This window comes from Nocardia sp. NPDC050793, from assembly GCF_040654065.1.
Taxonomy (GTDB): Bacteria; Actinomycetota; Actinomycetes; order Mycobacteriales; family Mycobacteriaceae; genus Nocardia.
Map to the genome: position 1 here is coordinate 114,718 of NZ_JBFAHG010000005.1, position 115,343 is coordinate 230,060.

Sequence of the window (115,343 nt, forward strand, 5' to 3'; positions counted from 1 at the left end):
GCGTGCCACGCTCACCCATGAGGCCGAGCAGGAGTGGCTGCTCTACCAGCGCCATCCGTGGGTGTTGCCGGTGCTGGCACGTACCAAGCCGCCGATCGGTCCCGCCCTGTTCGACGTCCTCGAGCGCGCGTTCACCGCGCTGGACGCCAGCGGCCTCACCCGCGACGAGGTGATCACGGTCTATCTCGCCTACTCCGGCCTTGTTCAAGGCTTGGCGCTGCTGCGTTCCGACCGCGGGGAGCAGTTCGAGACACTGCCGGAGTCGCTGCACGCCGAATTCGCCGAACTGGTCGACACCCGGCCGACCATGCGCAAACTGTTCGCCGCCGGACCGCCCGGCCCCGAGCTGGACCTCGACGAGCTGGTCGCCGCCGGCGTCGAGCTGCTACTGGACGGCGTCGCCATGCGGCTGTCGAAGCAGAGCGAATAGCCTGTGCCAATGACCGCTGTTGCAGATCGCTCACTCGGACCGGAATTGGCGCGCACCGAAACCATCGGACCGGACACCGACGTGCTGGTGATCGGATTGACGTCTTCGGAGAACGGTCCGTCGATCGCGCCCGACGACCTGTTCGGCGATGTGCTCACCGCCGAGGTCCGTGCGGAGCTGCTCGACCAGCTGGGCGCGGTCGGCGCCAAGGGCAAGGCCGAGGAACTGACCCGGGTGCCCGCGCCCGCCGGACTGGACAACGTCACCAGCGTGCTCGCCGTCGGGCTCGGCGCCGCCGACAAGGTGGACGCGGAGCAGATCCGCCGCTCCGCCGGCGTCGCGGGCCGCTCGCTCAACGGCACCGAGCTGGTGGCGACCACGCTGTCCGGCCTCGATCTGGGCGCGGCGGCCGAAGGCTTCTACCTCGGCGCCTACTCGTTCACTCCGTTCCGGTCGGAGAAGTCCGCCCCCAAGCCGGACGAGCTGCCGGTCGCCCGGATCGAATTCCTCGTCCCCGAAGCGGAATTCGGTGAAGAGGCGCTGTTCCGCGCGCAGCTGGTCGCCGAGGCTGTCGCCACCGCACGCGATTTCGTCAACACCCCGCCCAGCCACCTGTTCCCCGCCGAATTCGCCGCGCGCGCCGAGGTTTTGGCCGAAGCCGCAGGCCTCGAGGTCGAGGTGCTCGACGAAAAGGCTTTGGAGGCGGGCGGTTACGGCGGCGTGCTCGGCGTCGGCAAGGGCTCCTCGCGCCCGCCGCGGCTGGTGCGGCTCACCTACTCCGGCGGCCCCAAGAAGATCGCGCTGGTCGGCAAGGGCATCACCTTCGACACCGGCGGCATCTCCATCAAGCCCGCGCAGAACATGGAGAACATGACCTCGGACATGGCGGGCGCCGCCGCGGTCATCGCCACCACCCTGCTCGCGGCCCGGCTGAGCCTGCCGGTCACGGTGAGCGCCACCGTCCCGATGGCCGAGAACATGCCCTCGGCCACCGCGCAGCGCCCCGGCGACGTGCTCACCCAATACGGCGGCACCACCGTCGAGGTGCTCAACACCGACGCCGAAGGTCGCCTGATCCTCGCCGACGCCATCGTCCGCGCCAGTGAGGACTCCCCCGACTACCTGATCGACGTCGCCACCCTCACCGGCGCCCAGATGGTCGCCCTCGGCACCCGCACCCCCGGTGTGATGGGCACCGACGACTTCCGCGACCGCGTCGCCCGCCTCTCCCGCGAAGTCGGCGAAAACGGCTGGGCCATGCCCCTTCCCGCCGAACTCCGCGCCGACCTCAATTCCAAGATCGCCGACCTCGCCAACGTCGCCCAGCACCGCTGGGGCGGAATGCTCTCGGCCGCACTGTTCCTGAAGGAGTTCGTGCCGGAAGGCGTGCAGTGGGCTCATCTCGACGTCGCGGGCCCCGCGTACAACACGGGTGGGCCGTTCGGGTACATCGGGAAGGGCGGCACCGGTGTTCCGGTGCGGACGTTGATCGCGGTGATCGAGGACATCGCGGCGGAGTGAGGTGGGGTGCGCCGTTCGGGTTCGATCGGGCGGCGCACTTCCAGTGGTTGGTTGCTTCCGCATGTGCAGCGCCCGGATGGTCGGCGGCGGCGATGGGATCGGCTGTCAGCACACTCGGCCGAGCCGGACTGTGTCATGATTGCCCGATGAGTTTGGGGGATGCCCTCGGGTTGTCGAAATCGCCTAATTTTCTGCCGAAATACCATGGGGAAGAAGGGGATACGCGGTATCCGTCGCCACGCAAGTTGCGGTCGCTGGGGGCCACGTTGATCGACTTCGTCCTGCAGTTCGGCTCGATCGTTGCGATGGGATTGCCACTGGTGATGGTGGAAATCCCGAGGCCGTACAGCTATTCGGTGTTGCTGATACCAGTGGTCGTCCTCGGCGGGAACAGGATTCTCTTGCCGAAGTGGGTGCACGCGAGTGTCGGGGAGTTGATCTTCGGGCTGGTGGAGATTCGTGGTAGCGACGGTGCGTGGCCCGGTTGGCGCGACCTGCGGCGGGGACATGGGAATGGGCGCGATGGATTGCCCAACCTCGTGAATGTCCGCCGCTGCGATGTCTGAGTGCTGACCAAGCCGATGCCTTGCTCACCCCGACCCAGCCCGCACCACCCTCGACCTGCTCGCATGCACTCGACTGCCGGATTGCGGTCTCTGGGCGCAACCACCGGCCGAACACGCTGAAAGGCGAACGTCCTTGCCCTGCGCCCTGCTCAGCCGACTCTGATATGCACTCGGCAATCAAAGCAGCCTGAAACAACGAATTCTCGACTGCAGCACATATCGACACAGAACGGTCTCATCAGAATTGACAGGTTCCAACACTCGACGTAGGGTGCCGAAAGCGATTTGTGCTCAATGCCTTTCGTGGGCAGATCGGTCGAGCTGGAACGTTTGACTATAGGGGGAAGGTATCGATGGCCGCCGACATGGATTTGGGCCGCGCAATAGAGGGGTTCGCGCAGATGGCCGCAGATATGGAACGAAAGGCTCAGCGGTTTGCCGAGTTACAGGGGCGAATGACAGCCCTGACGGCTACCGAAACGGGAGCCGGTGGACGAGTCAGCGTCACCGTGGATAGCAGCGGGGTCCCGACAGCGATCGATCTGACACCGACTGTGCGGGACATGGATTCGCGTGCACTTGCCGCGGAGATCTTGTCGTGTATGCGGCGGGCGCAGGGAAAGCTCCGGCCAGGCATTGCCGAGCTGGTGCAGGATGTCGTCGGCGATGATCCTGCAGGTGCCGCACTCGTCGACGGGTTCAACCGGCGCTTCCCAGAACCGGAGACGAGTGCGCCGACAGCGCAAAATTTCACTCCGTCGCAGGCTGACCATTTTCCGCCGTCGGCAGCCAATCCACCTTCTGCTCAGCAGTATTCGACGCCACCCGCGTATGTGTCCGCGGCGCCCCCGGAGCCGCGGACACGCAAACCCGACCGCAATCAGATCGTCATCCCGGATGAACCGGACGAGGATGATGAGTACTTCCGGCGGAAATCTTGGCTGGTGTAATCGATGACGACCAATCCGGACGCCGTCTCGGTCGATCCCCAAGAAGTACGAACGCACGCGGACAAACTCGAGGTGCTCATGGGCAGCGTGGACGAATGCCTTGAAGCCGCAACCTATCTCGCGTCGGCAGACGATGGGTACGGCAACATGCTTCGATCACTGATGACATGGATCTTCGAGGACAACCATCGAACGACGATCGAGGTGATCCGCAAGGCCGGCGAGAGTACCGCCCAACTACCTGAGAACCTGAAGACGGTGGCAACAACCTTCGAAGACGCGGACGGATCGTTCGCCAGGAAACTGCAAGAACTGCAGGCGACGATCGGGGAATCCAAATGAGCTTCGACGACGCCGCGCCGCCCGCGAACGATCTCATCGACAAGGGTTCCGATTACCGCAATGCCTACTACCAGGAGGACGTCTCCTGGTTGTCCAATGTCGGGCTCGAGGGAGACGAAAAGACCGGCGGCCTAGGCGTACTCAAAGGCACCGTCGCAGGCGACACGTGGGATATCTACGGACACCTGAGAAACGAAAGCTACGGTGAGGCCCTCTTTGGTGTAGCCGCTGTCGGGGCGGCCGCTGTCGAGGCGATCAAAGATCCCTTCGGTTTCGCGGGAACTCAGGTCGCCAAATGGATGCTGGAGCACATCGAGCCGCTCAAACAGAGTTACGAGGAGCTGTCCGGCAACCCGACGATCGTGGAGGCGTATTCGAAATCATGGAAGTCGATTTCGGACGAACTCTCCAAGATGAGCAATAGCTGGCTGGAAAGTATCGACAAGGACATCAACACTTGGACCGGCAGTGCGGGCGACGCGTACCGCAGCCGTGCCAAAGACATCATCACCGCGATCGAAACCGCCGCAGCCGCAGCCGCTTCACTCAGCAAGCAAATGGAGCTGGCCTCGAAAATCATTGCCATCGTTCGAGATCTGGTGCGCGACATCATCGCGAGCCTGCTTGGTGCGGCCATCGGATACACGGTCGAACTGGCGGTTACCGCAGGCGCCGCAGCCGGGCACGTCATCTCCGCGTTTCTGGCGAAGTTCTCGAAAAGCTGCCTGGATACGATGAATTACCTAAAAAAGCTCTATGACGTGCTGACCACGTTCGGAACGTATCGCGAACCCATTTTCAAGGCGCTCCAAACCGCCATGAGCATGCTCAATTCCGATAACAAAGAGGGCGACAAGCAGCCCGCGGCGGCAACATAGGCGGGTCAGCCTGCTCATGGTGACCGGTGTCGCGCACCTGGATCCGGTCACCTTGGTCCCCCTGCGGGAACCGTTGCCGGAACCACTCGGACGGCCGATGACGAGATTTGCACCACGCAACGACGCCGGTCGCACCTCGAGGTCGGTCGTGTGAATGACCCGACTCAGGGGCGTTGCAGGCGACTGCTCTCGCGCGCGGCAATCTGTTGCAGCCTGGTTTGCCAGCCTGGGAATCATGGAACACGGCCGACTGCCGGGTGTTCACCGAGTGCAGTGTGGCCACGGTGGCGACAGGCGCAGCCAGGCCGGGCCTGGCCCACGGTGCGATATGCAGACAGTGATGGCCGTGGCGCATGGTTTGCCGTAGGTATTGCCCTACAAATCCCGCAACTCGTCCTCGAACGCCCGCTGACGCTCGATCCTCTTCCTGGCGTCGTAATCCCGCATCCGCTGCGGATACCCCGTCTTGCGGACCTCGTACACCGGAATGCTCAGATCGTCGGCCAGCCGCCGAGCCCCGCGCTCGCCGACGATCCGCCGCGTCCACTCACCGTCCGCGGCGACCAACACCACGGTGACATCCGTCATAGTGGTCTTCGGCTCCAGGTAGCCTTCGACGCCGATGTGGGTGCGCACCCAGTCGGCGAGGTAGCGGGCATCCTCGTTGCGCGAGGTCGCCGCACGTGCGGCGGGCCCTCCCCGGTTCAGGGCGCCACGGAAACGATCGAGCAAACCCATTGACGCCGACCTCCTTCGTACACCGGATAAATGCTCACACCCGGTCCTCCCATACTGCCAGCTTCCCGGTAGAGACCTGCCCTGTGCTACACGCCACGCGGACGAGTGCAAGGATGGACCGCGGTACAAGAACCGCACAGATCTCCGGTGCCACTCAGAATGATGGTGGCTTCCGGGTTTTCACCGCGACCAGCGGTGGGCGACCCGCCAGAGATCAACTGTTGTAGAACCCGTCGAGCAGTCAGAGGAGTCAACGGACATGGCCTTCTCCGTCCAGATGCCGGCTCTTGGTGAGAGCGTCACCGAGGGAACGGTGACCAGGTGGCTGAAGCAGGAAGGAGACACGGTCGAGGTCGACGAGCCGCTGCTCGAGGTCTCCACCGACAAGGTCGACACCGAGATCCCGTCCCCGGCGGCGGGTGTGCTGTCGAAGATCGTCGCCCAGGAAGACGATGTGGTCGAGGTCGGCGGCGAGCTCGGCGTGATCAGCGATGCCGGTGAGGCGCCCGCCGCCGCACCCGCGCCCGCACCGGAGGCAGCGGCTCCCGCGCCCGCCGCGGAAGAGCCCGCCCCGGCTCCCGAACCGGAACCCGCTCCCGCCGCGCAGGCACCGGCCGCGCAGCCCGCCGCCGCGCAGGCAGGCGCCGCCGAAGGCACCTCGGTGAAGATGCCCGAGCTGGGCGAGTCGGTCACCGAGGGCACCGTCACCCGCTGGCTGAAGTCGGTCGGCGACCAGGTCGAGGTCGACGAGCCGCTGCTCGAGGTCTCCACCGACAAGGTCGACACCGAGATCCCCTCGCCCGTCGCGGGCACCCTGCTGGAGATCACCGCGCAGGAAGACGACGTGGTCTCCGTAGGCGGTCAGCTCGGCGTGATCGGCAGCGGCGCCCCCGCGGCCGCGGCCCCCGCGCCCGCCCCGGCTCCGGCTCCCGCCCCCGCACCGGCCCCTGCTCCGGCGCCCGCGCCCAAGCCCGCTCCGGCCCCCGCGGCCGCCGCTCCGGCCCCCGCGCCCGCCCCGGCCCCTAAGCCGGCTCCGGCCAAGGCTCCCGCCCCGGCCGCCGACGGCAACGGCGCGACCCCGTACGTCACCCCGCTGGTGCGCAAGCTCGCCGAGGAGAACAACGTCGACCTGGCCACCGTGCAGGGTTCCGGCGTCGGCGGCCGCATCCGCAAGCAGGACGTGCTCGCCGCGGTCGAGGCCAAGAAGGCGCCCGCCCCCGCGGCCGCTCCGGCTCCTGCTGCCGCCGCGCCCGCCAAGGCTCCGGCCGCCGCTTCGCAGCTGGCGCACCTGCGCGGAACCACGCAGAAGGCCAACCGGATCCGGCAGATCACCGCCACCAAGACCCGCGAATCGCTGCAGACCACCGCGCAGCTGACCCAGGTCCACGAGGCCGACGTCACCAAGATCGCGGCGCTGCGTGCGCAGGCCAAGCGCGCGTTCAAGGACCGCGAGGGCGTCAACCTGACGTTCCTGCCGTTCTTCGCGAAGGCGGTCGTCGAGGCGCTCGGCGTGCACCCGAACGTCAACGCCTCCTACGACGAGAGCACCAAGGAGATCACCTACCACGCCTCGGTGCACCTCGGCATCGCCGTCGACACCGAGCAGGGCTTGCTCTCCCCGGTCATCCACAACGCCAGCGACCTGTCGCTCGCCGGTCTGGCCCGCGCCATCGCCGACATCGCCAACCGGGCCCGCAACGGCGGCCTGAAGCCGGACGAGCTGGCGGGCGGCACCTTCACCATCACCAACATCGGCAGCCAGGGCGCGCTGTTCGACACCCCGATCCTGGTCCCGCCGCAGGCGGGCATGCTCGGCACCGGCGCGATCGTCAAGCGCCCGGTGGTGGTGACCGACGAGACCGGCAACGAGTCGATCGGCGTGCGCTCCATGTGCTACCTGCCGCTCACCTACGATCACCGCCTCATCGACGGCGCGGACGCCGGTCGCTTCCTGACCACGATCCGCCACCGCCTCGAAGAGGCCGCGTTCGAGGCCGATCTGGGTCTGTAGCCCGGGAAGGTTCGTCCCGCAATGAAGGTCGTGATCGCCGGTTCGTCCGGGCTGATCGGGACGGCGCTCGTCGCGGCCCTGCGCCGCGACGGGCACGAGGTGGCCCGGCTGGTGCGCCGTCCCGCGGCCGCACCGGACGAGTTCGTCTGGAATCCCGCCCGCGCCGAGCTCGACGAGCGGGCGTTGCGCGGGGCCGACGCGGTGGTCAACCTGTGCGGGGCGAGCCTCGGCAGGCGTCGCTGGAACGGCAGCTTCAAACAGGAGCTGCGCGACAGCCGCATCACCCCGACCGACGTCCTAGCCAACAAGGTGGCCGCCGCGGGCGTGCCGGTGCTGGTCAACGCCAGCGGCGTGCACTACTACGGCGGCGCGACCGGCGACCGCGTCGTGGACGAATCCTCCCCCGCCGGTTCGGGTTTCCTCGCCACGCTGTGCCGTGACTGGGAAGCCGCGACCGGTCCCGCCTGCGCCGCGGGCGTGCGCACCGTGCTGTTGCGCAGTGCTGTCGTCCTGTCCAAGCACGGCGGGATGCTCGGCATGCTGCACCCGCTGTACTCCCTCGGGCTCGGCGGTCGGCTCGGCACGGGCCGCCAGTACACGCCGTGGATCTCGCTGGACGACGAGATCGGCGCGATCGTCTTCGCGCTCACCAACGACACCGTGTCCGGGCCGATCAACGCGGTCGGCCCGGCACCGGTCACCAACGCCGAATTCAACCGCGCGCTGGGTCGCGCACTGAATCGCCCCACTCCGCTGGTGATGCCCGCGTTCGCCCTGCGCGCGCTCGTCGGCGAGTTCGCCGACGAGGCCATCCTGCGCGGGCCGAGGGCCATCCCGACGGCGCTCGAAGAGGCGGGTTATCCGTTCCGTCATCCCACGATCGGCTCCGCCCTGGCCGCGACCATCGGTCGCGACGCCGACGACAGGTGAGCCATTCCGCAGCTCCACGTGACGTTCCAGATCTCTACATCACGTCCCCGGCGCCGTGAGCAAAGCCCATCCGTTGACGCCGACCGTGGGCAGGGCGCCCAACCATTGCAGCGCCCCGACCATCAGCAGCCCACGAACAACAACCACCGCTAACCGGCCCGAATAGATGGCACCCCTGAAAGCGCTGCACCGCCGCAGCCACCATCGGCCCCGTCGCGCGGCCCACAGGTGACCGATCCCGCATTGCCGCGTCTCCCGCGACGCGCGATGATCGAATTTCGAACACCGACCGAAGGCCGCGTCGGCAAACACCCCGCATAACGCGCAGAGCCCTGCCGACCTCCCTCGCCGACCCACGGAGAACATCGTTGACCGCCATGGACACCCGCCACGCCACCGTCATCCGCGACGCGCGCGAAGGTGACCTGACCGCGATCCTCGACATCCACAACGCCAACATCGCCACCTCCACCGCCATCTGGGACATCGACGAGGTCGGCATCGATGAGCGCCAGACCTGGTTCCGCACCCGCACCGCCGCGGGCATGCCCGTCCTCGTCGCCGAGGTGGACGGCGAGGTCGCCGGGTACGCCAGCTACGGCCAGTGGCGGCCGAAGGTGGGATACCGCTTCTCCGTCGAGAACTCCGTCTACATCGCCGACCGCTTCCAGCGCCGCGGCCTGGCCAGCGCCCTGCTCACCGAATTGATCGACCGCGCCGCGCAATCCGGCAGCGTGCACGCCATGATCGCCGCCATCGAATCGAGCAACACCGGTTCGATCGCGCTGCACGAGCGGTTCGGATTCGTGGTGGTCGGCCAATTGCCGGAGGTGGGCCACAAATTCGGCCGCTGGATGGATCTGACGTTGATGCAGCTGACGCTGCCGGTCGAGGTGGACTGACGCCGCCGTTCCGGCGGCTCGGGGCAAGCCCGATCGCAGAAGTGCGCAAGTCATCTGCTCGGCGTAACTCGCGACATGCTTACCGGTTGGAGCGCAGCCGCTCCGACAAGCCACCTCCTGTGGCCGGAGGTTCTGGGAGCACGGCCGAGCCACCTCCTGTAACCGGAAGTTCTGGGAGCACGGCCGAGCCACCCGTTCCTCGAATCGCCCGGCAGCCCCGCAGCGCTAAGAGCGTCCCGCGACGCCCTGGAGATCCCGTCCCCCACCATTTCTCTACCGACCGTAGTACCACCCGCAACGACCGCACCGGACCCTGCTGAACCACGCAACACCTCGGCTCCCGTCAGTTGTTGCATCGATCCCTTGAACCCGCCCCGCGTTGGAACCACCCATTTCTCTCCGACGGATGAGCCCGAACCTCGGCGGCCGACGGACGCACGGGGGCCCCGCAAGCATGTGGCATACCGCACACCGAGTCCTTGACCCTGCCGAAACCGCGGGGCGTACCGTCAACGGCGTGAACGACACGCGCACCACCTGGTCGGCCCGCTTCGATCGCACCCCGATCGTCGTCGAGGACCTGGGTCTCATCGACTACCACTCCGCCTGGGACCTGCAACGCACCATCGCCGCCGAACGCGCCGAAGGCCTCGGCTCCGACCACCTGCTGCTGCTCGAACACCCCTCCGTCTACACGGCGGGCCGCCGCACCGAGGACGCGGACCTGCCCATCGACGGAAGCCCCGTGGTGCAGGTCGACCGCGGCGGAAAGATCACCTGGCACGGCCCCGGACAGCTCGTCGGCTACCCGATCGTCCGGCTCGCCGAACCCGTCGACGTCGTCCAGTACGTACGCCGCCTCGAAGAGGCGCTGATCTCGGTGTGCACCGAACTGGGCCTCATCTGCGGCCGCGTCGAGGGCCGATCCGGTGTCTGGCTGCCCGCCAATGACTGGTCTCCCGAACGCAAGATCGCCGCCATCGGCGTGCGCGTGCAGCGCGGCGTTGCCCTGCACGGCCTCTCGTTGAACTGCAACTCCATGGACGGCTTCGGGGCCATCATCCCGTGCGGTATCCGCGACGCGGGCGTCACCACGTTGACCCGCGAACTCGGCAGGGAAGTCACGGTCGCCGAGATCAAGCCGATGGTCGCCGCCGCGATCGTGCGCGCGCTGGACGGTGAGCTGCCGGTGAGCGAGCGCAACATCTCCCGCACCGCAGGCCCGCTGAGCGACACAACGGCTGCGTCGAGCACCGCCGACGCCAAGGCCACCGACGGAACTACCGCCTCCGCCGAGGCCAAGGCGGCCGAAGGCACCTCGGCGGCGCCCGACACCCGAGGCGTAAGGTCGATCAAGTGACCTCAGTCGACACCCCGACACCGCACAGCGCGTCCGCACCCAACGGCCGCAAACTCCTGCGCATCGAAGCCCGCAACGCGGAAACCCCCATCGAGCGCAAACCCAAGTGGATCCGCACCCGCGCCACCATAGGCCCCGAGTACACCGAACTCAAGGGCCTGGTGAAGCGCGAGGGTCTGCACACCGTGTGCGAAGAAGCGGGCTGCCCCAACATCTTCGAATGCTGGGAAGACCGCGAGGCCACCTTCCTCATCGGCGGCGAACAGTGCACCCGCCGCTGCGACTTCTGCCAGATCGACACCGGCAAACCCGCCGCCCTAGACCGCGACGAACCCCGCCGAGTCGCCGAAAGCGTCCAGGCCATGGGCCTGCGCTACTCCACCATCACCGGCGTCGCCCGCGACGACCTGGAAGACGGCGGCGCCTGGCTCTACGCCGAAACCGTCCGCGCCATCAAGGCTTCGAACCCCAACACCGGCGTCGAACTCCTCATCCCCGACTTCAACGCCGACCCCGACCAACTAGCCGAGGTCTTCTCCTCCCGCCCGGAAGTCCTGGCCCACAACCTCGAGACAGTCCCGCGCATCTTCAAGCGCATTCGGCCGGCGTTCCGCTACGAGCGTTCCCTCGCGGTCCTCACCGCAGCCCGCGAAGCCGGTCTGGTCACCAAGTCCAACCTCATCCTCGGCATGGGTGAAGCGCCGGAGGAAGTCACCCAAGCCATGCGCGACCTCCACGAGGCAGGCTGCGACATCCTCACCATCACCCAATACCTCCGCCCCTCCCCCCGCCACCATCCTGTGGACCGGTGGGTCAAGCCGGAGGAATTCGTCGAACACTCCAAGGTCGCCGAAGAAATCGGCTTCGCGGGTGTCATGGCAGGTCCGCTGGTCCGCTCCTCCTACCGAGCGGGCCGCCTCTACGCCCAAGCGATGACCCACCACGGCCGCGAAATCCCTTCGGCCATGGCCCATCTCGCCGAGGAAGGTACGGCCTCGCAGGAAGCCTCCTCCGTCCTCGCCCGCTTCGGGAGTTGATCTGGTCGTCCGCAGCGCGTACGCGGATATTCCCGACCGTCACGCTGACGCATAGCACGGATGCGCAGACCACGCGGCGGCCAGAACATCACACAGTTCCTGGGTAATCGCGGAAAGCGTCATCGCCGGGTGGGAGCTGTCGCTTGCCCACGGTCAGAATGGCCGAACTTGGTTGTCGACAACACCGACCCAGATGTAGTCGCGCGCTCTGGTCAGCGCGACCATCGTCTGTCGGGCGGCCAGTTCGGCTCTGTCGCGTTCCGCCCCCGTCAGTTCTGCGACCGGTGCGGCGGAGCGAGTGGTGATGTGGAAGACCGCGGCGAAATCCATTCCTTTCGCCCGGTGCACGGTGCCCGTCTTCACCGCTCCATGCTGTGTGCCGTCGTAACGGGTGAGCGGCAGGGTCGGTATGCCGGCCTTGGTGAGCCGGTCGGCCAGCCGTGCCGCTTCACTCTTCGTGTTCGTCAACACGGCGATGTCGGTGATCGTCGCGGCCGCGTTCTTGACCGCCTCGATCAATCGCGTCTCGACATCCGAGCGTCGCCCCGTGTATCCATCGGCGCGGCCGCCGGGTAGGACCACCTCGGTGTCGCGCAGGACGAATCCCGGCCCACCATCGAGATCGTCGACGACGTTGGTGGCGTCGACGGACTTCGCATAGTCGTGTACGGCAACACGGTTGCGGTAGTTGACCCGCAGAACAGCACCGCGGCCGACGATCGGGATGCTGGCGTCCGACAATGTCCAGCCACCGGGATACACCTGCTGCTGACCATCCCCCACCAGCAAAAGCTGAGAATCGTCGCGCCCACCCGCGATCTGGTGCACGAGCTGGAGCTCCAGGAGGGTGAAGTCCTGGACCTCATCGACAACGACCAGCCCGTACGGCTCCTCGAGCGGACGACGCCGCAGTTCCGCCACAGCGGCGCTGACCACGTCGTTCAAATCGCAGACTCCGCGCTGCTCCAAAATGGCCTGGTAGGGCTCGTAGATGGCCTTCCACACCATTTCGCGCCGACTGTCGGTGAGAATGACACGATTACGGCCGGTGCGCTGGATCCCCTGATACTCCTTCAGCGAGGTGATACCGCGTCCCTTGATGACGCGTTCGAGTTCGTCCTTCCAGTACTCGACGCCGGTGCCTTTGATATCGGTTAGGAGATCGCGCGCCTTCAACCAGGTATGGGAGTAGGCGTTGTCGCATACCTCGGTGTTCAGCTGGGGCATGGCTTCGCGTTCACGGAGAACGCGAACCGCCCACGCGTGCAGATTGGTGAACTCCGCACGATCGCCGACGTGCGGCGCGATCCTTTCGAATCCCGACCGGTGGTAGGTAGGCAGCGTCTTGACGAAGCTGGTGAACAGCAGGCGCCCGGAATTGTGTTTGGCGAACCGGGCCATTCGATGCAGCGCGACTACGGTCTTTCCGGTACCGGCGGGCCCGCTGAACCTTGCCGGGCCGTTGAATTTGCGGTTGACGAGGGAGAGTTGTTCGGGATCCAGGAAGGTCATCCACTCGGCGAACGGGCGTCCAAGCATGCGGTCACGCTCATGCTCGCGCACCTCGACATCGGTGAAAAGACCCTCTGCTTCGACGGTTTCAGCGATCGGCGCCTCGTCGGTGGTAATCAGTTCGTACCCACTCAGCCGAGCGGCGACCGTCTTGACAAGGTGGCGAGCAGAATTCGAGTTCAGCGCCGCGTCGTTTCCGAGCAGGATCGAGCGCAGAGTCGGCGCGGTCGCCACCCGAAATCGGCCGTCGCCCGACATCGGTGTGCCGGCCGAAGACATCACAACCACCTGTATCATGTGCGGAACATACTGGCTGCGGCCGGAATAGAGATTCGCGAACGTCTCCTCCGCATGCCGTCGCACCGAACGCAGTTCCGATTCACTCGGCACCTCGTCGGCGAAGACCAAGGCGAACACCCCGGTCCGTCCCACCGCGAATGCCGCCGCACGATCGGCAGGCGGATACTCCGCTTCCCGCGCCACAAGCACATGCCACCCGGATTCCATCAGCGCAACCGACAGAATCCGACGATGCCATGGCCCCAACCCGGTGAGCGCGGCGAGCTTTCCCTCGACCCAATGCCTGCGACGTTCCCGTGCGATCGAGACCATCACACCCCTCCCGTTCGAATCAACCCCTACCGAGCCAGGGTAAACCGCGAACTTGCACGCTGTCCGAGTTATGCCTAGCTTCAACACATTTCGTACCGTCGAGGGGTTCACTTGGCGACGCTTCAGCGGCTGAACCCGCTCAGCTCCGACAGCGTCCGCCGCCGAGTTCAGGACAACATGCTTCGCAGCGCCGCGCGGGCAAGCAGAACACCACCCGATTCGAGGCGCGGCGGTGTCCGCCACGAGCGATGCAGCAGGCCCAGTTGTTCGAGCACCACCGTGATGTGCTGGGTGATCCATCCGATATCGGTGGCGGTGATCGGACGGTAGTCGGCGTCACGCCAGCCCAGCGCCGTGAGCGTCCCCGCTGCGATGTCGCCCGCGCGATCCGCCGCGCCGCCTGCCAGCGCCAGCAGATACAGAACCCCCGCTTCGCGGTCCGGACTGCGGGTGACCGAGCGGGGCAGGCGTTCGGCGATGTGCCACCACAGCGCGACCGGATCGTCGTGCAAACTCCTGGCTTTCGTTGTCGGCACGATCCGCCCCTTGTACTTGCGCAGTAATCCCAACCGTTGGGCGGACTCTCGCAACGCCAGCACTGGAACCGTCAAATCCTCACGATTCCCCTTGCCGATCCACTCCGCGGACATGTCGAGTTCATCGAAGATCCGCTTGACCACTACCGGCGGCAAATATCCGGCCGCGGTGAGCGTGATTCCTCGCCGACAATGTCGATCAAACGGACGAACTCATGGACCGCGGCCGCAGCCGCGTCCATGTCGATAGCTGGAATTTCGGTCAGCGCCGCGCGTGCGGCGACGGCGTGCATCTTCCGCCGCTGGGGGCCTGCGGGTAACCGATCCACAATGTCACGCAAGGGCGCGGGAAGTTCGACTGGCGCGGTCGCGGCCAGTCCCGAACCGAAATCGGCGAGCGCAGCGTTGACGGCCTCCCGATCGAACGGCGTCGGGGCGTAGTCCCGTGGGTCGGCGAAATCACCCACCAGCTTCCGGTACTCAGCCGCCGCCGGCGCCAGGGCAACGCTACCCAGACGGCGTACCTGCGCTTTCCACGCCTTGGCGGTTGATGCTCAGCCAGCGAACCAATGGGCAACAGGAACTTGACAGTCGCTCCGTGTCGGGAGTCGGACGACCGAGCCTGCGGCCCGGCCCGCTTACTGGGCCGCGCGCCACGCCGCGACGATCTCCGCCCGGGTCGGTCCCCGATCGGATACCGAAACCCCTGCGCCCGCGCCCATTCCCGCAGTTCCGTGTTCGCGGGCAGCGGCGCGCCGGTGTTCTCGGCGAACGCATCGCCGACCCGGTCGGCCACCGACGATTCCGCCCGCACCCACTCCGAACTCGCGGCCAGAAACCGATAAGTCCACTCCTCGGCGAGCTGACGCGACTCGGCGAAGACGATTGGCACCGTCGGCCACCGCACCTGAGCTTCGGCCAAACCGTCGGCCACCACCGCGGGACGCACCCGGTCCAACTTGAACACTTCCGAATACCGGTCCTCCACTACCAGTGCGGCACGGGGCAGCGCCGAGAGGTCGGCCAGCAAGAAGCCCAGCTTCCCTCTGGTCAGCGTCGCCACCAGGTCCGGCAGCGACTTGCGTTCCACCGAGGCGATCAGCCGGCCGTCGACCGCCACACCGTAGTCACCGGCCTGCAACGCACGGCGCACCGTTCGCACCTGCTGCCGGCCGAACTTGTACGCGTACCGCTCATGCGAATCGACGATGATCTCCAACTCCGCGATACCCGCCGCCCGCGCCGTCGGTGTGCGCACCCCGGGACGGGCCTTCTTCCGCACCCGAGCGGTCTGCCAGAACACCGCGTCACGACCGCGTGCGGTGGTGAACACGATCTGCGAGCGATTCTCCCGCGCCCGATCCAGTACCAGATCGATGGCGGCGCCGCGCCGCACACACGACCGGATCGCGGCCCGTTCGACAATTTCTGGCTCGTCTGGCCACTCGTCGGCCGAGACCGGGTGGCAGTACAGGGCATTCGTCCGTGGCCAGGTTCCCGAGGTTCGAAGTACTGTCCCGCCCGCCAACGGCAGGCGCAGCAGGTATCGCAGCCTCGACTCCGGATCGGGGTTCCGCGCGATCAGCATCTCCACAGGATCAGATTCTGCGCTGTCCACGCGACGGGCATCGCACGGAGTACCGGAGGGAGCACCAGCCCGACATTTATCGGGATTCGTTCAGCTCGCCAGACGTCGGTCCGAGCCCGCAGGGCCGGGATGTGCCCAGCGATCTGCTCGAGTGTTCGTACGCCGAGGGCTTCCGGTGGACTGATCCCGCGTGCATCGACGATCCTCGCAAATGCTCGAAAGCGAGGGCGTACGATTCTCTGCGCCAGGCCGAGCCGTCTCGGCCCAAAGATTGACCCCCGCGGAACTGGCGCAGCTACGGACCGGACAATTCCCCTGAAGGATCATCGTCGATGAACCGCTCTAGCGCTTCCGCCACTTCCTGGGTCAGCGGGTCCTCGATCCCGCGCACGAGCAGTAGATCGTCATACAACTCGCTCAGCGTGGTGCGCGCCTCCACGCGATGACCGATGAGCGCGAGCAACCGCCCGAGAGCCAGCCTCAACTCGAGCGCCATTTCGCTGCCGTCGCTCTGCGTGGCGCGCACGTCGTCCAGCACCGCGCGCATCCCGGACAGGGCTTCAGTGAGTTCGCCGAGCTCGATGCGACAGTCCGCGGCGAACTTGCGGCATTGGATCGTCAGGTCGTCGGCGAAACCCTTCACCCGGGTGGATACGGCGGCAAGAGCGTCGAACTCCGTTCTCGCCTTTCTGTATTCGCCACCGAGGAAGCGAGCGAGCGCGATGTCGAACCGTAGGTCCAGTACCCGCGGGCTATCGAAGCCGAACGCACGGCCCGCCGGTTCGAGGATGCTGCTGAGGACATCAGCTGCCTGCAGCGAGCGTCCCGCAGCGACCAAGTCGCGGTACTCGGCCAGCTGATGTCGCAGCCGATCCTCGACCACCTCATCGCTGATCGGAGCGGTGGCGGGCAGCGCGCCCTCGAACCGGGTAGCGGGCACTACCTGCTCCGGACGTAGGGGGGCGTTAGGGCGTCGAAAAATTACAGTCGGGTCAGGCACATTCGACAGGCACCCATCGCTTGGTCCGACAGTCGACCCTGGTGGGGGCAGCAACGGAAGGAGTCGCTCGTACACATCCGCGGCGTCACCTGGACGCTGTTCAGGCTCCTTGGCGAGAAGGTCCAAGACCAGCCGGTCCAATTCGGCCGGTACGTCGGCACGCAGTTCGCGGGGCGGAACGGGCGCCGTGATGGCGTGGTGGTGCAGCACGATCGGCGCCGAGCCGTCGAACACCGGGTAGCCGCACAACATTTCGTAGAGGATGCAGCCGAGCGCATACAGGTCGGTGCGTGGTGTCGCCTTGGCGCCGATGGCCTGCTCCGGCGACATGTAGGCCACCGAACCGAGAACCGCACCCGTGATGGTCAGCTTCGGGGCACCGGCCGTGAGCAGCGCGGCGATGCCGAAGTCGATGATCTTCACGGTGCCACTCGGCGTGACAAGGATATTGTCGGGCTTGAGATCGCGGTGGACCACCGGCAGCGCGTGCGCGTACGAGAGCGCGGTGGCGATCTGCGCGGTTACCGCGACTGCCCATTCGACCGGCAGCGGGGCGTCGGGGTCGAGATAGTGCCGCAATGTGTGAGCGCCCTCGACGAGTTCCATTACGAGGTAGACCTCGCTCAGGTCCGCGTCGAGGACCGCGTCGTACACCTGTGGCACGCCATGGTGCCGGATCTGCGCGGTGATCCGGGCTTCACGACGAAACCGTTCGGCGAACTCGGCGGCATCGGTCTGTGAGTGGATCTGGGTGAACCGGATCATTTTCACCGCGATCTCGCGGTCGAGCACGGTGTCGTACCCGCGCCAGACCGATCCCATCCCACCGAACCCGATCTCTTCGATCAGGTCGTACCGCATACCGATACGCCGAGCCGGCACCGTCTACCCCCTGCTGTTCCGCGACAGCCGCACCACCGTCGCGCTACATCTCGGGCAGTCCATGTCGCCGCCCGAGCAGCCGGAACGCCGCGGTGCGCGCCTGCCGATCCAGGTCCTTCTTGAACTCGTTGTCCCGGGCGAAGTACCGCTCGCCCAGGTCATTGAGAGTATCGAAGTGTTCGACCATCTTCTCGGCGAACACCTTGTCGAAAACGACGCCGAAGTCGTCGACATTCTTGTTCGCCAAGCGCGCCTGCTCCACCTGCGGTTCATTCATGGCGGCGTTGAACGGCACCGCGAGGTGTTCCTCGGAGAACTCGGTGCCGAACCGCTCGTTGAACCGCTCGATCAGCGCGGACAACAGCGACTTCTCGGGCTCCTTGGCCGGCCCGGTGCCATCACCGAACCCCCGCAATTCCTGTGCGCCTTCCGGAGCGAGTCCGAGGTCGTATTCCCCGGTCTGCTCGAGCCGGAGGTGGCTCAAGTCGACCTCGCCGATGTCGATGCCGCCATCGGCGCGTCGCGGCAACCGGTTCAGCAGGTGGCGTCCGTACAGGTGCAGCAGTTCGAGATCAGGGTCCTGGTAGGGCACGATCTGCGCGAGGAACCCGTATTTGCGGACGTAGTCGTTGAGGTCGGCGCGGAACGACTCAGCGAGTGCGACATCATCTTCCTCCTCGCTGTTGAGAAACACCGTGAACCGGTCGACAGCCGGTGCCAGGTGCCGATACAGCTCGGCATGCAGCTTGGCCCACTTCGCGGCCGATCCGGCTGCTTTCTGCTCGGCGACGAGATAAGCCGCGGCGAAATCCTTCATCTCCTGCGTGATCAGGATCGGCGCGGCCAGCGCCCGGTCGCGGGCGACATAGAGCAGGTTCGGATCGGTCGGCAGGGTGAACGCGTCTTCGTAATAGGGCGCGAACGATTCCTGGATCTTCTCGGCGTCGTTGACGAAGTCGAGGACCACCAGATCCTGCTGCGATTTTCCTTCGCGGGTGCGGTTGAGTCGCGACAGCGTCTGCACCGCGGCGATACCCGTGAGCGTCTTGTTCACGTACATCGTGGTCAACAGCGGCTCGTCGAACCCGGTCTGATACTTCTCGGCGACCACCAGGATCCGGTACTCCTTCTGCCCCTTGCCGCCCGCTTGGGTCGCCGGGTCGTCGGCCCGCGTGTACCGGAATGCCTTGGGCAGTGCGGACTCGGCGAGCCCACCGTTCTCCGACGGCTCGGTGACTTCCTCGCCGTCGACCTCCAGGGTGCCGGAGAACGCCACCAGCACACCGACATCCGGGTACTTGATGTCGTACTCCCGAACCTTCAGGTACTCCTTGATCGCCCGCGCCATCGCGACCGCGCTCTGCCGAGACGCGGTCACCACCATCGACTTCGCCCGGCCACCGAGCCGCCCACGGGTGTGCGCGATGAAGTGTTCGACGATCACCTGCGCGTGCTGTTCCACGGCATAGGGATGCATGAACGCGAACCGTGCGAGCAAACTAGAGGCTTTGGCCTCGGGCACTTCGACATCGTCGGGGTTCTGGTTCACCAAGCGGTAGTAGGCCTTGTAGGTGACATAGTTGCGCAGGGGGTCGAGGATGAACCCTTCCTCGATCGCCTGCCGCATCGAATAGGTATGGAACGGGCGGTATTCGGCGCCGTCGGCGGTACCGAAGTTCTCGAGCGTCTTCGCCTTCGGCGTTGCGGTGAACGCGAAGTAGGAGATGTTGGAGGCCTTCGCCCGCGCCTCTGCTTTACGCCGCAGGCGTTCGTCGACGGTCACCTCGACCGCGCCCTGTTCCTCGTCGTCCGCGTCGAGCCCCATGTCGCGCAGCGCGGTCCGAACTGCCGCTGCGGCGTCACCGGACTGCGACGAGTGCGCCTCATCGATGACGACGGCGTAGCGCCCACCAGCAAGCTTGGTCTGTTCGCGCCGCAGATAGTCCAACAGCGCCGGGAAGGTGTGCAACGTGACGGTGATGATCTTGCCGCTCTGCGAGCTCAACGCCCGCGCCAGTTGCTCGGACTTCGAACCGACCTTGTCGTCGATCTTCACCACCAGCCCGGACACCTGCTCGAACCCACCGACGGTGTCGCGAAGCTGCGAGTCCAGGTTGCGCCGGTCGGTGATGATGATGACCTTGTCGAAAACCGGTACACCCGGCTGCAATCCGGCCGCCCGCGCCTCCGCGTCGAGGTTCTCCAGCCGCTCGGTGTGCAGGTCACTGAGCCGGTGCGCGAGCCAGCCGATGGTGTTCGACTTGCCGGAGCCTGCCGAGGCCATCACGAGGTAGTCGTGCCCGGAACCGTGCGTCGCGGCGTGCGCGGCGAGCTTCTTGACCACATCCCACTGGTGGAACCGCGGGAAGATCGTCGAGCGAGTCGTTTTTCCGCCCGGCCCCTTCTTCTCGGTGGTGTGCACGAACCGTTCCAGCAGGTCCAGCCAGTTGTCCGGCTGCCACACCTGCTCCCACAGGTACGAGGTCGCGTACTTGCCTTCCGTGGTGGCCGATGGATTCCCCTTGCCGCCAGCATTACCCGGCCCCTCCGAACCGGTGTTGAACGGGAGGAACACCGTCTTCGCCGCCCTCAGCTGGGTGGTGACGAACACCAGATCGGGGTCGACAGCGAAGTTGGCGATCACCCGATGCTTGAAAATCAGCTCAGTGGGATCACGGTCCTCGCGATACTGCCTCTTCGCTTTCTCGACACCCTGCCCGGTCAGCGGATTCTTCAACTCGGCCGTCGCCACCGGAATTCCGTTGAGCAGCAACGCTAGATCCAGACGCGGCCGCGTGGCACCAGGCTTCGTGGCATATGGCAGTTCGCGAACCACCGTGAGCCGATTGGCCTTATAAGCATTCAGCACGTCCTCGGAGCCGACGAGGTTCGGCTTGAAGTAGGCAACCCGGATCAGAACACCCCGATCCTTCACCCCCTCCCGAAGAACCTTCACTAGCCCCTTGGCAGCCAGCTCCTGCCCCAGCCGCTTCGCGAACCCTTGCTGTGCCTCGTCCTGATCGTCCCCATAGGTAGCGACCAGCTCGTTCCACTCCGTCTGCTGAGTCTGCGAGATGAAGATCAGCAACTCCCCCATATCCAGCCCGAGCTCCGCGCGGTACTCGTGCGGATTCCCCTCCCGCCAGCCGTTCTCCACCATCGCCGTGACGATGGCCTCCCCGAACACCTGCTCGCTGTGCACGGACATAGTTCGCTATACCCCCTGGGTGAGATTGCGCCCGGAGGCGGTGGTGACATCGAATTGGCCGGTCAGCGCGGCGGTGATGAGAGATTGGCGACGTTCGGCGAGGAGGTCCGACATGCGCTGCCGACTACGAACGAGGTTGCGAATCCGAGTGACTTGCACATCAATTTTCCTGACAGTCAGCGCTTGTGAAGCCACGTCGCACATTCTCACGGGGATTGATCCGATGTCACTCATATTAAGATGAGGATGAAGCGACCCCTGCGTAACCAATCCAAAGAATTCTCGCGTTCTGGCGGACATCAGGGACCATAAGAGATACTCACCGTGCACCTGACTGTGAATTGGCGAGATGACGACCATACGTTGTCCAATCGCGATGGCTGGGTCCGTCTCACGGTATAGGGCCACTTCCCCGACAGGCGCCTCACGACTAAGCAGAATGTCTCCCGGGATGGGCCGCCTCCGCCGAGTCCACTCACCATAGACTGCCTCGTTGGTCTCGTACAGCGCCTCAACCACGATGCTCCCGCCGCGAACCGCCGAGGTACCCGCGATCCAGTATCCACCTCCAGGCACGGCGGGCGCCGTCTTGTGCTCGGTGTCGACAACCGAAGCGAGGAACTTCATCCGAACAACCGCCTGACCAGCCGTCGACAGCTCAGAGTCGATTACCGATTCCTCCGCTAAGCGAAGCGCCCCGATCGATCGACGGCATGTATCGATCAATTTGTCGATGCGAGAGGTTTCGGCGTCGAGAAAGTCGGCGATGCGGCGCTGCTCCTCCAGAGGCGGAACGGGAAGAACGACATCTGCAAGCGTTGCCGCATCAAAGGCCGTTGAGCGTTCCCTGATGCCCTTCGCCAACGTGGATATGTAACCACTACTCGCAAGAATTCGAAGACAATATGCAACGTATCGAACATCAACTACACCACGCGCACGGTAGGCATGCACTACGGGCGAGGATTTTCCGTCGGAATCCGACACTCCTATTGCACCAGCGAAGCCGTCCATGCCGTGTACGACTAGGTCGCCGCGACGGATACCCTGGTAGCCGATCTCCCGAATTGCATTAGTAAATCCCTCGGTTCGACGATTCTCACGTAACGTCACTTGCCCATCGCGAAATGCAGTGACAATACCGTCTCCAGAACGAGGATCCCTCCGCTGCCGATCAAGTAGCCACTTCGCACGGTCATTACTCCACCCCAACGGGAGGTCGCCGAATACTGTCGATGACATTAGTTCGTCACTTCTCCCAGCAGCTTCTGAATCTCCAATTCTAGCGCTTCCAATTCGGCGTCTATCTCTGCGAGCGGACGAGGCGGTGTATAGACGTAAAAGTGGCGGGTGAGCGGGATCTCATAACCGACTTTGGTTTTGGTATCGTCGATCCATGCATCAGGAACGTGCGGCAGGACCTCGCGGATCAGGTATTCATTGACGTCCTCGGTCAACGGAACGTTCTCGAAGTCGCGCAGGTCGGGGTCCGGTTCGGGGGCACCCTTCACCAGCTGAACCTCCCCCTCTACATCGCGCACGCCGACCGCTTCACGGAAGGCTTTAGCGAAAGGTGCTCCACTGGGCCATGTTTCACCCGCCCCGGCAACGGCGTCACGCATGGCGGACACAGCCTCAGCCTTCGTCGTCCAGGAAGTCCCGACCAACGGGGCGAGGAGGGCTCGGAACGCGTCGGAGTCGCCGTACGGCTTTCGGACCGGCGCAGAGGAGGCCAGCTTGTCCAAACCTTCGCTTGTGAGCTCGAATCGCAGCTTCAGCGGTCGCTCCACGGTGACGCGGCGGTATCCGAAGTCCTCGTTGCTGAAGACCTTCACCTTGCCGTGCAGCGGGTGGGTCGGGTCCTTCGCGACCGTCAACGCATCCCCGTACAGTTGGGTGATTTCCCGAATCTGTTCTTCGCTGATCTGTTTACGCTTGTCACCCAACGACTTCCGCATCTTCACCCAGTAGTCCCGCGCATCCAGCAGCACCACCTTGCCCAAATGATCAGGCTTCTTGCGATTGGTGAGAATCCAGAAGTAGGTGGAGATGCCGGTGTTGTAGAACAGCTGATCTGGAAGCGCGACAACAGCTTCCAGCCAGTCATTCTCGATGATCCACCGGCGAATCTCGGACTCGCCGGACCCGGCAGCACCGGTGAACAACGGGGAACCATTGAAGACGATGGCGATCCGGCTGCCGCCATCGCCGGAGGCGTTCACCGGCTTCATCTTCGAGAGCATGTGCTGCAAGAACAGCAGGGAGCCGTCGTTGATGCGAGGCAGTCCGGCACCGTAGCGACCCGCTTCACCGAGGTTGGCCGCCTCCCACTCGACGTCGTCCTTGATCTTCTTCCACTCCACGCCGAACGGCGGGTTGGCGAGCATGTAGTCGAACTTGGTCTTCGGGTGACCGTCGTTGTCGTCGAGGGAGTTACCGAGCACGATGTTCTCGGAGTCCTCCCCCTTGATCATGAGGTCGGACCGGCAGATCGCCCACGACTCCGGGTTCAGTTCCTGCCCGTACAGGTCCACCGTCGCCTGCGGGTTCAACGCGGTGATGTGGGCTTCCGCGGAGCTGAGCATGCCGCCGGTGCCGCAGGCCGGGTCGAGTACGCGGCGGACGACGCCGGGCACACCGAGCAGTTCGGCGTCCGGCGCGATCAGCAGGTTCACCATCAGTTCGATGACTTCGCGCGGGGTGAAGTGTTCACCGGCGGTCTCGTTGGACTGTTCAGCGAAACGCCGGATCAGTTCCTCGAACACGTAACCCATCTGGTGGTTGGACACCACCTCGGGCCGCAGGTCCAGGTCCGCGAACTTGCCGACCACCTGGTACAGCAGACCTGCCGCGTCGAGTTTGCGGATCTGCTGGGCGAATTCGTACTTCTCCAGCACCTCCCGCGCGTTCTGGGAGAAGGCACCGATATAGGTGATCAGGTTCTTCGAGGCGTAGGTCGGATCGGCGGCGATCTTCTTCAAGGTGAGATCGCTGGTGTTGTAGAACACCGCGCCTGCCGCCATGGTCAAGAACTTGTGCTTGTCGAGGTCTTTCCCCGCCAGCGCCTTGTCCTTGGCGATGACCGCGTCCCGCGTCGGCTCCAGCACGCACTCCAAGCGTCGCAGCACCGTGAACGGCAGGATCACCTTGCCGTAGTCGGATTGCTTGTAGTCGCCGCGCAGCAGGTCCGCGACCGACCACGCGTGGTTGGCCAGCTCGCTGTGCTTGCCGGTGTTCACTCACTGCCTCCTCGAGGATTTCTGATGTCTTTGTTTGTCGCGCTGCTCGCGGTCGGTTCCAGCGCACCGGCGACGAGACCGGTGGTCACCACCTCGGCGATCCGATCTACTGCTTCACCGGCCTGAGCCAATGCCGCCCGCAACTGGTGCACGGCGCGAAACGCTTCGCCGTAGCGCTGTTGCTGGGTTAACGGCAGCAACGGTATTCGCATTCTGTGCAGGGCGGAGTGAATCGCGGTCGTGCCAAGAGAAGCAGCTTCGTCGATGCCGCCAATGAATCCGGCGACGAACCACGGGTCCAGGCGTTGCGGGTCTGTGCGCACGAGTTGAACGTTCGGGCCGAGCGCGATCCCCACCTCTTCGGGGCCCGCGATCCGGAAGGCTTGGCCACGGGGTGCGCGCACGGTCGGCACCAGGACGTCGCCGACCTCGACTTCGACCGTGGGGCTGCCGGGTTCCACCTTCACCTGGCCGGACGCTGGACTGCCGGTGGCGATGTCGCGACCGGTAATAGCCGGCCGGAGATCTTCGCCGTTGGATGCGGTCGATCTCGATGGTTGAGCACGCAGGATACGGACCGCTCCTCCCGAAGCCAGGTCGGAAATGGTCGCAGTCCGCCATGTCGGACCCGAGAGCGGCGCGACCTGACCGACAGCCTTCGACGCGTGATCCAGCTCCGCGACGCGAGCGCGGAGTAGAGCGAGCACCGTATCGGCCTCGCCGGCAACGATTCCGGGGTCGATCGCCAACTTCACCCGCGGTCCAGGCGTGAGATCGACCTCCTCGTCGAGCAGGTCGACAACCCGGACGACGGTCGAGACGTTGGCTTCTTCGGCCTCTGCGAATCGACCCTCGACGAAGGCAGACCACACCCGCCGGACCGTGTCGGCGACCGGTGGCCAATCGACAGCATCGCCGGCACCGCTCTGCGCGGCCTCGCCTGCAGCCGACGCGGTATCGACCAGCAGAACGCTGTCAGGCACCGCGGCTTTGGGGTCAGGCTTCTCCAGGACCCAGATCTGCAGATTCAGTCGCGTCCAAAGAAGCTGAGGGAGTCTTGGTGGCAGGTTGACAACGGCGCGAAGCGCTCCCGCCCGTAGCAGCGAACTACGGATTCGCCTGCCGGACGCCTTCGACGCGACAGGTGCGGGAAGCAGTAGAACAGCGAGTCCACCAGGACGAAGGTGCGCGAGAGCGTGTTGGACCCATGCAAGGTCTGAGTCCATTCGCCCCGGCGTGCCATACCCCCACCGCGGGTCGTCGATATGAACCCGATCCGCGGACCAGTCCCGAAGGCTGGGTGGACTGCTCAGTACCGCGTCCACTTCCAGGCCGGAGAACGCATCGTCGTGCAAACTGTCGCCCGTGGCGATGTCCGCGTCGATCTCGGTTTCGGCCTGCACCACCAGACGAGCCAGGGCCGCTTGGGTTTCCGAAATGTCCTGTCCGTAAAGCTCCGTAGCACCGCGCTCCGCCGCCGCGACGAGCAGCGAACCACCACCACAAGCAGGGTCCAGCACCCGCACCAGCCCAGCCCCGAGCGGCTGCAGCAGTTCCGCCATGAGTCTGGCGACCAGCTCTGGAGTCCGGTAGAGGCCGACGTTCTGCTCACCACCGTGCGCATGGTCGGCCAACGCCTGGAGTGCCAGACGCGGCCCCTCGACTTCGGCAGTCTGCGCCAATGTTTTCAGGACGCGAGACACGGCATCTGTTGTCTCAAAGCCCGACGACACCCAACCGGATCCGGACGGCTTCAGCCCGGCAAGCAGAACCTGCGCATCGGCGCTCGATAACGACGAACGCAACAGTGTCTGCAACGACAGGATCGGCGCCTCGGTCGCATCTTGGCCGCGATCGGCCAACCATGCCTGCACCGCGTTCCAGTCGAACACCGGCCGGAACTCGGTGCCGCCCACGGGCTTCGGGAAGTCCTCATGACGCTTACGCCAGTTGCTCACGGTCGCGCGGGTCACGCCGACCAGCTTGGAGATTTCCGTGGCGGTCACGGGTGGAACCAGGTTCGACATGTCACCCCTCTCGTGTACATCACGATCGTGGCGCATGCTCGTGTGAAAATCAAGTCCGACTGAACTTCTTGACAACATTTACATCAAGGCTGATGATGTGTACATCGTTGAACGGCGCTCGTCGCGCCGGCTCCATCTGGCTCCACCCGAATCACCTACACGAAAAGGGTTCTCCGCCATGACCGATCCGCTTCTGGACAACGCACGCCTCGCACCATGGATTGCCGAACAGATCGACAGATCGGACCTCCCCGACGAGGTGGGACTCCTGATCCTGGCGGCATTCGAAGGCGACCAGGCGCTGGATGACTACCTCGGAGGGGGCACACCGGCCCAGTACGCCGAGGAACCATCTGTTACCGGAACACCATCAGATGCTCGCGGCACTTTCCTCACTTCGGTTCAAGTCGAGGGTTTTCGGGGGATCGGACCGGCCACCACCTTGGATCTGCGACCAGAACCGGGGCTGACGATTGTGGCGGGACGCAACGGATCTGGTAAATCCAGCATCTCCGAGGCGCTGGAACTCACGCTCACCGACAGCACATTTCGCTGGACCGGCAAGAAGTCCACACAGTGGCGTGACCAGTGGCGCAATCTGCACCATCCCACCGCGCGCATTGCGGTGAGCTTGGTGGAGGAGGACAACAAGCCGGTCGTGGTAACCCTCGACTGGCCCGACGACGAGACCGACGTCAACCGGCACACCACCCGCGCGCAACGACGCGGTGGCAGGCAGCAGATCGGTCGCGGCGACCTGGGATGGGACGGACCGCTGCAGCGATTCCGCCCGATCCTGTCCTATGACGAGCTCGGCGCGATGCTCAACGGCACCCCCAGCGATCTGCACGATGCGATCTCGCGAGTCCTGGGAGTCGAACAGCTGGCACAGGTGATCAATCGAATCTCGGTGCGGCACAAAGACCGCAAGGCACCCGGTGACGAACTCACGAGACGGCGCAAAGCACTTGCCGACGCGGTCACGGAGCTCGACGACGAGAGAGCCGCCGCAGTCGCGCCGCTCCTGAAGAAGACGGCGCCCGACCTGCTTCGGCTGCGCACGCTACTGCACGAGACCGAAGCCGGTGCGGGCGGACCGGTTCCGCAGCTGCGTGAGCTCGCGAACCTGACGGCGCCGGTCACACCAGACGGCGCCGTGGCGATCGCGAAGCGGTTGCGCGACAGCGAAGCCGAATTGGCCGCGCTCAGTGAGGTGGTCAGTGACCGCAAGCTGTCCACCTTGCGATTGCTCGAACAGGCTCTGCAGGTACACGAAGAGCACGGCGACATGGCGTGCCCTGTATGTCACGACGGCACACTCGACGCGACCTGGGCTCGTGAAAGCCGTGCGGCGGTGAGCGCGGACCGTCAACACCTGGCTGCGCTCAACGACGCCCGGAAACTGATGGAACTGGCACACTTCGAGGCTCTTCGTGCGCTGCAGTGTGCGCCCGCCATCCTCGACCACTCCCCTGTTCATGAGCTCGACGAGACGGTGGCCGACGCCCGCATCGCGTGGCAACAGTGGACCGTGATCGCGCGCGACCGTGTCGCACCGACGATGACACAGCTCGCCGACCATCTGGAGACCAATGCCGCTGCACTCAGCGACGCGGTCGACGCGGTTACCAAGGCCGCGGCGGCGTGTCTCGCGGAGCGCGAGGACCGGTGGCAGCCGGTGAACGCCGAGATCCATGCCTGGTGCGCGGCTTGGCAGGCATGGCTCGCGGACAAACCCGTGGTCGATCAGCTCAACGAGGCAAAGAAGTGGCTTCAGGACAACGATCGCCGGCTGCGCAACGAACGCCTCGCACCGATACGTGTCGGCGTCCAGCACGCGTGGTCGATGCTGCGGCAGGAAAGCAACGTCGAAATCGGTGACCTCTGTCTGGAAGGGACCGCGACCCGGCGCAAGCTGCGCATCGACTCACTGGTCGATGGTGTGGCCGCGGATGGGCTCACCGTCCTGAGCCAGGGCGAACTCCACGCACTGGCACTCGCCCTGTTCCTGCCTCGCGCCACGATGGCCGAGTCACCGTTCCGATTCCTGGTTCTCGACGACCCTGTGCAAGCCATGGATCCCGCCAAGGTGGACGGGCTCGTGACGTTGCTGAGCGAACTCGCCCAAACCCGGCAAGTCGTGGTCTTCTCCCACGACGACCGCCTGCCCGCCGCGGTGCGGCGGGGGAACTTCGCGGCCACGATCGTGGAGGTCAGCCGCGGCAAGGACTCTCAGGTGTCGATCGCTACGCTCACCGACCCCGCTCGACGGTATATCAAAGACGCGTTCGGGCTGGTGCTCGAATATGAGAATGGCAGACTCCCCGAGGAGGCGATGCGCCGGACGCTGCCCGGCATGCTCCGGTTCGCAGTGGAAACAGCCGCCCGCCATTCGTACTTCACGCGCAACATCCGGGCCGGACAGTCACTCGAAACACTCGAAAGCGAATGGGGTGCGACAGCCACTACACGATCCAAGGTGATCCTCGGAGTGTTCGGCGAAAAACGGGAACACCATGTGCTCGAACAGTGGGCACGAGCGTCGTATCAGAAGTCCGCGCTGAACATCACGGGACCCAAGATGCACGACGGACTCGCTCCGAGCGCCGATCCACGCCAGGCGGCCAAGGTTGTCCAGCTTCTGGTCGATGACATCGAGAAGGCTGGAAAGTGACCAACCTGCTAACCATGGCGGCGGCACAGGTCGCCCGGCAATCTCCGCATAGCAATAGGATTGCGGCCTGGCTGACTCGCACTGCGCTGGAACAAATCGTCGACGAACTCCTGCGCGCAAAAGGGATCGAAGCGGGCAGAGCCAGCGGCCGCGCCCGCCTGGCCTGCCTCGAGGTCGCCTACCGCGATGAGCGTGACGTCCCGTCCCGATCCCAGTACGCGTGGACGCGATTGTCCGAGGCGTGCCACCAGCACGCGTACCAGCTGTCGCCGACATACCAGGAAGTGCAGCACCTGCTCGAGATCGTGCGCAGTCTGCAGGCGAGTCCGCCGCCTGTCGAGCCCTCAGGTAGAAAGGCAACCACCGATGAGCACTGACCGAGATTCGATGTACCGCCGCCACGATCCGGCCCTCGGTGGGGCGCCAGACCGAACGATCACCGACCACGACCGCGGTGTCACAGTCTCTCTTCGAAAGCGGGCACCGCGGCAGTGGCGTTTCGTGGTTCGGCTCACAGAGTTCGAGCGGCACGGCGGCGTACGCATCGGCGAAATTGTCTGCGAGGGAGAGCGATCGACGACTCGGCGAGCCGAATCGCTGGCATTGGAGCTCGCTAGAGAAGCCGAACAACAGGCACGCGCGATGGTTACGGCCAAGGTGGCCGAGCGCGACGAACGAGATGCGGAATGGCGTCGCCGGGAAGACGAGCAGTTCGAGCGAGACAAACGCAATGCCCCTGTAGTAGCCGCCACGCTGCAGCGACTGCTCAACCTCGGGAACCCACTACGCAAAGGCGGAGAGTGGCGGCGCCGCGACGTCATCGAAACCGCCCCGTTCCGCCCGGGCGCAGGGAAGCCAGTGTCCGCGGGAGACCTCGCCGCATTCACCGTCATCGCCGCTGACCGCACCGACCCGGATGTCTTCGCGGTGTGCACCACTCACAGGGCAATTTATGGAACATACAGCCAGGGCCACGCACGCGAACTGCTCTCGAAGCGCGACCGATGGTGCCCGGGTTGCAACACCATGGACGGCATCTTCCGATATCCGGAATGAAGGGATGCGTTCAGGTCAGGCGGCACTCGAGATCGCCGACGTCTGCGATGATCTTCAACTTGCCGCCGCGGAGATACGCTCGGAGCGTCGACAGTCACGCCATCGAGCTCACCGCGCTCCGACGCACAGGCTCGCGGCTGGCTCACTCCCGTCGCGACAGCCAGATCCGTCTGTGATAGATCCTGATCCGTTCGACTGAGTTTCGTTACAATGCACCATGATTCGAGTCGTTGCACAACCGATCGGAGTTCGTGCGATCTGCTCCGGCTCCACAGCATCCGAGGGGGAAGAATGCTCAACTTTACGACGATCGATTTCGAAACTGCCAACTCGTACCGCGGATCACCGTGCTCGGTCGGCCTGGTACGGGTCCGCGACGGCAAACCCGTCGAAGATCGCCATTGGCTCATCCGCCCGCCGGAACGAGCGGGCCATTTCGATCATTTCAACGTCGATCTGCACAGGATCACGGCCGACCAAGTTTCCAACGCGCCTGCGTGGAAGGAGATTCTGCCGGAAATCGTCGACTTCATCAGTGGTGATGTCGTGGTCGCCCACAATGCGGGTTTCGACTTGGGTGTCATCCGCGACGCGTGTGTTGCCGATCAGCTCCCCTGGCCGGAGCTGCGTTTCCTGTGCTCACTGGTCATTTCTCGACGCGCGCTCTCGCTGCCGTCTTACCGGCTTCCATACGTCGTCGAATCGCTCGGCGGAATCCACCCCGATCAACACGATGCGCTCGCCGATGCTCGGGCCGTCGCAGATGTGGTTCTGCGGCTGGCCACCGACCGCAAAGCCAGCGACCTCGCAGAGCTTGCCGGTTCGGTGGATGTTCGATTCGGACGAATGGTAGGCGGTGAATACCGCGGCAGCGTCGCCATTTCGAGCGGAGGTGGCGGTGCCCGCCGCCTCGTGCAAGGGGAGCTCAACCCCGACGCCGATCCAAACGGTTACCTCTACGGCCGGGTGGTGGTCTTCACCGGAACCCTGTTCTCGATGGGCCGTAACGCTGCCTGGCAAGAATGCGCACAACTCGGCGCGACAGCCGAGAAGGACGTCACGCGCAGGACCAATGTCTTGGTCGTCGGCGACATCAACCCCGCGGTCCTTCGCCCAGGTGCAGAGCTAACTGGAAAAGCCCGACGAGCAGTCGATTTGCAGCGGGCCGGTCAAAAGATCGAGCTGATGACCGAGGACGATTTTCTGCGCTGCCTCGCCGACAAGCCGCTGGACGAGCTGCGCCCGACTATGTCCGGTCGCTGATCGCCCCGACTCGATACGACGCCTACATCCCTGTGCGATCCGCCCGAACGGCGGATTGCCCGTATCCGTACCCCGATCACCTGATGAAGAAAGCTGAACTCGTCGTGAATTCGCCATCCCTGCCCCTCCCGCCTCGACGTAGAAACATTCAGGCGCTGAAGGCATCGCTTACTGCGCTCGGTCCTGGCGCGCCTGCGACTGCGATCTTCCGATCTGAGCTCTACGGCACCTTTGCCGTCCGCGGAACGGTAGTTCGTTCCGTTGCGACCGGTGGCCTGCTCATCGGCGGCCATGCACTCGACACTGCGTCATCGACTGTCAACCCCGTACCGGACCTATTGGATCTGACCGTCGGCACCGTCGAAATTGCCGATCCTCCAACCGGACTGGCTACTGCACTCGCCGAGTTGAGTCACGGCAATGCCGTGGTCGGATACTTCGAGCAGAAGCCATACGGACTATTTACGGTGACCGGCTTCGCTGTCGAAGCCTCGGTGGGCCTGATGTACCTGGTAGGTGGTCTGCTCCTGACATCGAAGGGCAGCCGGATGCCTGGCGCTCTGCTCATCGCCCTCCACCGGTTCACCGACACGAACGCCGGTCCCAATCCAGCCCGAATCACGCGCTGGCCTGACGCAGACATCGACTGATCCCAATTCACCCACTTCACTTGGAGCAAGGAGAATCATGCTGGGGTTCGCAACCGTCGATCGGCAACCGCTTGCCGAATCCACCGCCGTGTGGCTGACCAGCCGCACCGGCAACAACTTCGTCCGCAATACGAACGCTGTCGTCATCCGGCACGACGATCCCGATTACATCAAGAAGGTCCGATCACTCACTGCCGAACGCTCGGTGGTCCTCACCGACGGGACCGAGCCTCCAGTTACATTCGCCCACGCGGTCCGGATCGGCGCTTTCGACGCTCTGATCGAGCAGACATCTCAGTACCAGGAACGTATCTGTACCGCGATCTCGGATTACGCCAGCCGCAAGCGCACCGAACTCGTCGTTCCCCGGTTCCTGCCGGTTCCGAGCCTCACCACTCCTGAGCAAGACGAACCCCAGTTCCGCGCCCTGTCCGTCGCCAATTACATCGGGTCGGTATGGGCGGCCTGGCTGTTCACCGAGGAGCAGCGCCTACGGCGCACCGTCAGCCCCAGGACCCAGGAGACGCCGTGGATCATGCCAGCCGATCTGAACAGCCCAACCATCGCCGTCCTTCCAGCAGAGTTCGCGGACCGAGTGAAACCCGAGCCATTGTCATGACAAATCGACCGCCCTCGACCACGGATCGCTCCCCCACTCTCACTCTCACACCGGAATTCGCCGAGGGGCTCGAGCGCTTGGAACGTGGTGAAAACCTGTTCCTCACAGGACGTGCGGGTACTGGCAAGTCGACCTTGATCCGCCAGTTCCTTGCCACGACGAACCGCAACGTTGTCGTGGCCGCACCTACCGGGATCGCCGCTCTCCATGTCGAGGGCTACACGATCCACCGACTGTTCTCCTTCTGGGCGGGCATCACGGTCGAGGACGTCCGATCGGAGCGCTACTTTCCTTCCAGGTTCGGGAGGACCCTCGCTCGACTCGATACCCTGATCCTCGATGAGGCGTCGATGGTTCGCGCCGACCTGTTCGACTGCTTGGTCATCGCGCTGGAAAGGTTCGGCCCCAGGCGCGGAGCTCCTCTCGGCGGAGTGCAGCTGGTGCTGGTCGGAGATCTGTTCCAGCTTCCACCTGTCGTCACCGAAGGCGAGAAGGAGTACTTCACTCAGCGATACGCTTCGCCATACTTCTTCTCATCGGATCACTACGACCGCGAGAAGTTCCCACTCGTCGAGCTGACCACCGTCTTCCGGCAGATCGGAGACGCTCGTCTGGTCGAGATCTTGAACGACGTCCGCGACGGCACGCTACGGGAAACCGCTCGAGCCGAGCTGAATACGCGAATCAAACCCAACTTCCAGCCACCGATCGACGAGTTCTGGCTCACGCTGGCCACTACCAACCGGATTGCCGACTCGCGGAACAAAGAGATGCTCGGTCGCGTTCCCGGTCCGGAACTTACTCATCTCGCAGTCACGACCGGCGATGTGGACGGCTTCGACCGCCCAGCCGCGCACATCCTTACCTACAAAGTCGGCGCCCAAGTCATGCTGCTGACCAACGACCCGTCAGACCGCTGGGTGAACGGGACCATCGGTCGTATCACCGGCTGCAGGGTCGACCAGGAAAAACCGATCGTAACCGTCGTTGTTCCCGACGGCCGGCAGGTCGACGTCGGCCCTCACACCTGGGAAATCACGCGTCCGGTAATCGAGAACGGCACACTGCGACACGAAGTCGTCGGCACCTACAGTCAGCTGCCCTTCCAGCTCGCCTGGTCTATCACCATTCACAAAAGTCAGGGCCAGACCTTGGACCGGCTTGTCGTCGACCTCAGTGGCGGCACATTCGCCGACGGGCAGCTCTATGTGGCGCTCAGCCGGTGCACGTCGATGGATGGGCTCGTCCTGAAGCGCAACGTCGAACCCAAGGACCTGAAAACCGATATTCGCGTCCGGCGTTTCCTCTCCACCAGTCGGCCGCACGCCCCACAACTTGGAAAGGTCTACCTCGGCGTCTGCACAGTCGGCGACGAGGGCCGTATGTGGAGACCGCGCCCGGTAGAGATTGCACTGGTCACCGACGACGGAATCGAACTCAGTACCCTCGTAAACCCTCTCCGTGACCTCGGCGACGCCCGCCTCACCTACGGCATCGCGGCCGACGATGTCCTGTTGGCCCCTACCTTGGACCAAGCCTGGGCGGCGTTCGCACCGTACCTCGCCGGGCGAACCCCTGTCGGCATAGACATCGACAACCAGCTGCGCAATATCGACTTCGAGCTCAAACGCCAAGGCTATGTCGTGCAGATGCCATTAGGCGTTTCCGTCGATACCGACGTGCTGCAAAACGGCGACCTCACTCGGATCGAGGCGTCGAATGCTCTCGACCGTGCGCGGGCAGTTCGCGACCTCGCAGCGCGAACGCACTCGGCCACCCTCACCGCCGTCGACACATTTCCTGCGCAGGACAACCACTTCGGATACACACTTGTACGCGGTGGGACACCGGACTGTTTCCGGGCAGGAGGAAAGGTGCCGACCTCGTCCACACCGGAAGCGGAACTCGCAGAAGTTCTCCGTCGTAACCTTCAACGTATCCAAAGGGACGAGCGCATCCACGCGTTGCTGCACAAGCTTGGGCTGGCCCTGGGACACACCATCGTGGATGACATAGACGTTTGTCTGCGAACTGACATCGCCACCACCCTCGCACCCGGTGCACGGGTTTGCTTCACTGGCTCCGTTGTCGACGACTCCGGGACGGAGTGGACCCGCAGCGACATGGAAGGACTGGCAGCGAAATGCGGCCTCACCCCAGTTGACAGCGTCACGAAGAAGCGATGCGACGCCCTGATTGCCGCCGAATCCGGGACAATGTCGGGCAAAGGCCGCAAGGCCGCCGAGTACGGCAAGCCGATCTTCACGGCACAGGAGTTCATCACCTGGGCGAGCGCTACCGCACCCAGTCCTTGACCAACCCACTACGAGTTGCTGTCAAATTCGGCGGTTCAGTCATGAGACCTATTGACTTGCCGGTTGTTTCGCCGTGGCAGCGCTATAGACCACGGACAATCGTCCTGGTCAGCAACTGCGACGTGATCACCGTCGATGGAGAACATTTGCGCAAGATCGTACGATCTGACCGAGACACGCCGTTAGCCGGAAAGGCTTAGGAGCTAAAAGCTCAGTGATGCTGGAGTAATCGTCGAGGCAGGCCGCTGGAACAAGTGGCCGGACGCCACACCCGCAGTGGGCGTCCGGCCGTCATGTCACATCCGTTACGGTGCGGCAATCCCCAACTGCCCCAAACCGAGTTCGAGAGTTCGAGCAGTCAACTGGCACAGGGCGATTCGATTCGAACGAATCGGCTCGTCGGCCGCGATGACTGGGCACGAGTCGTAGAAGCTGGTGTAGGCGCGGGCAAGATCGTAGAGATAGCCGGCCAGCCGGTGCGGCTCCAAGGCTTCGGCGACCTCGTCGAGGACGGCTCCGTAGCCGTCGAGGGCCAACGCAAGCTCCCGCTCTGCCGGTTCGAGCGGACCGGAAGTGTCGACCGTAGCCAGGGTCGTGGCGTCGGCCTTACGCAGGATCGAGCACACCCGGGCGTGGGCATACTGCAGGTAGACGCCGGTATTGCCGTTGAGCGAGGTCATCCGGCCGGGGTCGAAGGTGTAGTCCTTGACCCTGGAAGTCGACAGATCCGCGTACTTGACCGCACCGATGCCCGCTTGCTCAGCGATGGTGTCGAGTTCGTCCGAAGTCAGGTCAGGGTTCTTCTCGGCGACAACCGCACGAACACGCGCGACGGCTTCGTCCAGCAGGTCCATCAACCGAACCGTTCCTCCAGTGCGGGTTTTGAACGGTTTGCCGTCCGGCCCCAGGATGGTTCCGTAGGCGACGTGGTCGACACCGATCGCGTCGGTGAGCCACCCCACTTGCCGTGCCGCTTCGAAGACCAGCTGAAAGTGCAGTGCCTGACGTGAGTCGGTGACATACAGCAGCCGGTCGGCGTGCAGGGAGGCGATGCGGTATCGGATGGTGGCCAGGTCAGTGCTGTCGTAGCCGTAGCCGCCGTCGCGTTTGCGGGCCATCAGCACGGCAGGCTGGTCGTCGGGGCCTTTGACCTGTTCGGACAGCACGACGATCGCGCCGTCGCTGTTGACCGCCACGCCCTTGTCCACGAGTTCGGTGACTGTGTCGGCCAACTGGTCGTTGTAGAACGACTCGCCGATGTAGTCATCGGGTGTCAGCAAGACACCGAGCCGGTCATAGATCGCACCGAACGCTTTCTCGGACTCGGCAACGATCTCCCGCCATCGTGCGACAGTTTCGGGGTCACCGGTTTGCAGGGCAACCACGCGGTTCCGCGCCCGGTCGGCGAAGGAGGGATCGGAGTCGAACTGCGCGCGGGCAGCCTTGTACAGGCTGTCCAGTGCCGACACCGAGCTGATGCCGGTGTCGAGTTCCTCTGTGTGCCAGGGCGATTCGGGATGTTCGCCAATGTATTGGATGAGCATGCCGAACTGGGTGCCCCAGTCGCCCAGGTGGTTCGCGCGGACGACATCAGCGCCGAGGAAGCCGAGCACCCGGGCCAGGCTGTCACCGATGATGGTGGTTCGCAGGTGGCCGACATGCATCTCTTTCGCCACGTTCGGGGCCGAGTAGTCGATGACCACCCGACGCCCGTCCTCCGTGGCCGGGACGCCGAGCCGAACGTCGGCCAGTCGCGCCGCAACGCTCTCCCACACAGCCGAGTCCGTCAGGGTGATGTTCAAGAACCCTGGGCCAGACACCTGCACATCAGCGATCACCCCATCGGTGACATCAACGTGGGTGGCGAGTTCGCCGCCGAGCTGGGCCAGCGGCATACCGACCCGCTTCGCCAACGGCAACGCGGCATTGGACTGAAGTCGGCACGATCGGATCGTCGCACTACCGGGTCCGCATCCGCCGTTTCCGGACGGACTCGGGCGATCGCCTCCGACACAGCGGCAGCAACACGTCCGAGCAGCGGCACAACACCGGCAGAGCTCACCTTGAATTCCTTTCGATGGGGATGGTGAACCGATTGTCGCAGTTGAGTTATGCGGCATGGCCGGGGCCGGGGCTGTACATGGGCCCGCCGCCACAGCGAGGCAGCTGTCACACTCCATCAGCCCGCCGCGATAACCACACGCCGTAGAAAACTTTCGGCCAACGCAACCGCCTCCGTCGCCGATGAGCCATCGATACGAAAGCAAGCACAGCGATTTCCTCGGCATTCAGGAGTGAATTACCGTCCGGTACTGCGTGATTCATGGGCAGATACGTGGAAAACTCTCGACCGCAACACCACTGAATGGAGCACAATGAAGTACATCGTCACCCTCGCCTCCGCCACGATCGCCGCCTTCGGCTTCGCTCTCGCAACCCCGCAGGGCGCTAACGCCGAACCCTCCAACTGCCACGCCTCCTACGTCCCCTGCCTGCCCAACGTCAGCGACGTGGACTGCGAGGGCGGCAGTGGCAACGGCCCCGTTTACACCGGTCGCGTCCAGGTCATCGGACCCGACGAGTACGGACTCGACCGCGACGGCAACGGCATCGGCTGCGAGTGAACAAAAGGGGTGCCCGCCCCGGCGCAGGCACCCCGCACACCCGTGACGGCGATCTTCGCGCACACCAGAGGAACCAATTTGTCGGCCCCGGTGGATACGGTGCGGGCAGCACTACCGCCTTCGCCGACCGCCACCCCTGGGCAATACTGGAAGATGCTGGACTTCACTGGAATGTATGGATACGCTCGCGCCGTGACCGACACCGCCGAGCAACTCGAAGCGCGCATCGCCGAGCTGCGTGCCGAGGTGCGGCGTGCGGTGACCGCCGGGGATCGGGTGAGTGCCCGGCAACTTCGGGCCGAGTTGCGGCGCACCGAGGACGCTTGGGATTCGGCCGTACTCGGGGGCGAGGCGCCGCAGGCCGAGGTGCCCGCGGAGCGAACGGAAGCGGACGCGATGCCGATCCGCGAGCACGTCCATCGCGCACTCACACTGATCGGTGTGCCCGCGTCACCGAAACTGGTTCTGGCGGTCCATGAATCGTTCTTTTCCGGCGCGATCGCTCCCGCTCGCCTGACCAGCCTGCGCCGCGACGAGGAGCGGTCGTTTCGCGCTTCGCCCTTCACGCGCCCGTACTATCTCTGCGCTGCCCTCACCGCCGATCACCTCGCCCCGGCACGTGGGCTGATGGCGGTGAGCACCTGGCCGTTGGCGGAGCGGATGATCGGGCCGCTCAGTCCGCGCGTGGATCTGCTCACGGCGACCATCCGACTCGCGGAAAACATTGCCGCTCAGCCCGGCTGCGGACCCGGTGCGCGGCGGGTGTTGTGGAAGCTCTCGGTTTCCGTTCCCGGCGTGCAAGGTTCGCCGGACGCGATCGATGCTGTCGCGGTGATCGACGCTGCCACAAGGGAGCTCGCGGTCCACCGCGATGAGGACGTCCGACGCCGCGCCGAGGCCGCGCGGCGCGCAGATCAGCAGCTCGACGAGGCCTCCCGGTTATTCGGTGTCCGGCTCGGTGTGGCCGGAAGACGACGAAACGAGGTGGGATGAACACACTTTCGGCACGGCTGGATGAGCTGCGTGGTGCAGCGCCGGCGTGCCGCCACAATGCCCGCACCATCGCGGCGTTGACGGCGAACCCCGGCTGCGCGCGGCGCGCACTGCTGGACGCAGCGGCGGCCGATAAGGCCGCCATTGCCAGGGAGCTGGGTTTTCCACCCCGGTTCGGTCAGTCGCAGTTCGCGATCACGCGCGGTAATGCGTTCGAGGCGATGGTGAAGGAGAACGGCTGCGCCGAGCTGCTCGCGTTGTTGCGCGACAAGCTGGACCTCTCCCTTCCCGAGGCCGGCTATCACGACCTGAATTCGGTCGGTGACAACGCGGGTAATGCCGTGCGCTACAAACGGACCCGTCAGCTGCTCGCGCACGCGATCAGCTCCGGCGAGGGCACCCTGTTCGACCATCCGATGCTGCGGCTCGACATCGCAGGCGCCACCGCCTATCTGGAGCCGGACGTGGTCGCGTTGCAGATCGGCGGTCGCTTCCATGTGGTGGAGATCAAGTCGTTCCCCGTGATCGACGGACAGGCCGACCCCGAGCAGGTCGCCGCCGCGGCGCGGCAGTCCGCCGTTTACGTCATCGCGCTGCGCGAACTCATTGCCGAGATAGGCGAATCACCGGACCTGGTGTCGCACAATGTGATCCTGGTCTGCACGAGGGATTTCACCAACCGGCCCACCGCCGAGCTGGTCGACCTTCGCAAGCAGATCGCGGTCGTGTCGCGTCAGTTGTCGCGGCTGACGGCCATCAGCGAGCTGATCGAAACCCTGCCGGAGGGTGCGTCGTTCGCGCCCGGCGAGCACTTGGCGAAGACGATCGCCGATATCCCCGCCCGCTACGCCCCCGAATGCATGTCGTCGTGCGAGCTGGCTTTCGCCTGCCGCGACGCCGCGCGCACGAACGGCTCCGTGGACGCGCTCGGCCGCGGTGTCTGCGACGACCTCGGCGGCCTCGATGACATCGACACCGTGCTCGCCGTCGCCGCCGGTTCCCGCGACCTCGGGCCCGAGTTCGCCGACATCACCCGGATGCTGCGGGAAGCCGATCGGCTTCGGCTGGAGGTCGCGGGATGAGCGAACGGAGTGAGCGAATCATGTGCCAGCGCGCTTCGCGCATGCCGGAGCCGAGCGTCGGCGAGGCTCGAGCATGAGCGAACCGATCAACAAGCGGAGCAAGTGCATCGCTCGCTGGTGTGCGACACGCGTACCGACGCTCAGCGACGGCGAGCCTCGGACATGAGTGCCCTGAACGCCCTCGCCCGCCTGCACGCCGCGCGCGCGGGCCACGCCCAGCCGATCGCCGACGTCCGCCACACCCACCTCTCGGACAATCCGCTAGTCCTGGTACCGCTGAAACTGGCAGGTGAGGCCGCCGCACCACTGGCAATCATGGTCGGAACCGATCCCGCGGCACCGACACTGCTGACCGTGCCGCAGCCGCGAGACCGGGTGCTGCGCCTGCGTTTCCTCGTCGAACTCGCCGAGATCGTGCTCCCCTACCTCGTGGCCTACGCCGAGAACACCGAGGAGATCACCACCAAGTCGGGCGAAACCTACGAGCGGTGTCTCGACGCACCTCAACTGTGGGTGCCGAACGCGGGCGGTGCAGGGTTCCTGAAATTACTCGGTCGCTCAGTGCGTTTTCATCGAGCCGAAGGCGAAAACGCTGTCCCCGAGTCGATTCCGCTGCTCGGCCGATGGCTCACCTGGTTCTGCGAGCGCGCCGAGTATCCCGGCTCCAGCGCGCTGGTACCCCTCACGAAGGCGCTGTCGGCGCACTGGGCTACCGGCCAATCCTCGCTCGAGGACGCCAATCTCGCGGCCTTGCTCGGGTGGATCGCTCCTCCGCCCGGCAGCACCGGTCCCGAGGCCGCCAAGCGCGCCGAAGACCCGCTGTCGGTGCCGCCCGCCGGCCCCGCCACCGACCCCGGCTTCGACAACGAGGAGCTCGCCCCGCTCATCGCCGCCTACGACACGGCCGAGGACGATGCGGCGAAATCCCTTGCCGCACGACGCATCGAGCGCGCACTGCACGCGCAGATCGAGCCGACCTGGCAGCTCATGTGGCAGGGACTCGCCCTGCTGCGCGAACTCGCCGCAGGCGCTCGCGTCGCCCGGCGGTGGAACGAGGACGTCGGGTCGTTCTCCTACTTCGCCGGATCGATTTCCGAAGGGGTGCCGCAGGCGCGGCGAGATTCGGCGGTGTCGGCCGTTCGCAAGCTGCTCGATCGCGAACGGGCGCTCGAGAAGTACGAGGCGGAAAGAGCTTTCGATGATCCGCGAGTCATGCTCGAACATCGGCTGGCTGGAACGGCGTTCGTGGGCACCGTGGTCGGCGTCGATCCGACCCGCGTGGTGATGAGCGAGAAGAACCGTCCCATACTGCGACCGATTCTGCGGGTGCGCACGGCCGATCTGCTCATCGCGACCGAGGGCGACGAGTTCTGCAACGTCGGCAATCCCACTCAGACGGGAAAGGTCTTACCGGTGGAGGGCGATGACGACTACATCGAGCTGGAGTTGTCCGGCGGGATGGGCACCGGGAAGGTCGCCCGTGCCGGCTCGATCCCCGACCTCGGCGCCACCGTCTGCTTCGCCGGTTTCAAGATCGGTAGTGGCGGGCCGCCCGCGAAACTTCCTGCCCGCGAGGACACTCCGTGGACGCACGGGGGTCCGCCGCCGGAGTGGACGCCGGAGTCCGAACCCGTCGAGGAACTGTGATGCGAACAGCGGACGCCGCCGTCGACGGCATCCTCACCGACCTCGCCGACACCTCGCACCGCGCCGTTGTGGTCGATTCTCCGCCCGGCGCGGGCAAATCCACGCTCGTGGTGCGGGCTGCGCGGCAGCTCGCCGCGTCCGGTGGACAGCACATCGTCGTCGCCCAGACCAACGAACAGGTCGACGACCTCATCCAGCGGCTCGCCACCGCCGATACCGCGCTGCGCATCGGAAGGCTCTCCCGCGCCGGGTATGCCAAGCCAGAACGCATCGACAAACCCTCCGTAACCATCGGCCAGAAAGTCGCGGACCTCGCCGAGAGCACCATACTCATCGGCACCGCCGCCAAATGGGCGACGATCGACGACGGACGCTGGCCGCACGCCATCGTCGACGAGGCGTATCAGATGCGGTCGGACATGTTGCTGCGCATCGCGAATCGATTCGTCCACGGACTGTTCGTCGGTGACCCCGGTCAGCTCGATCCGTTCGCGACCGTCGAGGTCGATCGGTGGGCGGGTCTGGACTGGGATCCCACGATGAGCGCGGTAAGCGTGATGCTCGCGAACAACGACGACATCCCCGTGCACAGTCTTCCCGTGTCTTGGCGGCTTTCCGCAACGGCGGCACCGGTGGTCTCGAAAGCGTTCTACCCCTTCAACGAATTTCGTGCAGGCACCGGAATCCACGACCGTCGAATGGAATTCGCGGCACGCGGGCTGCGCAGCCCGGTCGACGACGTGCTCGACGAAGCGGCCGAACACGGTTGGGGCTGGTACGAACTGCCGGCCCGCCACACCCTGCGCACCGACAGCGAAGCCGTCCGCGCGATCGCCGAAATCACCTGCCGCGTGCTCGAACGCGGCGCGACTGCCCATTCCGAACAAGGCTCCCGTCCGGTGACGGCCGAACGTGTCGCCGTCGGCACCGCCCACCGCGACCAAGCGGATGCCGTGCGCGCCGCTCTGCGCGGCACCCCGGCCGAGACGGTCACCGTCGACACCGCCAACCGCCTCCAAGGCCGCGAGTACGACGTCACGGTCGTCCTGCACCCCCTCTCTGGCCGCCGCGACGCCAGCGCCTTCCACCTCGAAGCGGGACGCCTCTGCGTCCTCGCCTCCCGCCACCGCCACGCCTGCATCCTCGTCGGCCGCGCCGGCATCCCCGAGCTCCTCGACGCCCACCCCTCCGCCGAACCCGTGCACTTGGGCGTTCCCGTGAAGTTTCCCGACGGGTGGGAGGCCAACCAGGCCATCCTCACCCATCTGGCCCACCACCGTGTCGCGGCAAAGGTCTGACGCCTCTATTTCCAGCAAGGACACAATGACCACCGATCTCCGGACCGCCATCGGCGAGTTCGACCGTTCCACTGTCGCCGCCCAGGTCGCCGCCGCTGCCGACCAACGCAAGCTTGTCGCCGAGATGTTCCCCCTGGCCGATTGGCCCACGCTGCCCGTGGAGCGGTACGCGCTCGGACTCGGATCGGACGATTCGGCAGGCGTGCCCTATTGCCGCCTCATAGAGTTCGGTACGCGTGAGCTCGGCAGTATCAGCGGCGGTAGCGCCGGAAAGCACATGCTCTACCGGCACAACTCGGGCGAATGGAAGCTCGCGCCCGCACTGTTGGGTCTCCCGGTCGAGCAAGCGTGGGATCGCCTGCGCGGCCAGTTCGTCGCGGCACTCGACGCCGCCGAGCGGGCGGCGTTCGCCGAACTCGACGAACTCGAGGTGCTTCTGTCAGGACAGGCGCTGGTCACGAAGACGCTCGCCACCTATTTCCCCCAGCATTTCCTGCCGATCTACTCCTCATCGCATCTGCGGGCGTTCATCTCCGAGCTCGGCGGCACGCCCGAGAAGAACGTCCCGGCCTGGAGAGCCAACCGTCAGCTGCGTGATCTCGTCATGCGAGATCCTGAGCTGTCTACCTGGAACCCGCAGGAAGTCATGCGGTTTCTCTACGACTACTACAACCCGCGCGGACGCAGTCGCGCCATCTGGAAGATCGCGCCGGGCGAGGGCGCGAAGTTCTGGGAGGACTGTCTCGCAGGCGGATTCATCTGCGTCGGATGGGACGAGGTCGGAGATCTCACCCAGTACACAAGCGATGCGGAGCTCAAGGAAGTTTTCGACGCTACTTATACCGAGCACCCTGGCCGCAATGGCGACAAGGCCGGCAAGTTGATTGCCTACCGCGACCTTCAGGCGGGCGATCGCATCGTCGCCAATCACGGATTGCGGCGGGTGCTGGCGATCGGCACGGTGACCGATGGGTACCGATTCGACGACAGCCGTGAGGAATCGAAACACCTCGTGTCGGTCGCGTGGAACACCGACTTCGCGCAGGAACTGCCCAAACCGAAAGGCGCGTGGCGCAACACCTTCGCAAAGGTTTCCGAGAACCTCCTCGCTCAGCTCACCGCCGGCCACAACAGCAATGGCGAACCTCATACTGAAAACACTCTGCCGGAGGAGATCTCGCAAGCCATCTCGGTCCTGGACCACAAGCGCCAGCTGATTCTGCACGGACCTCCCGGAACCGGAAAGACGCGTCTGGCCCTGAATATCGCACTCGCGTCGCAGGGCAACCACGAGGTGATCGACGGCCCGCGCCGCAACGAGTCGATTGTTGAACTGCTCGAGACCGGCCATGTCCAGCTCGTCACCTTTCACCCATCCTACGGCTACGAGGATTTCGTCGAGGGCTTCAAGCCTGACCATGACGCCACCGGCCAGGGGCTGCGTCTCGTCCTGGCAGACGGGGTGTTCCACACGCTCTGCACCGCCGCAGCAGCCGAGCCGAACACAACGTTTCTGCTGATCATCGATGAGATCAATCGTGGTGACCTGCCGCGCATCTTCGGAGAGCTGGTGACTCTGCTCGAGTCCGACAAGCGGGGCGTCCCGCTCACGCTGCCGATCAGCAAGCGCAGATTCGCGGTCCCGCCCAACATCCGGATCATCGGCACCATGAACACCGCCGATCGCAGCGTCAGCCACCTGGACGCCGCGATCCGGCGCCGATTCGCGTTCCTGTCCGTCGATCCCGACCCCGAGGCCGTGTCGGGACAGGTCGGCCCGCTGGACCTGTCGTCATTCCTGGTGTCCTTGAACGAACGGATCGATCGCATCCTCGACGCCGATCATCGCATCGGACACGCATACCTCCTCCGCAACGACGAACCGGTCGCGACCGAGGACGAGCTCTGGTCCGCCTTCTACCACGACATCGTCCCGCTGCTCGTGGACTACTGCGTCGGCCGCGCCGATCTGCTCCAGCGGATTCTGGGCGTGCTGGTCGACCCGGGCACCGGCCGGCCCGCCCAGATCGCCGTGGCCGATCTGCCCGCGGCGCTCGCTGCCGAGTTCACTGCGGGCGCCCACGACGGCGATGAGTAGCAGATCGCAGCTGGAAGTCGCGGAGTACGAATCGGTTTCGCTGCTTCATGACCAACTGACAGACGATGATCTGCGTCGGCTCGCGCTGCTGAGGGACCGTCGCCGATGCACTCTCGTGGAAACGCGCACCGGATGGCGGTTCCGTCCGGAAGCGACGGCCGGAGTACTGAATCTAGACCGGGTCCGCCTGATCATCACCCCGAAAACAGCGTTCACGGGCAAATCCCTGATCCAGTGGCTCTGCTACGCCCTGCGAACACCCGTGCCGCATGAGACCACCACCCGCGCCTGGACGGTGGCGTCGGACGGTTTCGCGGATGTGGTCGCCGCCGCACTGCTTGCCGAATGCCGCACCCTGCTCCGCGACGGCCTGCGCCGCGACTACGTGCGGAGCGAGCCCATCGGGCCGGTGCTGCGCGGCAGGCTCGACGTCGCGGCGCAAGCGACCAGACGATTCGGGATGCTCGACCGACTTCATATGCGCACGTTCGACCGTGACATCGACATCTGGGAGAACCAGCTGTGTGGCCACGCACTGCGCAGGGCGGTCGGGACAGCAACCGACTCTCGTCTCGCACGTGAGATCAGCTCGGTGGCCAGAGAATTCCCGGTCACCGGTTCGCTGTCCGGTGCTCTGCGCGCGCTGGACCGGAGCCGGTACACCCACCTGAACCGTCGCTACCAACCTGCTCATGTGTGGTCGGAATTGCTGTTGCGCGGCGGTGGTGTGGCCGATCTGCTCACCGACGTCGGGTACGACGCCGACAGCCTGCTGCTGGACCTGCCCGGCTTGTGGGAGGCGGTGGTCCGTCGCCTGTCCGGCGAATCCTCCCCCGCCCGGGCGATTCTCGTTCCGTCATCGGGGCGCAACGGCATCACCGTCCACGGCGATCTGTCAACCCGGCCTCCGTTCCGGCCCGACGTTCTCGTCCAGCTGGGCACCACCGAGGGAAGCCTGGTACCCATCGATGCGAAATACAAGGCTTACCACGCGGATTCGGTGTCCGCTTCCGATGTGCATCAACTGCTGACCTACATCGCCGGTCACTCCCCGGTCACCGCGCCGGTGGCCGCCATCGTCTATCCCGACCCACACCACCACTCCCACCGTGTCCTAAGAGTCAGCGGGACCGGCCGCCGCCTCGGGGCGATCCACGTTCTCGGTGTGCACGCGTCCGCCAGTCCCGCCGCGGCGACAGCGTGGATGCGATCCGCGCTGTGGCGCCGCGTGACCGAGTGACCCGCTCGTCCACCCACAACCGAGCGGTCCGGGCGGCCCGCGCGCCTGTCGTTGAGTGCGGCGACCACAGCCAGGGCGAGCGAGTAGCGGTTGACCAATCCAGAACTGAAAGGAACCGAATCGCCGGTCGGCACGTCCAACCTTGCTATGGGGAACGACAACGGAAAGAAGAGGAAAGAACTCCATACCAGCGACCCACAGCGGCGGGTCAGACGACAGAATCACCGGTGTGACGGTTGCCGCGTGCGAGTCGACCGTAGGAAGGAGCCGATGTGATGGGACGCCACCTTTCGCGGCGTCCACTACCGACAAGCTCGATCCCTGCCGCGGTTCAGCATTCCGGCGGGAACGGTAAGCACACGGGCGGCATGGACATCGGCCCCGCTTCGGACTGCTCGGCGACCTGCGCCGGCGGCGGGACGACTTCCGACTGCGTGACGGGCCGGGGTGATTCGTTCGCACGGTCAGGCCGCGCCGAGCAGGTGGAGGCCATGAGCCAGATCGCGCAGAGGGTGATGGCGACGACGGCGCAGGCAGCCAGTTGCTGGACGCGATGGTTGTCGCGCAATGCCGAAACGCCGGTGCCCTCCAACTTCTGCGGAAGAGAAACCGTCCGTCCGAGAATTTCGACGCTGGGCCGAGGAGCCGCGGTGGGTACCGGCCGGAGGCGACGCAGCGGTCGCGGCTCGATGTCCGGTGTGAGCCAGACTGGTTCGCGAACGGCCGTCGAAGTGGCACGCGGGCGGGGACTTTCGGCTTCCCGCAGTATCCAGGACGACCAACGGTCGGTGAACTGCGACTCCGAGGTGCTGTCCGAGGGCGTGGACGACGGATACTCGGAGCGTGCGGGGCGGGGGTCTTCCTTGATCAGCACCACGCGTCCCGACGGCTGCGTCTCGGCCTGCTCGGAGCGCGATGGGTTGGTGTCTTCCTCGACCAGAACCGAGCCCTCCGGCGATGGCTGTGAGTCGGCCTCGTCCGAGTGCGAGGAGCGCTGGGTTTCCAGGGCCACCGCGGAGTGTCCGGCTTCCCCACCGGCCTCCGGAGCGGGCGCTTCTGCCGATCGCGGGAATGCGGCTTCCGCCTTCTCCGCATCCTCCGGTTCGATCAAAGGTGCGTGTCCGCCACCCTCGGACCTGCGTGGTGTCCGGATCGGTTCGACGTCGGGGTCGGGCTCGATCCAGGGCGGTTGCTGTTCACGGGGCCGTCGGTCGGGCACCTTGTCGAGAAGTGGCTTGCGATCCCGCGGAAAACCCTCGGCCACGAGCTCTTCGACCGATACCTTGTCGCCCAAGTTCAGCTCCTCCAGCAGCGCGTGGACGTCCTCGGCGGTCCACACGAACCGTCGGCCCGCGGTGCGGTGGAACCAGGCACGCAGCTCGCCCGGTGTGGAGCCGAGCACGACGCCGCATCCGTGTCGCCGCGATTCGACGTTCAACGTCACGGTCGATTCCCACGGCGGCACGACGACGACCAAGCCGTCGACGAACGCGTCGGGATGACGCGGGCTCACCAGCGCCTTCAGGTTGAAGACGTTGTTCGTGACCTGGTCGAACGGGCTCGTGTCCTGTTCTCGGACATGGATCGGATCGCCCTCGAACCCCGACAGCCGCCAGCGGCCGTTGGCCTGGACGGTGAGGGTTCCCGCGCTCGCGTCGGGTGCCATGCCCTTGACCTCCAGGACCACCACCGCTCGGGGCGTGATCACCACCAGGTCCGCTTCCTGCGCTCGACCCTTGCGATCGCGCTCGGGGATGTAGCAGCCCGAAATGGCCAAGCCCACAATGACGTACTGGCCCGTCCAGGTCCGCATCCACTCGAGCACTCGCTGCTCGGATCTCGGTATCGCCGTTCGTTCGTTGATGACCAGCATCGGCGGCCACCTCCATCGCGTCCACGCCAATCGACGCTCCAACGTTATTCGCCGCCACCCCAACCCGCGAATCGAAAGGCACTGTAAGAGCAGGGGATTGGCGACACTAGGGCTGGCGTGTCTGGCGTGGCGGCAGGGCCTTGGCCGCTATGTCCGAAGCTCCCAGCTGAAACGAATACCTTCCCGAGTTCGACAGACCGAGTGACCTGTTCGGCCCATCGAGTCCGAGGAGTACCTATGGAACACATCGTGAGGAAGATCGCCGGGCTTGCGGCGGCGGTCGCGGTGGCGCCGGTGATGTTGGCGGCGACCGCGCAGGCGGAATCGGGGCCGGTGTTCTTCAGCGCGGGCAGCACCAACTGCGCGATCTACGACAACGGCACCGTCGGTTGTGATCTCGGATCACCGACGCGCTTGCAGTACAGCTCCCTGCCCTTCCTGCTGACGGTGAACGAGATCGTCATCGACCAGCCGTGGCTGCCCGCCCACCCGACCTTCGACCCGGGAACGCCGTACACGCTGCCCGGCGGCAACCCGCCGCTCAGCGAGGTGAAGACCGGGGACGGGCAGTGGGGCTCCTATATCGAGTACGCGGGGGCGCGGTGTTCGGTCGGATTCCACGGGAGCTTCGGCTGCCAGTCGAAGGGACGGTCTTTCACGTCTTGGAGCGGGACGATCTCGGCGTGATGGACATGTTCACGGTTTCGTTGGGCACGAACGCCATCCCGTGGCGACCGCGCCCCGACTGAGGAGGGTGCGGGCGATCTAGCGACGCGCCCCGAAGCGGTGCAGCGCCGGATAGCTCGGCACCCCGAGCAGCAGGTAGCCGAGGAATGCCGGAGGCGAACCCCGAACCCGGTCTCGGTGGGGCCGAGATCGGCCTTCATACCGCTCGGGCCCGCGAACCCGTTATTGACGCGGTCCAGGTAGTCGACGAAGTACAGCAGGCCCAGGAAGGGCGCCAGCCGAAGGGTGATCTCGCGCAACGTCGTTCGGGACACATCGGTCGTGACAGCCACTCGCGCACTCTCGCCGTGAAGACCTGGCGCGTCAAGCTTCGGCTCCACGCCGGCACTCGACTCACGCCGCCGGGCTGCCGCCAAGCGGCTGGGGCCTGTCCAATGGGTCCGCAGGACATGCTGTGTGACTCCTACGCTGTGGTGCCATGGAGAACACACTTACGCACGAAGCCAGCGCCTTCATCAACTTCCGGGACTACAAGTTCCAGGATTCGAGGGCGCACGCCTCCAGGTGGGTCGACATCAAGCACCTGCGACTGTCCCCGGAGTCCTTCGGCGATAGGGAACTGCTCGCGGCACTCATCGGGCATGAACAGTTCCGGGATGACTATGCGGGCGGTGGAGTACAGCCGGAGGGACCCAGGCACGGCCCGTATTGGCTGAGGCTGGTCACTCCCGACGTGTACGAAGACATCAGCAGGGAGAAGAGCGCGGAGATCCTCCGGGACTGGATAGACCCGCTCCGGGAGGTGCCTGCCGAGCTGGAGGCAGATCTGCAGCGGGAGGTGTTCAACCGCTTGACCGCAGCCGACCACATCTACTATCTGAGCGGGCTGGGGGACGAGGCCATCCACGACTGGGGACGTGTGCACGAGTACTTCCACGAGCTCGTGCTCATCGACCGCTCTGCTGGGCGGATCACACTCCTCGTCGCGGCCGACGACTGAGTCGATCGGCAGACGGCAGAATCGCCAGTGGGCGGCGGCTGCCATCACTGGCCAGGTGAAACTTCGTAGTGAGACCACCCCGCGAACGGCCGACGGCCTCGTCAGAGCGATGCTCGGCGGGGCGACGACGCCACCCCGGCGCTCGAGCCGGCCTGCGACGAGCGCCAGCGGCACGGAAAGCGGAGTCCTTGTCATCGAATGTCTCCGCGACGATCTTCAGTTTGTCTGGCAGCTGTGCGACGTCCTCGCCGAGCTTGCGGATCACCCCGATGGTGTTGCGATGATTGTCGTCCAACACCATCTGGACGAATGGCCTTGGGATGGAGCCGAATCCGTCGTCCGCCGCGCCGAGATAGGAGGCGGCTTCCAGACACATGGTCAGGCTCTCCATGAGCTGCTTCACTTTTCCCGCGTGGTTGCGGACTTCGTCCGGATCTACCGAGATCCCATCCGGGGTTTCCCATGGTCACACCAGCCAGGACTTGCGGTTGTGTACTCGTCGTTCTCGTCCGGCCGCACTACCTGATCGCGGTCCGGTTTCCGGCTACGCGGCTGCTTCCCATGGGGCGGGCGCGGCGCTCGCGGGTGGCTGTGGGGATGCCGAAGTCGGCGACATGTAAGTCGGTGGCTCGGGCGGCGCGAAGTGCGTGACGTCGTCGGAGGGTACGTCGGGAAATCTCTTCGTGTACTGATCGGCGATGGCCGCACCCGCCGGATCTTCGCCCACGGAGTCCTGCACGATCTCCGCGACCTGTGCGCGCAGTGTCGCCTGGGCCCTCCGCAGGCACGCCATGATCTCGGCCGATACCGCCGCGGGATCCATGCCCCTGGTACCCGCCGCGAGCGCGATGTCGGTGGGGACGCCGTTGCTGTCCACCGAGACAGCGATGCGCCCGTCGCCGCTGGACTCCGTGGCGGTGAGCGCCGCCATGCGCTCGCGTAACTGCTCGAATCGCTCGGCCTGACGCTCGAAATCCGCTGCCATGTGCGCGATGTCCTCCGCGGCGCGGCTCGGATCCAATACGGCCATCAACCCCTCCTTGTCGAACTCCTACATCCCTGCGGGCGACGTGCAGCTCACGATGTTGTGGGTATCGCCTTCTTCCTCTGACGCGAGCGCCGTCGAATCGGTTCCATCGAGACCTGCCGAGACGATCTTGTTCGACCATTGCGCGCCCGCGGCCCGTCGGCCCAGCTCCTCCCCCTTCTCCCCCGATTCGTGGACGCACAGCTACCGATGGTGGGAAGCTCGATATGACCGCGGTGTCGAGGCGAGGAAGCGTGACACATGGTGGACAAAGCGAGTGGACCTGCCGGGGGCAACGGCAGAGCAGTGACGGTGGATCGGCCGGAACGCATTCGGAACGTGGTCCTGGTCGGTCACAGCGGGGCGGGGAAAACGACGCTGGTCGAGGCAATGGCGCTGACGACGGGCGCGGTGAATCGCGCGGGGCGGGTGGAGGACGGCACGTCGCTGTCGGACTACGACGAGATCGAACATCGGCAGCACCGATCGGTGCAGGTGTCGGTGGTGCCGCTGGCCTGGCAGGAGATGAAGGTCAATCTGGTCGATACGCCGGGATACGCGGATTTCGTCGGCGAGCTGCGGGCGGGGTTGCGCGCGGCGGACGCGGCGCTGTTCGTCATCTCGGCGGCCGAGGGCGCGGAGGGGGTGAGCGGGGCGACGCGTGCGCTGTGGGAGGAGTGCGCTGCTGTCGGCATGCCGCGCGCGATCGTCGTCACGCACCTGGACACCGCGCGGGCGGACTTCGAGGAGATGGTGCAGACGTGCCGGGAAGTGCTCGGCGGCGGGGCGTCGGAGAACATCCTGCCGCTGCATCTGCCGGTGTACGGGCCGCGCGGCGTGGACGGTCATCGGCCGGTCACGGGGCTGATCGAGCTGCTGCCCCACTGCGTGGTCGACTACGCCTCAGGTGAAGGAGTGCGCGGCGAGCCGTCGGCGGAGCAGGCCGCGGAGCTGGACGAGGCGCGCAATCGGCTCATCGAGGGCATCATCGCCGAGAGCGAGGACGAGTCGCTCATGGAGCGCTATCTCGGCGGCGAGAACATCGAGCTCGACACGTTGGTCTCCGATCTGGAGCGCGCGGTGGCGCGTGGCAGTTTCCATCCGGTGCTGTTCGGCGCACCCGCGCCGGAGGGCGCGCGGCAGGGTCTGGGCACGATGGAGTTGCTCGACCTGATCACGGGCGGTTTTCCCGCCCCGACCGAACATGTCGTCTCGGCGGCGCCCGCGACGAACGGCGCCGCACCGACCCCGCTCGCGTGTGACCCGAACGGCGCACTGGCCGCGGAGGTCATTCGCACCGCCTCGGACCCGTACGTGGGCCGGGTGTCGCTGGTTCGCGTCTTCTCCGGCACCCTGCACGCCGACGACACTGTGCACGTCTGCGGACACGGCCTGGCCGATCGCGGGCACCCCGACCACGACGTGGACGAGCGCGTCGGTTCGGTGACGGCGCCGTTCGGCAAGCAGCAGCGCCCGCTGGGCGAGGCCATCGCGGGCGACATCGCCTACGTCACCAAGCTCGGCCACGCCGAGACCGGCGACACCCTGTCGGGTACCGGCAAGCCGTTGGTCATCGAGCCGTGGCCGATGCCGGATCCCTTGCTGCCCATCGCGATTCGCGCGCACAGCAAGACCGACGAGGACAAGCTCTCGCAAGGCCTGTCGCGACTGGCGGCGGAGGATCCCGCTTTGCGCGTGGAAAACAACAGCCAGACACACCAATTGGTGCTGTGGTGCCTCGGCGAAGCGCATCGCGATGTCGCGCTGGAGCGGCTGCGCACCCGGTTCGGGGTGCAGGTGGACACTGTCGACCACAAGGTCGCGCTGCAAGAGACGTTCGCGGGCACTGCGAAAGCGCGCGGCAGGCACGTGAAGCAGTCGGGTGGGCACGGGCAGTACGCGGTGTGCGAGATCGAGGTGGAACCGCTGCCGGGCGGTTCGGGAATCGAGTTCGTGGACAAGGTCGTCGGCGGTGTGGTGCCGCGCCAGTTCATCCCCTCGGTGGAGAAGGGCGTGCGTGCGCAGGCAGCGCGCGGGGTCGCCGCGGGGTATCCGCTGGTGGACGTGCGGGTCACGCTGTTCGACGGGAAGGCGCATTCGGTCGACTCGTCCGATGCGGCGTTCCAGACCGCGGGCGCGCTGGCGCTACGCGAGGCGGCGGCCACGGCGGGCATCGATCTGCTGGAGCCGTTCGCCGAGGTCTGGGTCGTGGTCTCCGATGACTACCTCGGTCCGGTGCTGAGCGACCTGTCGAGCCGTCGCGGACGTGTGCTCGGCACGGAACCGCACGGGACCGGGCGCACGCGGATCCGCGCCGAAGTGCCCGAATTGGAACTCAGCCGCTACGCGATCGACTTGCGCTCGCTCTCGCACGGGACCGGGGATTTCAGCAGGACCTACGCGCGCCACGAGCCGATGCCGTCGCAGCTCGCCGGTGCGCTGCGGGAAAACGGCAAGAGCTGATCAACCCTTCGAAACCGTCGCCCGTCCCGGCGCAAATGCTGAGCTCGGCGGCCACTATTCTGAAACACATGGCAGCAGGCAAGGGCGGGAACCCGTCGAAGGAAGCGAAGGCCGCGGCGAAGGCGGCGCGCAAGCAGGCGTCGAAGGAGCGGCGCCAGCAGCTCTGGCAGGCGTTCCAGATGCAGCGCAAGGAAGACAAGCTCCTGCTGCCCCTGATGATCGGCGCGGTGTTCGGCATCACCCTGCTGTTCCTGGTGATCGGGCTGATCTTCGATCTGCAGTGGTTCCTGCTTCCGATCGGCATCCTGCTGGGCGTGCTGGTGGCGTTCATCGTCTTCGGACGCCGCGTGCAGAAGAACGTCTACGCCAAGGCCGAGGGTCAGGCGGGCGCGGCCGCGTGGGTGCTGGACAACCTGCAGGGCAAGTGGCGGGTCAGCAACGGCGTCGCGGCGACCACCCAGCTGGACGCGGTGCACCGGGTGATCGGCCTGCCCGGCGTGATCTTCGTCGGCGAGGGTTCGCCGCAGCGGCTCAAGGGGCTGCTCGCCCAGGAGAAGAAGCGGACCGCGCGGCTCATCGGTGACACCCCGATCTACGACGTCATCATCGGCAACGAGGAGGGCCAGGTCCCGCTGAAGGAACTTCAGCGCTACCTGACCAAGCTGCCGCGCAACATCGACACCAAGCGCATAGACAACATCGAGGGCAGGCTCGCCGCCCTCAGCTCGCGCAGTGGGCCCGCGCTGCCCAAGGGTCCGATGCCCGCGGGCGCCAAGATGCGCGGCGTGCAGCGCACGATTCGCAGGCGCTGAGAACGGCTTTTCGAGAGGCCCGCGTCCCACATTCCGGGACGCGGGCCTTCGTCTTTTCAGGGATGCACCTGGTCAGGCGGGCGGTCGCCGAGCACGTCGAAATTCCTCTCCGAGACGGGAACAGTCGACACCTACCTAACTGTTCAAACTGATTTGAATGGTTAAAGCATCGGCCCTTAGGAGAGAGTCATGACCGTCGTGCACCACCGGACCGCCCAGATCCAGGACCTCACCGTCTTCTACCGCGAGGCGGGCGACCCCGCGAACCCCACCCTGGTCCTGCTGCACGGATTCCCCACCAGCTCCGCCATGTTCCGCAATCTCCTGCGCGACCTCGGCGACGCCTACCACCTGATCGCGCCCGACCACATCGGCTTCGGCCGGTCGTCCATGCCGCGCGTCGACGAATTCGACTACAGCTTCGACAAACTCACCGAGGTCACCGCCGAACTCCTCGACACCCTCGGCGTCGACCGCTTCGCCCTCTACATCCAGGACTACGGCGCCCCGATCGGACTGCGCATCGCGAGCCGCCAGCCGGAGCGGGTCACCGCGATCATCACGCAGAGCGGCAACGCCTACCTCGACGGATTCACGCCGTTCTGGGAGATCCTCTTCGCGCACGCGAAGGACCGTGCCGCCAACGAAGCCGAGGTGCGCAAGCTGCTCGAACTCGAGGCCACCGAATGGCAGTACCTGCACGGCGTCCCCGAGGACCGTCGCGACCGCGTCAGCCCCGACACCTGGATCCTGGACCAGACCTACCTCGACCGTCCCGGCAACAAGGAGATCCAGCTCCAGCTCTTCGCCGACTACCAGTTCAACCTGGACTCCTACCCGGCCTTCCAGAAGTACTTCGCCGACCACCGGCCGCCGGTGCTGATCGCGTGGGGCGAGCACGACGAGATCTTCGGAGCCGACGGCGCCCGCGCCTACCTCCGCGACCTGCCGGACGCGGAACTGCACCTCCTCGACGCCGGGCACTTCGCCCTGGAAACCCACGGAGACGAGATCGCGGCGCTGATTCGCGACTTCCTCAGGCGCACGGTCCGGTAGCCCTCACCCGACCCTCACGCCGCTACAGCACATCGAGCGGAGAGAAATGGTGGTCGACACGCCGCGTCGAACCACCATTTCTCTCCGCTCGATCGCGACCGGGGCGGCGCATTCCCCGAGGGACAGCCCAGAGTTGCTCCCAGCCCTACCGCGACTTGACCAGCGCGGTCCCCGTCGCCCGGTCGTGCATGCCGCGGCCGTCACCGTCGGTGAACAGCGCGGGCACCACGAAAATCAGCAGTACCTGACGGGCCAGCGCCCGCACGAAACCGACCGGCGCGGCGGCATCGACCCGGATGACCCGCAACCGGAGGAAATACTGCCCCGGTGTGAAGCCGAACAGCGAGACCGCGGCGACGCCGATGACGAACCAGATGAGCAACGGAAGGTTCGCGTTCACGCCGCGCACGATCAGCGCGGAGATGCCGACCGCGATCATCCAGTCCACGAACAGCGCCGCAATGCGGCGGCCCATCCCGGCCAGCGAGCCCGCTCCCTCGCGGGGCAGGCCGAGGAGTTCGCCCGGAAACTCGGACGTAGCCGAGTCACCGGGGTCCGCAGAAGGTCCGGAAAGCCAGGATCCGGTGATACGCGCCATGGCCTCCAGAATAGGCGGCCGCCTCGCCTCCGCTCGGCCCGGCGCAGGTTTGACGACAGAGCGCGTCCGACAGCGCCTGATCAGCGGCTACCGTCTCACACCCGGCACCGCGTAAGGGGAGTTCGATGTCACGCGGCACGCGGCGGATGACAGGATTACCATGCTTGGCGAGACAGGGTGGCCATCGCCACCCGGCCAGCCGCACGTGTAACACTGGCGAAACACAGCCTTGACTGTAGGGAAACACCGCATCCATAGCGTCTGGTCGCGACGAACCCATGCAATCGACACTGGCTGGGAACCGATCCGTAAGGAGAACAAGTGACGTTCAGCACGGCCGATGAGGTCATCCAGTACATCAAGGAAGAGGACATCGAGTACGTCGATATCCGCTTCAGCGATCTTCCCGGTGTGCAGCAGCACTTCTCGATCCCGGCCAAGGCCTTCACGGCTGACCTCGCCGAAGAGGGTCTAGCGTTCGACGGTTCGTCCGTCCGCGGCTTCCAGTCGATCGACGAGTCGGACATGCTCCTGCTCCCCGACTACACCACCGCGCGTATCGACCCGTTCCGCGCCGCCAAGACGCTGAACCTGAACTTCTTCGTCCACGACCCGTTCACCCGCGAGGCCTACTCGCGTGACCCGCGCAACATCGCGCGCAAGGCGGAGGAGTACCTGCGGTCGACCGGCATCGCCGACACCGCGTACTTCGGCCCCGAGGCCGAGTTCTACATCTTCGACTCGATCCGTTACGAGTCGAACATGAACGGCGCCTTCTACGAGATCGACTCGATCTCCGGCTCCTGGAACACCGGCGCCGAGTTCAACCTCGACGGCACCCCGAACCGCGGCTACAAGGTTCGCAACAAGGGTGGTTACTTCCCGGTCGCGCCGTACGACCACTACGTCGACCTGCGCGACAAGATCTCGACCAACCTGCAGGACGCGGGCTTCGAGCTCGAGCGCGGCCACCACGAGGTCGGCACCGCGGGCCAGGCGGAGATCAACTACCGCTTCAACACCCTGCTGCACGCTGCCGACGACCTGCAGCTGTTCAAGTACATCGTGAAGAACACGGCGTGGAAGGAAGGCAAGACCGTCACCTTCATGCCGAAGCCGCTCTTCGGTGACAACGGCTCGGGCATGCACGTGCACCAGTCGCTGTGGAAGGACGGCAAGCCGCTGTTCCACGACGAGGCCGGCTACGGCGGTCTGTCGGACATGGCGCGTCACTACATCGGCGGCATCCTGCACCACGCGCCGTCGCTGCTGGCGTTCACCAACCCGACCGTGAACTCCTACCATCGTCTGGTTCCGGGCTACGAGGCCCCGATCAACCTGGTGTACTCGCAGCGCAACCGCTCCGCCGCGGTCCGCATCCCGGTCACCGGCAACAACCCGAAGGCCAAGCGCATCGAGTTCCGCGCGCCGGACTCCTCGGGCAACCCGTACCTGGCCTTCGCCGCCATGCTGATGGCCGGCCTGGACGGCATCAAGAAGAAGATCGAGCCGCTGGCCCCGGTCGACAAGGACCTCTACGAGCTCCCGCCGGAGGAGGCCAAGAACATCCCGCAGGCCCCCACCAGCCTGGCGTCGGTCATCGACCGCCTCGAGCAGGACCACGACTACCTCACCGAGGGCAACGTCTTCACCCCGGACCTGATCGAGACCTGGATCGACATCAAGCGCACCCAGGAGATCGCGCCGGTGAACCTGCGTCCGCACCCGTACGAGTTCGAGCTCTACTTCGACGTGTAAGTCGTCGTACGGCAAGGCGTTTCGAGCCCTTCCGCACTTCGGTGCGGGAGGGCTCGTCCCGTTTCGGACAGTCCAACTCCGACTCGCCGTTCTTCCGCGCGGCCCGGCCTCCGGTGTCGCGTTGTATCGAATGAACACGTGTCGATGAGCACCCCCCGGCTCGGCGCAGCTAAAACGGTGGGCATGACCGATGTAGCCAACTGGGCGCCGCAGACCTCCGAACCGCTTCAGTTCGTCACCGACCTGCTCGGTGACACGATCAGGCAGCCGAACCCGGCGGCGCGAGTCGTCACCGATCCAGAGGAAGCCGCGAATATTGTTGCCGCTGAGACTCGCTCACGCATCGCGGCGGTTTTGGACAGGTTCACCGGCGACCCGGATGTTCTGCTGAGCGGTGGCGTCGATTCGATATATGTTGCGGCTGTCGCGGTTTCGCTCGGAGTGCGGCCGAATGCGATCACCGTGGTGACCGAAGAGCAGTCCGACGAGGGTAATGCGGCCGTCGCGGCGAAGGCGCTGGGTCTTCGCCACGATGTCATCCGGCTTTCGGCGGCCGAGGTCGTCGATCTCGCGCGGGATGTGATGGCCCTACTCGGTACCTCAGAACTGTGGGAAGTCACCGCTGGGATACCGATTCTCGCTGCCCGTCGCCGCCTCGACATCATCGGCAATCCGGGGGCGATCCTCACCGGCAGTGGCGCGGACGCGATCTTCGGTGGCGGGCGGAAGCTGCCGTACGCGGTGCACTCCGCAGAGGCGCGTGTCGAGCTCGATCGGCTCATCCGCGCTGAAACAGCGGCGAATTTCCGGGAGGCGCGTTTGGTTCCACACTTCTATCCGGCGCTCCTCGATGGCCATGCCGCCCGGCTCGTTCACATCTTCCAGACGGTTCGCTGGTGGCAGGTGGCCGAACGATTCGCACCGCCAGTGCTTTTCGGCGCACACGATGGCCGCCCGGTGGACAAACTCGCACTCCGGATCACTGCCGAGCGTGAGTTACCCGCCGAGGTCGAATCTCTTGCCTGGGCCGCGAAGTCACCCATTCAGCGGTCCTCCGGTCTCATGTCCGTCCTCGCCGACGCTGCCCGCACCTACGCCGCGAATCTGCCGGGGGCCCAGACCTACAGCGACCCGCGCACCGAGGACGCCGAGGCCGTCGCGACCCGCCTGTACCTCTCCATCCTCGAGAAACGCCAGGGCTGCGAATCGGCGCGAGTGGCCGTGCTGAGCACCCGGTGAACGGGAGAGCGCCGTGTCGGCAGTGCGACCTCGCTCGGACGCGGGGCTCGTTCCGTTGTTCGACCGATGCGGCGCGCAATTCGATGGATGACACGAAAACACCGGATCCCGTTGGGCGGATTGGAAATCCCGCTGACCGGGTGGACTGAGACGAACCTGAGAACTCCCTTAGAACACGTTCTAGTGTCGCCCGGCATGAAGATTTCATTCATTGCTCTCATCGGTGCGGCGCTCAGTGCGCTGGCCTTGGTTTCGACCCCTGCTCCGCCGAGTGCGGTGGCCGAGCCGACGGTGGAGGCGTCGGCGGCTCGGATCGAATTGCAGGGGGCCGTCAATGTCAGGGATATCGGTGGGTATTGGACGTATGACGGGGCTCGGGTCAAGTCCGGCAAGGCATTTCGGGCCGATTCGCTGGAGAAGCTGACCGATGCGGACGTGCAGAAGCTCGGGACGCTGAATCTGCGGGCGGCGGTGGATCTCCGGACGCCCGCCGAGGTGCAGTTCGCCGGACAGGACAAGCTGCCCGCGGGTGTTTCGGCGGTCGCGCGGCCCATCGACGACACCGGTCTGTTCCAGCAGATGTTGCAGGCGATCCAGTCGCGGGATCCGCAGAAGCAGGAGGAGCTGCTCGGCAACGGGCGGGCCGAGCAGATCATGGCCGGGGTGTATCGCAGCTTCCTGAGCGAGGCCTCGCGCAACGCGTTCGGGCAGACGATCCGCGACCTGGCGAACTCCGACCGCGCCACGCTCTACCACTGCACGGCGGGCAAGGACCGCACCGGTTGGCTCACCTACATAGCGCTGCGCGCCGTGGGCGTGCCGGAACACACCGCGCGGCAGGACTATCTGCTGTCCAATCAGTACCGCGCCGCCGCGGACGCCAAGCTCCGCGAGGACGTGAAACGCGCAGGGCTGATGCAGAATCCGGACCTGCTGATCCCGCTGCAGGAGGTGCGCGACGCCTACCTGGACACCGCCATCCAGCAGATGGAACAGAGCTACGGCGATTTCGGCAAGTTCCTCACCCAGGGCCTCGGCCTGGATCCGGGCACGATCCTGAAATTGCGCAAGAACCTCGTCAGCTGACACCTCCGACCCCGAGCCCTCGCCACACGGGTGGCGGGGGCTCGGTGCGTGGACGAAGCCGCGCCCATCGCGACTTCGCCGCCGTTAAAGCTGCGATGACAACGATTAGCCTCTCAATACCTCGGCATCGTGCGGGTATACCTGCTATCGTTGACATCGCACCGTTAAGGTCTACCGAGACGGAAGATGTCGGTATTCTTGCTGCAACTCGCGGCACTAGCATTGCGATAGCAACGATAGGAGGCAAGTGACCAGGCCACGGCCCCGACGACGAGAACGCAATGTCTCCGGCCCCCTCGCCGACTTCGGAGCCTTCGTTGCGTCGCGCCGACGCACACTCGAGCTGACGCAACTCGATGTCGCCGACCTCGCGGATGTCGGCGTGTCATCGGTCCGCAACCTGGAAGCCGGACGGACATCGCCGACGCTCGCGGTTGCCTTGCGAATCCTGGACGCTCTCGGACTGACCCTCGTAGGCATGCCGCATATGGATGCCAGGACTCTGACCGGCAGCACCGTCGAACTCCGCTCCTCGGAAACCGGTCGACGATGACCGAAGCCCTAGATCCCGAACGTCTTCGAACCATCGATGCGGCGGATGTCTACAAGGCCGGCCACCTTGCCGGCCAATTGCGCCGCGAGCACGACGACGTCGAGTTCACCTACGCCGAGTCCTACCTCACCGATCCGACGGCACCGGCGATCGCATTCACGCTGCCGAAGCAGAAGGGCTCTTTTCGGTCTACCGGAGGATCGGTTCCCGCATTCTTCGCGGGTTTGTTACCCGAAGGCCTGCGGCTCACCGCGATTACCACGGCAACGCGGACCAGTGAGGACGACCACTTCAGCGTCCTGCTTGCGGTGGGCGCCGACACGATCGGCGACGTTCAAGTGATGCCCGCCGGAACAGTTCCCACCGACCCGCCTCCACTGTTCAGCGAGACGGACACTGCGTATTCCGATTTCACGATGCTCTTCACCCGCGCGACGTCGCCCGATGTCGATGATCTCGACAGAACCGCCCTTCCCGGTGTCCAGATCAAGGTATCAGCACAGATGATCTCGACTCCGGTCTCCACCGCTAACGGCCCAGCCATTCTCAAACTCAACCCGCCCGAGTATCCATTCCTGGTCGAGAACGAGAACTTCTTTCTCGACATGGCACGCACATGCGGGATACGAGTTCCGAACCACCAACTCGCTGCTGACAAGAACGGTCGAACGGCACTCTTCATAGACAGATTCGACCGAGTCGCCGAAGACAGGCGAATCCGGCGTTTGGCACAGGAGGACGCCTGCCAGATCCTCGGAAGATATCCGGCCGCGAAATACCGGATCACCTTGCAGGAGGCGATCAGGGGCCTTTCCGAGGCGGTCACCGAAGGAGGGGGCTCGCGACCCTTGGCGATCTTGCAGCTGCTCGAAATCGCCGCGTTCAGCTACCTCATCGGAAACGGCGATCTACACGGAAAGAATCTTTCGATTCGACAAACCCCTGACGGCATCTGGGAAGTGACTCCGGCGTACGACCTACTCAGCACCCAACCGTACCTGAGCTGGAACGATCCAATGGCACTGCCGCTGTATGGGCGAGCTGGAAAGCTCGGCCACCGCTGGTGGATGGACGCTGCCACCCGCCTCGGCGTCCCGCAACGGGCAATCACCCGAAGCCTGGCGCGCATCACCGACACGGCAGAGCCCTGGATCGATCGTCTATCGGAAATCGGGTTCGAGGACAAAACAACCCGCCGTCTGGCAACGCTGATCTCGGAACGACGTAAGGAACTTCGGAAGCCCACACCGTAATCCACGGGTGACGCGGGCTCGGTGGCGTTCAGTTGTTGGTGCTGGGTTTCGAAACGAGGCCGAGAATGGTGAGGTCGAGATCGCCGGAGGCCTCCGTCCATCCCATGGCTCGCAGCTCGCTGGGCGCGCCAACGCCGAGCGCGTGTCGCAGCCCGAGGGCGACGGACCGAGCGAACTCGACCAGGACCTGCTCGGTCAGCGGCCAGAACAGGCTGCGCTGCCAGTTGTCGATCTCGAGCCGGGAAACCGGTGCCCGCCAACCGAGTTCGCGCAACATCCGCTCGGCATCGGCGGACATCGGCTGGGCCAGACAGCGATTGCTCGCGAGCTCGGCGGACAGCTTGATGTCGAACTGCACGAACTGGACGTAGCGGTTCCCTGGTGCGGCGATGATCAGCGTTGCGCGCGAGGGCAGTCGAGCCAAGCAGCGGGCCAGCGCCTGCACGAATCGGTCCCACTCCGTGGTCACCGAATCGGTCATCTTTCCCCCGGGTCGATCGCGCTTGCCCGATCATACGCCGACCTGCCTGAGACACCGGGTGCATCCTCGTGGCGACTCGAGGGGCTCGCGAAAGTGACGCCTTTCGCAAGAACAGCCTGCGGAGTCGTCCGCAGACGCCCGAGTCCTGGCCCTTCGGTGAGGGTCGCGGCACGAATTTCCGCCCCCTGCGATTCGAGATCCGTATGCCCGAGGGTGTCCCGAGGCGACCGGCATCACACCCCAGATTCCGGGGCTGGACGGCAGCCCAGGTGACACACCATAGTCCTCTGGTGCGAGTGGGTTCTGTGGTGGCGCGGGTGGCGGCCGGAGTGGCATTGATGCTGGGGATGGCGACGCCGGCGGCGGCCGAACCGCCGAGCGTGCCGTTCACCTGGTGGCAGACCTACCTGACCGCACCGGACGGCACCCGCCTGCACGCTGACGTGCTGCGCCCGCCGGGTCTCGCCGACGACGCCAGGACGCCGGTGCTGCTCACCGTGAGCCCGTATCGCTCGCACCTGGCCTACCTGACCCACCCGCTGCCGGAGGGCGGCCCGTCCGTCGAGAACCTGCCGGTCGATGACGCGTTGCGGGCGGGCTACACCTACGTGCTGGTGGATCTGCGCGGGTTCGGCGGCTCGAACGGCTGCCCCGACTACGGCGGGCCGGGCGAACGGTCGGATGTGGTCACCGCGGTGGAATGGGCCGCTTCCCAGCCCTGGTCGACCGGACGGGTCGGTATGACAGGCACCTCCTACGAGGCGTGGACGGGCATGCTCGCGCTCGCGGCGAAACCCAAGGGCCTGGCGGCGGTGGCCGCGTTCGCGCCGGTGGTCGACCCGTACTCGTACCTGTACATGCGCGGCGTCTCGTGGAAGTTCTCCGGAAAACCGGTGACGGACAACGGCATCCGGCCCGCCGACCAGGTCGGGCTGGAACATCTCGCCATCGCCTCCACCCCGGCGCACTGGGACGACTCCCCGGAGTATCGGGCGAACGCGGTGAGCATGCCGCCCGGCTGCGCGGAGCGCTACGTCGACCTGACCACCGATCACGACGCCGCCAACCCCGGGTGGCGCGAGCGCGATCTCGTGGACGACCTGCGCGGCAACACCATTCCGCTGTTCGTCGGCCAGGGCTTTCTCGACGCCAACACCCGGCCGGACCGCGTCTTCGAGATGTGGCAGGGCCTCGGCCCCGGCGAACACCGCGCCTGGTTCGGCCAGTGGGGGCACACCGATTGCCACACCAAATGCGGCACATCGTTTTTCGACGCCGAACTGATGACGTTCTTCGATCGGCACGTGGCGGGCAAGGACGTCGAGGTGCCGGGCCCCCGGGTCAGGGTCGGCCAGTTCGACGGCGGCTGGCGCTCCGAGACCGCTTGGCCGCCCACGGATTCGACGCGTATCGCGGTGCAACTGCGGACCGGCTCCTACACCGATCGCGGCCTGCTTCCCGGCCGGGATCGCGAGATCTGGTCGGTGTCACAGCCATTGGCGGAGCCGACGCATCTGTCAGGCATGGCGACGGCCTCGCTGCGCCTCACTGGTCCCGAATCGGCCACGGTGACCGTCGAGCTCTACGACATCGCGCCGGACGGACGCGCCACCATCGTCACCCGCGGTATCGCCCCGGTGCGTCCCGAGGTCGATCTTCGGCTGCTGGCCCAGGACTGGCCGCTGGCCGCTGGCCATCGGCTCGGTGCGAAGATCACCGATGTGATCGACGACGTCTGGTCGCACGCGCCGAGCAATGCCGCCGTCACGGTGCACGCCGCCCGCCTGGAGCTGCCCGTGCTCACCGCCCCGCGCAGCCCCGACCTCACCGGCGGCACACCCAACATGCACGCCAGGTGGCGCGTCGAGAAAAGCTGCCAGCTGGGTCCCGACATCCTGAACGACCCGGCGACCTCCGTCGACCTTCCCAGCGCACAGTGACGAAGCTGTCCAGGGTGGGTCGCACCGACCAACCGGTCCCGTTCACCGCCGCGCGTGTTGAAGAATGCAGTGATGCTCACGAAAACGCCGCCCCCGACCGGTGCCCGATGACGCCCGAGACCACCCCCGCCGGGGTCGACGACCGCGTCGCCGAGCGGCTCGCGGCGGCGCTGCGCTGCGCCACGGTGTCCACCGAGGACTCGACCGGGGCCGCCGACGCCGCCTTCGAGCAGCTCGCCGCGCACCTGGAGCAGTCCTTCCCGCTGGTGCACGCCGAACTCGAGCTCGAGCTGTTCGGTCACAGCAGGCTCTATCGCTGGCCCGGCGCCGAACCGGGACCTGCGTGCGCGATCCTGCTCGCCCACCAGGACGTGGTGCCGGTCGACGACACACGGCGCTGGACCCATCCGCCTTTCGGCGGCGTTGTGGACGACGAGTTCGTGTGGGGTCGCGGCGCCATCGACGACAAGAGCAGGCTGATCGCCATCCTGGAGGCGGTGGAGTCCGCGCTGGCCGAAGGCGTGCGCCCCCGGCGCACCCTCTACCTCGCCTTCGGGCACGACGAGGAGATCTTCGGCGACGAAGGCGCCGTCCGGATGGCGGACCATCTGCGGCGACACGGCGTGCGCGCCGAGCTGCTGCTGGACGAAGGCGGCGTGATCACCGAGGGCGTCGCCGACGGCGTCGACCGACCGGTGGCCTCGATCATGCTGGGCGAGAAGGGATATGCCACCGTGCGGCTCCGGGTGCAGGAGACCGGCGGGCATTCCTCGATGCCGGGCAGGCAGACCGCGGTCGGCCGGATCGCCAGGGCGGTGGGGCGGATCCAGGATCATCCGATGCCGTTGCGGCTGACGCCGGTGATCGCCGACATGCTGACCCGGCTGCGCGCGGTGATGCCGGAGACCCGCAGGCGAGTGCTCGGGATCGCCGGTCTCGCCGGGCCTATGATCACCCGGATCATGGCCGCCCGTCCCCAGACCGAGGCGCTGGTGCGCACCACCACCGCCCCCACCGTGATCAGCGGCGGCGTGAAGGCGAACGTGCTGCCCCAGCGCGCCGAGGCGCTGGTCAACTTCCGCATCCTGCCAGGCGATTCGGTGGCCGGCGTGCTCGCGCACTGCCGCAAGGTGATTCGCGATCCCGGCGTACAGCTCGAGCTGGTGGGCATGTCGTCGGAACCGTCGCGGACCACCGCGCCCGGCCCCGCGTTCGAGCTGGTCGCCCGGCTGGCCGAGACCGTCGTCCCCGGCATCGCGGTCACCACCGGCCTCGTGCCCGGCGCCACCGACTCGCGCCACTACGACGATCTCGCGGCCACCCGGTGCAACTTCGCGCCGATCGTGCTGACCGAGGACGACCTGGCGACAATCCACGGAACCGACGAGCGCATCTCCCGGGTGAACTACGCTCGGCTCATCGAGTTCAATCGGCGGTTGATCGAGGAACTCGCGCATGGTTCGACCCGAGAGGAGCGCAGGTGACCCGCATCGAGGACGGTCATTTCGAGGGCACGGGAAGCCGGATCGCCTGGCGTGCATGGCTTCCCGAGACCGAGGCAAAGGCCGCGGTCGTGCTGGTGCACGGCATCGCCGAGCATTCCGGCCGGTACGGCCACGTCGGAAAGCGGCTGGCCGACGCCGGGTTCGCGGTCTACGCGCTCGATCACCTCGGCCACGGCAAGTCGGCGGGCAGCAAGGCGAACATCGGCTCCATGGCGGGCTCCGCCGACAATGTCGAGGGCATGCTCGACATTGCCGCCCGCGAACAGCCCGGCGTGCCGAAGTTCCTGCTCGCGCACTCGATGGGCAGCTTGATCACGCTGTATCTGGCCACCCGCGCGCCGATCGACGTGGCGGGCATCGTGCTCTCCGCCCCGCCGCTGGACATCCCGGTCGGCAACCCGGTGCAGCGACTACTGGCGCCGGTGCTGTCCCGGCTGACGCCGAATCTCGGTGTGCTGACACTGGATTCGTCGATGATCAGCCGCGACCCCGCGGTGGTCGCCGCTTACGACGCCGACCCGCTGGTCTACCGCGGCAAGCTCCCGGCCCGCACCGGCACCGAGATCCTCAACGCCACCGAGACGGTCAAGCGGCGGCTGGACAAGCTCACCGTTCCGCTGCTGGTGCTGCACGGCACCGCGGACGCGCTCGCCGCACCGTCCAGCACGGACCTGATCGAGCGCGGCGCGGCTTCGAAGGATCTGACCGTCATCCGCTACGAGGGCCTCTACCACGAGATCTTCAACGAGCCGGAGCAGGACAGGGTGCTCACCGACGTGGTCACATGGCTGGAGGCGCACCTCACCGAGCCGTAGGATCCGATCATGGGAACCACATCGACCGGATCCGTCGCGTTCATCCGCGCCACCTGGCACAGCTCGATCGTCGGCAAGGCGCTGGAGGGCTTCACCGCCGAATACACCGACCTCGGCTTCGACCCGGCCACCATCGACGTCTTCGAGGTACCCGGCGCGTTCGAGATTCCGCTGCACGCCAAGCGGCTCGCCCAGACCGGCAGGTACTCCGCGATCGTGGCGGCCGCGCTGGTCGTCGACGGCGGCATCTACCGGCACGATTTCGTCGCCTCGGCTGTGATCGACGGGCTGATGCGCGTGCAGCTGGACACCGACGTGCCGGTCTTCTCCGTCGTGCTCACCCCGCACCACTTCCACGAGCACAGCGAGCACGTCGACTACTTCACCGGGCACTTCGTGACCAAGGGCGCCGAGGCCGCCCGCGCGCTGGCGACCACGCTCAGCTCGCTGCGCGCGCTGCCCGCCGCGGCCGAATAGCTCCCGCCACGGCGGAGCCGCTCACTTGAACTTGGTGATGCAGGCCTGCTCGCCGTCGAGCACGCCGGTGCGGAACGCCTCGAGCCGCTGGTAGCCGCTCTTCACGACCTTGCCGTCCACGTCGGCGGCGGCCAGCCCGTCGGCGAGCAGCCCGGAGACGGCCTCGTCGAGGTCGTTCGCCGAGAGGCGCGGGTCGCTGGTCGGCTCGCTCAGCTTGGTGGTGAAGGCGCCGCTGAGACAGGCGGTGCGCAGGCCCGCGGTCTCCGCACCGGTCAACGAGAGCTTGCGCTCCTGCTGCACGGCGAGCATGTAGCGGGAGACGAACACGACGAACGCGTTGTAGTCGCCCTGCACGACCGCGGACAGCGGCTCGTCGTCGCCATCGAGCGGGCCGCCGCGCTCGGCCAGTTCCGGTATGTCGGTGCCGAGCGTGTTCGTGCTGGGGCAGTACGAGACCGGCTCGGTGGTGGTGACTTTCGCGCAGTTGCGCACCACGCCGGAGTAGTCGAACTTCGGTGCGGCGGCGAGCGGGAAGTTCTTGGCCAGCGCCTGGCTCACGCTGGTCAGCGAGGCCTGGTCCACCGGGAGCTGCTGGTTCTCCTCGTCGTCCACCTCGAAGGTCACCGGCAGGTCGCCGCGACGCTGCTTGATCTCCTTCTTGTCGATTCTCTTGCAGGCCTCGGCGCCCTCGGTGTAGCCGAGCTGCACGGCGGTCACCCGCTCGAACGCCGAGCCGTGCACGTTGTCGGGGTCGCTGGGATCGGTGTCGCGCACCGCGATGGTGGCGCCGAGCACGCCGTCCAACCCGTCGGTCATGTTCATGGTGAAGTGCGCCGCGTCGCCCTCGGCGACGTGCCGCAGGAACACGCCCGCCAGGCAGTCGGCCTGCTGCTCCTTGACCAGCGCGCCGGTGAACAGCCCGGCGATCTTGGCCTGCCCCTGGATGGCGTGCCCGTACTCGTGCGCGAGCACCATCACCACCGACATCGGCCCGTACTTGTCCTCCAGCAGCGGCAGCAACACCCTGCGGTCCCAGCCGATGGTGTGGTCGAGCCCGCAGTAGGCCGCGTTGACCAGCTTGTAGGTGTCGGCCTTGCAGAACTTCACCGACTGCTCCTTGGGGGCGCGCGCGTCCCAGGAGATGTACTTGTTCGCCGGCTTGAAGGCGCCGGGAAAGGTCTTGGCGTACTCAGCCTTCCAGAATTCTTCGATGTCGGCGATGGCGTTCAGGGCGAGCCGGTCGACCCGTCCCCCGTCGCCGTTCTCCGCCGTCAGCGACGCGTCCGGCGCGCCGGGACGCGGGCCGCTCGGGCCGGTGCTGGTCGCCGCGCCCGCCACCATCCACGGATTGTTCGGATCGACGGCGGTGACGCCCTCCGAGCTCGTCGTGGTCTGCGAACTTCCGCAGCCTGCGAGCGTCGCGCCGACCGCCGTCAGCACCGCGATCGCGGCGAACCGCAGCCGTTTGGTCCTCATCAGGTCTTCCTCCCCGGTCCTGCGGGTCCTCGCCCGCACCGCCGCCGGACGGTGGTCTACCCACACCGCCGGTCGAGCGTTCACATGGTAATCGCTGATGCGCCGACGCGCGTATCGCGTTGCGCGACCGACGTTCAGCAGCCGAGCCCACTGCCGCCCAAGCACCCAGGCGCGCAACCACCTGCGCACCACTGAAAGCCACATACCCTCCGCACGGCTCACACAGGCATCGCCTATGTGAGGCGTGGAACCGATGTGTGCGAACGACAGCAGGACAGTAACGCCTGGGTGCGTGCGAGTTCGGCGAGCGATCCGCAACACGTTCGCGGTGCGTGGCCGCTCGAGTGTGGCAGCGAGCCGGTCGGCCGCGACGTCGGTGATCGGCACGTTCAGCCGGACCGCCGCGTCCTCGATCAAGGCCGCCAGTTCCGCGGTCGACAAGACGATCGGCCGTCGAACGGCGCGCCGTTCAGGCGTCGAGTCGCAGCACGGCGAACACGGCGCGGTGATCCGATCCCGGGATGGACAGGCTCTCCATCTGTTCGGCGGTGCCGCCCGCGATCAGGATGTGGTCGATCCCGATCACCGGTCCCCATGCCCGGTCGGTGGGATAGGTGGGCAGCGGCCCCGCGCCCGCGAGGTCGGCGGCGGAATCGAACCGCCCGCGCACCAGGTCGCGGAAGGCCGAATGATCCCGTGTCGCATTGAAATCCGCTCCGACAACGGCCGGACCGGTCTGGGCGTCGAGGATTTCGCGGACGCGACGCATCTCCGCGCTCCACGCCGCGAAGTCCAGCGGCGGCGGCATCGGATGGAAGGCGTAGACCGCGACGGGGCCGCGCTGCGGGTGCTCCATGGTCGCCGAGAGGTTGGCCATCACGAAGCCGTCGTATTTCTTGGTGTCGCGCAACGGGTATCGGCTGAAGATGCCGCTGCCCGCGCCCCATTTCCCGGGTTCCAGGTAGTGGTACGGGAGATCACCGGCCAGCTCGGTGGTCAGCCGGGCGGCCGATTCGGGCGTCAGCTCCTCGACAGTGAGCACATCGACGCGGCGTTCGCGCACCTCCCGCACCACCACGGGCAGATCGGCGCCGCCGAACAACAGATTCGACTGGAGCAGCCGAAGCTCCGGCCCGCTTGCCGCACGCCCGTCCGGCACGAACAGCGGCAGTTGCGTCCATAGCACCGCGAACGCGACGACACCCGCGGCCGCCGCGCTGCGCCACCCTCGCGCGACGACGAACAGCAGCAGCCCGACCATCGCACCCAGCATCAGGTACGACGCCCCCGAGGCGACGAGCACCGGCAGTCGCCGCTGCCAAGAACTGAAATACAGCACGACACCGGCGACTCCGACGACGAGGGCGCACCAGCCCAGACCGAGCAGCACCCGATTCAACCGAACACGCATGCGATCGACCCTAGGCGGGTTTCCCTGGAGAAAGCTTTCGCGCGGCATAACGCCACAGCATCCGCACAATTCCTACACTGGCGGCATCAATGTGCGGAAGGGGTTGGAGATGTACGTCGAAGAATTCACGGCCGTCGGGCCACTGTCCGCCGCCGAAGCCCAGGAACTCGCGGACGTCGCGGGCCGCTACACCTCACGCATCACCATCAGCTGCGGCGGGCGCGACGTGCACGCGCTGGTCCTGCCGGTGGCGTGGAACGAGCTGCCGATGACCACGGGCAGCCGAGTGACGGTGACGGTGGAGGGCGGACGGCACGGAGCGGAGGAGGATCGAAAGGCACTGCGCGATTTCGTCTGCCGCATGCAACACGTCGACGACTGACGGTCACCGATCCCGGCCGGCCCCGCCTTGCTGCCACCCGACCTTCGGCGAGGGCGCCGAGCAGCACCGCACCCGATGCCCACGGTGCAGCCGTCGTCGCGCGAAATCCGGTGCGAAATGCTCGCGGCCGCGGGTCTCAGCCCCCGAAGACGCGCTCGACCACCGCTTTCGCGCGCCGCGTGACGCGCATGTAGTTGTCGAGGAATTCGCTGCCGTCGTTGCGCCAACCCGCCACTCGCGCGACCGCCGAGAGCAGGCGGCCGGGGCCTGGCAGCTGGTCGGTGGCCTTGCCACGCACCAGGACCAGGGCGTTGCGCGCCTTGGTCGCGGTGAGCCAGGCGTCGCGCAGCAGCGCGACGTCCTCGGCGTCCAGCAGCTTCGTGTCTTCGATGACGTCGAGCGTTTCCAGGGTGGAGGTGTTGTGCAGCGCGGGCACCTCGTGGGCGTGACGCAGCTGCATGAGCTGCACGGTCCATTCGACGTCGGCAAGGCCGCCGCGGCCGAGCTTGGTGTGCGTCGCGGGGTTCGCGCCGCGGGGCAGGCGTTCGGCGTCGACCCTGGCCTTGATGCGGCGGATCTCACGCACCGCCTCCGCCGAGACACCGCCCACCGGGTAGCGCACCTTGTCGATGACGTGCAGGAAGCGCAGTCCAAGCGCCTGATCGCCCGCGATCTGGTGGGCGCGCAGCAGCGCCTGCACCTCCCACGGCTGCGCCCACTGCTCGTAGTAGGCGCGGTACGCCGCGAGGGTGCGCACCAGCGCGCCATTACGCCCTTCCGGCCGCAAACCCGCGTCGACGTGCAGTGGCGGGTCGGTGCTCGGCGCGCCGAGCATCCGCTGCACCTTCTCGGCGACGCCGATGGACCATTTCACGGCCTTGGTCTCGTCCTCGCCGGGACGCGGATCGCAGACGAACAGCACGTCGGCGTCGGACCCGTAGCCGAGCTCCATCCCGCCGAGCCTGCCCATGCCGATCACCGCGAAGTCGGCGGGCGCGGGCGCCCCGGTCTCCGCCTCGGACGCCCGGATCACCGCGGAGAGCGCGGCTTCCAGCACCGCGACCCACACCGACGACAGCGCCCGGCACACTTCCGGCACCTCGAACATGCCGAGCAGATCGGCCGAGGCCACCCTGGCGAGTTCGTGCCTGCGCAGCGAACGGGCCGCCGCCACAGCGCGTTTCGGATCCTCGTAGCGGGCCGCCGCGGTGAGGATGCCGCGCGCGACGTCCTCCGGTTGCGGGACGAGCAGCAGCGAGCCGCCCGGACCGTCGGCGTACATGCGGATCGTTTCCGGCGCGTTGATCAGCAGATCGGGCAGGTATTCCGAGGAACCGAGCACGATCATCAGCCGCTGCGCGATCGCGCCCTCGTCGCGCAGTTCGCGCAGGAACCAGATCTGATCGTCCAGCCCCTCCGACACCCGGCGGTAGGCGAGCAGACCTGCGTCGGGATTCGGTGTGTCACCGAGCCATTCGAGCAGGGTGGGTAGCAGCAGTGCCTGGATGCGGCCCTTGCGCGAGACCCCGCCGGTGAGCGCCTTGAGGTGGCCGAGCGCGTTCTCCGGCGCCGCGTAGCCGAGCGCGGCCAGCTGCCGGACAGCGGCGTCCGGGCTCAGCCGCAGCGCGTCGGAATCCATCCGCGCCACCGCGTCCAGCAGCGGCCGGTAGAACAGCTTCGCGTGTAATCGCCGCACCCGCACCGCGTTTCGGCGGATCTCGGAGCCGAGCACGCCGACCGCGTCCTGCCTGCCGTCGGGACGGATGTGGGCGGCGCGGGCCAGCCAGCGCATGCCCTCCTCGTCGTCGCCTGCGGGCAGCGTGTGGGTGCGCTTGAGCCGTTGCAGCTGCAACCGATGTTCGAGCAGCCGCAGGAATTCATAGGAGGCGGTGAGATTCGCGGCGTCGTCCCTGCCGACGTAGCCGCCCGTGGCGAGCGCCGTCAACGCCTCGACGGTGCCCTGCACGTGCAGCGATTCGTCCACCCTGCCGTGCACCAATTGCAGTAGCTGCACGGCGAATTCGACATCGCGCAGGCTGCCGTGCCCGAGCTTGAGTTCGCGTTCCCGCAGGTCGGCGGGCACCAGGTCTTCCACGCGGCGGCGCATGGCCTGCACGTCGGCGACGAAATCGGGGCGTTCCGAGGCGGTCCAGACCATCGGCATCACCGCGTCGCGGTACTCACGCCCGAGCTCGAGATCACCCGTCATCGGACGGTTCTTCAGCAGCGCCTGGAACTCCCAGGTGCGCGCCCACCGCTTGTAGTAGGCGAGGTGCGACTCCAGGGTGCGCACCAGCGCACCCTGCTTGCCCTCCGGCCGCAGCGCCGCGTCCACCTCGAAGAAGGCCAGGCTGCCCACGCTCATCATCTCGGCGGCCAATCGGGTCGCGATCGCGTCGGCGGGTTCGGCGACGAACACCACGTCCACGTCGCTGACGTAATTCAGTTCGCACGCACCGCTTTTGCCCATCGCGATCACCGCGAGCCGGACGGGGACCGGTCCGTCCTTGCAGACCCGCGCGACGGCGACCGCGAGCGCGGCGGTGAGCGCGGCGTCGGCAAGATCGGTGAGATGCATGCCCACCACCTGATACGGCAGCACCGGCTCGTTCTCGACGGTGGCCGCCAGGTCCAGCGCGGCGAGCACCATCAGCTGATCGCGATAGCGCCTGCGCAGTAGCGGCACCGCTTCGGGCCCCGCGATCCCGGCTCGAAACAGGCTGCTCTTCTCCCGACGGCCACGCCCCGTGGAGTCGCGGTGCGACGTGGCGTCCGATGGGTGCGGTCCTGCTTCCGGCACCGCGTCGACGGCGTCGAGCAGATCGGCGAGCACGTCCTCGCGCGTCGGTAGCTCGGCGCGGTGCAGAAGCTGCCACGAGGCGGGCTCGGCCACCAGGTGGTCGCCGAAGGCGCTCGACGAGCCGAGCAGCGCGAAAAGCCTGCCGCGCAAGGACTTATCGGCGCGCAGAGCGGAATCCACTGCGGCCCAGTCGCTTCCGAGCGCCTCACGGAGGCGCATCAGGGTGCTCAGCGCCAGGTCGGCGTCGGGCGCCCTGGACAGCGACCAGAGAACCGGGATGCTTTCGACGTTGTCCCAGCCCAATTCGCGCAGCGAAGCCGCTGCCGTCGGCTCGAGCAATCCGAGCCGACCGACACCGGGGACAGCGGAGCGCGCAGACGGTGGCCGGACCATAGTCTTAAAACTACATGCCCGCGCCGCGCGCCCAGGTCACAGTCCGAGGTACTCCTTAAGCTCGAACGGGGTCACCTGGCTGCGGTAATCGGCCCACTCCCGGCGCTTGTTGCGCAGGAAGAAGTCGAACACGTGCTCGCCCAGGGTCTCGGCGACCAGCTCGGAGCGCTCCATCGCCTGCAACGCCTCGTCGAGCGTGCCCGGCAGCTCGCGGAAGCCCATCGCGCGCCGCTCGGCGGTGGTCAGCGACCACACGTCGTCCTCGGCCTCCGGCGGCAGCGTGTAGCCCTTCTCGATGCCGCGCATGCCCGCCGCGAGCAGCACCGCGAACGCCAGGTAGGGGTTGCAGGCGGAATCTGGGCTGCGGATCTCGACGCGACGCGAGGACGACTTGTTCGGCGTGTACATCGGCACGCGCACCAGCGCGGAGCGGTTGGACCGGCCCCAGGAGGCCGCGGTCGGGGCCTCGCCGCCGTGGATGAGCCGCTTGTAGGAGTTCACCCACTGGTTGGTGATCGCGCTGATCTCCGGCGCGTGCTCCAGGATGCCCGCGATGAACGCGCGGGCGGTCTCGGAGAGATTGATCGGGTCGTCGGGGTCGGCGAACGCGTTGTTCTCGCCCTCGAACAGGCTCATGTGCGTGTGCATCGCCGAGCCCGGGTACTGGGCGAACGGCTTGGGCATGAAGGTGGCCCGCACGCCCTCGTCGATGGCCACTTCCTTGATCAGGTAGCGGAAGGTCATCACGTTGTCGGCCATGGACAGCGCGTCGGCGTAGCGCAGGTCGATCTCCTGCTGGCCGGGCGCGCCCTCGTGGTGGCTGAACTCCACCGAGATGCCCATCGACTCGAGCGCGTCGATGGCGTGGCGCCGGAAGTTCGGGGCCGAGTCGTGCACAGCCTGGTCGAAGAAGCCGCCGGCATCGGCGGGCTGCGGCGGGGTGCCGTCCTGCGGGCCGTTCTTCAGCAGGAAGAACTCGATCTCCGGGTGCACATAGCAGCTGAACCCGACGTCGCCCGCCTTGTTCAGCTGCCGCCGCAGCACGTGGCGCGGGTCGGCCCAGGACGGCGAGCCGTCGGGCATGGTGATGTCGCAGAACATGCGCGCGGAGTGCTGATGGCCCTTGCTGGTGGCCCAGGGCAGCACCTGGAAAGTGGAAGGATCCGGGCGGGCGACCATATCGGCCTCCGACACCCGGGCGAAGCCCTCGATGGCCGAGCCGTCGAAGCCGATGCCCTCCTCGAAGGCGCCCTCGAGTTCGGCGGGGGCGATGGCGACGGACTTCAGGTAGCCCAAGACATCGGTGAACCAGAGACGCACGAAGCGGATGTCCCGCTCTTCGAGCGTCCGCAGCACGAATTCCTTCTGGCGATCCATGACCGCGAGCGTAAGCATCCGGCGTTAAATCCGTGTTACATCCGTGCTCGGGATTGCGTTTCGGGTGCGCGAGGAGCTATTTGGAACGAAGTTCACCGTCGCCGGGGTGCGACGGTGAGCACTTCCGGCAAAGCCGTCAGCAGAGCAATTCCGGCTCGGGGACCTTCAGGTCGACCAGGTAGGCGATCACCGCGGAGTCCAGGCACTCGTCGCCAGCCACCAGCGCGGCGGTGTGCCGGTTGCCGTCGAAGGTGATCAGCGCGGCGTCCAGCTGGGCGGCCAGGTCGACGCCCGCCTGGTACGGCGTGGCCGGGTCGTCGGTCGTCGACACCACGACGACCTTCGGCAGGCCTTCCACGGAGATCCGGTGCGGGTTGCCGCTGTGCGGCACCGGCCAGTTCGCGCACACTTCCAGCGGGGCTCGGCCGGTGCCGCGGCCGTCGTCCAGGAACGGCGCGGCCTTCCGGTACTCGGTGTCCTGGCGGCCCGCCACCGCGGGATCGGTGACCCGAGGGTCGTCGACGCAGCGGATGGCGTTGAAGGCGTCCTGGGTGTTGTTGTAGGTGCCGTCGTCGCGGCGGCCGTCGTACATGTCGGCCAATTGCAGCAGCGTGTCGCCGCGGCCGTCGCGCAGTTCGTCCAGGCCGAGGGTGAGCACCTGCCACAGGTCGTCGGAGTAGAGCGTCTGGGTGACGCCGGTCATGGCGTCGCTGTAGCTGAGGCCGCGCGGGTCGGTGGTCTCGGCGGGCTTGTCCCACAGCGGGTTCACCAGCTCGCGGAAACGCGCGACGGCCTGGGCCGGATCGGTGCCGAGCGGGCAGTCCGGCTCCTGCGTGCAGTGCTGGACGTAGGCGTCGAAGGCGGCCTGGAAGCCCGCCGCCTGACGCAGCGACTCCTGCACCGGATCCTTCGAGGAGTCGACCGCGCCGTCCAGCACCAGCGCGCGCACCCGGTCCGGGAACTGCTCCGCGTACAGCGAGCCGAGCTTGGTGCCGTACGAGTAGCCGAGATAGCTGAGCTTCGGGTCACCGAGCACCGCCCTGATGACGTCCATGTCCCGCACCACCTCGCGGGTGCCGACGTGCGCGAGCAGCGCGTCACCGCTGCGCTCGACGCATTTGCCGGCGTATTCCTTGTTCTCGGCCTCGGCGGCCGCGATCCCCTCGGGGGTGTTCTCTTCCGGACGCTCGGCGCGCTCCGCGTCGGTCTCCTGCGGTGTCAGGCAGGCGATCGACGGCGTCGACGCGCCGACACCGCGCGGATCGAACCCGACCCGATCGAAGCGCTCCGACAGCGGCGTGCGATTGGCGATCCCGGACATCGACAGCCCCGACACCCCCGGCCCGCCTGGATTCAACAGCAGCGACCCGATCTTCGCCCCCGAGGCGGGAATCCTGCTCAACGCGATCTGCGCTGTCGGACCGTCCGGGTTCGCGTAATCGATCGGCACCGTGATCTTCGTGCACTGCGCGTTCGGCGGGAACCGATCGTTCGGATCCCCGAACCCCGCGCACTCCCCCCACTGCGGCGTCTGCTCGTAGAACCGCTCCAACCCCTGCTCCGGCGCAGGCATAGGCCCCTTCGGCTCCGCCCGCTCGACGGCGCACCCGCCCGCAACCACGGCCAGCACCGCCGCCACCAGCACACCACGCCCACGCCGCCATCGCATGCTTCGATCCTGCCAGGCGAAGTCCGCTGGACGACGCGTCGCCCATCCACCACCTGCCCCGCGACGGTGGATCCTCGCAGACCTTCCGCACGCTTCGCAGAGGGCACAGCCGCTGCGAACCGTGCAGAACCCGTGCGAAGACAACTCGGGCGCGCTATCGCTCGGGCGATCCGTCCCCGGCTGTGATCAATCGCACCGCCGAGCGCCCTTAAGTCACGGTCGAGGCGGGTGGCAAACTGGAGGCGTCAGACAACCCGGGGACCCGGCAAGGGCCTCGAGGCGACAACTCCGAAAGGGACGATGATGTCCGTATCCGATGCGGAAACCCCTGCCTACGGCGCGGCTCAGGCCGAGACCAAGAAGGCACGGCGCAAGACGCGGGTCCCCCACCTTCAGCAGATGAAGGCCGAGGGTGAGCGCTGGGCGATGCTCACCGCCTACGACTACTCCTCGGCCCGCCTGTTCGAAGAGGCGGGTATTCCGGTGCTGTTGGTCGGCGACTCCGCCGCCAACGTGGTGTACGGGTACGACACGACGGTGCCGATCACCGTCGACGAGCTGATCCCGCTGGTGCGCGGCGTGGTGCGCGGTGCGCCGCACGCGCTGGTGGTGGCCGACCTGCCGTTCGGCACCTACGAGTCCTCTCCGCAGCAGGCGCTGGCGACGGCGACCCGCTTCATGAAGGAGGGCGGCGCGCACGCGGTGAAGCTGGAGGGCGGCGAGCGGGTCGCCGAGCAGATCGCGATGATCACCGCGGCCGGCATCCCGGTGATGGCGCACATCGGCTTCACCCCGCAGAGCGTCAACACCCTCGGTGGTTTCCGGGTGCAGGGCCGCGGCGACGGCGCCGAGCAACTCATCGCCGACGCCATCGCGGTGCAGGAGGCCGGCGCGTTCTCGGTGGTGATGGAGATGGTTCCCGCCGAGCTGGCCGGGCAGGTCACCCGCAAGCTGACCATCCCGACCGTCGGCATCGGCGCGGGCGTCGACTGCGACGCCCAGGTGCTGGTCTGGCAGGACATGGCGGGCTACACCAGCGGCAAGACCGCCAAGTTCGTCAAGCGGTTCGCCGAGGTCGGCGACCAATTGCGCACGGCGGCAGCGGCTTACGCCGACGAGGTGCGTCGCGGCACCTTCCCCGGCCCCGAGCACAGCTTCTGATCGAGCGCAGATGAACCGGTCGAGTGGCGCCGGCAATCCCTGGCGCCGCTCGACCAGCCGCCGACCCCGCTGTGGACTGTTCGGCACGGGCCGCCCCGGGCAAACAATGGCAGACTCGAAGCCGACATTTCCCGACCCGATCAGAGGTACCGATGCCGCACCGCCGTTGGATTTCCCGCAGCACCTCGCTGGTGGCCGCCGCGTTCGCCGCCGCGACACTGGCCGCGTGCGGCACGACCGGAGAACCCGAGCCCACCGGCAGCACGGGAACGACCACGTCGGCGCCCGCGGCCACCACGACCCCCGCCCAAGGCACCGGCACCCAGAAGCCGACAACCGAGGTCACCGACGCCGCCGCCAAGCAGCTGTGCGACGCCATCCGGCCCGAGCTGTCCAACTTCCGGGTGCAGGGTCCGACGCTGGGGCGGGTCGGCCTCAACCTGATCGTGCACCCGTGGGGGCTGCAGAACGGCATCGACGTGCTCGGCAACAAGGCCGTCGTCGACACCGTCACCGTCAAGAGCTGCCCGGACGTACGCCAGCAGGCCATCGAGGCGCTGGAGACGCCCGACCTGGCCGCGATCATCGTCGGCCTGTGATGCGCACCCTGTACCCCCCGATCGAGCCGTACGATTCGGGCCTGCTGGAGGTGAGCGACGGCCAGTCGGTGTACTGGGAGGTCAGCGGCAACCCCGAGGGCAAGCCGGTGGTGTTCCTGCACGGCGGCCCCGGCGGCGGCACCGCGCCGTTCCACCGGCAGTTCTTCGATCCCTCGGCGTATCGCATCGTGCTTTTCGACCAGCGCGGCTGCGGGGGGTCCACCCCGCACATCGCCGACGGCGCCGATCTCGCGCACAACACCACCTGGCACCTGGTCGCCGACATCGAGGCGCTGCGCGAGCATCTCGGCGTCGATCGCTGGCAGGTGTTCGGCGGTTCGTGGGGCTCCACGCTGGCCCTTGCGTACGCGCAGAAACACCCGGAGCGCGTCACCGAACTGGTGCTGCGCGGCGTCTTCTTGTTACGGCGCAAGGAAATCGACTGGTACTACAACGGCGCGGCAGGCTACGTCTACCCGGACGAATGGGAGAAGTTCCTGGCCCCGGTGCCGGAATCCGAACGCGACGGCGACCTGGTCGAGGCGTACCACCGGCTGCTGCACTCCGCCGATCCCGAGGTCGCCACGGCGGCCGCGGTCGCGTGGTCGGTGTGGGAGGGCTCCACCAGTTCGCTGCTGCCGCAGCCGGATCGGGTCGCCGAGACCGGTGAGCCGCGGTTCGCGCTGGCGTTCGCGCGCATCGAGAACCACTACTTCCGGCACGGCGGTTTCCTGGCGGAAGGGCAGCTGCTGCGGGACGTCGGCGTCATCTCGCACCTGCCGGTCGTCATCGTGCAGGGTCGGCACGACATCGTCTGCCCGGCGGTGAGTGCCTGGGATCTGCATCGCGCCTGGCCCGGTTCGCAACTGCACATCGTCGACGACGCGGGCCACGCGGCCAACGAGCCCGGCATCGTCGACCGGTTGATCCGAGCCACCGACAGTTTCGCGAAGGTGGGCTGAGCCATGGTGGTCGCTGCCGGGGACGCCCTGATCGCCGCGCTGCGCGACGATGTCGACCGACTGTTGTCCGCCGAGCCCGACGTGCGCGCGGACGAACCGGATTCGGTCCATCAGATGCGGGTCGCCACCCGGCGGCTGCGCAGCGTGCTGCGCTCGTATCGCAGTCTGTTCCAGAAGAATCCCGCGGCCGAGATCGGCGCCGAGCTGAAATGGCTGGCCGGTCTGCTCGGTGTCGCCCGCGACGCGGAGGTCCGCGCCGATCGCTTCGCCGACCTGCTGCACGAGCACGCCGACGCGCCGGACGCCGAGGCGGTGACCGACCGGCTGGTCGCGGCCGAACGCGCGCGCTACGACGCCGCGCACGCCGAGGTGCTCGCCGCGCTCGACACCGACCGCTACCGCACGCTGCGCGAGCGCCTGACCCAGTGGCGCACCGACCCGCCGCTACGCCACGCCCGCGCCGCGGCGCCCGCCACGGATTTCTTCGGCGTGGTCTTGCTGAGCGACCACGAGCGGCTAACGGCACTCATCCGGCACGAGCCAGCGGTGCCCGGCACGGAACGCATCGATACGCTGCACGATATTCGCAAGAGCGCCAAGCGTTTACGGTATTCCTGTGAAGCCGCCGAGCAGGTCATCGGCGACTCCGCCGCCGACCTCGGCGCGCGCGCCAAGCGTCTGCAAACCGTGCTCGGCGACCACCGCGACGCGATCGAGTCCACCGATGCCATCATCGAACGGGCGGCGCAAGCCGAAGCGGCGCGCGAGGACACCGCCACCTACCGCCGCCTGATCACGGCGGAAACCGACGCCGCCAACCACGCCATCGCCCGCTACCCCAAAGCCGCCGAAGCCCTCTCCACCAGCCTCTGGTGACTTCGCAGACCGTCCACACGCCTCGCAGCGGACACAACCGCTGCGCACTGCAGCAGCGGTCTGCAAGGACTCAGGCGACGAACGCGAAGCCGATCTTGCGGGTGACCGGGTCGGCGCGGGTCAGGCGGACGCGGACGGCCGCGCCTTCGGGCGGGGTTCCGGTGCAGGGGCCGAGCACCGGCGGGTCGGCGATGAAGACCTCCGCGGGCCGGTTGCCGATGGCCTCGCGCACGACGACCGCGTCGAACTCGGCGTCGGGGCGTTGCGCGAGCAGGCTGGCCTCGGTGAGGTCGATGCAGGCCCGATCCACCTTGCCCGCGACGCCGTCGGTGCGCCGCATGGTGTCGACGGTCGGATCCAGCCCGTCCCGAACCCATTGCGGCACCGGTGCGCCCGCGCAGTAGGCAAGGCAGATCTCGGTGGCGAAGCGATCGGCGAGGCGGCGCAGCGGAGCCGTGACGTGCGCGTATGGTGCGCCGATCGCGCTGTGCGCCAGACTCTCCCGCGCCGATCCGTTGACCACGGTGTATGCCGCACCGCGCAGCAAACCGGTGGCCTCCGACATGAGTACCAGGGCGGCGGGGGTGTTGGGGTCGAGCCCGGCCAACATGCGGCCCACGGTCTGATCCGCGGGCCATGCCACGCCGAGCGCGGCGGCCGTTCGGCGCAGCGAGGCGATGGCGGATTCGGCGGGCGGCGGCATGGTGCGCAGCAGGCCGACCCGCTGCCCGTCGGCGTCGGCGCCGTCGAGCATGATGCGCGCCGCGCACATGCCGGTCAGCAGGGAGACCTGCTCGTTCCAGTCGTCGGCCGCGGTGCGCGGCTCCAGGACGAGCCGCCAATGTCCGTCGTTCGCGTCATCGCGGATGACGCTCTGGGCAGGCAGTCGCAGCCCGATCGCGCCGCGGGCCAACCCGGCCTCGATGCGCCGCGTGCCGAATTCCGGCAGGGCCGCGATCGAGGGGTGCAGCTTGCCCGCGTCGGCGTCGGCTTGGACGCCCGCGTAGTCGAGTCGCGCGCGGGAGCGGACGGTCGCGCGCACCACCGAGTAATTCCGTGGTTCGGCGTTCTCGTCGAGTTCGATGGTCCACAGGGCCGCGGGCCTGGTCTGCTCGGGCAGCAGGCTCGCCGCGCCCTCGGAGAGCACGGGCGGGTGCAGCGGCACCGTGCCGTCCGGGAGGTAGAAGGTCTGGCCCCTGGCGCTCGATTCTCTGGCGAGCGCACCATCGGGGGCGACGACGGCGCCGACGTCGGCGATCGCGTAGTGCAGGGTGAAGCCGGAGCCGCTGCGCTCCAGGTGCAGGGCCTGGTCGAGATCCATGGCCCCGGGCGGGTCGATCGTCACGAGCTCGATGTCGGTGCGATCGATCCGGTCGCCCGCGAACACGTCCACCGCGTCGCGGGCTTCCACGGAGGCCTCGGCGGGGTACGCCGAGGCCAAACCGAATTCGGATCGGATGGCGCCGAAATCCACCGGCGCCGAGATGATCCGCTGGTGCAGTTCCACGTGGAAATACGTTACTGCAATGCCAGCATCGTGCCGTTCAGCTCGTTGAACGGACCGAACACCGTGAACGTCACCCGACCGGTGGGATAGGTCGACGACAGATCGGCCGCGGCGTCGAGCGCCTCACCGAACGACGCCGCGGACGGGTGCGGAAGACCGGCGATCGCCAGGCCGAAATTGTTCTCGGCCACCCACTTGGTGTCGGCGGGACTGAGGTCGACCTGCACCCCGCCGGGTAGCGGAGTCAGCGCGACCGCATTGGCGGACCCGGCGCCAAGCGCGGCGAAAACCGATGCGGCCCCGGCGATGAGCGCGCCGGCGACCAGTGAACGAACTACCCGCATAGAGTTGAGACCTGCTTCCGCAATCGAAGTATGAATCGGCCCGGTGCTGCCCGGCACCGCGCCTTGCCAACGGCGGCTACTTTATGACGTCGGTCACGATCTGGCCAGCTCCGTACGAATCGCCCGGCCCGGCTCGTCGTGTCGCGGCGAACTGCTACTGTTCGGGGCCGGTGCGGGCGCCGATCCGGCCGCCCATTCCGAAGTGACACCGTACGTCGACAATTGGGAGTTGTGCACTGATGTCATCGATCATCTTCGACTACCTGATGCCCCTGCTCGGCCCCGAGCAGGCCGCATACTGGGCGCAGGTTTTCATGGTCGATCCCACCTGACCTCACAGAGAACGCCACACGCCGGTCGCCTTCCGTTAACCTCACGGAAGGCGACTTTCGTCAGGTGCCACTAGCATCCGGCACCGTGAGAAGAACTTCCGCCGCCATCGCGGTCAGCACCACCCTCTTCGCCCTGCTCGTGGCAGGTTGCGGCAGCGACGACAAGGACAGCGCCGCGCCGGCCGCCACGTCCGCGGCCGCCTCCCCCGCCACCCAGCCCAATAGCGCCGCCGTGCCCGACAACGCGAAAGCGGGCATGTTCGTGGTGAGCTACCGCAGCGCCTTCCCCAAACTGGCCGACGGCCGCAGCGACGCGCAGGTCGCCGACATCTTCACCGCCACCTGCAAGGACATCAAGGACGGCAAGGCCGAGGACGCCGTCGTGCAGAACATCGTCGACCGCACCAAGTCCGGCCAGACCGCCGCGACCAAGGAAGAAGCGCAGGCCATCTACACCACGGCCAAGTACCTCTGCTGAACACCGCCGAAGCGGGCCGCACGCCAGGGCGCGCGGTCCGCTCAGCGGACCGACGGATAGTCAGCGACCCTCCTGTCGTGCTTAATCGAAACGCCGCTTCGCTCCGCGAGTGATATTCCTGCCCGCGGCGTAGCGGCAGACCCGGTTGATCTGACAGTCGAGGGAGAATATGAAGCGCACCAGCCTAGGCGCCGCTTTCGCGGCAGCGGCCGTCACCACGTCTCTGATCTTCGGTTCCGGCGGGGCGATCGCGGCCCCCGATCCCGCGCCCGTCGCGCCGGTGAGCCAGTTGGCTCCCGGACTGCCGGTTCAGCCCGCCGGATTGGGGCTGGCCTTAGCGTGGCTCGGCCCGCTCGCGCCGGTCGTCGCCGGCTTCCTCTGCGTGCCCACGGTCTTGGCCCCGCCTGTTTTCCCGGTCTGCTTGGTCTGATTCACCCAGCTCTCCGAGTGCGTTCGGCGCCCGCGATCACGCGAATCGCGGGCGCCGAGTGCGGCGGACGAGTTGGTCTGTAAGCCGGATCCTGTTCCCGGTTCGCACCGGGCGGCGACCATCCATCTGGGCACACCGTTGCCGGGTGCCTCGAGCGGCCCACCCGCAGGCTCGGGCGAGCAGCCCTCGAACGCCTGCGCAGCCGCACTCCGGGGAGTGCGACCTTCGACCTTGCTCCGGGCGGGGTTTACCGAGCCGCCCCGGTCACCCGGGGCGCTGGTGCGCTCTTACCGCACCGTTTCACCCTCACCGCACGTCCCCGAAAGGACGCGGGCGGTCTGTTTTCTGTGGCACTGTCCCGCGGGTCACCCCGGGTTGCCGTTAGCAACCGCCCTGCTCTGTGGAGTCCGGACTTTCCTCGGCGACGGGCGGCGGCACCGCGTGCCCGTTCCCATCGCCGCGGCCGCCCGACCAACTCGTCCGCGCGTGTCAGGATACTCCCCCGTCCGGTGGACGGGCACTCGCGCCAGTACGGTTAGACGTCATGGAACGTCTCGAGGTCAGTTTTCCCTCAGGTGGCCAGCAGTGCGCCGCCTGGCTGTATCCTCCCGCAGGCGTCCCCAAGCCCCGGCCGCTCGTGGTGATGGGGCACGGTCTGGGGGGCACGCGGGATATGGGATTGGACAGGTACGCAAGGCGATTCGCCGCGGCGGGCATGGCGGTGCTGGTGTTCGACTACCGACATTTCGGTGCGAGCCAAGGCGATCCGCGCCAGCTGCTGCATATCGCGCGGCAGCGCGAGGACTGGCGCTCGGCCATCTCCTACGCGCGCACCCTGCGCGGCATCGACAAGACCCGAATCGCGCTGTGGGGCACGTCCTTCGGTGGCGGGCATGTGCTGACCGTGGCGCCGGAGGACGATTACCTCGCCGCCGTGGTCGCCCAGGTGCCGTTCACCAGCGGATGGGCTTCGGCGTGGGCGAAGGGCCCGATCAGCATGACCAAGGTCGCCACCATCGCCGCCACCGACCTGCTGATCGGCCCGTTGCGGCGCAAGCCGGTTCGCATCCGGCTGGCCGGGCGCAAACGGTCCGCGGCGCTGATGAGCGCGGCGGACGTGCCGGAAGGTTACGGACGACTGGCCGAGGAGAGCGAGACCTACGAGCCGAAAGTGGCCGCGCGCATCGCTTTTCCGGCAATGTTCGACTCCCCCGGCAGGCACGCCAAGGCGCTGAAGGTGCCGGTGTTCTACGCGGTGGCCGACAACGATTCGATCGCGCCGGCCAAGCCGACGCTCAAGGCGGCCGAACGCACCAAGCACGCGGTCGTGAAGCGTTATCCCGTCGGGCATTTCGACGTGTACTTCGATGACGTCTTCGAGCAGGCGGTCTACGACCAGACCGAATTCCTGGTCTCGGTACTGCGGCCGTGAGCACCGTCCCCGGCGCACTTCCGGTGCGCCGGGGACGGGTATCGTATCGGGTACCGGATTCCTTCTGCGATGGCCCCGATGCGCCGCGAAGCATCGTCTCGATGAAACTCCTTGTCTCCCTTGGGAAGGGTCTTCCCGTCCAGCGATGAGCACCGCGCGGTTGCGAAGCCGCCCGGAACTACGCAAGCAGCGGCGGCAACGCGCGCACGGCTGCTGGAATCATCTGATCGCCGCGCCGCTGTGGCCCAAGCACAGCGCCAATCTCGGCACGCTGCTGCGCACCTGCGACGCCGTCGGCGCGTGCCTGGCCGTGCCCCGCCGCCCGTGGGTGCCGGACGCGCTCGATCAGGGAAACACGTTGCGCCATCGGCAATGTGTGCACTGGGTTGACGGCCGCGTCGACCGCTGGCTTGCGCGGCAGCGGGCGGGCGGTTCGGCCGTGGTTGGCGTCGAGCTCACCGACGAATCCATCCGGCTGGCCGATCTGCCGACGGCGCGCAAGCGCACGGTCATGGTGCTCGGGCACGAGACCGACGGGATTCCCCCGGAAGGACTCGAGCTGCTCGACATGGCGGTGGAGATCCCGATGGTCGGCACCGGGCACAGTCTCAACGTGGCGGTGGCGGGATCTCTTGTGTTGTACAAGCTCGCCGGGCTTTGTTGACCGGACAGGCGTCAGCAGGAGCGGCGCAGAGCGCGCCACAGGACCAGGAACCCGACGAGCGCACCGAGGGCGAAAGGCAGCGGCTGCTCGCGGATCGCCGCGGCGAGACGACGACCGCGCGCGGCGACCGGGCCGGGCAGCGTCTGCTCGCCGCGTTCGACCGCGTCGATGACGTGGGTCCTCGCCCGGTCCACCAGATCCGTCGCGGCGAGCGCGGCCTCCGCGCTGCGGTCCTCGGCGGTGTGTTTGGCCTCGGCGGCCTTGTCCCGGGCAGCGTCGGCGAGTTCGTGCAGCTTGTCGGTGTCCGGGTCGATCGGGCGTCGCGGGTCCATGGGTACCTCCTCGTCACGAGTGTCCGGAGTCGCGTACCCGGGACGATCCGGAACAAACGCCCGGGCGAGTTCGTCGGTGCCCGGGGCGTTGGAGGCGGTCCTCGGGAACTTACTTCTCCCCGACCACCAGTAGAAACGGCGGCGTATTCCGCTCGGCCGTCCACTCCCGCCTGCTTACCGCCGCCGCGCCCAGCAGGCGTCGCGCGTCGTCCAGCCTCGGCTCCTCCTGCCACACCCGGGTGAAGTTCGCGTCGTGCAGTAGCTCGTGATACGTCTCGCCGGGCCAGTAGGTGTCCACGATGTCCATCCACTCGTCGTCGGTCCGGCGCAGCCGGACGGGCATCGGATCGCCCGGCTGGTAGTCGACGCCCGGTCGGCCGATCCGGAAGCTGTCGAAGGTCACCCCGGTGTGTCCTGGGTGCGCGTTGAGCACGGCGAAGCGACCACCCGGCCGCAGCACCCGACGCACTTCGCCCACCAGGTCCTGGAGTTGCCGTCGTTCGGGCACACAGACGAAGACGAAGCAGGACATAGCGGCGTCCACCGAGGCGTCAGGCAGAAAAGCCAGCTTCGAGCCGGTCATGAGGTGACAGGTCACCCGGGGGTGGCGGTAATGCGTGCGGGCGATGGCCAGCATCGACGGCGAAATGTCGGCTGCGTGGACGTCGACATCGTGCTCCTCGGCCGCGCGGCGCGCGACGTGCCCGGGTCCGCAACCGAGATCCAGCAGGGCGGTCACGTCCGGTTGCTCCAGACGCAGCGCGGCGAAGACGAAAGGGTAGCCGAGCAGCCACCCGACGGTGTCGTCCCACCGGGCGAAATCGTCGGCGACCTCGCTCGACGTCCAAGCCGTTGGCTCACGCGAAGCGTCCACGACGGTAGCTAACCAGAGCGGGTTCGGCCTCACCCCGACCGGCCTGCAACACCGACGAGCCGCTGCGGCTCCACCTGGTCTCCGTCTGACGTGAGTCCACCGTGTCGACCGGGGCCGTCCTGGCCGCATCATCGAATTGTTCTACCCCTCAGACGAATTCACCGCCGCGACCCTGCGCAACCTGGAAGGGCGGCGCGGGCTCGCGACGGTGAACGGTTCGTCCGAAACCGGATCAGACCGGACGGAATCCGGCGCCGACGCCGCCGATGGCGTTGACGGCGCCGAGGATCACGTCGATCGGCGCGAAGAACGCCGGTGAGTGGATCGGGTTGGCCGCGGTGGAGCACGGCACGTCGAAGCCGATGCCCGCCAGGCCGGTCAGCCTGCCCTGGTTCATGCCGACCAGCCGGTCGCCGACGGTCACCGGGCCGCCGGAGTCACCGGGCTTCGAACACGCCTGGTTCAGGGTGATGGTCTCGTCCAGGTTGCCCCAGACGACGCCGCAGCCGGGGCCGCTGGTGCGGCCGTTGGAGCACACCGTGGTGCCTGGGCCCGGTGTCGGACCGATCCCGTTGATGGTGGTGGCGCCGACCGTGCGGACCGGCGTAACCTTCGCCGGATCGAACTGCAGCACAGCGAAATCCAGCCCCTCTCCGTTGTCGGAGTAGGCCACCACACCCACCGCGCCCGCGTCCAGCGCGGTCTCCGACGCCAGCCGCGCACCGGCGGGCGCGCAGTGGCCCGCGGTCAGACCCACCAGACGATTGGCGTTGTCGTAGCCGATCGCGGTGAGCGAGCACGCGGAGTTGTTCTCGAAGACGAGGCCGGAGCTGCCACCCAGCACCACATTCCCCGGAGCGGCCTGCGCGGCACCCGCGACAGCTGCGCCCACACCCGCGATGACGGCCGTCGCGGCCGCCATCCACCTGAATCTCACAGCAGTAACTCTCCTTCTCGAAAGACACGGGCCGACACTCGCTTTCGACCGAGGAATCGACCCACCCCACACATCGTGCGACAACGCACCGACAGAAACGTCGCCGATGCTCGTTCCGGCCCTTTCCGCGCCGAGGCGGAGCGAACCGAGTACGCAGCCTCGGTCGTGTCGGCTACCTCGACATTGGGGTAGCGGCCGGTGCGCGCGATGCGATGTGCGTCGCGCCACAGTACCCGGAAACGGGCGCCGGGTCGTGGCGAGGGTCCGGCCCGACCGGCGCTCGGGCGCGCGGTCGAAGCCGGTTCAGGACAGATAGGAGGTGTCGTTGACCAGCCGCACCGAGGAACCGCCGTCCGGGTAGAACTCCGCCACGCACAGCGACGCCAGATCCAGATGCAGGCGGTACAGCAGCGACGGCCCCACCCCGAGCGCCAGCTGCACCAGCGTCTTGATCGGCGTCACATGGCTGACCACCAGCACGTTCTGGCCCGGATACAGCGCGACCAGGTCGCGGCGCACCGCTTCGACGCGTTCGCGCACCTCGTCGAAGCTCTCGCCGCCCGGCGCGGCCACCGACGGGTCGCCGAGCCAGCGCGCGTGCAACTCCGGATCGCGTTGCGCCGCTTCGAGAAACGTCAGTCCCTCCCAGGCGCCGAAATCGGTCTCGATGAGTCCGTCGTGGGTGCGCACCGGAAGGTTCAGCGCCGCGCCCGCCGCCTCGGCCGTCTCCCGCGCACGCCCCAGCGGCGAGCTCAGGATGGCGGCGATATCGCCTTTGGCCGCAAGCATTTTCGCGGCGCGCGCGGCCTGTTCGCGGCCCAGCCGGGTCAGCGCGGGGTTGCCGCGGCCCGAATAGCGCCGCTCCAAGGAGAGTTCGGTCTGGCCGTGGCGCAGCAGCAGCAGGCGGGTCGGGCGGCCGAGCGTGCCGGTCCAGCCCGGTCCGGTGGAGACGGCCTCGGTGTTCGCGGGGTCGACCTGGGCTGCGCGAGCATCGTCGATCCAGCTGGGCGCGGCGCGTTCTGCATCACGGGAGCCGGGCTCGGCGACTCGAGCGCTGGGCGCGGTGTCTCGGGTGCTTGGCTCGGCGACTCGGGCGCCCGTCGCGGTGTCTCGGGTGCTTGGCTCGGCGACTCGGTTGCCGGGCTCGGCGACTCCGGCGGACGGCTCTGAGACGGTCACCGTCTCGGCCTCCCTGGCCGCGCGCACCTCGCCGACCAGCGTGGCATCGTCCATCGCCTCGTTGGCCAGGCGATCGGCGTGCGAGTTCTGCGCGCGCGGAATCCAGGTGAAGCTCACCCGGTCGAAATCCGCGACCAGGCGCCTGGCTCGGTCGGCCAGCGGGATCATCGCCGCATGCTTGACCTTCCACCGGCCCGACATCTGCTCGACGACCAGCTTGGAGTCCATCCGCACGTCCACCGTGCGCGCGCCCAGCTCGGAGGCCGCCTCGAGGCCAGCGATCAGCCCGCGGTACTCGGCGACGTTGTTGGTGGCGATGCCCAGGCTCTCGCGCCGTTCGGCCAGTACCGCGACGTGGCTCGCGTCGAAGACCACCGCGCCGAAGCCCGCGGGGCCGGGGTTGCCCCGCGAACCGCCGTCCGCTTCGACGATCACGTGCTCGTAGCTCACCGGACCTCCTCGGCATCCGGCCGATAGAACCCGCAGGTCACAGACCGGATTCCTTGGTGCGCACCAGGACAGCGCCGCATTCGGGGCAGCGCACGACCACCTCGGGCGCCGTCTTCGCGATGCGCGCGATCTCGCCGCGGTCCAGTTCGATGCGGCACGCGCCGCACTTGCGTGCCTGTAGCAGCGCCGCGCCGACGCCGCGCTCGGCGCGCTGCTTGTCGTAGACGCCGAGCAGCTCCGCGGGGAACAACCCGAGCAGTTTGGACCGATCGTCGGCGCAGCGGCCCTGCGCCACATCCAGATCCGCCAGCGCCTCGTCGCGCACCCGCTGCGCGTCGGCCAGCTCCTCCTCGGTCTTGCTCAGCCGCGCGCCCGCGTGATCGTGGTCGGAAGCGGACGCCTCGCGGCGCTCCATCACCTCGAGCAGTTCGTCCTCCAGCACGCCGCGCCGCCGCTCCAGGCTGCCGAGTTCGTGCTGGATCTCCGAAAGCTGCTTGGCGCCAACGGAACCGGCCGTCAGCATGCCGCGGTCGCGCTCCTCACGCTTGCGGACCGCGTCGATCTCGCCCTCCAGCTTGCGGATGTCGCGATCCAGATCGTCCAGCACGATCTCCACCGCGACCGCGGCGTCCTTGTGCTTGTTGCGCTCCCCCTCCAGCCGCGCCACCTCCTGCTGCTCGGGCAGCACGGTGCGCCGATGCGCGATCCGCGTCAGTTCGGCGTCGACAGCCGCGAGCTGGAGCAGCTTGGCCTGGATCGGTGGTTCGACATTCAACGCGGACAGACTCCTGAACACTGTGGACGACGGGTCGGGTATCCGCCGGAGACGGCGAACGCCAGTGCTCAACCGTACCCCGGCTGCGGGCCGGTTGGTTCCGAGACCGGGCCGAGGGATGTGCGGGTCGCGCGGTGTGGGCGCCCGGCCGCCTGATCAGGCCCGACGCACGCGTTGCCGCGGCGAGCCGGGGAGTAGCGATGTCGCGTATCGCTCGACGCGACCCCACCCGCCGTCACCACATTCCCGACTCGCGCCCAGCTCCGGACAAGGGCACCCGCGAGCCGGGTCGATGACCGGAATCAGATGGAACCGGCGACCCATTCCGCGCGTCTTATAGTTACGACGGGGGAGATCACCCGACGCCGACGACAGGGAGAGCTATGCGAACCGCCGACGTCCTACGCACCGCGCTCGCGGGGGTCGCTGTGATCGGGTTGGCCGGGGGGTGCGGGTCGACGGTCGGTGGCACGGCCGCGACGCCCACGACTACGGTCCGGAATTTGGACGAGATCGAGGTCTATAACCCATGTACCGAATTGGGCGACGAGGCACTTCGGGCTACCGGGATAGATCCAGCGACGAAGCGAGTGATCACAGATCCTCCTCAAGGACCCGCCTCCTGGCGAATGTGTGGTTGGCGCGCCCCTGACCTGCCTTACACGCTGCAAGTTGGTTCATCGAGTCACACCCCGGAGGAAACACGCTCAAATCCGAAGGTCACAGTCCTCAACGACGTTCAGATAGGGTCGCGTCCTGGATTGATATCGCAGGACAAATCGGACTCGAAGGGCTTGATCTGCTATGTCACCTTCCCTGCCGAGCAGGGCATGTTTGAAATCTCCGTCGGCTGGATGTCCTCGCAACCCATTACCCGCGATCGGTGTGAACTAGCCGTTGAACATGCCCGCGATCTCGAACCGATCTTGCCGAAATAGTCAATACCGCTGAAGTGATGGCGTTTCAATACCACCGTTTACATCCGAGGGGAGTACATCGTGGCGGATGACATAGCTGGGCAGGTACATCGCTGGCAGCAGCTGAAGCAGCAAGCAGTCAACGGTGAGTTCAAAATGGAAGAAGGTATCGGTGAGGCTCTACGGAAGCGCTGCGAAACCTTTATGGCAGAGCTCGACATTATGCGGACCGATGCCCAAGCGCTCGACCGTCTGATGGGATACGGCACGCTGCCTTCCGCGCAGCAGTTACAGAAGAAATTCGAGCAAAAGGCCGGTGGCGGCTCCGCCCACGACTCAGACGATTCGGCGGTTAAGCGGATTGAACAGCACATCGAGGTCGTCCAACTCATGCGCGACACCTACGCCGCCGCGATCGGCAAACTCCAAGCCACAGACCAAGCCGCAGGCAACCAACTGAACGCCCACACCGAAGGGATGAACTGATGCCCTTCTTCGTCGCCGCGGCAGCCATCATCGGCGTCATCGCAGGCGGTGCGGGAATCGCCCGCGCGCAGAACGACTCCCACGAGAACAAGGTCAACGAGACCAACCTCAGGAATTCCGGCGAGGACAAGTGGAAGAACGACCGGAGCCACATCCAGAATGAGTGGAACACCCTCAACGGTCAATACGGCGATCGCGCCCCCGCTGTGCTGACGGAAATGGAGGGATTCGCCACCTGGTCGCATGAGCGAATCTGGAAGGCGCTCAACGATCACGAGGGTGGGAAAGGCGTCTCGCAGGCCGACATCAACAGTGGCGCGGATGGTTGGCGGCGGCTGCGTGATCGAGCCGACGAGGCGGTGCGCACCTTCCGCACCGGCGTCGACCAGGACATCGAACAACTCTGGAAGGGCCGCGCCGCGAACGCCGCGATGGAGGCTACCCGCGCCTACACCGACGAGTTCAAGAAGCTTCCGGTCAGTTTCCAGCAAGTCGCCAATGGCATCGACCTGCTGCAGGGCTACCTCGACCAGGTCAAGATCTCGATCCCGCCGCCGCCCCATGTTTCCGGGTTCGACGAATTCATGGGGCACATACCGGGCAACGGCGTCCTGAAGCTGGCACAGCACCGGGCGAACGAGGCCGAGGCGAACGCTCGCGAGCGGATGATCCAGGTCTATGTACCGGGCGCCACGGAGGTCGACAGTCACACTCCCAAGCTGCCCGAACCGTTCAACCCGGTCAGCAACCCTGGCGACAAGCCGAAGGACGGCAACGAGGGCTGGCCGCCGGGCGGTCGACCGGTGAATCCGCGCGGTACAGATGATCCCAGGGACCCCGGTGACGATCCGACGAAGGGGAACGACCCGAATCAGCTGAAATCGGATGACCCGGGCACGGACCCGCAGAACACGAATCCGGCCGCGACGAATCCCGCGAGCACCGATCCGCAGAGCACGGTTCCGCAGAGCAGCGTGCCGACACCGAAGTCGTATCTGGAGGACCCGCTCAGCAGACCCGATCCGAATCGACCGGGCTCGCCCGGGTCGCCAGGCTTCCCAGGCGGTCCCGGCCCGGGATCGAATCCCGGCCCAGGAAAGAGCATCCCGGGCGGCAAACCAGCGCAGCCTGGCGCGCCCGGAGGAATGCCGGGCGGACGAGCCGCGTCTCCAGCTGCGGGGCGTCCCGGTATGCCGGGGATGGGCGCGCCGGGTGCGGGACGCCGCGGCGACGACAACGAGAACGAGCACAAGACGCCGGACTACCTCGTGCAGGATCGCACCACCGAATTGCTGGGCGTGCAGCCGCGGGTGCTGCCGCCGGGCGGGGTTATCGGCGGATGAGCGAACGCAGTGAGCGAATCGTGTGCCAGCGCGCTTTGCGCATGACGGTGCCGAGCGCCAGCGAGGCGTCGGCATGAGCGAACGCAGTGAGCGAATCATGTGCCAGCGCGCCTCGCGCATGCCAGAGCCGAGCGCCAGCGAGGCGTCGGCATGAGCGAATGGCGTTGGCAGCTGGACGGTCTCGCGTTCGGCATCGCGATGGAAGCGATGGGCCGGGATCGGCTGCCGTATCCGTTGAGTTTCCGGCCGGAATTCATGGAGTACCAGTCGGATTTCGAGCGGCTTCGAATGCAGACGGCGCAGCGGCTGCAGCCGATCTTCGACGAGCGGCTGCACCGTGCGCTCACCGTCCTGCTGGAACCGCAGGTGCGCATCGAAATTCACGGCTTCTACGGTCCGGAGTTGAAGCAGGTCGTGCGGATTCACGCGGGTCTGCTGGATCAGGTCGCGACGATCGCGGTGCAGCAACCGGGTCCGGATCGTGAGCACGGCCGCGATGTCGTGCTCACCATGTGTTACTCGAACATGGTGGTTTCGGAGATCGCGGCACGCTTGCCTCGCTGCCGGGGTGGCGCCCACCAGCCGTTCAGCGCTCGTCGCACGGATCTGGACCAACCGCTGTACTCGCGGCATCCGACGCGTCTCTCCCACGCCGAGGAGGTGAAACGGTTCTTCCGGCGACCGCGTTCCGGCGCGGGCGAGATCACCGTCTACCCAGGTATCGCCTACGACGCCCGGCCGACGTTGGACGGGCACGCGTTCATCTGGCTGGATTACCCGGACGACGGGCGATATCTACTGGTCAACCACAGCAGGAACGACTCCAGCATCGCGCCAGGACCGGCCGATGAGGTCATGCGCCAGCTACAGCAACGGATCGACGTGGTGAACCGGGAGCGTACGACCGCGTGGTGACGCCCGGTGAACACAGCTGGATGTATCCGTCGACAGCCCGCGCACGGCCGATGCGAGGGCGGAGGTACACCTAGCTGCCGGGTGCGCGGGCTTTGATCGCGTCGTGGGAGATGTAGACGTCGTATTCGCCGGGGGTGCCGATGACGGCGTTGCCGTAGGCGGAGCGGACGAACGGGCTGGTCCACCAAACGCCATCGCTCATGTCGGCGAAGAAGTCGGTGTCGTCGCCGTTCAGGAAGATCTGGTTCTGCGTGGTGGCGACGCCGTCGAGGCGCTGACCGTAGAGGCGGGTGACTTTGTAGCCGGAGTGGAAGCCGAGGGCGTTCACCCACGGCTCCAGTTCGACGATGTTGGCCTGCAACACCCACAGATCGCCTTGGACGCGAAACTTCTCGCGGCGCTCGGAGTGGTCGTCGTCTCCGTAGAGCGTGAGGTCGACCTCGAGCTGATGGTCTTCGCCCGCGACCTCGCGCACCACCACGTGCGCGGCTTTGATCTCGCCGCTCAGTCCCAGGTACGTCTGCATGAGGGTCGCCACCCACAGCAGCAGCACCGCGACGACGAGCAGCGCGACCCCGCCCGCGCCACGGCCGAGCAGCACCCGCGGCCCGACCCTGCGCACCTTCACCAGCGCCGAAACGAGCAGCGCGACCGCGATCAGGATCAGCAGGATCAAACCGATCTGCACGATCCCGAAATCCACCGGGAAACTCATGGGGTAGTTGTACCCGGTTGCGGCCCTTCGATTCCGGCTAACGCCGGGGAACCTCGCCGAACGGCAACCCATTTCGGCGGCGGAGGACCCGCGAACCGGTGTCAGTCCGCCGCGCCCACGGTCCACGGATCGGTGCGGAGCGTCGAGACACGGGTCTCCAGCTCGGGCAGAGCCGCGGCGACGATGCCTTCCGCCTGTGCGCACCAAGGGAATTCGGTGGCCCAATGGGCGGCGTCGAGCAGGGCAGGGCCGCCTGTGCGGAGATGTTCGTCGACGGGGTGGTGGCGCAGATCGGAGGTGAGATAGGCGTCCACGCCGAGCCGGGCCGCGGTGGACAGGTAGGAGTCGCCCGCGCCGCCGCACACCGCGACGCGCTCGATCACGCGATCCGGATCGCCCGCGGCGCGAACGCCCCACACGGTGGCGGGCAGAGCGGCGGCAACTCGAGCGGTGAACTCGCGCAACGGTTCCGGTTCCGGGAGGACGCCGACGCGGCCGATGCCGAGGCCGGAGGGCATGGCGGCCCGTTCGGTGACGTGATAGGCCGGGTCCTCGTACGGGTGAGCGGCGCGCAGCGCGGCCAGCACGGCGGAGCGGGCCGTGGGCGGCGCGATGACCTCGATCCGATCCTCCTCGACGCGCTGCAATTCGCCGATGGCGCCGATCGCCGGATTCGCGCCGGGCATGGGCCGGAACTGGCCGACGCCGGGCACTCGCAGCGCGCACTCGTGGTAGCTGCCGACGCCGCCCGCACCCGCGCCGAACAGTGCGGCGAGCACGGCGTCGGTGTGGGTGCGCGGCACCTGGACGACCCAGTTGTCCACGGCGGCCGTCGGTTTCGGATCCAGCGGGCACGTCACCGTCAGCCCGATGGCCGCGGCGAGCGCGTCGGAGACGCCGGGGTCGGCGGAGTCGGCGTTGGTGTGGGCGGTGAACAGGGCGCATCCGGAGCGGATGAGGCGGTGCAGCAGGGCGCCTTTCGCGGTGTCGGCGGCCACGGTGTCGACGCCGCGCAGCAGCAGCGGGTGGTGCACGACCAAGGCTTGGGCGCGCCAGTCGACGGCTTCCTCGACGACGGCGGCGGTCGCGTCCACCGCGAACAACACCCTGGTGACCTCGTCGTCCGGATCACCGCACACCAACCCGACCGAGTCCCACGACTCCGCCAGCTTCGGCGGGTACGCCGCGTCCAACACCTCGATGAGTTCCGCCAGTGTCGTCACCATCCGCCTACCTCGCTCCTCCCACGCTCCCTGTCCCGGCACATACCGGCCGCCCCATCATCCCGCCGCGGCTCTCGGCGCTCGACATCGCACCCGGTCGAACGAGACGGCGCCGACGGGATGCGCGATCCCTCGAGCACAGGCTTCGGCTGCCGCCATTCTCTCCGGTCGATTGCGCCGAATCACCCTTCTCTACCGACAGGAAAGCGATCGGCCGCGTTGACCCGCACGCACCACACCAACGGAGACCGGGAGCAGCGACGGAAGAACCTGACGCATAGCGTGATGCCCTTCCCGGATATGCCGCGTCGGCGCACAAGCTGGCCGAGGATCTCACGGACAGCTCTCCGGTCGATCGCTTGGAATCTCGCCGCCGTCGATTGCCCGGCGTTCATCCCAAGGCATGCCGAAGTCAGGACCGCGCGTCAGGCGCGACCGGGCGCGGTGCGGATGCCTGCGCACAGTCGGTCGACCGCGGCCTCGTTCCGCACCGCCACGCGTAGGTGATCGGGCCCGAGCCCCGGAAAGGTATCCGCACGGCGCACCGCGATGCCCAGCGCAGCCAGGTGCCTGCGCAGCAGTTCGCCGCCGGGGACATGCAGGAGGAGGAAAGGCCCGCGGGCAGGTGTGTGCACGTGCAGACCGAGGGCGGTGAGGCGTTCGATCATCGCGGTGCGGGCGGCGGCGAGGGCGGTCGCGTTGCGCTGGGATTCGGCGACCGCGGCGGGTTCGGCGGTGGCGGCGATCGCCTCGAGCTGAAGTGCGCCGAGCGGCCAGTGCGGGCGGCCGTGCTCGAGGCGGGCGAGCAGGTCGGGTGCGCCGAGACCGTAGCCGCAGCGCAAGCCCGCGAGCGCCCAGGTCTTGGTGAGGCTGCGCAGGACGAGGATGTCGGGCGTGGCGGCGGTCGCCAAGGATTCCGGTTCGCCGGGCACGGCGTCGGCGAACGCCTCGTCGACGACGATCACCCGGCCGGGGCGGCGCAACGCGCGGATCACCTCGGCAGGGTGCAGGACCGACGTCGGGTTGGTGGGGTTGCCGAGGACGACGAGGTCGGCCGCGTCGGGCACGGCGGACGGGTCGAGGGTGTAGGGCGGTTCGAGCAGTACCCGCGCGACCGGCACGCCGGCCTGGCGCAGCGCCACTTCCGGTTCGGTGAACGACGGGTGCACCACCGCCGCGAGACGCGGGGCGAGCTTCGGCAGCAACGCGAATCCCTCGGCCGCGCCCGCGAGCAGCAACACCTCCTCCGGGCGGCGGCCGTGTCGTGCGGCCACGGCGGCGCGAGCGGCCAGGTCCTCGCCAGCGCTGGGGTAGCGGCCGAGGTCGGCGAGCCGGGCTGCGAGGCGTTCGCGCAGCCACGGCGGCGGCGCGCTGCCCTGCACGTTGACCGCGAAATCGAGCATGCCCGGGCGCGCGTCGACGTCGCCGTGGTGGCGAAGCAGCGCGTGATCGACTGTGTCGGAGGGCACGAGATCACACCCTACGTGGCGGGCGAGCAGGGCGACCGGCCAGAATGGCTGTCGTGGGTGACCTGCACGTGTCGTTCGTCTGTACCGGCAATATCTGCCGATCGCCGATGGCGGAGAAGATGTTCGCGCACCACCTGCGCCTGGCGGGCCTGGCCGACCGGGTGCGGGTGAGCAGCGCGGGCACCGGCTCCTGGCACATCGGCGACGACGCCGACCCGCGCACCACCGAGACGTTGCGGAAGAACGGCTACCCGACGGGGCACGTGGCCGCGGTCGTCGGCGACGATCACCGCGACGCCGACCTGCTCGTCGCCCTGGACACCGGACACGAGCGCGCGCTGGCGATGCTCGGCGTCCCATCCGATCGCCGCAGGCTGCTGCGCAGTTTCGATCCCGACGCCGACGGCCAGGACGTGCCGGACCCGTACTACGGCGACGACGCCGATTTCGAACTCGTCCGCGCACAGATCGAGGCGGCGATACCCGGCCTGCTGGACTGGGTGCGCACGGCCCTGGCCCTGGCGCCCGTCGCCGATGGACTGCCGTGATGCGCCGCCTGACCTTTCTGCTTCGCCCCAGCTGGCTGATCCTCGCCGCGCTGGTGGCCGCCTTCGCCTACCTGTGCATCACCGTGCTCGCGCCGTGGCAGCTCGGCAAGAACACCGCCACCGAGCACCGCAACCAGTTGATCGCCGATTCGGTGCGCGCCGACCCGGTCGACGTGACCACGGTGCTCGACGACACCGCGAGCGACGAGCACAGCGAATGGCGACGCGTCACCGCCACCGGCAGCTACCTGCCCGATTCGACGGTGCTGGTGCGCCTGCGTCACCTGGACGGCGCGCCCGGCTACGCGGTGCTCGCCGCCTTCCGTCTGGCGGACGGGCGCACGCTGCTGGTCGATCGCGGTCTGGTCGCCGGCGTCGACGGCACGTCGCGGCCGCCGCAGATCCAGCAGGCGCCCGCGGGCGAGCAGCGCCTCGAGGGCCGAATTCGCATGTCGGAGGGCGTGAGCGCGGACAAGACGCCGCTCACCCAGGACGGCTACCACCAGGTGTATTCGATCGACACCGCGCAGGAATCCGAGGTGCTCGGCCAGCAGCTGACCCCGATTCCCGCCGGCGAGCGCGGCGGCTATCTCCAGCTCTCGGAGAATCAACCGGGCGCGTTCACGCCGACCCCGCTCCCCCAGCTCGACGCGGGACCGTACCTCTCCTACGGGCTGCAATGGCTGGCCTTCGGTGTCATGGCGCCGCTGGGCCTCGGCTATTTCGTCTACGCCGAACTGCGGGAACGCCGCAAGGAAAAAGCCGCAGCCCAACCCGCGCCGACGGAACCGGCGCCGACCGAACCCGCCACCAGCCCGGCACAGCCGACGACCGAGGCCAGGCTCGCCGACCGATACGGACGCAACCGCTCCTGAGCCCGCGCGGGGCTGCGGAGCAGGGCCACACCGATCATCGACGACGACCGAAGCCAGCCTCGCCGACCGATACGGCGCACCGCTCGTGAACCGTGCCCGGTGCCGAGCAGGGTCACGCCGATCACCGTCGACAGCAGCAAGAGTGCGTTGACCGATCGTGACCGAACCATCACGCGGCGGGCGCCCACCCCCGCCCGCGAAAACAGGTGCCCGAACCGAACCCGCCAACTCGATGGCGATGTTCTTCGTGAGCCCGTAGCCCCCCGGGGTTCGAAGGTGCCGAACAGCCTGTCCCAGACGATCGAGATGCCGCCGTAGTTCTTGTCGAGATACGCGTCGTTGGTTCCGTGGTGCACGCGGTGGTGCGAGGGCGACACCACCGCATACGAGAACGCACGCTCGCGCAACAGCGGCCGACACCGACCGGAGCCGAGGCCGCGAACGGACGCGTATCAGCTCGAGACCGACAGCCTTCGACGCAGCGACGGCAGAGCCAAAGCCGCACTCGCCGCGAGAACCGCCGCCCCCAGCTGAACCGCCTCCGACATCCGCACGGCCCGCCGCAGGTCGGGCACCGTCGGCGCGGGCCCGTCGCCGAGCGTCGGCCGCAGTTCGGTCCCGTACCGGTACTGTGTCCGGCCGCCCAGCCGAACACCGAGCGCGCCCGCCATCGACGCCTCGGCGACCCCGGCGTTCGGGCTGGGATGTTTGGCCGCGTCGCGCCGCCAGGCACGCAGCACCGCAACTGGCCGCCCGCCGACCAGCGGCGCGAAGGCCGCGGTGAGCAGTCCGGTGACGCGGGCGGGCGCCAGGTTCGCGACATCGTCGAGCCGGGCGGCCGCCCAGCCGAAGCGGTGGTAGCGGTCGTTCCGATAACCGACCATCGCGTCGAGAGTGTTGATCGCACGATAGCCGAGCAGACCGGGGACGCCCGCCGTCGCACCCCAGAACAGCGGCGCGACGGTGGCGTCGGAGGTGTTCTCGGCGATGGATTCCAGTGCGGCGCGGGCCAATCCGTCGGCGTCGAGCACCGAGGGATCCCGCCCGCACAGCGAGGGCAGCAGCGCACGGGCCCCGGCCAAATCGCCCGACTCCAGGTGATCGGCCATGGCGCGACCGGCCAGGGCCAGGCTGCGCCCGCCGAGCACGGTCCAGGTGGCCAGCGCCGTGACCGCAAGACCGCCGCGGCGCGCCGCGAGGCCGAGACCGAGCACGGCACCGACCGCGACCGCCTCGTGCACGACTCCCGCCACCCGCCGGTCGGCGTAGGTCAGCGACTCGAGCGAGCTTGCCGCCGAACCGAATCCGGCCACCGGATGCCACCGGCGCGGATCGCCGAACGCGCGATCCAGCGCGAAACCGAGCAGCAGCCCGCCGCCCGCCGAGATCCCCGTGTGCACCGGGCGAGAGTATCGGGCGCTCGGCCGCCGTGAACGCCCGGATGTCACACTCTGTGGTCCTGCCTCGTCATACCGACGACACACGCTTCGCCCCCGCAGCGGGGGCCCGCACGACCGAACGGTGGTTTCAGTGACATCCGAGAAGCCGGGACCGGCGCCACTGGACGCCGCCGAGCTGGCGCGCCGTTTCGAGGAGCACCGGCCGTACCTGCGCAGGCTCGCCTACAGCACGCTGGGCAGCCTCACCGACGCGGACGACGTGGTGCAAGAGGCCTGGCTCCGGTTGCAGCGGCAGCACGAGGCGGGCACCGCGGGCGAGATCGAGAACCTGCGCGCCTGGCTGACCACCGTCACCGGCCGGTTGGCGCTCGACCAGCTCGGCTCGGCCCGCGCTCGCCGCGAACAGTACGTCGGCGACTGGCTACCCGAGCCGGAGGTCACCACCGCGGACGATCCGGCCGACCGCATCACCCAGGACGAGCGGGTCACCACCGCGTTGCTGATCGTGCTGGAATCCCTCTCCCCCGCCGAGCGCACCGCGTTCGTGCTACAAGACGTGTTCGGCATGAGCGGACCCGAGGTCGCCGAGGTGGTCGGACGGACGCCTGCGGCGGTCCGCCAGCTCGCCTCGCGCGCCCGCAAACGGGTCGAGGACGGCACGCCCCGGTTCCCGGCGTCGCCCGACGAGCAGGAGAAGGTGGTGTCGGCGTTCGCGGTGGCGTGGCGGTCGGGAGATCTCAGCGCGCTGCTCGGCGTGCTCGACGCGAACGTCACCCTGACCGCCGACGGCGGCGGCAAGGTGCCCGCCATCCGCCAGAGCGTCAGCGGCGCCGAGCTGGTGGCGAAGCTGCTGCTCGGTTGGTACAGCGCGCCGTCGTCCAGCGGGGCGTGGGGCCGCTCGGTGCTGGTCAACGGACAGCCCGGCCTTGTCGTCTTCGACGGCAACCACACCGGTGTCTTCTCCTTCACCGTCGACGCGGGCCGCATCGTCGCGATGCAAATCGTCCGCAACCCGGACAAGCTGCGTGAACTGCCGGAGACCGATGCCCCGGACTGGTTCTTGAACGACAACCAGGCCGACACATAACCCACCCCGGCAACCGGAGTGCCGGTCTCACATGCGCCGTTGCGCGGCGCGCTGAACGACTGCGGTGGCGCTTCCGGCGATCGCACCGCCGCGCCGATCAACCGGCGAGCCCGACCGATTCGGCAAGCGGATACCCGTGGGCGGCGGCGACTTCGGCGGAGAGCAGCCGTCCGCCGTCCGCGGTGAGCCCGTGCGCGAGGTCCGGGTGGGTGAGGCAGGCGTCGCGCCACCCGTGGCCTGCGATGGCGCACACGTACGGGAGGGTGGCGTTGGTGAGGGCGACGGTGGCGGTGTGCGGGACCGCGCCCGGCATGTTCGCCACGCAGTAGTACAGCGAATTCGCCACGCGGAAGGTCGGATTCGCGTGCGTGGTCGGCCGTGAACCGGCGAAACAGCCGCCCTGGTCGATGGCGATGTCGACCAGCACCGAGCCGGGCCGCATCGCCGCGACCATCTCCTCGGTGACCAGCTCCGGCGCCCGCGCGCCAGGCACCAGCACCGACCCGATGACCAGGTCGGCCGCGAGCACCGCGCGCTCGACCTCGGCGGCATTGGACGCCACGGTGGTGACGCGCCCCTGGAACCGCGCGTCCAGTTCGCGCAGCTTCGCGAGGTTGGTGTCGAGCACGCTGACCCGCGCGCCCATCCCCGCCGCCATGGTCGCGGCGTTCGTTCCCGCCACACCGCCGCCGAGCACCACCACATCGGCGGGCCGCACACCGGGCACCCCGCCGAGCAGCACGCCGCACCCGCCGAGCGGCGCCATCAGGTGGTACGCGCCGACCTGCGGACCGAGCCTGCCCGCGACCTCGCTCATCGGCGCGAGCAACGGGAGCGAGCCGTCGGCCGCGCGCACCGTCTCGTAGGCGAGGGCGGTGATCCCGGATTTCAGCACGGCCTCTGTGCACTCCCGCGAGGCGGCCAGGTGCAGGTAAGTGAACAACACCTGGTCCCGGCGCATCCGCGGGTATTCCTGCGCGATCGGCTCTTTCACTTTCAGAATCAGCTCGGCGTCCGCCCACACCCCGTCGGGACCGTCCACCAGGACGACCCCCGCGTCGGCGTAGTGGCGATCGGCGAATCCCGACCCGTCGCCCGCGCCCGACTCGATCAGCACCCGGTGCCCCTGACGCACCAGTTCCCCGGCGCCCGCGGGGGTCAGCGCGACGCGGAATTCCTGCTCCTTGACCTCCCGTGGCACTCCGATCCTCATATCGCCATCGTGGCCCACCCGCCGACGGTTCGCCACGACGGCGCGCGCACCCCCGCAAACTTCAGATGGCGACGACCTGCCCCGCGGGCGGAACGCGCAGCCGATCGGCCAGCCCCGCGTAGCCGAAGACACGGACCAGGTGATCCAGCGTCTCGGTGAAGTGCGCCCACCCCTCCGCGTGCACCGGCACGATGATCGCCTCGCCGAGCGATTCAGCGGCCTGCACCGCGGTCCTGGCGTTGAACGTCACGTCGACGTCCCCGAACCGACCCACGTTTCCCGCGCCGACGTTCAGCAGCGCGATATCGATCCGCTCGAACCGCCCGGCGATCTCATGGACCAACTCCACCGACGCGTTGTCACCGGAGACGTACACCGTCGGCTCCCCCGCGGCCTCCAGTACGAAACCCGTGACCGCTCCGCTGAACGGCTCGCACCCTTCCGGCCCGTGCAGCGCGGGCACCGCGGTGACGGTGACCGCGCCGACCTGCACGCGCTCCCACGCGGCCATTCCACGCACGCCGCTGGAACGCTCGGCGGCCTCGGTCGTGGACAACACCGTGTCGACGGTGGCGAGTAAGGCGCGGCCCTTGGTGTCCAGGTTGTCGGCGTGCTGATCGTGCGAGAGCAGCACCACGTCGATCGCGCCGATCTCCTCGACCGGCACCGCGGGGCCGGTCAGCTTGTGCAGGGTGATCGGGCCCGGGTAGTCGCCGGGTTCATCGAAGGTGGGGTCGGTCAGCCAGGTGCTGCCGCCGTAGCGGAAGCGGACGGTGGGGCCGCCGATGTGCAGGACTTCCAGGGCGGTGCGTTCGATCGTTTCGGTCATGACGTCGATCGTCGCCGTCGCGCGATCGCGCGACTAGTGGCCCGCGAGCCGCGTATCGATAATATCGGGCCATGCATACGGTGACCGTGCTCGCCTACGACGGGATCAGCCCGTTCCACCTCTCCGTGCCCGGCCTGGTCTTCGGCCGGGTCGGCGCGGGCGGGAACGCGCCGTACACGGTGCGGGTCTGCGCCGAACATCCCGGAACCCTGCGCACCCCAGCCGGTTTCGACATCCACGTCGCCGACGACCTCGCCGCCTTCGAGCATGCCGACACCGTCGTTGTGCCCAGCTGGACGCGCGGAGCCGGGATCTCCGACGACCTGCGCGACGCGCTCCGGCAGGCGCACGCGCGCGGCGCGCGGATCGTCGGCCTGTGCCTCGGCGCATGGGCCATCGCGGCCAGCGGTCTCGTCGACGGCAGGGAGATCACCACGCACTGGTCGACGGCCGGCGACCTGGCCCGCGCCTATCCGTCGGTGCGGGTGCGCGCCGACACGCTGTGGTCCGATCTCGGCGACGTCATCACCTCCGCGGGCGTCGCGGCGGCGCTGGACTGCTGCCTGCACCTGTTCCGCGAGGACCACGGCAGCCGCGCGGCGACCGAGCTGGCCAGGGCGCTGGTCACCGCCCCGCACCGCAGCGGGTCACAGGCGCAGTACATCCCGGTGGCCGTGCCCGACCACGCCGAGGACGATCCGATCGAGCGCGCCATGGTCTGGGCGCGTACGCATCTCGGCGATCCGATCGACCTGGACGCGTGGGCCGCGGTCGCGGTGATGGCCAGGCGGACGTTCACCCGCCGCTTCAGGGAACGCACCGGAAGCAGTCCGCAGCAGTGGTTGCTGCACCAGCGCGCCGACCGCGCCCGGCTGCTGCTCGAGTCCACCGACGACACCGTGGACCGGATCGCCGCCGAGACCGGTTTCGGCACCGCGGTGAGCCTGCGCCACCACTTCCGGCGTCTGCTCGGCACCAGTCCCGCCGCCCATCGCGCGCTCTTCCGCGCGGTGAGCTGACGCCCCCGCGCGCGCCTACCGGCGCGACGCGGCTACGTTGCCTGCATGAGGATTGAGGTCGGCGGTTTCGCGCCGGAGATCGATGAGAGCGCGTGGCTCGCCCCGAACGCGACGGTGATCGGACGCGTGACGCTGAGCGCCGAGGTGAGCGTGTGGTACAGCGCGGTGCTGCGCGGCGACCTGGAACAGATCACCGTCGGCGCGCGCACCAACATCCAGGACGGCTGCGTGCTGCACGCCGACCCCGGTTTCCCGCTGACCGTCGGCAGCGGAGTGTCCGTGGGGCACAACGCGATTCTGCACGGATGCAGCATCGGTGACGACGTGCTCGTCGGCATGGGCGCCACGGTGCTCAACGGCGCGGTGATCGGCGCGGGCAGCCTGATCGCGGCCAACGCCCTGATTCCCGAGGGCGCGCAGATCCCGCCCGGCTCGCTGGTGGCCGGGGTTCCTGGCAAGGTCCGGCGCGAACTGAGCGAGGCCGAGCAGGACGGAATCCGGCTCAACGGCGCCGTCTATTTACACAACATGGCCAATCACCGCAGCGCGAAAGTGGTGTGATACGTAGCACACTGATCAAAGGTCCAGCACTAACGGCTGATAGCATTTCGCCTGCATGACCGGCGTCCGGCGGCTCGGAGAGACCGCGAGGACGGCGAGCATGATGCGTCACAGGCAGGAGGTACTACGGTGTCGTACCGGGATTCGAGTATGCACCGGCCGAAGCGGCGGGTCAGCGTGGCCGATATCGCGGCCCAACCGGGCGGGATCGAGGCGCTCCAGCGTCGCGTTCACGAATTGCGCTCCCGCGGCGTCGATTTCGCCGCGAACGCGATCGAAAAGGAAATGGCGGATCTGGACCTGCCCCGGCAGTGATCCTGTCGATCGGTCTCAGCGCATGACCAGGTCGAGCACGCGTTCGTGATACGACCCGGCGTACCGGGTCACCAGGTCGACCAGCAGCGCATCGAGTCCGACGAGCACCTTTGCGTCCCCGCGCGCCGCACCGCGCAGGATGGTGCGCGCCGCGGCCTCGGGGCTGGTGCGCGCGACCTGATCCTCGAATCGCCTGGCCACCGCCGCGCCGTCGATACCGGGCGCGAATTGCGCCGTGCGCGCGATGGTGGTGAGCACGCCGCCGGGATAGACGCCGGTCACCCGGACCCGCCCGCCCGCGGCGCGCATGTCCTGACGTAGCGATTCGGTGAAGCCGCGCACCGCGAACTTGGCCGAGTTGTACGGTCCGTGCCCGGCCACCGCGACCAAGCCGAACGCCGAGGACACGTTGACCACGTTGGCGCGCTCGGCCGCCCGCAGGTACGGCAGAAAGGCCTTGGTGCCGTTGACGACTCCCCAGAAGTCGACGTCCATGACCTGCTCGAAGTGCTCGAACGGAGATTCCGCGACGCCGCCGAAGTGCAGGATCCCCGCATTGTTGAACAGCGCCTCCACCCGCCCGTAGCGCGCGGCGGTCCGTTCGGCGTGGGCCAGCACCGCGTCCCGATCGGTGACGTCGAGGACGGTCACCGTCGGTGTGAAGCCGACCGCGGCGCAGAGCTTTCCCGTCGTCGCCACGGCGTGGTCGGATTTGTCCGAGAGCGCGAGCCGCGCGCCGCGGTGGGCCAGCGCCAGGGCCAGTTCGCGCCCGATCCCCGAACCCGCTCCGGTGACGACCACCACCCGATCGGCGAAATACCCCACGGTCCAACCCCTCTCACCCCAAGCCCCACTCGGGCACCTGACCAGGTTAGCCACAACGGAGCCGCCCCGGAAAGATCGGTTACCGGTTACGCCCCACCTCGTCACCGGGAGCCGGACCGCACCACCCGAGGGTGACGAGATGGTGAGAGTTTTCATGCTGCGCTATTCCAGAGCTTCCGAGATCTCCGACCGCGTGCCCGCGCGCAGGTGAAATAATGAACGCCCATCACCCGCACCGTCGCGGCGCCGCTGCGCACCGGCTTCCGCGCCAACGACTGGAGATCCGATGCCCACCGTCCCGTCCATGCTCCAGCGCATTCTCGACAAGCCCGTCTCCGACGGCGAGAAACTCCTGGAAAGCGCCCTCTCGGCGTTCCTGGACTTCGGGATCAAGCGCACCAGCATGGGCGAGATCGCGCGCCGGGCAGGCATCAGTCCCGCGACCCTCTATCGGCGCTTCGAATCCAAGAACGACCTGGTCGAGGCGGTGAGCGTGCGGGAGGCGCAGCGCTTCGTCGCCGAGATCGACAAGCGGGTGCAGACCGTCGATGGCACCGAGAACCAGCTGGTGGAGATCTTCGTCGCCTTCATCACGGCCATCGCGGGCAACGAACTGCTGCGCAGGCTGCTGCGCACCGAGCCCGACCTGATCCTGCCCCGGCTCACCACCGAGGGCGGTCCGATCCTCGCGGTCGGCCGCGGCTACCTGGCGGACAAGCTGCGCGAACTACGGGGCGGGGACGCCGACTTCGATGCCGATCTGGTCGCCGAGATCATGGCCCGGCTCGCGCTCTCCCTGGCGCTCACTCCCGACGGGCTCATCCCGCTCGGCGACGCCGAGGCCGGTCGCGTGTTCGCCCGACGCACCCTGCTGCCCATGGTCGGTGTCCGCGCTTCCGCGTGAGCCCAGCCCGAACGCCGCGTCCACCAGCTCGTCGAGGCGGTGCCGCGCGGCGTCCTCGGGCGCGCGGTCGCCGTCGACCAGCTCGGCGACCAGAGTCGCGATCTCCGCGGACGCCGGGAGGTCCGGGTCGGGCAACGGCAGCCGGGACACGTACTGGGTGATCCACCGCCGCCGCCCCGAGTACAGGCGGTTGCCGCACACCGCGTCGTAGTAGCGCAGACCAAGGGCCGAATTGGCCACGCCCATCAACAGATACGCCAGCAGCTGCGCCCGCTCGTCGCCGCCGAGATCGTCCAGCGAGATCCAGTAGCAGTCGCCGTTCACCACCGCACCCGATCGGTCCAGTGCGAAACGCGGCCGTTCGCTGATATCGGGGAACACCAGTTTCGGCACCCGCCACAGGTTCGGCCGCTGCGGCACCCAGATCTCGAACCATTCGCGTCCGCTCTCGGTGAGGTACTTGCGCCCGGCGAGCGTCGTCCGATGGCGGCGCAGATACGCTGCGGCGCGGGGAAATTCGCGCAGATCCACCGGAACCCGGCGCGGCGCGGCGGTGTCGTAGGGGTAGAGCACCCTGGTGTCGGCGGTCCGCTCGATCCGCCACGGCGCCAGATCGTGGTGGGTGATCAGCTCCAACAGCAACTCCGGCTCCGGGCGCGGGCGCACCTGGGCCCAGCGGTCGGAGATGAACACCCGGTCGGCGGTCGTCTTGATGCCCACCCTGATGCGGGCCACCTCGCCGAAACTCCGCCAGGTGCCCGCGCCGATGCGGTCGAGCCAGGCGTCAACGCCCGGTCGCGACATCCGCCACGCGGTGTGCGTATCCACGCCTCGGCTCCCGCCATGCTCGGGCTCGCCGGTGCTTACCTGGGACGGGGCGGGGTTTGCCGGCGCACCGGTCGACAGGGTGCCGACCTCCACGGCGAAGGTGCGTCCCTTGTGCCGGACAAAAGATCCGGACTCGGCGAGCAATGCATCGAAAAGATCTGCGGCAGGGGAGATCTCACCAGACGGCACCTCATAGGCCGAGACGTGACGGCACACCGCACCGTGGCCGCCCCTGGTGGCGATGGTGACAGCGGGCAGCACCGCGGCCGCGAAGAGCTTGGTGTCGCCGAGGTCGTACAGCTCGACCGGGGACAGCTCGCCGAGCAGCACCGCCCGAATGTTCGCCCCCGCCTTGGTGGTCAGGAACCGATTGGCACACAACAGGCCGAGAGCCCCGCCCGAACAGAGCAGTCGCGGCGCGGCGGCGACGAACGGGTGGGTGAGATCGATGCGGCCACGCAGCCCGTACTGCCTGCTGAGCAGCCGCGCGGTGTCGCCGCCGAGCTGCTGGGTGCGCACGTAGGGCGGGTTGGTGATGATCGCGTCGAAGGACCCGTCCTCGAGGTCCGCGGCATCGGCGAGGAAGTCGCCCGCGTGCCAGTCGACCTCGACGTGCTCGGCCGCCGCCCGTGTCCGCGCCGCGGCGAGCCCGGACTCGTCCAGGTCGTACCCGGTCAGCCGGAGGCGGACGCCGGGCAGCAGGGTCGCGGCTTCCAGGTGCAGGGCGAGCAGGAGTTCTCCGTCGCCGCATGCCGGGTCGAGCAGACGCAACTCACCGTTCGGCCCGGGACGCGGGGCGTGCGCGAGCAGCCGCCGCGCGAGGAACCGCGCCAGCGCAGGCGGGGTGTAGTGCCGCCCATGCCGTTTGCGCTCCCTTGGGTGCGGACCCATGGGTGGGATTGTGCCTCGTCAGGACGCCGCGGGCGCGCCGGTTCTAAAAAGAGACCATAGCGACTAGCATTCAGTCTCGAAATGGAACCAACCTGGAGGAGGCCGTCCATGAGCCCAACCACTGCGCCCACCGACGCGTTCGCGACCCTGACCCGAATCCTCGACGAGCGATGGACCTGCCGGTTGTTCCGCTCCGACCAGGTACCGCGACCGACCATCGAGGCGCTGCTGCGCGCGGCCCAGCGGACCCCCTCCTGGTGCAACACCCAGCCGTGGCAGGTTGCCATCACCGAAGGCGCGGCCACCGATCGGTTCCGCAAGGAACTGCTCGAACATGTCCAAAGTGCCGCGCCCGCACCGGATTTCGCATTCCCCGCGCAATACACCGGGATCTACCGGGACCGCAGACGCGAGTGCGGGCTGCAACTGTACGACAGTGTCGGAATCGTCAAGGGCGACCAGGCGGGCACCATGCGCCAAGCGCTGCGCAATTTCGAACTCTTCGACGCACCGCACGTCGCGATCATCAGCACCGAGGCCGATCTCGGCGTCTACGGCGCCGTCGACTGCGGCCTCTACATCGGCACGTTCTTGCTCGCCGCCCAGAGCCTCGGGCTCGGCGCGGCCCCGCAGGCCGCCCTCGCCTCCTATTCGCCTTTCCTCCGTGAGTATTTCGGACTCACCGAGAACCGCCGCGTCGTGGCGGCCATCTCCTTCGGCTACCCCGACACCGACCACCCGGTGAACGGCTTCCGCACCAGCCGCGACCAGACCGACCAGGTCGCCGCCTGGTTCACCGACTGATCAACGGGATCGGCACCGCACCAACACTTCTCACGAATCAGCCGACCTGGCGGTCCGCCCCCGTCAGGCCCGGCCCCGGTTCGGGGCTGACATCGCGGGCGGTCAGCTCGCCTGCGCAGACGTCGCATTCGAGCCGGACGTGCGCCTCGCCGGTGCATTCGCGATGACGGTAGTGCACCGGCGGACCGTCCGGCGCCATGTAGGCATCGCCCCAATCCCGGATGGCCATCAGGATCGGGTAGATGTCGTGCCCCTTCTGGGTGAGCCGATACTCCTCGTGCGCGCCGACCGCCGCCGGTCGCTTCACCAGGATGCCGTGCTCGATCAACCGGTCCAGCCGGTCCTGCAGCCTGCTGCGGGAAATGCCGAGCGCGCTCTGGAAGCCGTTGAACCGGCGAATCCCGGAGAACGCGTACTTGAGGATGACCAGCGTCCACCGGTCACCGAGAACCACCAGCGGCCGCGTGATGGAACACGGCTCGTCGGCAAGATCCTCGTAACGCACCCCTCGATGCTACTCAGCACCGCAATCCACGCGATCGCCTCTCACGCGTCTTCGCGGCGATGGATGACGTACTCGAACTGCCCGTCCTCCGGATCGGCATGCAACGGCCACGGCTCCGCTTCGAGCACAGGGCGCCACTCCAGTGTCCGGCGCGCGTCCTGTTCGGCGAGCGACCGCGCGTCCGCCACCTCGGCGCAGGAACCGAGCATCTGCTCCTCGGTGCCGCAGAACTCGCAGCTGTGCACCTTGCTGACCTCGTAGCGCTCCGGCACGGCGGATCTCCTTCGGGACGGAAAAAGCGTGGGCCCCGGGACGATTCCCGGGGCCCACGCGGAGTCCTCACATCACAGCGGGATGTTCTTGTGGTGACTCTTGCGCGCGGGCGCGGCGGCCAGCGCGGCGGCGATGACGCTGCGGGTCTTGGCCGGGTCGATGACCTCGTCCACGACGCCGATCGCGATGGCGCGCTCGACGCCGCCCGCGATCTTCTCGTGCTCGGCGGTGAGCCGCTCGTGCAGCGCCTCGCGCTCCTCCTCGGGAGCGGCGGCGAGTGCCTTCTTGTGCAGGATGCCGACCGCGGCCTTGGCACCCATCACGGCCACCTCGGAACCCGGCCAGGCGTACACCGCGGTCGCGCCGAGCGAGCGGGCGTTCATGGCGATGTAGGCGCCGCCGTAGATCTTGCGGGTGACCAAGGTGACGCGCGGGACGCGGGCCTCGGCGAAGGCGTGCAGCAGCTTCGCGCCGCGACGCACCACGCCCTCCCACTCCTGACCGACACCGGGCAGGTAACCGGGCACGTCGGTGACGACGATCAGCGGAATGCCGAACGCGTCGCACAGCCGCACGAACCGAGCCGCCTTCTCGGCGCTCTCGGAGTTCAGGCAGCCGCCGAGGCGCAGCGGGTTGTTGGCCAGCACGCCGACGGTGCGTCCGCCGAGGCGGCCGAGACCGACCACCATGCTGCGCGCGTATCCGGCCTGCAGTTCCTCGAACGAGGACTCGCCGTCGACGTTGTCGAGCAGTTCGTGCACGATCGGTTTGACGTCGTAGGCACGCTTGGCCGACTCCGGCAGCATCGCCTTCAGGTCGACGTCGCCGTGCGCGGCGGCACCCAGGTCGAACTCGCCTTGCTCGGCGAACATCGACACCAGGCGGCGGGCGCGGTGCATGGCATCGGCCTCGTCGTCGGCGACGATGTGGCACACGCCGGACTTCTTGCCGTGCGTCTCCGGGCCGCCGAGGGTGGCCATGTCGACCTGCTCGCCGGTCACGCTGCGCACCACGTCGGGGCCGGTGACGAAGACCCGGCCCTCGGGGGCCATGATCACGATGTCGGTGAGGGCGGGACCGTAGGCGGCGCCGCCCGCGGCGAAGCCGAGCACCACGGAAATCTGCGGAACCAGGCCGGACGCGCGGACCATGGCCTCGAAGACCAGGCCGACCGCGTGCAGCGCCTCGACACCCTCGGCGAGCCGGGCGCCGCCGGAGTGCCAGAGGCCGACGACCGGAACACCGGAGTCGATGGCGGTGTCGATCGCGTCGACGATGTGCTTGCAGCCCTCGACGCCCATCGCGCCGCCCATGACGGTGGCGTCGGAGCAGTAGGCCACGGTGCGGACACCGTCCACCTCGCCGATGGCGGCGAGGACACCGGACTTGTCACGCGGATGTAGCGGAAGAACGGTGCCGGGATCGAAGAAACGCTGGAGCCGGCCCAGCGGGTCACGCGGATCGGTCGCAGTTTCTGGTTGAAACGCGGAAGCCATGATTGTCATCGCGTTTACTCCTCAATCAAGAGATGCCGCTACCGCGGCTGCGTATGTCGAACTCCGGTGGGGTCGGGCCAGTTCTGTTGGCCGACCCCACCGGGGATCGTTGTTGCAGTCAGTCGTGCGGCTATGCGCGACCGAAGGCGAGCGCGACATTGTGCCCACCGAAACCGAAGGAGTTGTTGATCGCGTACTCGATCTCCTGGCGGCGGGCTTCACCCTTCACCACGTCGAGGTCGACCTCCGGGTCCTGGTTCTCCAGGTTCAGCGTCGGCGGGACAATTCCGTCCCGGATGCTGAGCACGGTCAGCACGGACTCGAGCGCGCCGACGGCGCCGATCGAGTGACCCAGCGCCGACTTGGGCGCGTACACCGACGGGTGGTTGCCGACGGCCTTGTTGATCGCGTTCGCTTCCGCGGTGTCGCCGATCGGCGTCGCGGTGGCGTGCGCGTTGATGTGGGTGATGTCCTGCTTGGACAGGCCTGCGGTCTGCATCGCGCGGGTCATCGCGCGGGCGGCGCCGGTGCCCTCGGGGTCGGGGGCGACCAGGTGGAAGCCGTCCGAGGTGATGCCTGCGCCGAGCAGACGGGCGTGGATGGTGGCACCGCGCGCCTTGGCGTGCTCCTCGGTCTCGAGGGTCATCAGCGCACCGGCCTCGCCGAAGACGAAGCCGTCGCGGTCCTTGTCGAACGGACGCGACGCACCCTTGGGGTCGTCGTTGCGCGTACTCATCGCGCGCATCATGGAGAACGCCGCGATCGGCACCGAGTCGATGAAGCCCTCGACGCCGCCGGTAACGACCATGTCGGCGTCACCCATCACGATCATCCGCCACGCGTTGGCGATGGCTTCCGATCCGGACGAGCACGCCGAGACCGGAGTGACCACTCCTGCCCGGGCCTTCAGCTCGAGTCCGACGCAGGCCGACGGTCCGTTCGGCATGACCATCTGAACAGCGAGCGGCGAAATCTTGCGATAGCCGCCGTTCTTCAGCTTGTCGACCGAGTCGATGAGCGCGTCGCCGCCACCGAGACCGGTGCCGATCGCCACACCCAGACGGTCGAGGTCGACCTCCGGGCTGCCCGCGTTCTTCCACACCTCGCGACCGAGGACGGTCGCGAGGCGCTCGACGTAGGCCATGCGACGGATCTCGACCCTGCTCAGCAGGGTGTCGGGGTTGACCTTCAGGTGGCCGCCGATGCGGACCGGGAGGTCGTATTCCTCGACGAAGGAATCCTCGAGAACGTCGATGCCGCTCTCGCCGTTGAGGAGTCCCTTCCACGTCGCATCGACGTCGCCAGCGATCGACGTGGTCGCCGCCAGGCTCGTTACGACGACGTTGGGGAAATTCCCGTTCAGGGTGGAAGGAGTGGTCACTTTTTCGGCCCTACTCGGCGTCGAACTTGGCCTTGAGCTCCGCGGCCGCGTCAGCGTTCTCGGCCTCGAGCTTCTGAATGTAGGCGACAGCGTCGCCGACCGTCTTCAAGCTGGCCAGATCCTCGTCCGGGATCTTCACACCGTACTTGTCCTCGGTCTGCACAGCGATTTCGACCATGGACAGCGAGTCGATGTCCAGGTCATCGACGAAGGACTTCTCGATCGTCACTTCGGAGGGCTCGATACCCGTGACCTCTTCGATGATCTTGCCGAGTTCCTCGACGATTTGTTCCTGGGTCAGAGCGGCCACTTGGTGGCTCCCTTCTTGTTACTTTGTAGGGCTTTTCTTTTTGTTTTTCGGACCGAGCACGCCGGTAGTTACCGTCGGTTCGGTCACGACCTCGCATTATTTCGATGCACGGTCGCGGAGAAAGCTAGCCGGAGGTCGTCAGTTCGGCCAACGCGGGGAGGTCCTCGGGGGTTTTCAGCGCCAGGTTCGGCGTGCCCTTCAGCTCTCGTTTCGCAATGCCGACCAGCGTTCCGGCCGGTGGCAGCTCCGCCACCGCCGAGACGCCCGCCTGCCGGACGGTCTCGGTGCACAGATCCCAGCGCACGGGTCGGGTGACCTGTGCGGCGAGCTTGTCGATCGCGTCCTGACCCGAGGCCACCGGCTGCCCGTCGAAGTTCGACAGCAGCACCCGGGTCGGATCGTTGGGCGTGATCTTGGCGATGGCCTCCGCGACCGCGTCCTGGGCCGGAGCCATGAACGCGGTGTGGAAGGCGCCCGCCACGGGCAGCGCCCGAACCCGCGCCTTTTCCGGCGGATTCGCGGCGAGCTCCGCGAGGGCATCCAGCTTGCCCGCGGCCACGATCTGGCCCACCGCGTTGCGGTTGGCCGGAACGAGGTCCAGTTCAGCGAGTCGCTCCAGTACGGCGGCTTCGTCGCCGCCAAGCACCGCGGACATTCCGGTCGGCTCCAGCGCGCATGCCTTGGCCATCTCCGCACCGCGGAGAGCGGCCAAGCCGACGGCCTCATCGGGACTGATCACGCCGGCGACAGCGGCGGCGGCGAACTCACCGACCGAATGTCCGCCGATGATCGTAGCGGCCGGAAGCGAATCCTGGTCGATTTCGGTGTAGGCCAGCAGCGCTGCCGCGACCACCAGCGGCTGGGTCACCGCGGTGTCGACGATCTCCTCGGCCGTCGCGGTGGTGCCGAGACGAACCAAGTCGAGGCCGGAGGCCTTGGACCACTGGGCGAGGCGATCATTCGCGCCGGGAAGGTCGAGCCAAGGCGCGAGCATGCCGGGTGTCTGGGACCCCTGTCCAGGGGCGAACAACGCGATCACGCCTCTAAGAAAACACTGTGAGCCCCGCCGCACGAGATGTCGGCGCGAATGAAGCTTCCGGATCGGTTTTGTGGGGGTCCCACAAAATCCCACGTGGGTCGACCCGATCGATCGACTCGCCTTCCGCGTTACAGCCCTTCGTGACCGATCGGGATCGGAGTTGCCTCTGGGGCTGATGTTGGCGTTTCGTTACGTGTTCGTGTCAAACGACCCACTGTTGCCGCGATACGGAGTACGTATGCGTCCCTCGGATTCATAGGATCACGGCCGGTGATCTCAGCGATTCGTTTGAGTCGGTAGCGAACCGTATTTGGATGGACGTACAGCTGACGGGCACACGTCTCGACCGCTCCCCCGCAATCCAGATAGGCGTCGAGGGTGTCGGCAAGCGCCGATCCAGCGGCGGCCAACGGGAGGACAACATACTCGTTCAGCGCGTCGATCGCACCTCGATCACCCAACAACGCGCGTTCGGGTAACAACTCGGCCGCGTGCACCGGCCGCGGCGCCCCACGCCAGCCCACAACGGCCTCCATGCCCGCCAGCGCCTCCACGGCGCTCGCGTGCGCCGCGCCGAGCGTCCGGGTGGTCGGTCCGATGACCACAGGACCGTCGGAGAACACCTCGGCGAGCAGGTCGGCCAGGAACGGCGAGACGTATCCGGCGTCGCCGAGATGCCCGCTCACCACCATGACCAACCGGGTGCCCTGCACGACCGCGAGCGCCGCCCGCCCGTGCCGCGCCGCGATGGCGTGCACCGAACCCACGGACGAGACGCCCTGTTCCCCCGGCGGCGTGCCGACGAGCACGGTGGCGGGCGCGGTGGCGTCCCAGTTCAGCGTGGCGGCCCTGGACAGCATGTCCGGACCGGTGTCGCCGCGCACCACCGCGTCCACCACGAGCGCCTCGAGGCGGGTGTCCCACGCGCCGCGTGATTCCGCCGCGCTGGCGTACACCGAGGCGGCCGCGAAACCGAGCTCACGCCCGTATCGCAGCACCGCCTCGGTGAGCGCGACAAGCTGCCGGTCGTTGCGCGCCAGCGCGGGCAGCCACTGTTCGAAGAACTCCATGGCCACGCGGACCATGTCGACCGTCTGGCGCAGCGTCAACCGCCGCGCCAGATCCTGCGGAATCACTTGGAAGGCGTCCAGGCTGAACCGGATGTCGCTGTCCGGATCCTGCAGCCACTCCAGGAAGTTCACCACCGCGGTCTGCACCAGCATCTGGACGCCCGCACGCTGCGCGGCGTCCAGATCGGCGAAGAACGGCAACCGATCCTGCATCGACCCGACCGCCTCGGTGGACAGTCGTCCCGAGAACTGCTTCACCCGTTTGAGCAGTGTGTCCGGGAGCGGGTCGCGATTCTGCCGGTTCGGAGAGAGCGCGCCGGTCGGCAGATACACCTCGTGCTCGGAGGAGCCTTCGGAGACCCGGCGGGGCCGCGGCGGTTTACGTTCCACAATCCAATATTCCGCTATGCGAGGTCTTCGTCCGAACCCACCGCCGCCTTCGGCGCGGCGTCCACGTCGTCGATCCGATACTTCGCGGCGGCCTCGACGGCCTTGGCCGGGTCGATCTTGCCGGTTCGGCCGAGCCCGGCAAGTACCGCGACCGCGATCGACTGCGCGTCGACATTGAAGACGCGCCGCGCGGCGGGCCGGGTGTCGGAGAAGCCGAACCCGTCCGTGCCGAGCGTGGTGAAGTCGCCGGGCACCCACTTGCGCACCTGATCGGGCACGGCGCGCATCCAGTCGGTCGCGGCGACGTACGGGCCATCGACCCGCGAAAGCGCCTCGGTGACGTACGGGACGCCAGGATCCTCGCCCGGCTTGCGCAGCGCCGCGATCTCCTTGGCCAGCGCCTCCTTGCGGAGCTCGCCCC

Annotated in this window: 100 protein-coding genes, 1 other RNA gene and 4 pseudogenes (2 of these 105 only partly in view); 60 read left to right on the plus strand and 45 right to left on the minus strand. The window is 67.3% G+C overall.

From position 1 onward, the window contains the following. The 6 genes from AB0H50_RS18575 to AB0H50_RS18600 form a co-directional block, all read left to right on the plus strand. Window positions 1-430 carry the 3' portion of a TetR family transcriptional regulator gene (locus tag AB0H50_RS18575; RefSeq protein ID WP_357453783.1) on the plus strand. The gene continues 365 nt to the left of window position 1, outside the view, so only the last 430 of its 795 coding nucleotides appear in the window; its start codon lies beyond the left edge, outside the window; the stop codon is at window positions 428-430. 9 nt (window positions 431-439) lie between these two features. Next, window positions 440-1,951: a leucyl aminopeptidase gene (locus AB0H50_RS18580; RefSeq protein ID WP_357453786.1), complete on the plus strand. Its 1,512-nt coding sequence runs from the start codon at window positions 440-442 to the stop codon at window positions 1,949-1,951. Window positions 1,952-2,097: 146 nt separating this feature from the next. Then, window positions 2,098-2,517: a hypothetical protein gene (locus AB0H50_RS18585; RefSeq protein WP_357453789.1), complete on the plus strand. Its 420-nt coding sequence runs from the start codon at window positions 2,098-2,100 to the stop codon at window positions 2,515-2,517. Between the two features lie 353 nt (window positions 2,518-2,870). Further along, window positions 2,871-3,467, plus strand: coding sequence for a YbaB/EbfC family nucleoid-associated protein (locus AB0H50_RS18590; RefSeq protein WP_357453792.1), 597 nt, complete (start codon window positions 2,871-2,873; stop codon window positions 3,465-3,467). Window positions 3,468-3,470: 3 nt separating this feature from the next. Next, the gene (locus AB0H50_RS18595) at window positions 3,471-3,809 is read left to right on the plus strand and encodes a type VII secretion target (RefSeq protein ID WP_357453795.1); all 339 of its coding nucleotides are present in this window, start codon (window positions 3,471-3,473) and stop codon (window positions 3,807-3,809) included. Continuing rightward, the gene (locus tag AB0H50_RS18600; RefSeq protein WP_357453798.1) at window positions 3,806-4,687 is read left to right on the plus strand and encodes a hypothetical protein; all 882 of its coding nucleotides are present in this window, start codon (window positions 3,806-3,808) and stop codon (window positions 4,685-4,687) included. Before AB0H50_RS18595 ends, AB0H50_RS18600 begins: the two co-directional genes overlap by 4 nt. A gap of 375 nt (window positions 4,688-5,062) precedes the next feature. Here the strand turns inward: AB0H50_RS18600 and AB0H50_RS18605 are convergent, their stop codons facing one another. Continuing rightward, window positions 5,063-5,425 carry an oxidoreductase gene (locus AB0H50_RS18605; RefSeq protein ID WP_357453801.1) on the minus strand — a complete coding sequence of 121 codons (363 nt, stop codon included), beginning with the start codon at window positions 5,423-5,425 and terminating at the stop codon, window positions 5,063-5,065. A gap of 259 nt (window positions 5,426-5,684) precedes the next feature. Between AB0H50_RS18605 and sucB the strand changes: the two genes are divergently transcribed. The 5 genes from sucB (at window position 5,685) to lipA (ending at window position 11,665) form a co-directional block, all read left to right on the plus strand. Continuing rightward, entirely contained in the window at window positions 5,685-7,436 is a 1,752-nt protein-coding gene (gene sucB, locus AB0H50_RS18610) for a 2-oxoglutarate dehydrogenase, E2 component, dihydrolipoamide succinyltransferase (protein ID WP_357453804.1), read from the plus strand. A 21-nt stretch (window positions 7,437-7,457) separates the two neighbouring features. After that, entirely contained in the window at window positions 7,458-8,366 is a 909-nt protein-coding gene (locus tag AB0H50_RS18615; protein ID WP_357453807.1) for a TIGR01777 family oxidoreductase, read from the plus strand. Window positions 8,367-8,743: 377 nt separating this feature from the next. After that, the gene (locus AB0H50_RS18620; protein ID WP_357455283.1) at window positions 8,744-9,268 is read left to right on the plus strand and encodes an N-acetyltransferase family protein; all 525 of its coding nucleotides are present in this window, start codon (window positions 8,744-8,746) and stop codon (window positions 9,266-9,268) included. 517 nt (window positions 9,269-9,785) lie between these two features. Next, window positions 9,786-10,628 carry a lipoyl(octanoyl) transferase LipB gene (gene lipB / locus AB0H50_RS18625; protein ID WP_357453810.1) on the plus strand — a complete coding sequence of 281 codons (843 nt, stop codon included), beginning with the start codon at window positions 9,786-9,788 and terminating at the stop codon, window positions 10,626-10,628. After that, window positions 10,625-11,665 (plus strand): lipoyl synthase, encoded by a 1,041-nt coding sequence (gene lipA / locus AB0H50_RS18630; RefSeq protein ID WP_357453813.1) that lies wholly within the window; start codon window positions 10,625-10,627, stop codon window positions 11,663-11,665. The genes lipB and lipA overlap by 4 nt, the downstream gene beginning before the upstream one ends. A gap of 153 nt (window positions 11,666-11,818) precedes the next feature. Here the strand turns inward: lipA and AB0H50_RS18635 are convergent, their stop codons facing one another. The 8 genes and pseudogenes from AB0H50_RS18635 to AB0H50_RS18670 all read right to left on the minus strand — a co-directional run bounded on the left by AB0H50_RS18635 (window position 11,819) and on the right by AB0H50_RS18670 (window position 26,248). Further along, window positions 11,819-13,594, minus strand: a complete 1,776-nt coding sequence (locus AB0H50_RS18635) for a UvrD-helicase domain-containing protein (protein WP_357455286.1) — start codon at window positions 13,592-13,594, stop codon at window positions 11,819-11,821. A 362-nt stretch (window positions 13,595-13,956) separates the two neighbouring features. Beyond that, window positions 13,957-14,439: a hypothetical protein gene (locus AB0H50_RS18640; RefSeq protein ID WP_357453815.1), complete on the minus strand. Its 483-nt coding sequence runs from the start codon at window positions 14,437-14,439 to the stop codon at window positions 13,957-13,959. Between the two features lie 524 nt (window positions 14,440-14,963). Further along, a pseudogene (locus AB0H50_RS18645) lies at window positions 14,964-15,913 on the minus strand (ERCC4 domain-containing protein). A gap of 295 nt (window positions 15,914-16,208) precedes the next feature. Continuing rightward, a complete protein-coding gene (locus AB0H50_RS18650; RefSeq protein WP_357453818.1) occupies window positions 16,209-17,774 on the minus strand; it encodes a serine/threonine-protein kinase in 1,566 nt (521 codons plus the stop codon). A 64-nt stretch (window positions 17,775-17,838) separates the two neighbouring features. Then, window positions 17,839-21,003: a type I restriction endonuclease gene (locus AB0H50_RS18655; RefSeq protein WP_357453821.1), complete on the minus strand. Its 3,165-nt coding sequence runs from the start codon at window positions 21,001-21,003 to the stop codon at window positions 17,839-17,841. A gap of 6 nt (window positions 21,004-21,009) precedes the next feature. Beyond that, on the minus strand, window positions 21,010-21,867 hold the full coding sequence (locus AB0H50_RS18660) for a hypothetical protein (RefSeq protein WP_357453824.1): 858 nt from the start codon (window positions 21,865-21,867) through the stop codon (window positions 21,010-21,012). 377 nt (window positions 21,868-22,244) lie between these two features. Then, a complete protein-coding gene (locus tag AB0H50_RS18665) occupies window positions 22,245-24,242 on the minus strand; it encodes a class I SAM-dependent DNA methyltransferase (protein WP_357453826.1) in 1,998 nt (665 codons plus the stop codon). Continuing rightward, window positions 24,239-26,248 (minus strand): N-6 DNA methylase, encoded by a 2,010-nt coding sequence (locus AB0H50_RS18670; protein WP_357453829.1) that lies wholly within the window; start codon window positions 26,246-26,248, stop codon window positions 24,239-24,241. The genes AB0H50_RS18665 and AB0H50_RS18670 overlap by 4 nt, the downstream gene beginning before the upstream one ends. A 199-nt stretch (window positions 26,249-26,447) precedes the next feature. Here AB0H50_RS18670 and AB0H50_RS18675 point away from each other — a divergent pair, with 199 nt between their 5' ends. The 7 genes from AB0H50_RS18675 (at window position 26,448) to AB0H50_RS18705 (ending at window position 34,846) form a co-directional block, all read left to right on the plus strand. After that, entirely contained in the window at window positions 26,448-28,943 is a 2,496-nt protein-coding gene (locus AB0H50_RS18675) for an AAA family ATPase (protein ID WP_357453832.1), read from the plus strand. Next, complete coding sequence (locus AB0H50_RS18680; protein ID WP_357453835.1) at window positions 28,940-29,320, plus strand: hypothetical protein; 381 nt, start codon at window positions 28,940-28,942, stop codon at window positions 29,318-29,320. The genes AB0H50_RS18675 and AB0H50_RS18680 overlap by 4 nt, the downstream gene beginning before the upstream one ends. Then, window positions 29,310-29,999, plus strand: a complete 690-nt coding sequence (locus tag AB0H50_RS18685) for a hypothetical protein (protein ID WP_357453838.1) — start codon at window positions 29,310-29,312, stop codon at window positions 29,997-29,999. The genes AB0H50_RS18680 and AB0H50_RS18685 overlap by 11 nt, the downstream gene beginning before the upstream one ends. Window positions 30,000-30,290: 291 nt before the next feature. Beyond that, window positions 30,291-31,262, plus strand: a complete 972-nt coding sequence (locus AB0H50_RS18690; protein WP_357453840.1) for an exonuclease domain-containing protein — start codon at window positions 30,291-30,293, stop codon at window positions 31,260-31,262. A gap of 83 nt (window positions 31,263-31,345) precedes the next feature. After that, a complete protein-coding gene (locus AB0H50_RS18695; RefSeq protein ID WP_357453843.1) occupies window positions 31,346-31,912 on the plus strand; it encodes a hypothetical protein in 567 nt (188 codons plus the stop codon). Between the two features lie 37 nt (window positions 31,913-31,949). Then, on the plus strand, window positions 31,950-32,531 hold the full coding sequence (locus AB0H50_RS18700; RefSeq protein ID WP_357453846.1) for a hypothetical protein: 582 nt from the start codon (window positions 31,950-31,952) through the stop codon (window positions 32,529-32,531). Window positions 32,532-32,608: 77 nt separating this feature from the next. Beyond that, window positions 32,609-34,846: an AAA family ATPase gene (locus tag AB0H50_RS18705; protein WP_357453848.1), complete on the plus strand. Its 2,238-nt coding sequence runs from the start codon at window positions 32,609-32,611 to the stop codon at window positions 34,844-34,846. 305 nt (window positions 34,847-35,151) lie between these two features. On the opposite strand, the gene argS is transcribed toward AB0H50_RS18705, so the two are convergent. Further along, the gene (gene argS / locus AB0H50_RS18710) at window positions 35,152-36,765 is read right to left on the minus strand and encodes an arginine--tRNA ligase (RefSeq protein ID WP_357453851.1); all 1,614 of its coding nucleotides are present in this window, start codon (window positions 36,763-36,765) and stop codon (window positions 35,152-35,154) included. 456 nt (window positions 36,766-37,221) lie between these two features. Between argS and AB0H50_RS18715 the strand changes: the two genes are divergently transcribed. From AB0H50_RS18715 to AB0H50_RS18745, 7 genes are all read left to right on the plus strand, one after another. Continuing rightward, the gene (locus tag AB0H50_RS18715) at window positions 37,222-37,470 is read left to right on the plus strand and encodes a hypothetical protein (RefSeq protein WP_357453854.1); all 249 of its coding nucleotides are present in this window, start codon (window positions 37,222-37,224) and stop codon (window positions 37,468-37,470) included. 192 nt (window positions 37,471-37,662) lie between these two features. After that, window positions 37,663-38,463, plus strand: a complete 801-nt coding sequence (locus tag AB0H50_RS18720) for a hypothetical protein (protein WP_357453857.1) — start codon at window positions 37,663-37,665, stop codon at window positions 38,461-38,463. After that, window positions 38,460-39,545 carry a hypothetical protein gene (locus AB0H50_RS18725; protein WP_357453860.1) on the plus strand — a complete coding sequence of 362 codons (1,086 nt, stop codon included), beginning with the start codon at window positions 38,460-38,462 and terminating at the stop codon, window positions 39,543-39,545. The genes AB0H50_RS18720 and AB0H50_RS18725 overlap by 4 nt, the downstream gene beginning before the upstream one ends. A 162-nt stretch (window positions 39,546-39,707) precedes the next feature. Beyond that, window positions 39,708-41,192 carry a hypothetical protein gene (locus AB0H50_RS18730; RefSeq protein WP_357453863.1) on the plus strand — a complete coding sequence of 495 codons (1,485 nt, stop codon included), beginning with the start codon at window positions 39,708-39,710 and terminating at the stop codon, window positions 41,190-41,192. Further along, window positions 41,192-42,490 carry an AAA domain-containing protein gene (locus AB0H50_RS18735; RefSeq protein ID WP_357453865.1) on the plus strand — a complete coding sequence of 433 codons (1,299 nt, stop codon included), beginning with the start codon at window positions 41,192-41,194 and terminating at the stop codon, window positions 42,488-42,490. The genes AB0H50_RS18730 and AB0H50_RS18735 overlap by 1 nt, the downstream gene beginning before the upstream one ends. Window positions 42,491-42,515: 25 nt before the next feature. Further along, window positions 42,516-44,588, plus strand: coding sequence for an AAA family ATPase (locus AB0H50_RS18740; protein WP_357453868.1), 2,073 nt, complete (start codon window positions 42,516-42,518; stop codon window positions 44,586-44,588). Window positions 44,589-44,703: 115 nt separating this feature from the next. Continuing rightward, window positions 44,704-45,828, plus strand: a complete 1,125-nt coding sequence (locus AB0H50_RS18745; protein WP_357453871.1) for a hypothetical protein — start codon at window positions 44,704-44,706, stop codon at window positions 45,826-45,828. Between the two features lie 331 nt (window positions 45,829-46,159). Here AB0H50_RS18745 and AB0H50_RS18750 read toward each other — a convergent pair whose 3' ends face one another. After that, window positions 46,160-47,701 (minus strand): NERD domain-containing protein, encoded by a 1,542-nt coding sequence (locus tag AB0H50_RS18750; RefSeq protein WP_357453874.1) that lies wholly within the window; start codon window positions 47,699-47,701, stop codon window positions 46,160-46,162. A 237-nt stretch (window positions 47,702-47,938) separates the two neighbouring features. Between AB0H50_RS18750 and AB0H50_RS18755 the strand changes: the two genes are divergently transcribed. Next, entirely contained in the window at window positions 47,939-48,388 is a 450-nt protein-coding gene (locus AB0H50_RS18755) for a hypothetical protein (RefSeq protein WP_357453877.1), read from the plus strand. 478 nt (window positions 48,389-48,866) lie between these two features. Further along, entirely contained in the window at window positions 48,867-49,388 is a 522-nt protein-coding gene (locus tag AB0H50_RS18760) for a hypothetical protein (protein ID WP_357453880.1), read from the plus strand. Between the two features lie 22 nt (window positions 49,389-49,410). On the opposite strand, the pseudogene AB0H50_RS18765 reads toward AB0H50_RS18760, so the two are convergent. Continuing rightward, window positions 49,411-49,488 (minus strand): annotated as a pseudogene (locus tag AB0H50_RS18765) (IS5/IS1182 family transposase); the annotation flags it as partial. A gap of 444 nt (window positions 49,489-49,932) precedes the next feature. Continuing rightward, the gene (locus tag AB0H50_RS18770; protein ID WP_357453883.1) at window positions 49,933-50,418 is read right to left on the minus strand and encodes a YbaB/EbfC family nucleoid-associated protein; all 486 of its coding nucleotides are present in this window, start codon (window positions 50,416-50,418) and stop codon (window positions 49,933-49,935) included. Between the two features lie 258 nt (window positions 50,419-50,676). Between AB0H50_RS18770 and AB0H50_RS18775 the strand changes: the two genes are divergently transcribed. The 3 genes from AB0H50_RS18775 (at window position 50,677) to AB0H50_RS18785 (ending at window position 54,746) form a co-directional block, all read left to right on the plus strand. After that, window positions 50,677-52,878, plus strand: a complete 2,202-nt coding sequence (locus AB0H50_RS18775) for an elongation factor G-like protein EF-G2 (RefSeq protein ID WP_357453886.1) — start codon at window positions 50,677-50,679, stop codon at window positions 52,876-52,878. A gap of 68 nt (window positions 52,879-52,946) precedes the next feature. Then, entirely contained in the window at window positions 52,947-53,690 is a 744-nt protein-coding gene (locus AB0H50_RS18780) for a DUF4191 domain-containing protein (RefSeq protein ID WP_357453889.1), read from the plus strand. Window positions 53,691-53,879: 189 nt separating this feature from the next. Then, entirely contained in the window at window positions 53,880-54,746 is an 867-nt protein-coding gene (locus tag AB0H50_RS18785) for an alpha/beta hydrolase (RefSeq protein ID WP_357453892.1), read from the plus strand. A gap of 145 nt (window positions 54,747-54,891) precedes the next feature. Here AB0H50_RS18785 and AB0H50_RS18790 read toward each other — a convergent pair whose 3' ends face one another. Beyond that, window positions 54,892-55,344, minus strand: coding sequence for an RDD family protein (locus AB0H50_RS18790; RefSeq protein WP_357453895.1), 453 nt, complete (start codon window positions 55,342-55,344; stop codon window positions 54,892-54,894). Between the two features lie 321 nt (window positions 55,345-55,665). Here AB0H50_RS18790 and glnA (AB0H50_RS18795) point away from each other — a divergent pair, with 321 nt between their 5' ends. The 5 genes from glnA (AB0H50_RS18795) (at window position 55,666) to AB0H50_RS18815 (ending at window position 61,233) form a co-directional block, all read left to right on the plus strand. Next, window positions 55,666-57,102: a type I glutamate--ammonia ligase gene (glnA, locus tag AB0H50_RS18795; RefSeq protein ID WP_357453898.1), complete on the plus strand. Its 1,437-nt coding sequence runs from the start codon at window positions 55,666-55,668 to the stop codon at window positions 57,100-57,102. A 144-nt stretch (window positions 57,103-57,246) separates the two neighbouring features. Then, a complete protein-coding gene (locus AB0H50_RS18800; protein WP_357455288.1) occupies window positions 57,247-58,341 on the plus strand; it encodes an asparagine synthase-related protein in 1,095 nt (364 codons plus the stop codon). A 195-nt stretch (window positions 58,342-58,536) separates the two neighbouring features. Continuing rightward, entirely contained in the window at window positions 58,537-59,427 is an 891-nt protein-coding gene (locus AB0H50_RS18805; protein ID WP_357453901.1) for a tyrosine-protein phosphatase, read from the plus strand. 247 nt (window positions 59,428-59,674) lie between these two features. Beyond that, a complete protein-coding gene (locus AB0H50_RS18810; protein ID WP_357453904.1) occupies window positions 59,675-59,980 on the plus strand; it encodes a helix-turn-helix domain-containing protein in 306 nt (101 codons plus the stop codon). Beyond that, entirely contained in the window at window positions 59,977-61,233 is a 1,257-nt protein-coding gene (locus AB0H50_RS18815) for a HipA domain-containing protein (protein ID WP_357453907.1), read from the plus strand. Before AB0H50_RS18810 ends, AB0H50_RS18815 begins: the two co-directional genes overlap by 4 nt. Before the next feature lie 28 nt (window positions 61,234-61,261). Here AB0H50_RS18815 and AB0H50_RS18820 read toward each other — a convergent pair whose 3' ends face one another. Further along, window positions 61,262-61,714 carry a hypothetical protein gene (locus tag AB0H50_RS18820; protein ID WP_357453909.1) on the minus strand — a complete coding sequence of 151 codons (453 nt, stop codon included), beginning with the start codon at window positions 61,712-61,714 and terminating at the stop codon, window positions 61,262-61,264. Between the two features lie 290 nt (window positions 61,715-62,004). On the opposite strand from AB0H50_RS18820, the gene AB0H50_RS18825 reads away from it, so the two are divergent. The 4 genes from AB0H50_RS18825 (at window position 62,005) to AB0H50_RS18840 (ending at window position 66,451) form a co-directional block, all read left to right on the plus strand. Continuing rightward, a complete protein-coding gene (locus AB0H50_RS18825; protein WP_357453912.1) occupies window positions 62,005-63,654 on the plus strand; it encodes a CocE/NonD family hydrolase in 1,650 nt (549 codons plus the stop codon). 107 nt (window positions 63,655-63,761) lie between these two features. Beyond that, window positions 63,762-65,138 (plus strand): M20 family peptidase, encoded by a 1,377-nt coding sequence (locus AB0H50_RS18830; protein ID WP_357453915.1) that lies wholly within the window; start codon window positions 63,762-63,764, stop codon window positions 65,136-65,138. Beyond that, a complete protein-coding gene (locus AB0H50_RS18835; RefSeq protein ID WP_357453918.1) occupies window positions 65,135-65,974 on the plus strand; it encodes a lysophospholipase in 840 nt (279 codons plus the stop codon). Before AB0H50_RS18830 ends, AB0H50_RS18835 begins: the two co-directional genes overlap by 4 nt. 9 nt (window positions 65,975-65,983) lie before the next feature. Then, entirely contained in the window at window positions 65,984-66,451 is a 468-nt protein-coding gene (locus AB0H50_RS18840) for a 6,7-dimethyl-8-ribityllumazine synthase (RefSeq protein ID WP_357453921.1), read from the plus strand. 21 nt (window positions 66,452-66,472) lie between these two features. On the opposite strand, the gene AB0H50_RS18845 is transcribed toward AB0H50_RS18840, so the two are convergent. After that, window positions 66,473-67,927, minus strand: a complete 1,455-nt coding sequence (locus AB0H50_RS18845; protein ID WP_357453924.1) for a metallopeptidase — start codon at window positions 67,925-67,927, stop codon at window positions 66,473-66,475. A gap of 469 nt (window positions 67,928-68,396) precedes the next feature. Next, complete coding sequence (locus AB0H50_RS18850; RefSeq protein WP_357453926.1) at window positions 68,397-69,338, minus strand: endonuclease/exonuclease/phosphatase family protein; 942 nt, start codon at window positions 69,336-69,338, stop codon at window positions 68,397-68,399. A gap of 109 nt (window positions 69,339-69,447) precedes the next feature. Here AB0H50_RS18850 and AB0H50_RS18855 point away from each other — a divergent pair, with 109 nt between their 5' ends. Next, on the plus strand, window positions 69,448-69,720 hold the full coding sequence (locus tag AB0H50_RS18855) for a hypothetical protein (RefSeq protein WP_357453929.1): 273 nt from the start codon (window positions 69,448-69,450) through the stop codon (window positions 69,718-69,720). Window positions 69,721-69,856: 136 nt separating this feature from the next. Here AB0H50_RS18855 and AB0H50_RS18860 read toward each other — a convergent pair whose 3' ends face one another. The 3 genes from AB0H50_RS18860 to AB0H50_RS18870 form a co-directional block, all read right to left on the minus strand. After that, entirely contained in the window at window positions 69,857-72,913 is a 3,057-nt protein-coding gene (locus tag AB0H50_RS18860; protein WP_357453931.1) for a bifunctional [glutamine synthetase] adenylyltransferase/[glutamine synthetase]-adenylyl-L-tyrosine phosphorylase, read from the minus strand. Window positions 72,914-72,949: 36 nt separating this feature from the next. Beyond that, window positions 72,950-74,290 (minus strand): type I glutamate--ammonia ligase, encoded by a 1,341-nt coding sequence (glnA, locus tag AB0H50_RS18865; RefSeq protein ID WP_357453934.1) that lies wholly within the window; start codon window positions 74,288-74,290, stop codon window positions 72,950-72,952. Window positions 74,291-74,426: 136 nt separating this feature from the next. Then, window positions 74,427-75,959 carry an alpha/beta hydrolase gene (locus AB0H50_RS18870; RefSeq protein WP_357453937.1) on the minus strand — a complete coding sequence of 511 codons (1,533 nt, stop codon included), beginning with the start codon at window positions 75,957-75,959 and terminating at the stop codon, window positions 74,427-74,429. Window positions 75,960-76,262: 303 nt separating this feature from the next. Here AB0H50_RS18870 and panB point away from each other — a divergent pair, with 303 nt between their 5' ends. The 4 genes from panB to AB0H50_RS18890 all read left to right on the plus strand — a co-directional run bounded on the left by panB (window position 76,263) and on the right by AB0H50_RS18890 (window position 79,557). Continuing rightward, complete coding sequence (panB, locus tag AB0H50_RS18875) at window positions 76,263-77,120, plus strand: 3-methyl-2-oxobutanoate hydroxymethyltransferase (protein WP_357453940.1); 858 nt, start codon at window positions 76,263-76,265, stop codon at window positions 77,118-77,120. 152 nt (window positions 77,121-77,272) lie between these two features. Next, on the plus strand, window positions 77,273-77,719 hold the full coding sequence (locus tag AB0H50_RS18880) for a hypothetical protein (protein ID WP_357453943.1): 447 nt from the start codon (window positions 77,273-77,275) through the stop codon (window positions 77,717-77,719). Continuing rightward, window positions 77,719-78,681, plus strand: a complete 963-nt coding sequence (pip, locus tag AB0H50_RS18885) for a prolyl aminopeptidase (protein WP_357455291.1) — start codon at window positions 77,719-77,721, stop codon at window positions 78,679-78,681. Before AB0H50_RS18880 ends, pip begins: the two co-directional genes overlap by 1 nt. Before the next feature lie 3 nt (window positions 78,682-78,684). Next, the gene (locus tag AB0H50_RS18890; protein ID WP_357453946.1) at window positions 78,685-79,557 is read left to right on the plus strand and encodes a CHAD domain-containing protein; all 873 of its coding nucleotides are present in this window, start codon (window positions 78,685-78,687) and stop codon (window positions 79,555-79,557) included. Window positions 79,558-79,627: 70 nt separating this feature from the next. Here AB0H50_RS18890 and AB0H50_RS18895 read toward each other — a convergent pair whose 3' ends face one another. Further along, on the minus strand, window positions 79,628-81,064 hold the full coding sequence (locus AB0H50_RS18895; protein ID WP_357453949.1) for an RNB domain-containing ribonuclease: 1,437 nt from the start codon (window positions 81,062-81,064) through the stop codon (window positions 79,628-79,630). Between the two features lie 11 nt (window positions 81,065-81,075). Next, entirely contained in the window at window positions 81,076-81,408 is a 333-nt protein-coding gene (locus tag AB0H50_RS18900; protein ID WP_357453952.1) for a hypothetical protein, read from the minus strand. Window positions 81,409-81,825: 417 nt separating this feature from the next. On the opposite strand from AB0H50_RS18900, the gene AB0H50_RS18905 reads away from it, so the two are divergent. Then, window positions 81,826-82,218 (plus strand): hypothetical protein, encoded by a 393-nt coding sequence (locus AB0H50_RS18905; RefSeq protein ID WP_357453955.1) that lies wholly within the window; start codon window positions 81,826-81,828, stop codon window positions 82,216-82,218. Window positions 82,219-82,387: 169 nt separating this feature from the next. Next, window positions 82,388-82,648: a hypothetical protein gene (locus tag AB0H50_RS18910; RefSeq protein ID WP_357453957.1), complete on the plus strand. Its 261-nt coding sequence runs from the start codon at window positions 82,388-82,390 to the stop codon at window positions 82,646-82,648. Between the two features lie 64 nt (window positions 82,649-82,712). Here AB0H50_RS18910 and rnpB read toward each other — a convergent pair. Then, window positions 82,713-83,127, minus strand: an RNA gene (rnpB, locus tag AB0H50_RS18915) — RNase P RNA component class A. Window positions 83,128-83,192: 65 nt separating this feature from the next. On the opposite strand from rnpB, the gene AB0H50_RS18920 reads away from it, so the two are divergent. Both AB0H50_RS18920 and AB0H50_RS18925 read left to right on the plus strand, forming a co-directional pair. Beyond that, window positions 83,193-84,080 (plus strand): alpha/beta fold hydrolase, encoded by an 888-nt coding sequence (locus tag AB0H50_RS18920; RefSeq protein ID WP_357453959.1) that lies wholly within the window; start codon window positions 83,193-83,195, stop codon window positions 84,078-84,080. A 145-nt stretch (window positions 84,081-84,225) separates the two neighbouring features. Beyond that, complete coding sequence (locus AB0H50_RS18925) at window positions 84,226-84,744, plus strand: TrmH family RNA methyltransferase (RefSeq protein ID WP_357453962.1); 519 nt, start codon at window positions 84,226-84,228, stop codon at window positions 84,742-84,744. Window positions 84,745-84,755: 11 nt separating this feature from the next. On the opposite strand, the gene AB0H50_RS18930 is transcribed toward AB0H50_RS18925, so the two are convergent. The 5 genes from AB0H50_RS18930 to AB0H50_RS18950 all read right to left on the minus strand — a co-directional run bounded on the left by AB0H50_RS18930 (window position 84,756) and on the right by AB0H50_RS18950 (window position 89,291). Beyond that, window positions 84,756-85,076: a hypothetical protein gene (locus AB0H50_RS18930; RefSeq protein ID WP_357453965.1), complete on the minus strand. Its 321-nt coding sequence runs from the start codon at window positions 85,074-85,076 to the stop codon at window positions 84,756-84,758. Window positions 85,077-85,185: 109 nt separating this feature from the next. Continuing rightward, window positions 85,186-85,950, minus strand: a complete 765-nt coding sequence (locus AB0H50_RS18935) for a methyltransferase domain-containing protein (RefSeq protein WP_357453968.1) — start codon at window positions 85,948-85,950, stop codon at window positions 85,186-85,188. 232 nt (window positions 85,951-86,182) lie between these two features. After that, the gene (locus AB0H50_RS18940; RefSeq protein WP_357453971.1) at window positions 86,183-86,887 is read right to left on the minus strand and encodes a hypothetical protein; all 705 of its coding nucleotides are present in this window, start codon (window positions 86,885-86,887) and stop codon (window positions 86,183-86,185) included. Window positions 86,888-87,190: 303 nt separating this feature from the next. After that, entirely contained in the window at window positions 87,191-88,516 is a 1,326-nt protein-coding gene (locus tag AB0H50_RS18945; protein ID WP_357453974.1) for a bifunctional RNase H/acid phosphatase, read from the minus strand. 37 nt (window positions 88,517-88,553) lie between these two features. Then, window positions 88,554-89,291: a C4-type zinc ribbon domain-containing protein gene (locus tag AB0H50_RS18950; RefSeq protein WP_357453976.1), complete on the minus strand. Its 738-nt coding sequence runs from the start codon at window positions 89,289-89,291 to the stop codon at window positions 88,554-88,556. Between the two features lie 383 nt (window positions 89,292-89,674). On the opposite strand from AB0H50_RS18950, the gene AB0H50_RS18955 reads away from it, so the two are divergent. The 4 genes from AB0H50_RS18955 (at window position 89,675) to AB0H50_RS18970 (ending at window position 92,952) form a co-directional block, all read left to right on the plus strand. Further along, window positions 89,675-90,229 carry a DUF3558 domain-containing protein gene (locus AB0H50_RS18955; protein WP_357453979.1) on the plus strand — a complete coding sequence of 185 codons (555 nt, stop codon included), beginning with the start codon at window positions 89,675-89,677 and terminating at the stop codon, window positions 90,227-90,229. A gap of 60 nt (window positions 90,230-90,289) precedes the next feature. Then, complete coding sequence (locus AB0H50_RS18960; RefSeq protein ID WP_357453981.1) at window positions 90,290-90,694, plus strand: hypothetical protein; 405 nt, start codon at window positions 90,290-90,292, stop codon at window positions 90,692-90,694. After that, window positions 90,694-92,037 (plus strand): hypothetical protein, encoded by a 1,344-nt coding sequence (locus AB0H50_RS18965; protein WP_357453984.1) that lies wholly within the window; start codon window positions 90,694-90,696, stop codon window positions 92,035-92,037. The genes AB0H50_RS18960 and AB0H50_RS18965 overlap by 1 nt, the downstream gene beginning before the upstream one ends. Before the next feature lie 150 nt (window positions 92,038-92,187). Further along, the gene (locus tag AB0H50_RS18970; protein ID WP_357453987.1) at window positions 92,188-92,952 is read left to right on the plus strand and encodes an ESX secretion-associated protein EspG; all 765 of its coding nucleotides are present in this window, start codon (window positions 92,188-92,190) and stop codon (window positions 92,950-92,952) included. 70 nt (window positions 92,953-93,022) lie between these two features. On the opposite strand, the gene AB0H50_RS18975 is transcribed toward AB0H50_RS18970, so the two are convergent. The 3 genes from AB0H50_RS18975 to cobC form a co-directional block, all read right to left on the minus strand. Further along, window positions 93,023-93,667: a hypothetical protein gene (locus tag AB0H50_RS18975; protein ID WP_357453989.1), complete on the minus strand. Its 645-nt coding sequence runs from the start codon at window positions 93,665-93,667 to the stop codon at window positions 93,023-93,025. A gap of 101 nt (window positions 93,668-93,768) precedes the next feature. Next, a complete protein-coding gene (locus tag AB0H50_RS18980) occupies window positions 93,769-94,893 on the minus strand; it encodes a Nif3-like dinuclear metal center hexameric protein (protein WP_357453992.1) in 1,125 nt (374 codons plus the stop codon). Window positions 94,894-95,315: 422 nt separating this feature from the next. Then, the gene (gene cobC, locus AB0H50_RS18985) at window positions 95,316-96,359 is read right to left on the minus strand and encodes an Rv2231c family pyridoxal phosphate-dependent protein CobC (protein WP_357453995.1); all 1,044 of its coding nucleotides are present in this window, start codon (window positions 96,357-96,359) and stop codon (window positions 95,316-95,318) included. A gap of 44 nt (window positions 96,360-96,403) precedes the next feature. Here cobC and AB0H50_RS18990 point away from each other — a divergent pair, with 44 nt between their 5' ends. Next, complete coding sequence (locus tag AB0H50_RS18990) at window positions 96,404-96,907, plus strand: low molecular weight protein-tyrosine-phosphatase (RefSeq protein ID WP_357453998.1); 504 nt, start codon at window positions 96,404-96,406, stop codon at window positions 96,905-96,907. After that, a complete protein-coding gene (locus AB0H50_RS18995; RefSeq protein WP_357454001.1) occupies window positions 96,907-97,782 on the plus strand; it encodes an SURF1 family protein in 876 nt (291 codons plus the stop codon). The genes AB0H50_RS18990 and AB0H50_RS18995 overlap by 1 nt, the downstream gene beginning before the upstream one ends. Before the next feature lie 266 nt (window positions 97,783-98,048). Here the strand turns inward: AB0H50_RS18995 and AB0H50_RS19000 are convergent. Both AB0H50_RS19000 and AB0H50_RS19005 read right to left on the minus strand, forming a co-directional pair. After that, window positions 98,049-98,156: pseudogene (locus AB0H50_RS19000) on the minus strand (sterol desaturase family protein); the annotation flags it as partial. A gap of 78 nt (window positions 98,157-98,234) precedes the next feature. After that, window positions 98,235-99,182 (minus strand): cobalamin biosynthesis protein, encoded by a 948-nt coding sequence (locus AB0H50_RS19005; RefSeq protein ID WP_357454004.1) that lies wholly within the window; start codon window positions 99,180-99,182, stop codon window positions 98,235-98,237. Between the two features lie 130 nt (window positions 99,183-99,312). Between AB0H50_RS19005 and sigJ the strand changes: the two genes are divergently transcribed. Then, window positions 99,313-100,269 carry an RNA polymerase sigma factor SigJ gene (gene sigJ, locus AB0H50_RS19010; RefSeq protein ID WP_357454007.1) on the plus strand — a complete coding sequence of 319 codons (957 nt, stop codon included), beginning with the start codon at window positions 99,313-99,315 and terminating at the stop codon, window positions 100,267-100,269. A gap of 97 nt (window positions 100,270-100,366) precedes the next feature. Here sigJ and ald read toward each other — a convergent pair whose 3' ends face one another. Both ald and AB0H50_RS19020 read right to left on the minus strand, forming a co-directional pair. Continuing rightward, window positions 100,367-101,482, minus strand: a complete 1,116-nt coding sequence (gene ald, locus AB0H50_RS19015; protein WP_357454010.1) for an alanine dehydrogenase — start codon at window positions 101,480-101,482, stop codon at window positions 100,367-100,369. A 61-nt stretch (window positions 101,483-101,543) separates the two neighbouring features. After that, on the minus strand, window positions 101,544-102,311 hold the full coding sequence (locus AB0H50_RS19020) for an MBL fold metallo-hydrolase (protein ID WP_357454013.1): 768 nt from the start codon (window positions 102,309-102,311) through the stop codon (window positions 101,544-101,546). 71 nt (window positions 102,312-102,382) lie between these two features. Here AB0H50_RS19020 and AB0H50_RS19025 point away from each other — a divergent pair, with 71 nt between their 5' ends. The 3 genes from AB0H50_RS19025 to AB0H50_RS19035 all read left to right on the plus strand — a co-directional run bounded on the left by AB0H50_RS19025 (window position 102,383) and on the right by AB0H50_RS19035 (window position 104,206). Then, window positions 102,383-103,330, plus strand: a complete 948-nt coding sequence (locus AB0H50_RS19025; RefSeq protein ID WP_357454016.1) for a helix-turn-helix domain-containing protein — start codon at window positions 102,383-102,385, stop codon at window positions 103,328-103,330. A gap of 45 nt (window positions 103,331-103,375) precedes the next feature. After that, entirely contained in the window at window positions 103,376-103,891 is a 516-nt protein-coding gene (locus tag AB0H50_RS19030; protein ID WP_068057335.1) for a gamma carbonic anhydrase family protein, read from the plus strand. A gap of 177 nt (window positions 103,892-104,068) precedes the next feature. Further along, on the plus strand, window positions 104,069-104,206 hold the full coding sequence (locus tag AB0H50_RS19035; protein ID WP_245668434.1) for a hypothetical protein: 138 nt from the start codon (window positions 104,069-104,071) through the stop codon (window positions 104,204-104,206). Between the two features lie 15 nt (window positions 104,207-104,221). Here the strand turns inward: AB0H50_RS19035 and AB0H50_RS19040 are convergent, their stop codons facing one another. Next, complete coding sequence (locus AB0H50_RS19040) at window positions 104,222-105,031, minus strand: SDR family NAD(P)-dependent oxidoreductase (RefSeq protein ID WP_357454019.1); 810 nt, start codon at window positions 105,029-105,031, stop codon at window positions 104,222-104,224. A gap of 286 nt (window positions 105,032-105,317) precedes the next feature. Between AB0H50_RS19040 and AB0H50_RS19045 the strand changes: the two genes are divergently transcribed. Then, window positions 105,318-105,935 carry a TetR family transcriptional regulator gene (locus AB0H50_RS19045; RefSeq protein WP_357454022.1) on the plus strand — a complete coding sequence of 206 codons (618 nt, stop codon included), beginning with the start codon at window positions 105,318-105,320 and terminating at the stop codon, window positions 105,933-105,935. 1,110 nt (window positions 105,936-107,045) lie between these two features. Here AB0H50_RS19045 and AB0H50_RS19050 read toward each other — a convergent pair. Continuing rightward, window positions 107,046-107,654 (minus strand): annotated as a pseudogene (locus tag AB0H50_RS19050) (N-6 DNA methylase); the annotation flags it as partial. A gap of 108 nt (window positions 107,655-107,762) precedes the next feature. Between AB0H50_RS19050 and AB0H50_RS19055 the strand changes: the two are divergent. Continuing rightward, window positions 107,763-108,458 carry a nitroreductase gene (locus AB0H50_RS19055; protein WP_357454025.1) on the plus strand — a complete coding sequence of 232 codons (696 nt, stop codon included), beginning with the start codon at window positions 107,763-107,765 and terminating at the stop codon, window positions 108,456-108,458. Between the two features lie 37 nt (window positions 108,459-108,495). Here the strand turns inward: AB0H50_RS19055 and AB0H50_RS19060 are convergent, their stop codons facing one another. The 8 genes from AB0H50_RS19060 to aceE form a co-directional block, all read right to left on the minus strand. Continuing rightward, entirely contained in the window at window positions 108,496-108,963 is a 468-nt protein-coding gene (locus tag AB0H50_RS19060; RefSeq protein ID WP_357454028.1) for a helix-turn-helix domain-containing protein, read from the minus strand. A 41-nt stretch (window positions 108,964-109,004) separates the two neighbouring features. Continuing rightward, on the minus strand, window positions 109,005-109,235 hold the full coding sequence (locus AB0H50_RS19065; RefSeq protein ID WP_357454031.1) for a hypothetical protein: 231 nt from the start codon (window positions 109,233-109,235) through the stop codon (window positions 109,005-109,007). 72 nt (window positions 109,236-109,307) lie between these two features. Then, window positions 109,308-110,741, minus strand: a complete 1,434-nt coding sequence (locus AB0H50_RS19070) for a carboxyl transferase domain-containing protein (RefSeq protein ID WP_357454033.1) — start codon at window positions 110,739-110,741, stop codon at window positions 109,308-109,310. Window positions 110,742-110,862: 121 nt separating this feature from the next. Further along, the gene (locus tag AB0H50_RS19075) at window positions 110,863-112,113 is read right to left on the minus strand and encodes a KasA/KasB family beta-ketoacyl-ACP synthase (protein WP_357454036.1); all 1,251 of its coding nucleotides are present in this window, start codon (window positions 112,111-112,113) and stop codon (window positions 110,863-110,865) included. A 10-nt stretch (window positions 112,114-112,123) separates the two neighbouring features. Beyond that, window positions 112,124-112,423 carry a meromycolate extension acyl carrier protein AcpM gene (acpM, locus tag AB0H50_RS19080; RefSeq protein WP_014982996.1) on the minus strand — a complete coding sequence of 100 codons (300 nt, stop codon included), beginning with the start codon at window positions 112,421-112,423 and terminating at the stop codon, window positions 112,124-112,126. A 124-nt stretch (window positions 112,424-112,547) separates the two neighbouring features. Beyond that, the gene (locus tag AB0H50_RS19085; protein WP_357454039.1) at window positions 112,548-113,462 is read right to left on the minus strand and encodes an ACP S-malonyltransferase; all 915 of its coding nucleotides are present in this window, start codon (window positions 113,460-113,462) and stop codon (window positions 112,548-112,550) included. 128 nt (window positions 113,463-113,590) lie between these two features. Continuing rightward, complete coding sequence (locus AB0H50_RS19090) at window positions 113,591-114,865, minus strand: helix-turn-helix domain-containing protein (RefSeq protein ID WP_357455294.1); 1,275 nt, start codon at window positions 114,863-114,865, stop codon at window positions 113,591-113,593. Window positions 114,866-114,936: 71 nt separating this feature from the next. Then, window positions 114,937-115,343: the 3' portion of a pyruvate dehydrogenase (acetyl-transferring), homodimeric type gene (gene aceE / locus AB0H50_RS19095; RefSeq protein ID WP_357454042.1), read on the minus strand. The gene runs 2,512 nt beyond the window's last position; the window shows 407 of its 2,919 coding nt (coding positions 2,513-2,919); its start codon lies beyond the right edge, outside the window; its stop codon occupies window positions 114,937-114,939.

What these genes read in the sequence shown, in the direction of transcription:
- AB0H50_RS18805 (WP_357453901.1), top strand. Translation starts at nt 58,537, where the DNA reads ATGAAGATTTCATTCATTGCTCTCATCGGTGCGGCGCTCAGTGCGCTG.
- AB0H50_RS18750 (WP_357453874.1), bottom strand. Translation starts at nt 47,701, where the DNA reads ATGCTGGTCATCAACGAACGAACGGCGATACCGAGATCCGAGCAGCGA.
- AB0H50_RS18600 (WP_357453798.1), top strand. Translation starts at nt 3,806, where the DNA reads ATGAGCTTCGACGACGCCGCGCCGCCCGCGAACGATCTCATCGACAAG.
- AB0H50_RS18880 (WP_357453943.1), top strand. Translation starts at nt 77,273, where the DNA reads ATGCCGCACCGCCGTTGGATTTCCCGCAGCACCTCGCTGGTGGCCGCC.
- AB0H50_RS18685 (WP_357453838.1), top strand. Translation starts at nt 29,310, where the DNA reads ATGAGCACTGACCGAGATTCGATGTACCGCCGCCACGATCCGGCCCTC.
- AB0H50_RS18860 (WP_357453931.1), bottom strand. Translation starts at nt 72,913, where the DNA reads ATGGTCCGGCCACCGTCTGCGCGCTCCGCTGTCCCCGGTGTCGGTCGG.
- AB0H50_RS18730 (WP_357453863.1), top strand. Translation starts at nt 39,708, where the DNA reads ATGAGTGCCCTGAACGCCCTCGCCCGCCTGCACGCCGCGCGCGCGGGC.
- AB0H50_RS18690 (WP_357453840.1), top strand. Translation starts at nt 30,291, where the DNA reads ATGCTCAACTTTACGACGATCGATTTCGAAACTGCCAACTCGTACCGC.
- AB0H50_RS18770 (WP_357453883.1), bottom strand. Translation starts at nt 50,418, where the DNA reads ATGGCCGTATTGGATCCGAGCCGCGCCGCGGAGGACATCGCGCACATG.
- AB0H50_RS18910 (WP_357453957.1), top strand. Translation starts at nt 82,388, where the DNA reads ATGAAGCGCACCAGCCTAGGCGCCGCTTTCGCGGCAGCGGCCGTCACC.
- AB0H50_RS18930 (WP_357453965.1), bottom strand. Translation starts at nt 85,076, where the DNA reads ATGGACCCGCGACGCCCGATCGACCCGGACACCGACAAGCTGCACGAA.
- AB0H50_RS19070 (WP_357454033.1), bottom strand. Translation starts at nt 110,741, where the DNA reads ATGACAATCATGGCTTCCGCGTTTCAACCAGAAACTGCGACCGATCCG.
- AB0H50_RS18990 (WP_357453998.1), top strand. Translation starts at nt 96,404, where the DNA reads ATGGCTGTCGTGGGTGACCTGCACGTGTCGTTCGTCTGTACCGGCAAT.
- pip (WP_357455291.1), top strand. Translation starts at nt 77,719, where the DNA reads ATGCGCACCCTGTACCCCCCGATCGAGCCGTACGATTCGGGCCTGCTG.
- AB0H50_RS18785 (WP_357453892.1), top strand. Translation starts at nt 53,880, where the DNA reads ATGACCGTCGTGCACCACCGGACCGCCCAGATCCAGGACCTCACCGTC.
- AB0H50_RS18595 (WP_357453795.1), top strand. Translation starts at nt 3,471, where the DNA reads ATGACGACCAATCCGGACGCCGTCTCGGTCGATCCCCAAGAAGTACGA.
- AB0H50_RS18590 (WP_357453792.1), top strand. Translation starts at nt 2,871, where the DNA reads ATGGCCGCCGACATGGATTTGGGCCGCGCAATAGAGGGGTTCGCGCAG.
- AB0H50_RS19020 (WP_357454013.1), bottom strand. Translation starts at nt 102,311, where the DNA reads ATGACCGAAACGATCGAACGCACCGCCCTGGAAGTCCTGCACATCGGC.
- AB0H50_RS18605 (WP_357453801.1), bottom strand. Translation starts at nt 5,425, where the DNA reads ATGGGTTTGCTCGATCGTTTCCGTGGCGCCCTGAACCGGGGAGGGCCC.
- AB0H50_RS19030 (WP_068057335.1), top strand. Translation starts at nt 103,376, where the DNA reads ATGAGGATTGAGGTCGGCGGTTTCGCGCCGGAGATCGATGAGAGCGCG.
- AB0H50_RS18650 (WP_357453818.1), bottom strand. Translation starts at nt 17,774, where the DNA reads ATGCGGTACGACCTGATCGAAGAGATCGGGTTCGGTGGGATGGGATCG.
- AB0H50_RS18655 (WP_357453821.1), bottom strand. Translation starts at nt 21,003, where the DNA reads ATGTCCGTGCACAGCGAGCAGGTGTTCGGGGAGGCCATCGTCACGGCG.
- AB0H50_RS18585 (WP_357453789.1), top strand. Translation starts at nt 2,098, where the DNA reads ATGAGTTTGGGGGATGCCCTCGGGTTGTCGAAATCGCCTAATTTTCTG.
- AB0H50_RS18855 (WP_357453929.1), top strand. Translation starts at nt 69,448, where the DNA reads ATGTACGTCGAAGAATTCACGGCCGTCGGGCCACTGTCCGCCGCCGAA.
- AB0H50_RS18820 (WP_357453909.1), bottom strand. Translation starts at nt 61,714, where the DNA reads ATGACCGATTCGGTGACCACGGAGTGGGACCGATTCGTGCAGGCGCTG.
- AB0H50_RS18890 (WP_357453946.1), top strand. Translation starts at nt 78,685, where the DNA reads ATGGTGGTCGCTGCCGGGGACGCCCTGATCGCCGCGCTGCGCGACGAT.
- AB0H50_RS18965 (WP_357453984.1), top strand. Translation starts at nt 90,694, where the DNA reads ATGCCCTTCTTCGTCGCCGCGGCAGCCATCATCGGCGTCATCGCAGGC.
- AB0H50_RS18975 (WP_357453989.1), bottom strand. Translation starts at nt 93,667, where the DNA reads ATGAGTTTCCCGGTGGATTTCGGGATCGTGCAGATCGGTTTGATCCTG.
- AB0H50_RS18920 (WP_357453959.1), top strand. Translation starts at nt 83,193, where the DNA reads ATGGAACGTCTCGAGGTCAGTTTTCCCTCAGGTGGCCAGCAGTGCGCC.
- AB0H50_RS18580 (WP_357453786.1), top strand. Translation starts at nt 440, where the DNA reads ATGACCGCTGTTGCAGATCGCTCACTCGGACCGGAATTGGCGCGCACC.
- AB0H50_RS18715 (WP_357453854.1), top strand. Translation starts at nt 37,222, where the DNA reads ATGAAGTACATCGTCACCCTCGCCTCCGCCACGATCGCCGCCTTCGGC.
- AB0H50_RS18925 (WP_357453962.1), top strand. Translation starts at nt 84,226, where the DNA reads ATGAGCACCGCGCGGTTGCGAAGCCGCCCGGAACTACGCAAGCAGCGG.
- AB0H50_RS18870 (WP_357453937.1), bottom strand. Translation starts at nt 75,959, where the DNA reads ATGCGATGGCGGCGTGGGCGTGGTGTGCTGGTGGCGGCGGTGCTGGCC.
- panB (WP_357453940.1), top strand. Translation starts at nt 76,263, where the DNA reads ATGTCCGTATCCGATGCGGAAACCCCTGCCTACGGCGCGGCTCAGGCC.
- sucB (WP_357453804.1), top strand. Translation starts at nt 5,685, where the DNA reads ATGGCCTTCTCCGTCCAGATGCCGGCTCTTGGTGAGAGCGTCACCGAG.
- AB0H50_RS18850 (WP_357453926.1), bottom strand. Translation starts at nt 69,338, where the DNA reads ATGCGTGTTCGGTTGAATCGGGTGCTGCTCGGTCTGGGCTGGTGCGCC.
- AB0H50_RS18900 (WP_357453952.1), bottom strand. Translation starts at nt 81,408, where the DNA reads ATGCGGGTAGTTCGTTCACTGGTCGCCGGCGCGCTCATCGCCGGGGCC.
- AB0H50_RS18615 (WP_357453807.1), top strand. Translation starts at nt 7,458, where the DNA reads ATGAAGGTCGTGATCGCCGGTTCGTCCGGGCTGATCGGGACGGCGCTC.
- ald (WP_357454010.1), bottom strand. Translation starts at nt 101,482, where the DNA reads ATGAGGATCGGAGTGCCACGGGAGGTCAAGGAGCAGGAATTCCGCGTC.
- AB0H50_RS18755 (WP_357453877.1), top strand. Translation starts at nt 47,939, where the DNA reads ATGGAACACATCGTGAGGAAGATCGCCGGGCTTGCGGCGGCGGTCGCG.
- AB0H50_RS18780 (WP_357453889.1), top strand. Translation starts at nt 52,947, where the DNA reads ATGGCAGCAGGCAAGGGCGGGAACCCGTCGAAGGAAGCGAAGGCCGCG.
- AB0H50_RS18695 (WP_357453843.1), top strand. Translation starts at nt 31,346, where the DNA reads ATGAAGAAAGCTGAACTCGTCGTGAATTCGCCATCCCTGCCCCTCCCG.
- AB0H50_RS18845 (WP_357453924.1), bottom strand. Translation starts at nt 67,927, where the DNA reads ATGAGGACCAAACGGCTGCGGTTCGCCGCGATCGCGGTGCTGACGGCG.
- AB0H50_RS18620 (WP_357455283.1), top strand. Translation starts at nt 8,744, where the DNA reads ATGGACACCCGCCACGCCACCGTCATCCGCGACGCGCGCGAAGGTGAC.
- AB0H50_RS18980 (WP_357453992.1), bottom strand. Translation starts at nt 94,893, where the DNA reads ATGGTGACGACACTGGCGGAACTCATCGAGGTGTTGGACGCGGCGTAC.
- AB0H50_RS18790 (WP_357453895.1), bottom strand. Translation starts at nt 55,344, where the DNA reads ATGGCGCGTATCACCGGATCCTGGCTTTCCGGACCTTCTGCGGACCCC.
- AB0H50_RS18740 (WP_357453868.1), top strand. Translation starts at nt 42,516, where the DNA reads ATGACCACCGATCTCCGGACCGCCATCGGCGAGTTCGACCGTTCCACT.
- AB0H50_RS18725 (WP_357453860.1), top strand. Translation starts at nt 38,460, where the DNA reads ATGAACACACTTTCGGCACGGCTGGATGAGCTGCGTGGTGCAGCGCCG.
- AB0H50_RS18815 (WP_357453907.1), top strand. Translation starts at nt 59,977, where the DNA reads ATGACCGAAGCCCTAGATCCCGAACGTCTTCGAACCATCGATGCGGCG.
- AB0H50_RS18760 (WP_357453880.1), top strand. Translation starts at nt 48,867, where the DNA reads ATGGAGAACACACTTACGCACGAAGCCAGCGCCTTCATCAACTTCCGG.
- AB0H50_RS18735 (WP_357453865.1), top strand. Translation starts at nt 41,192, where the DNA reads ATGCGAACAGCGGACGCCGCCGTCGACGGCATCCTCACCGACCTCGCC.
- AB0H50_RS19055 (WP_357454025.1), top strand. Translation starts at nt 107,763, where the DNA reads ATGAGCCCAACCACTGCGCCCACCGACGCGTTCGCGACCCTGACCCGA.
- AB0H50_RS18675 (WP_357453832.1), top strand. Translation starts at nt 26,448, where the DNA reads ATGACCGATCCGCTTCTGGACAACGCACGCCTCGCACCATGGATTGCC.
- AB0H50_RS19045 (WP_357454022.1), top strand. Translation starts at nt 105,318, where the DNA reads ATGCCCACCGTCCCGTCCATGCTCCAGCGCATTCTCGACAAGCCCGTC.
- AB0H50_RS18955 (WP_357453979.1), top strand. Translation starts at nt 89,675, where the DNA reads ATGCGAACCGCCGACGTCCTACGCACCGCGCTCGCGGGGGTCGCTGTG.
- AB0H50_RS18840 (WP_357453921.1), top strand. Translation starts at nt 65,984, where the DNA reads ATGGGAACCACATCGACCGGATCCGTCGCGTTCATCCGCGCCACCTGG.
- AB0H50_RS18970 (WP_357453987.1), top strand. Translation starts at nt 92,188, where the DNA reads ATGAGCGAATGGCGTTGGCAGCTGGACGGTCTCGCGTTCGGCATCGCG.
- AB0H50_RS18640 (WP_357453815.1), bottom strand. Translation starts at nt 14,439, where the DNA reads ATGTCCGCGGAGTGGATCGGCAAGGGGAATCGTGAGGATTTGACGGTT.
- AB0H50_RS18775 (WP_357453886.1), top strand. Translation starts at nt 50,677, where the DNA reads ATGGTGGACAAAGCGAGTGGACCTGCCGGGGGCAACGGCAGAGCAGTG.
- AB0H50_RS18800 (WP_357455288.1), top strand. Translation starts at nt 57,247, where the DNA reads ATGAGCACCCCCCGGCTCGGCGCAGCTAAAACGGTGGGCATGACCGAT.
- AB0H50_RS18995 (WP_357454001.1), top strand. Translation starts at nt 96,907, where the DNA reads ATGCGCCGCCTGACCTTTCTGCTTCGCCCCAGCTGGCTGATCCTCGCC.
- AB0H50_RS18700 (WP_357453846.1), top strand. Translation starts at nt 31,950, where the DNA reads ATGCTGGGGTTCGCAACCGTCGATCGGCAACCGCTTGCCGAATCCACC.
- AB0H50_RS18830 (WP_357453915.1), top strand. Translation starts at nt 63,762, where the DNA reads ATGACGCCCGAGACCACCCCCGCCGGGGTCGACGACCGCGTCGCCGAG.
- AB0H50_RS19025 (WP_357454016.1), top strand. Translation starts at nt 102,383, where the DNA reads ATGCATACGGTGACCGTGCTCGCCTACGACGGGATCAGCCCGTTCCAC.
- glnA (WP_357453934.1), bottom strand. Translation starts at nt 74,290, where the DNA reads ATGGATCGCCAGAAGGAATTCGTGCTGCGGACGCTCGAAGAGCGGGAC.